The sequence below is a fragment of the Mesorhizobium sp. M0047 genome (genome assembly GCF_040323315.1).
Lineage (GTDB): Bacteria > Pseudomonadota > Alphaproteobacteria > Rhizobiales > Rhizobiaceae > Mesorhizobium.
This window is the reverse complement of sequence record NZ_JAMYUW010000016.1, coordinates 57,066-142,635: the sequence shown is the minus strand read 5'-3', so window position 1 is coordinate 142,635 and position 85,570 is coordinate 57,066. Positions and strand designations below refer to the sequence as shown.

Sequence of the window (85,570 nt, the reverse complement as noted above, 5' to 3'; positions counted from 1 at the left end):
CTGTGGTCATATCGTCCTGAATATCGACTTACTGAGGCTTGTAGATCTGGTCGAATATACCACCATCGCCGAAATGGTAAGGCTGTGCTTTTTTCCAGCCACCGAAAAGCGGGTCGTCGATCGAGATCAGCTTGATCGGAGGCAGCTTGGCGAGATCCTCCGCCGGCACCAGATCGGGCTTGGCCGGGCGATAGTGGTTCTTGGCGATGATCGTCTGTGCTTCCTTGGAATAGAGCCAGCCCAGATAGGCTTCGGCAACCTTACGCGTGCCTTTGGCGTCGACATCGGCGTCGACCACCGCCACAGGTGGCTCGGCCAGGATCGAGGTCGGCGGGTAGACGATGTCGAAATTGTCGGCGCCGAACTCGTCGAGCGCCAGATAGGCCTCGTTTTCCCAGGCGATCAGCACGTCGCCGAGGCCTTTTTGCGCGAAGGTTACGGTCGAGCCGCGCGCGCCGGTGTCGAGCACCGGGGCATTGGCGTAGAGCTTGCCGACGAACTCCTTGGTCTTGGCCTCGTCGCCGCCATCATTGGCGTTGGCGTAGGCCCACGCGGCGAGATAGTTCCAGCGAGCGCCGCCGGAGGTCTTGGGGTTGGGCGTAATCACCTGGATGCCGTCCTTAACGAGGTCGCTCCAATCGTGAATGCCCTTGGGATTGCCCTTGCGCACGAGGAAGATGATGGTCGAGGTGTAAGGCGCTGAATTGTTTTCGAATTTTGTGCGCCAGTCGGGATTGATCTTCTTCGACTTCGAGACGATTGCGTTGATGTCGCCTTCGAGCGCCAGTGTCACCACATCGGCATCGAGTCCGTCGATCACGGCGCGGGCCTGGGCGCCGGATCCGCCATGCGACTGCTGGACGGTGACCGTCTCGCCGGTCTCGGCCTTCCAATGCGCGACGAAGGCTTCGTTATAGGCCTTGTAGAGCTCGCGTGTCGGATCGTAGGACACGTTGAGAATGGTGGTGTCGGCAAACGCGAAGCCGAGCGTGCCGAACTGGATGGATGTGGCGACCAGTGCGCCGAGCAGTTTCCTGAAATGAGGTTTGGTCATTTCTGCCTCCGTTGAACCCACGGCAAATCTACCGAACTGGTAGAAATTAGATGCATTGAATGTTGCCTTTTTTGCCCCTCTGGAGAAAATATTCGACGATCCTTTGCAGCATGGAGAAATATTTTCCTCCTGCATCTCCGGGAAGAATCCATGCCGCACACCCAGCCTATTTAGAAATGAGCAGCGTCGAGGCAAGGCTGCCGACAAGAAAGGATCGCGCGAGGCATGGGTGAATATCCTGCTATCTGCCGAGCGCCCGAAAAGCCAATTCCATGAATCTCTTGGCGAGATCTATTCGACGAACACCTTGACGCTGGCCGCGCGTCCCGCGGCGTCGATTACGGTCAGCGTCGAATAGCCGGCGCCGTCGGGTTGCCAGGTCGCGGTGCGGCGACGGTCGATGCCGGCGAGCGGCTTGCCGTTGGCCAGCCAGCGGAACGGCGCGCGGCCGCCTTGCAATTTCAGAACCAGCGGCGAGGCATCGACTGAATTGGTGTCGAGATCGATGCGGGCGCCGTCGGGCGGGAAGATGATAGTCGGCGCGGGTTCGGTCACTGTCGCCTGCACGAGGCCGTCCGACCCGGCGCCGAAGCGGGCGAGCGTCACCGGTAGGTCCTCGCGCCTGGGGCTGATCACGCCGGGCGGCCTGCCCGGCAATGGGACGGTGGCCAGGCCCGAGCGGACAAAAGCCTCGAAGAGGATGGGAGCGGCCGAGACATAGCCGGACAGGCCCGGCACTGCGCCGGCGTCGGGGCGGCCGACCCAGACACCCAGCACATAGCGGCCGTCGAAGCCGACCGACCACGCGTCGCGATAGCCGTAGGAGGTGCCGGTCTTGTAGGCGATGCCGCGCTGCAAGGCGCCCTCGGGCGGCTTGACGCCCGATAGAATGTCGATGATCTGCCAGTTGGCCTGACCGTCGAGGATGGTAGCGCTGGTGCGCTCGGCATTGGCGGGCTCGGTGCCGTCATGCAGCGTGTGCGTCTTGCCGCCATTGGCGAGCCCTGTGTAGAGCTGGACGAGGTCGCGCAATGTTATCCCAACCCCGCCAAGGCCGATGGCCAGGCCCGGCGCCTCGTTGACCGGCAGCACGGGGCTGACGCCGGCCTGGTGGAAGCGCGCCATCAGACGCGTTGGTCCGACCGCGTCGAGCACGCGGATCGCCGGCACGTTGAGCGACAGTTGCAGCGCTTGGCGGATGCTGACGTCGCCCTGATAGCCCATGTCGAAATTCTTCGGCCGGTAGCCGGAGAAATCGACAGGACTGTCGTCGATCAGCGTTTCCTGCGCCACCAGCCCCTGTTCGAAGGCAAGACCGTAGATGAACGGCTTCAGCGTCGAGCCGGGCGAGCGGACGATCTTGGTCATGTCGATCCAGCCGGCGCGGCTGGCGTCGAAGAAATTGGCCGAGCCGACTTCGCCGAGAATGTCGCCGGTGCGGGAGTCGGCCAGCACCATGGCGACCGACAGGCGAGGTCCAAGCTTGGTGGCCGCGTCCCGCGCCACCTGCTCCAGCCCTTCCTGGACGCTCTTGCGGATCGTCAGCTGCAAAGGCTGACCGGGAACCGCCTTGGGCAGCACAGCATAGGCGGCGTGTGCGGCGAGCGCCGGCAGCGTGCGGCGCAGCCCCGCCACATCGTCGAGTGCGGCACGTGCCGCCTCGCGTTCGCCGAGCAAGCCGGAGGAGACCATGCGGGTCAGCACCCGGTCGCGGGCGGCGTGGGCGATTTTCAGGTTGCGGTCCGGCCGTCGCTTTTCCGGCAGCTGCGGCAGGGCAACGAGCAGGGCGGATTCCGACACGGTAAGCCGCTTCGGCTCCTTGCCGAAATAGGCGAGGGACGCGGCGCGCACGCCTTCCAGATTGCCGCCATAAGGGGCCAGCGTCAGGTAGCGCTCGAGGATCTCGCGCTTGGACAGCCGCCGCTCGATTTGGATGGCGCGCAGCATCTGCTTGATCTTGGAGCCGAGGCTGCGGCTCTCGCGCGGCTCGATCAGCCGGGCAAGCTGCATCGACAGGGTCGAGCCGCCGGAGACGATGTGGCCGCTGGTGGCGAACTGGCCGGCAGCACGGGCCAGCGCCAGCACGTCGACACCCTCATGATCCCAGAAACGCTTGTCCTCGTAGGTGACCAACATGTCGATGAATTGCTTGTCGACCTGATCGAGCCGGGTTTCGAGCCGCCAGTAGCCGTCCGGAGTGGCGAAGGCGCGCAACAGCTGGCCGTCGCGGTCCTGGACTTCCGTCGAGACCGTGAGTTCGGCAGGCAGCGGTGGCGGGAAGGCGCGGTCGAGTTCCCAGAGGGAGGCGGTGGAGAGCGCCAACAGGCAGGCGCCGCCTGCGGCTCCAATAGCGAGTTTGCGAAGTATCTTCATGGCTGGAAAGATGCCCCCTCATCCGGCCGCTTCGCGGCCACCTTCTCCCCGATGGGGAGAAGAGACTGGCGCCGGCGCTGGTCGTCTCCTCTCCCCTCGGGGAGAGGTCGACCGAGCGAAGCGGAGGGCGGGTGAGGGGGCACTTTGCTTATCGCGTCCATCACCACCAGCGCCTTACGGCGCCTTGATCTCCATCATGCCGGTAGCGGTGCGAGCCGAATATTGCGGCCTGTACATGTCCTCCACCATTGACGCTGGGTGTGCATAGGTGCCAGGCGTCACGGCGCGCACGACATAGGCGAGGGTCAGATTGTGATCGTGGTCGCCGTCGGCCGGGTTGAACGCGGCGACGAAACGGTCGTCGCGGAATTCGAGATGGGCCGCATCGGTCTGCGCCAGCCACGAGAAGTTGGTCAACTGGGCGCTCGACACCAGGCCCGGATTGTCGATCTCGAAGCCGGCCGGCAACAGGTCCGTTACCAGTAGGCGCGACGGCCAGCTGTTCTGCTCGTTGACCTTGAGCACGACGACATAGCGTTCGTTCTGGGTCGCCTCGGTGACATTGGCTTCAGTGCCATCGAGCTTGTAGTAGGTGCGATCGATGGTGAAGCCGTCGCCGCTTGCCGGCAAGGGCTGGATCGGCGACGCCACCGTCGTGACGACGGCCTGCAGCGGAGTCTTGCCGGTGTTGGCGATGGTCAGCGGGCTGTCGGCAAGGTCGCTGCCGTCGATCTGGTTGGAATAGCCGCCGGCGTGCGCCGCACCATTGACTGTCAACGTGATTGCATCATTGCCTTCTTTCAGCGCGCGAGCCGCCAGCAGCATCCAGGATTCGTCCTGGGTGCTGGTCCAGCGGGCTTCGGCGCGTTCCCTGGTCACCAGCTTGATCAGCTCAGGCACGATCGTCGGCACCGGCTTCGATTCCGCCGCCAGCGCCAGCATCGCCGCACCGTCACGCAGCCGCGAGCCGTAGTCGGAGCGGTAGTAATCGTAGTCGGTGGTCGACTTGGCGAGTTGCAGGGCGGTCTTGAACGTCGCTTCGGCGCGCGGCGTATCGCCGTAGAGCGCCAGGCTCGCCGCCAGCTGGGCGACGGCCATCGGGCTGGAGAAAGCTTCGAGCTGGGTGTCCGCATAGTAGCGCAGATCGCCGATCGAGGCCTTCTTGTTGCGGGCCAGAACGTAGAGGGCGTAGGCGATCTCGCTGCCACGGTCCTGTACGCTCTGGTCGTAGCCGAGCGAGTTCTGCAAATTGCTCAGCGCCTGGTTCATGGCCAGGCTCGGTACGTCGTATTTCTGCTCGCGCGCCCTGGTCAGGAAGTCGGTGACATAGGCATCGAGCCACGGATCGCCGGAGCCCGGACCCCACAGGCCGAAGCTGCCGCCCGAGGCCTGGTAGCTCAGAACCTTGTAGATCGCGTCCTGGATGCGGCCATGGATGTCGGGGTCGCTTGCCATGCCGATGCCGGATGCCAACTCATTGACGTAGAGAAGCGGCATCGCGCGGCTGGTGGTCTGCTCGGCGCAACCATAGGGGTAGCGGTCGAGCGTCATCAACAGCGACGGCACGTCGAAGGCGGAGGCCTGTGAAACGCCGACGCTGACGGAAGCGCCGTCGAGCAGGCTTGCCGCCAGCAGTTCCTTGTCGACCCGCAACGCGCCGCCATTGCCCTTGAGGTCGACCACCAGGCGGGTGGTGACCGGCAATTGCGCCGGACGCACCGGCACGTAGAGCGTCTGCTCGACCTGGGTGCCGTCGGCATGGGCGAGCTTGATGGTCAGCGAGGCATTGCCGGCCGTCTGTGCGATCAGCGGCACGGTCAGCGTCTGCCGCTTGCCCTGGGCGAGCGTCAGCTTCTCGGGCAGGGGCTTGTCGCCCGTCGACAGGTCGCCCGTCGTTTCGATCGACAGCGCATAGTCGCCGGCAGGGCCATCGGTGTCGGCGACATCGAGGCGCATGACGGCAGCGTCACCAGGCGCCAGGAAGCGCGGCAGGCCGGCGGTGATCACGACGGGATCGCGCACGATGACGTCGGACTGGGCATGGCCGACTGCGTCCTTGGTCCAAGCGACGGCCATGACGCGCACGGTGCCGTTGAACTGCGGAATGTCGAAGTCGATCCGCGCCTTGCCGTCGGCATCAAGCTCGACGGGACCGGAGAAGAAGGCGACCAGCTTTTCTGTCGGAGGGCTGCCCTGCGCCTGCATGTTGGCGCCGTCGCCGCCGGTCCTGAGCTTGCCGGTATTCCCCATCGAACCATCGATCAGGCGTCCGTAGATGTCGCGGATTTCCATGCCCAGCATGCGCTGGCCGAAGAACCAGTTCTCCGGATCCGGCGCCTTGTAGTTGGTCAGGTTGAGGATGCCGACATCGACGGCCGCGACCATGACATAGGCATTGGCGCCCGGCTGCACGCCGGCGACCGAAACAGGGATCGACAGCTGCTGGCGCGGCATGGTCTTGCCGGGCGGCGCCAGGGTGATGGCGAGCTTCTTCGAGCCCGGGTCGACCTTCAGCCATTTCACGCCGATGGCGCGCGCCGGCATGCGCGTTTCCTGCGCCTCGCCCGGTCGAAACAGGGTCGCGGTGACATAGGCGCCGGCGCCCCAGTCGTCGCCGACCGGAATATCGACGGTGCTGCCTCCCGCCGGCACTGACGCCGTAACGCTCTTCAACAGCTTGTCGGAACCGATGTTGATGAGAAGTTCCCCGGCAAAATGCGGCGAGACTTTCAGCTTGGCCACTTCGCCCGCGGCATAGCTGTCCTTGTCGAGAGCGATCTCGAGGCCGTCAGGCGTTTCGGTGGTGGTAGATGAGACGTACCAGCCGGCATCGAATTCGTAGCTGGTCGCCGGTCCTTCGGGATCGGCGGTTTCAACCTCGAGCCGGTACTGGCCCCAATCGACCGGCACGGAGACCGTTGCGTTGCCATCGGCACTGAGGTCGACCTGGCCGTTGGCGATCGACTTGGTGAAGGAGACCGGTTCGTAGTTCCAGGAATTGTTGGAGCGGTACCACTGGTAATTGCGTTCGACCTTGACCAGCGTCCATTGCGCGCCTTTCAACGCCTCGCGCTTGCCGTCGGGATCGACGGCGATCAGGCTGAACTTGGCTGTGCCGCCTTGCGGCACTTCATTGTCGGCGAAGTCAGGGCGGATGCCGATCATATGGCCTTGCGGACGGATGCCGATGTCGAGCGAACGCTCGATGGCGCGGCCGCCGGTTTCGCGCATCCTGACCGTCACCTTGGCGTCGACCAGCTTGGTGGTCGAGGGCAGTTGATCGACGGAGACCGGGAAGGTCACTTTGCCGTCATCGCCAACCACCGGCAGATCGGCGAGGGGGGTAACAGTGGGTTCTGCGGACTGCTCGTCTGCGAGGCCGAAGGAGAAGCCCTGGAAACGGTCCCAATCGCGCGAGGTCGACAGCGTCAGCTCGCCTTCCAGCGCCAGGCCTGCTGCCGGCGCGCCGTAGAGGAAGCGGCCGTCAATGTTGATGTTGGCGATTTCGCCCTGCGCGATCTCCTGCTTGTCGGCCTTCATGTCGAATTCGATGCGATCCGGCACGAAATCCTCGACCAGGAACATCTGGCTGGCCACCGCCGCCTGCTTGGGATCGGTGTAGATCGACACCGACCAAGTGCCGCGCATGGCGTTGGGTTCGAGCGGCAGGTCGACGGCATGGCCGCCGACCGAGGCGCCGTCGCTGACGATGCGGCGGTCCTCAACGCCGTCGGGGCGCGAGAAGATGAAGGTCAGCGGCAGGTTTTCGACCGCCTTGGCGGCGCCGTCGCGGGCAAGGGCCGCAACATGAACGTCCTCGCCGGCGCGGTAGATGCCACGTTCTGTCCAGGCATAGACGTCGAGCGCCCCGGGCGCCGCGCGCCCCGTGACGCCGCGGTCGGACAGGTCGAAGCCGGCGCGGCCCATGTCGAGAAAGACGAAATCATCGTTGCCCTGCTTGGCCATCAGCACGGCCGGCATCATGCCGCCGTCGCCGCGCGTCAATCCGGGATTGAAGACGGCGTGGCCATCGGCATCCGATGTCGCCGTGCCCAGAACCTCATTGTTCCTGGCAACCAGGGTCAGTTCGGCGCCTGCTATCGGCTTGGCGCTGCCCAGCGAACGGGCAAAGACATTCAGGCCGTCCTGGCCGGTATAGGTCGACAGGCCGATGTCGGAGACGACGAACCATTGCGTAGCCATCGAATTGTAGTCGTCGGCGTTGTCGTTGACCGCCTGGGCGGTCAGCACATAGACGCCGGGCTTGCGCTGCGGCAGTGCTTCGTCGACCGGGAAGGAGGTGGTGACCTCCTTGTTGAGATCGTTGGCGATGTCGAGCTGGCCTTGCCAGACCGGCGCGCCCATCTGCTCGGAAATGTTGGAGATGTCGTAGCCGTCAAGCTGGTGCAGGAACTGGTAACCCGACAGAAGTTGCGCCAGCGAGCGGTCGCCGATGCGGTAGAGCTTCATCTCGGCTGCGTTCATGTTGACGGTGACGACCGGGATGCCGCGGCGCGCGCCGGCCGGCAGCACGAAGCTGTCGCCAGTGAAGCGGGCGGACGGTGCGCGGTCCTGCACATAGATCGACAGCACCACGGGGGCTGCGGTCACTTCGCCGATTGCCGCCGGCAGGCCGGCGCGGAAAGTAACGTCGTAATGCTGGCCGTGCTCCAGCCCTTCGACGCAGATCTGCTTGTCCTTGGCCTCGACTCCTTTGGGCGGCGCATTGTCGACGGTGACGAACTGCGCGTAATCGACGCCGGTCTTGACCAGATCCTCGGAGAATTGCGCGCAGATACGCGGCGCGCTGGTGTCGGCATCGAGGGTGTGGTCGATGACGCGGAAACCCTTGCGCGCCTTGAGATCGGCATAGTCGGCCTGGACCGCCGGCGAAGGGTTCAGGGCAAGGCTGGCTTCGTAGGCCTGCAGCGCCGGCCGGTAGAGATCCCGCTTGTCGAGGCCGTTGCCGAGCAGCGCCAGCGCTTCGGCTCGCGTCTTGGTGGTGCGGAGCAGCTTGTAGGCGATGAATGCGGCCGACGTCCCGTCTGCCGGCAAAGTGGAGGCATCGGAAGTGTTGGCGGCGGGTTGCACGGCAAGCGTTTCACGCGCCAGGTTGAGCCAGAGCTGGCCGTCATCGGGCATGACAGACACGGCGCCTTCGTATCTCAGCATGGCGGAGCGGTGGTCGCCGGTAAGCACCGATTGCTCGGCGGCAGTCGTCAGCGCGGTCAGCCCTTCGGTCGGCTTGATGTAGGCCGGACCCAACAACTTGTTGCGGTATTGCTGGGCCTGATCGGCCATCCAGTTGGGGAAGAAGGCGAGTTCAGGCGGCGCGCCGATATCGGGATCGCCATCGATGTTGACGACCTTGCCGGCGACCGCGCCGTTGAACAGTTTCAGCTGGTTGTAGTCGGATTTGAGGAAGCACCATTTGGCTTTATTGTTGTAAGTGAAGGCGCGGCAGGCCGGATCGCCCAGACATGTCGTCTTGCACTGGTCGAGCGTGACGTTCTGGTCGGATCTGAGATCAAAGCCGAAATAGTCGGAATTGTCCGTCGTCGCTATTCGTCGGGATTCAGCCGCTTGCGCGATACCACTCCAGGCAAAAAACAAAAGAATCAGGACCGACAGACCACGAGCCGCTCGCATTGCCATAGCACCCCTCCAGACACAGCTGACGTTCCAGGCATGATCAAGCTTCAGTCAGGCTTGTCAACGCAAGGACGCGGCAGGGTTCCGCCTGCCAACGGTTTCCTTTCCGGCCGATGGCCGGTAGTACCTCCATAGGACAGGGGATCACGCTTTCTTGCGGCAACGCAAAAGGTGTGAATTCCAAGCCCGTCCTATTTCAGACAATTGGATTGTGGCCCCTTTACGAGCGCTTCAGAACTTCATTCCAATTTTAGTTTTATAACCTAGGTTGTCTTAATGCCGGCGCATGAAGAGCAGATGTCAGGAGGTCGCGCGCCAGGGCGTGTGCTTCCGCGCGCCCTGCTTATAGCCGTGATATGCTCGGCGGCGCTGGTTCCCGAATCAAGGCCGGCGGCTGCGTTCGAGCTTTTCGGCATCAAGTTGTGGGGGTCGTCCAGCGACGAGGATGCCGACATCGTCAACCCGCTGCGCTATGCCGTCACAATCAATGCCCCCGACGCCGACAAGGATCTCGTCAAGAAGCTCGAAAACGCCTCGACGCTGAAAAGTGACGAGGAGCGTCCGGTTTCCGGTTCGCTCGGGCTGATGGCCAAGGCGCGCAGCGATCGCGAACAGCTTGTCGCCGCGCTCTATGCCGATGCCCGCTACGAAGGCGTGGTCACCGTCACCATCGACGGCAAGCCGCTCGATGATTTGCCGCCCGACGCCGAGTTCAAGGGGCCGCAGCCGGTCCCGGTGGTCATCGACATCGCCAGCGGGCCGAAATTCACCTTGGGCAATATCCGGCTGCAAGGCGACGCGGCGGGGCTGATGAGCGCCGACTATGGCCTGATATCAGGCGGCGACGCCGGGTCCGGCGCCGTGCTCAAAGCCGAGGCGCTGATCGTGCGGACGCTGAAAGAGCAGGGCAGGCCGCTGGCCAAGGTGACCGATCGTCAGATCGTCGCGGACCATGCCACTTCGACGCTGGACGTGACGCTGACGGTCGCCGCCGGGCCGGTCGCCGGCTACGGAGCGACCACGGTGGAAGGCACCGAGAAGGTCGACCGCGACTTCACCGAATACATGACGGGCCTCAAGCGCGGCCGGCAATATTCGCCGCAAGAGATCGACGATGCGCGCGACCGGCTGCTGGCGCTCGAAGTCTTCAACAGCGTGACGTTCAAGGAAGCCGACACGCTCGACGCCGACGGCAACATTCCGATCGGCGTCCAGGTCAGCGAGCGCAAGCCGCGCTATTTCGGCGTCGGCGGCAGCTTCTCCAACACCGAGGGGCTGGGCCTGGAAGGCTATTGGGGCCACCGCAACCTGTTCGGCCGGGCCGAGAAGCTGCGCATCGATGGTAAGATCAGCGGCATCGGCAGCAACGATCTTGGCGAACTCAACTACAATGCCGGTATCATGTTCGAGAAGCCGGGCGTGATCGGGCCGGCATCGAAGTTCATCGCCAGCGTCAAGACCGTGCTCGAACATCCTGATGCCTATGACCATTTCTCGGTCAAGGGCAGCACCGGCCTGTCCTACGAACTGACCAAGAACCAGACGGTTTCAGCTGAGTTGGCGCTCGACTATTCCCGCATCCACGACGCTTTCGGCAAGCACAAATACCTGATCGCCAGCATTCCGTTGCAATATGTCTATGACAACAGGGACAACCGGCTGAACCCGACCAGCGGCTTCCGGGTGCTGGCTTATGCCGAGCCGAGCTACGACATTTTGAGCGGCGCGGCTTTCCTCAAGCTGAAGGGCGAGGGATCGGCCTATCAGTCGCTGGATTCGGCTTCGAAGTTCGTGCTGGCCGAACGTGTCGCCACCGGTTCGATCGTCGGTACCAACCTAGAACACGTGCCGGCCGACCGGCGCTTCTACTCCGGCGGCGGTGGTTCGGTGCGCGGCTATGCCTATCAGGGCATCGGCCCGAAGGATTTCACCGGCCAGCCGATCGGCGGCCTGTCGTTCTTCGAGACTTCGGTCGAAATGCGCATCGCCATCACCGACACGATCGGCATCGTGCCGTTTGTCGATGCCGGCACCGTGTCGACCAAACCGTTGCCCGATTTCTCCGACGTCAAGGTCGGCGCCGGCGTCGGCTTGCGCTATGTGACGCCGTTCGGGCCGCTGCGCATCGACGCGGCCGTGCCGCTCAACCGCGATCCGAGCGACCCGCATTTCGGCATCTATGCCGGCATCGGACAGGCGTTTTGACGATGAAGACGGTCTGGCGCATCCTCCGCATTGTCCTTTACACGCTGCTGATCGTGGTTGCGGGGGCGATCGGCGCACTGGTCGTGCTGACCGAGACCGAGCGCGGCCGCGACAATCTCGCCGGCATCATCTCGCGCCTGGCTTCGAGCGACGACCGCAAGATCACTGTCAGCGGCATCGACGGCATCTGGTCCGGGGCTCTCAGCGTCGACCATGTGGTGCTGGAGGACCGCGAGGGCGCCTGGCTGGTGGCGCGCAAGGTGGCTGTCGATTGGTCGCCGCTGGCGCTGCTGTCGAAAAATTTCAGCGCCGACCGCATCGCCGCCGAACGCATAGAACTCGCCCGGTTGCCTATGGCCAGCACGCAGCCAGCGCCGAGCGGCGGCACGACGACGCTGCCGGTTTCGCTCGACATCAAGCAGATCGACCTGCCCGAGATCGCGCTCGGCCAGGATCTGGCCGGCAGCGGCATCGCCGAACTCGCCGCCAAGGGAATGCTCAAGGCCGACGCCGCGCCGCTGGCGGTCGAGACGACGCTCAACGTCGCCCGCCGTGACGGAAAGCAAGGCAATGTCGATGCCAAAATCCACTTTGCGCCGGCAGACAACAGGCTCGACCTCGATCTCAAGGCCTCGGAGCCGGCAGGCGGCATCATCGCCAATCTGCTCAAATTGCCCGACGCGCCGCCGGTCGACATAATCGTCTCCGGCACGGGACCGCTCGCCAACTGGAACGGCATCGGCACGTTCTCAGTCGACGGCAGGATCGTCACCCAGCTGACAGGCCGCCACCAGTCGACCGACAAGGGCAGCCATGTCGAAGCCGAGGGCGACGGGGACTTCGCTAGCTTCCTGCCGGAGAATTTGAAGCCGCTGTTTGCCGGCAAGACCAGCTTCGATGTCGCGGGCACCGCCACATCAGCCGGCGGCGTCAGTGTCGACCGTGCCAATATCGACAGCGATGCGGTGCATGGCACCGCCACCGGCATCATCGACCCTGCCGGCGCAAGCGATCTCTCGGTCGAACTCGCCGCCAAGGGGCCGCCGGTCGTCATCAGCGTCGGCAGCAAGGCGCAGCCGATCACGCTGGCGATCAACAATGCCACCGCCCGCGCGTTCGGGGACGGCAAGGCGCCGATCATCGACATCGGCGCCTCCTTCGTTTCGATCATAGCCGGTGGTACGCGACTGGACGATCTGGCGGCGCAGATCCATTCCGACGGTTTCGACATCCAGACCCGCGCCGGCCCGGTCGCCGTCAAGCTGGAGGCAGGTGGTCTCAAAACCGACGTGGCGACGCTGGCGCCCTTGGTCACCGGCAAGGTCGGCGTCGACCTCGCCGGATCGGTCAGCAAGGATGCCATTGCCATTGACCAGGGCACATTGCGCTCGGACGCGCTCAACGCCTCGCTGACGGCGACGGTGGCGCTTGCCGATCTGTCGATGCAGCTCAAGATGAACGCCGATGCCGTCGCGACCGCCCTTCCGCCTCAGATCGCCTCTGTGCTCGGCGCCCGGGTGAAATTCTCGGCCAGCGCGACTCGCGATCCGCAGGGCTCCTTCGCTGCCAACGCGATCGAATTCACGTCCGGGTCGCTCAGCGCCACTGGCACCGCCAGCTTGCAAGGCACCGATATCCAGGCCGACATCAAGGGCAAACTGGGCAATGTTTCCGTGCTGTCGCCAACGGTCGGCGTGCCGGTTGCCGGCGGCATCGATTTCGCGCTGACGGCAAGCGGCGCCATGACGGCCCCGGACTTCACGGTCTCCGCCGACAGCGACAGCCTGACGGCCTCGGGCCGCACGGTGAAGAGCATCAAGCTGACGGCGAGCGGCAAGGCCGACATTGAGAACCCTGCCGCCAACGTCTCGCTGACCGGTTCCGTCAACGACCAGCCGCTCGACCTCAAGGCGGCACTGGTGACCAGCGAAGGCAAGCGGTCGATCAATGGCTTCCTGGTCTCGCTTGGCGACAACGAGATCTCGGGCGACCTCGCGCTGGACGACAAATTCATGCCGCTCGGCACGCTGACGCTCGCGGCACCCGCCATCGACCAGCTGGCCGCACTTGCCGGCCAGGCGGTGACGGGCGACGTCGATGGCACCATCCGCTTTGCCAAGGAGGGCGACGCGCCTTCCGTCGCAATCGATGCGAAGAGCACGTCGATCGCACGCGGCGAGGTGACGGCCAAGACCATCACCGTCAATGCGCTGATCGCCAATTATCTCAAGGCGCCGGCGATCGCCGGTTCGATCAAGGCCGACAGCGTCACCTCCGGAACCACCGAAATCGGCGGCATCGCCGTCGATCTGAAGCGCGACGGCGACTGGACCAATTTTACCGGCGGCGCCACCATATCGGGCATTCCGGCAACCGCTGCCGGCCGGGTGAAGATCGCCGACGGCACGACAAGCGTCGAGATCGCCTCGGGCGAAGCCACGGTTCGCGGCATCAAGGCGACAATCTCTCAAGCCTCTACGCTAAGCATTGCGAACGGCACGACCACCATCGAGAAATTGGCGCTCGATGTCGGCGGCGGTTCGGTGACGCTGTCGGGCACCGCCGGCCAGACGCTCGACCTCGCGGCGCAATTTTCGGCGCTGCCGGCAGCACTGGCCAATGATTTTTCGCCCGGTCTCGATGCGGCGGGGACGCTCGGCGGCACGGCGCAGGTGAGCGGATCGCCGGCAGCTCCCGACGTCCGTTTCAATGCGCAGCTGGCTGGCGTCGAAACCAGCCAGACTCGCCAGGCCGGGCTCGGGCCGCTCGCTGTCGATGCCGCCGGCAGCTACACGACGGCCGGCGGTGTTTTGCTCGACCATGCGACGCTGACCGGCGACAAGATTTCCGGCCAGGCGACCGGCACCCTCAATCCGAACGGCGCCAGCGATTTTGCTATCGACCTCAATTCGACCGGTCCGAGCCTGCCGCTGACGCTGGGCAGCGCTGAAAGCCCGATCAAGCTCGAGCTGCAGGCGCTTTCGGTGAAGGCAGCGGGGCAGGGCGCGCAGCCCCGGCTCGACATTTCGGCGAGGGTGCCTTCGGTTGCTACGAAGTTGGCGAAGGTAGAAGGCATCGCGGTCGCCCTGCATTCCGATGCCTTTGACTTGAAGACCCGCACAGGGCCGATCTCCGGCACGGTATCGGCGGAAAAGATCGGTCTCGACAATGCGACCATTGCGCCGCTCATCGCCGGCAAGGTCACGGCCAAGGTTGTCGGCAGGCTGGCTGCGGATGCAGTCACCATCGACAGCGGCTCGGTGACGAGCGATGCGCTGAACAGTGGCTTCACCGGTCGGGTATCGCTGGCCGACGGCGCCATCGACCTCAATTTGAAAGCCGATGCCGCCTCGACGGCGCTGCCGGCGGCGGTGCGCGGCATGCTTGCCGAACGCGCTGAACTGAGCGCTGCGCTGAAGCGCGATGCGTCGGGCAATGTCAATGTCGATGGATTGCAACTGGCCTCGGGCGCGCTGACTGCGCAAGGGCATGCCAGCCTTGCCGACAACAAGCTCGCCGCCGACATCAAGGGTGCGCTGAGCGATGTTTCGCTGCTGTCGAAAGACGCCAAGGGCGCCATCGCCTTCGCGTTGAATGCTCAGGGGCCGGCCGCCGCGCCGGATCTGTCGCTGACGGTCGACAGCGACAGGCTGCTGGTGGCGTCGCGCGAGATAACCGGCCTGAAGCTGACCGCCACAGCCAAGGCCGATGCCGCCAACCCGGCGGCGAATGTGCAACTGACCGGCAATGTCGCGGGCCAGGCGCTGCAAGGCAGTGCGGTTCTGGCGACGGCTGACGGCAAGAGCGCAATCAATGGCCTGCTGCTGTCGCTCGGCAAGAACAGGATTTCCGGCGATCTGGCGCTGGATGACAAGTTCGTGCCGGTCGGCACGATTGCGCTCGACCTGCCCGATATCGGCCCGCTGGCGGCACTGGCGCTGGAGAAGGCAGAAGGCGACGTGCGCGGAACGATTGCTTTCTCGAAGAATGCCGGCGCACCGCAGGTCGCGATCAAGGCGGCGACCGCGTCGATCAGGCGGGGCGACCTTCAGGCGAAAGCTGTCTCTATCGATGCGCTGGTCGCCAACTATCTGGCAGTGCCCGTGATCTCCGGAAAAGTCCGCGCCGACACCGTCACGTCAGGGGGCACCGTGATCAGCGGCATCGATGTCGACTTGAAACGCGACGGTGACTGGACCGGCTTTTCCGGCGGCGCGACCGCCAAGGGCATTCCGGCGCGGGCCGCTGGCCGCGTGAAAGTGGCCAACGGCACGACGACCATCGAGCTTGCGTCCGGCCAGGCAACGGTCCAGGGCATCAAGACCGCCATCGCCCAGGCCTCGACCGTCAGCATTGCCAATGGCACGACGACGTTGGACCGGCTGGTGCTCAACCTTGGCGGCGGCACAGCGACGGTGACCGGCAAGATCGGCACGGCGCTCGACATCAACGCGACGCTGGCGCGGGTGCCGATGTCGCTCGCGAACAGTTTCTCGGCCGGTCTCGACGCCGCCGGCTCGATTTCGGGCACGGTGAAGGTGACGGGTGCGCCGGCGAGCCCTGCGGTCGCCTTCAACATCGACGCGGCGGGTGTGCAGACATCGCAGACCCGAGGCGCTGGTGTCGGGGCGGTGAGTGTTTCCTCGTCCGGCACCTTTGCCGCCAACAAGCTGGCCTTCAACGCCAATGTGAGCGATGGCGCCGGCCTTGGCCTCAAGGGCGGCGGCACCGTGACGACCGCTGGCACGCCGGCGTTGGTGCTCGATTTCAATGGCGCCGTGCCGTTCGGCCTGCTCAGCCAGAAGCTCGCCGCGCAAGGCTTGTCGCTGTCTGGAACCGCCAATGTGAATTTGCAGGTGCGCGGTGCGGCTTCAGCGCCTGTCATTGGCGGTAGCGTCAGCACCTCCGGCGCGCGTCTTGTGGATGCGCGCTCGGGCCTCGCCGTCAACGATCTCGCCGCCGATATCTCGATTGCCGGCGGCATCGCCAGGATCAACCGGCTGACCGGGACGCTGTCGACGCGCGGCAGTCTGTCGGCCAGCGGCACGGTCGGCATCAACCCGGCGCAGGGTTTCCCGGCCGACCTGTCGATCAAGCTGGTCGACGGCCGCTATACGGACGGACGGGTCGTGACCGCCAATCTCGGCGGCGACCTGACGATCAAGGGACCGCTGACGTCAGCCCCGGTGATTGCCGGCACCATCAATCTCGCCAAGACGGTGATCACGGTTCCGGACAAATTGCCGGGCTCGCTGGCGGCGCTCGACGTCAAGCACAAGAACGCGCCGGGTGCTGTGCGGGCGCAGGACAAGGCGCTGCGGCCGCCGACGACCAGCGGCAAGGGCGGCGGCACGGGCCTCACCCTCGATGTCACGGTCAATGCGCCGAACCAGATCTTCATCCAGGGCAGGGGCGTCGATGCCGAATTCGGCGGCTCGCTCAGGCTGACCGGCCCGGCCGCGTCGCCGCAAGCGATCGGCACCTTCACCTTGCAGCGCGGCCGGCTGTCGATCCTTGGCAAGCGGCTGACCTTCACCGAAGGCACGGTTGGCTTCTCCGGCTCGCTGGTGCCCTATCTCAACCTGGCGGCGACAACGACGACGAGCAGCGCCACCGTCACCATTCTGGTGTCGGGCGAGGCGACAAATCCGAAATTCATCTTCTCCTCGGTGCCGGCGCTGCCCGAGGACGAGGTGCTGGCGCAACTGATCTTCGGCCGCTCGATGTCAAACCTGTCGCCGCTGCAGATCGCCCAGCTCGCCGAAGCGGCAGGGCAACTGGCCGGGGTTGGCAGCTCGACATCGCTGCTGGAAAACCTGCGTAGCGCCATCGGCGTCGACGATCTCGACGTCACCACGGACGAGCAGGGCGGCACGGCGGTTTCGGCCGGCAAATACCTTAACGACCGCACCTATGTGACGATCCAGAAGGGTGACAAGCCAGGCTCGGGCAAGGCGACGGTCGATCTCAATGTCGGGCGCGGGGTCAAGCTGCGCGGCGAGGCCAACGACGCCGGTGAAGCCAAGGGCGGCATCTTTTACGAGAGGGAATACTGATACTTCGTCGGAGCTTTTGGCCTTAGGGCGGTTCAAGGCCGGCGCTGTCCGGGCCCGCGTAAATGTCTCAGTTTAATCGACTATCGAGATTCCAGAGGAATCCGTCACGCAGTAGCAATTTTGCGCCAAGACTGTCGTTATCACGCGAACCGCTTCTTTGCCAAAGTTGCACATTCCCTAACATGTTCCCAATCCATGCCGTCTTTGACATCATGGCCCGGATGCGGAATGTTAAAAGGCGGAAAGCCAACAATGGGAGTTAAGTCATGACGATTTATAAAAGTAATGGCGATCGCGTTCCGGATCACATCCTGGCCATGGCCGAAGACGCCAAGGCAGGCAAGGTGGATCGCCGCGAATTCCTGGCCATGGCCAGCGTCTTCGGTGCGTCGACGGCAATGGCTTACGGCTTGCTCGGCCTCGCCGACCCGACTCCGGCGAAGGCCGAAGAGGTAAAAGGCAAGAAGGGCGGCACGCTCAAGATCGCCCAGTGGATCAAGGATCCCAAGGACCCGCGCAAAGCCGACTGGTCGGAAATTGCCAATGCCGAGCGCCAGGCGCTCGAGCCGCTGGTCAAGTATACATCCGAATACACGTTCCGCCCCTACCTGCTGGAGAGCTGGGACGTCAACGACGACGCCACGCAGTACACGCTGCATGTGCGCAAGGGCGTCACCTGGTCGAATGGCGACCCCTTCACTGCCGCCGACGTCGTCTTCAATCTGAAGCGTTGGGCCGACAAGAAAGCCGAAGGCAATTCGATGCCCGGCCGTCTCGGCTCGCTGGTCAAGGATGACAAGCTCGACGAGAGCGCCGTCACCATGCCTGACGACCACACGGTCGTACTCAAGCTCGGCAAGCCTGACATCGCGCTCATTCCCAACATGTGCGACTATCCCGGCCTGATCGTCCACAAGAGCTTCGACGAGAAGGGCGGCGACTTCAAGGCCTGCCCGATCGGCACCGGTCCGTTCGAACTCGTCTCCTACGATGTCGGCCAGAAAGTGGTCTACAAGCGCCGCACCGACGACAAGTGGTGGGACGGTGAAGTGTTCCTCGATGGCCTGGAATTCATCGACTACGGCACCGATCCGGCCGCCATGGTCAGCGCTTTCGAAGCTGGCGAGGTGCACACCAATTTCGAGACCTCGGCCGACTATGTGTCGATTCTCGACGGCATGGATCTGGTCAAGTCGGAAATCGTTACGGCATCGACCATCGTCTGCCGCTCCAACGTCAACAACAAGCCCTATGGCGAACAGAAGGTGCGCAACGCGCTGCAGCTTGCGGTCGACAACAATGTCGTCCTGCAGCTCGGCTACGGCAATGCCGGCTCGGTGGCCGAAAACCACCATGTGTGCTCGATCCATCCGGAATATTACGAGCTGCCCAAGGTGGCCCGCGATCCGGCCAAGGCAAAGGCGCTGATGGCGGAAGCCGGCCAGGCGGACTTCGAACACGAGCTGATCACCGTCGACGAGGACTGGCACAAGAACACCGGCGATGCGATCGCCGCCCAGTTGCGCGAAGCTGGCATCAAGGTGAAGCGCACCGTTCTGCCGGGCTCGACGTTCTGGAACGACTGGACGAAGTATCCGCTGTCGATGACCAACTGGAACATGCGCCCGCTCGGCGTCCAGGTCCTGGCCATTGCCTATCGCACCGGCGAGGCCTGGAATGAGACGGCGTGGTCGAATCCCGACTGGGATGCCAAGCTCAATGCGGCGCTCGCCGTTGCCGACGCCGCCAAACGCAAGGAAATGATGAAGGATATCGAGCAGATCCTGCAGGATTCAGGCATCATCATCCAGCCGTACTGGCGCAAGCTGTACAGCCACTCGGTCAAGGCGGTGCAGAACTACAAGATGCACCCGACCTTCGAGCGCGACTACGGCAAGGTCTGGCTCGAACAGGCTTGATTGCGCCGACAAGGGGAAGGGGCGTCGCCCCTTTCCCTCGCTCTTTGCATCGTCTGCCCCTGAGGGTGCGCGCTTCTCAAAAAAGTTGCGGGACTCCAGGCCAAGGTCATGCAACAAAAACAAGGTTGATCGCATCCGAAGGCCTGTTTGACAGCCAGCCCCGCCGGTCACGGCAGGGTTGGCTTTCATAGCCGGCTCAAACCCCAACCCATCGGCAGGGGCAGCCATGCTTTCTTTCGTTATCAGGCGTCTTGGCACCATGGCATTGACGATGCTGTGCCTGACCATGGTTGTCTTCTTCCTGATCAACCTCGAACCCAATCTGAAGAAGCTGGCGATCAGCCAGACCGAAATGCATACGTCGGCCGAGCAGCTTGAGAATTGGCTGGTCAATCATGGCTACCGGCAGAACTTCTTCGTCCGTTACGGCCAGTGGCTGGGCGTCGTGCCCAAGCAACCGGTGACCGACCCTGCGACCGGAAAGCCAGCGCAGCGGTTCTCCTTCTGCAACGATCCTGTCGAGCCGACCTTCGCCGGCGTCCTCGAAGGCGATTTCGGTTGCTCGACCAAGTTCAAGGCATCGGTCGCCTCGAAATTGTTTCCGGCGCTCGGCGCCACCGGTATCCTGATGTTCTGGGTGCTGGCGGTGATGGTGCCGATCTCGCTGCTGATCGGCATTCTGGCCGGCATGCGTGAGGGCTCGCGAACCGACCGCGTGCTTTCGGTCGCCTCGATCGCTTCGACGGCGACACCTGAATATGTATCGGGCGTCATCTTTACCGTCATCTTCGCCTCGTGGCTTGGCTTGCTGAATGGCTCGGCCGCTTCGGCGAGCCAGGGCATCACCTTCTACAATTTCACGTTGCCGGTGATGACGCTGGCGATCTACGGCATCGGCTACATCGCCCGCATGACGCGCGCTTCGATGGTCGAGGTGATGACGCAGCAATATATCCGCACCGCCCGATTGAAGGGTCTCTCCTTCGGCAGCGTGGTGGTCAAACACGCGTTGCGCAACGCACTGATCGCACCCTTCACGGTCATCATGCTGCAGTTTCCCTGGCTGCTCACTGGCGTCGTCATCGTCGAGGTGATGTTCCGCTACCAGGGCTTCGGCTATACGCTGGTCGAGGCAGCCGGCAACAACGATATCGACCTTTTGCTCGGCTGCTCGCTGGTCTCCGTGTTCATCGTCTTGATCACGCAGCTCATTTCCGATGTCGGCTACGCGTTTCTCAATCCGCGTATCAGAGTTCAGTAGGGAGCGAAGCGGATGCCGGTACAATATATCAGTGGCTTCACCGTCGTTCTCGAAGTGCTGTCGCGCTTCTGGCCGGTCTGGATCGCGCTTGTCATCGTCATGGGCGCGAGCTACGCCTACAAGAAGAAGCTGGCGCTCTACGGCCAGTTGTTCGATAGCGGCGTCGGCGTCGTCGGCGTCGGCATCTGCCTGTTCTGGCTGTTCACGGCGATCTTCGCCGCAACGATCTCACCGTTCGATCCGCTGGCCCAGGTCCCCATCATGAAGGATGTGCTACCGGGCGCCATCGAACCGCAATCGGGACTTTCCTATCTGTTCGGCGGCGACAAGCTGGCGCGCGACGTGTTCTCGCGCATGGTCTTTGGCAGCCAGATCGTGCTGATCATCGCGCCTGCCGCAACCGGCTTCGCGCTGATGGTCGGCATCACGCTCGGCCTCCCGGCCGGCTATTACGGCGGCAAGATCGACACGGTGCTGTCGTTCCTGGCCAATTTGGTGCTCGCCTTCCCGGTCATCCTGCTGTTCTACCTGCTGGTGACGCCGGGCATCATGGATACGCCGATCCCCTATGCGATGGCCGGCGTGTTCTTCCTATTCCCGATCATCTTCTTCAGCGTGCTGTTCTGGACGCGCTACAAGAACCGGCCCGACCGGCTCTACATCCTGCTCGGCATCACCTTGATCGTCGGCGGCTGGATCTATCTCGGCCTTGTGTTCGACAAGGACCCGCTGCGGATCGTGCACATCGATCCCAACCAGCTCAACATCTTCGTGGCGGTGGTGTTCGCCTCCAGCCCCGGCGTGTTCCGCATCGTGCGCGGCCTGGTGATGGACATCAAGACACGCGACTATGTGGCAGCGGCGCAGACACGCGGTGAGTCGCCCTGGTACATCATGCTTTGGGAGATCCTGCCCAATGCGCGCGGGCCGCTGATCGTTGATGCCTGCCTGCGTATCGGCTACACCACCATCCTGCTCGGCACGCTCGGCTATTTCGGCCTTGGCCTGGCGCCGGAAAGCCCGGACTGGGGCACCGCGATCAAGGACGCCAGCCGTCTGCTGCGTTCCTTCGTCCACCCCGCGCTGCCGCCGACGATCGCGCTGATGTCGTTCGTGCTGGGCTTGAACCTGCTGGCCGACTCGCTGCGCGAACAATCGATGAAAGACTGATCTGCGGGTCTCGACCCGATGCGCCTGAAAGAACCAAGAACCAGGCCCGAAAGAACCAGGATTGGAGCGACCCATGAATGAGGCAGTTCGAAATCCCGCCAAGCCGGCCAATGGGCCGATCATCGAGATCGAGAACCTGTCGATCTCCTTCTTCACCCGCAAGGGCGAGATACCGGCGGTCATGGATTTTTCCTGCACCGTCATGCCGGGCGAGGCGATGGGCATCGTCGGCGAATCCGGCTGCGGCAAGTCGACCGTGTCGCTGGGCATCATGCGCGACCTCTCCAACATCGGGAAGATCGTCGGCGGCAAGATCAAGTTCCAGGGCAAGGACATGGGCGAGCTCTCCGACGAGGAGCTGCGCACCATCCGCGGCAACAAGATCGCTATGATCTACCAGGAGCCGATGGCGAGCCTCAACCCGGCGATGAAGGTCGGGCAGCAGTTGATGGAAGTGCCGCTGATCCACGACAAGGTGTCGAAGGAAGAGGCGTATAAACGCGCGCTTGAAATGGTGCGCTCGGTCAAGCTGCCCGATCCCGAGCGCATGATGCGCTCCTATCCGCACCAACTCTCCGGCGGCCAGCAGCAGCGCATCGTCATCGCCATGGCGCTGCTGTCGAAGCCGGCGCTGCTGTTGCTCGACGAGCCGACGACGGCGCTCGACGTGACGGTGGAAGCGGGCATCGTCGACCTGGTCAAGGGGCTTGGCGAGAAGTTCGGCACGTCGATGATCTTCGTCTCGCACAATCTGGGCCTGATACTGGAAACCTGCGACCGCATCACTGTGATGTATTCGGGCGAAGCGGTTGAGACCGGCAAGATCAAGGACGTGTTCGACCGGATGCGCCATCCCTACACGCAAGGACTGTTCCGCTCGATTCCGCTGCCCGGCGCCGACAAGAACTCACGGCCGCTGATTTCCATCCCAGGGCAATTGCCGCTGCCGCACGAGCGGCCCAAGGGCTGCAATTTCGGCCCGCGCTGCCACCATTTCGTCGAGGGCGTCTGCAACGCCGCCGAAATCCCGATGATCGAGGTTGAGGGTCACGAAGGCCATTTCTCGCGCTGCGTGCGCTTCAACGAGATCGACTGGGACGCGCTGCCGCCGGGCGCCAAGAAGGTCAAGGAGCGCGTCGTGCCCGGCGCGCCTGTGCTCAAGATCGAGGATCTCAGAAAATACTACAGGGTCGGCGGCAGCGAGGTGTTCGGCTCGAGCGAGGGCCGCGTCGTCAAGGCCAACGAGACGATCTCGTTCATGGCGCGCGAATCCGAGACCGTTGCCATCGTCGGCGAATCCGGCTGCGGAAAGTCGACGCTGGCCAAGGTGTTGCTCGGGCTGGAGACGGCAAGTGCCGGCACGGTGACGCTGGGCAACAAGGAAATCCAGTCGACCGGCATCGAGAGCCGTAGCGTCGAGACTGTATCGTCGATCCAGATGGTGTTCCAGAACCCGTTCGACACGCTCAATCCCAGCCATTCTGTCGGCTCGCAGATCATCCGGACCCTGGAGAAGTTCAATGTCGGCAAGACGGTTGCCGACCGCCGCAAGCGCATGCTGGAACTGCTCGACCTGGTGAAGCTGCCGCGGGCCTTCGAGACCCGCAAGCCACGCCAGCTGTCCGGCGGCCAGAAGCAGCGCATCGGCGTGGCGCGGGCCTTTGCCGGCGACGCCAAGGTTGTGGTGGCCGACGAGCCGGTCTCGGCACTGGACGTGTCCGTGCAGGCAGCGGTGACCGAGCTTTTGATGGACATCCAGCGTAAGAACAAGACGACGATGCTGTTCATCAGCCATGATCTGTCCGTCGTTCGCTACATCGCCGACCGCGTCGTCGTGATGTATCTCGGCTATATCGTCGAGCAGGGGACGACCGACCAGATCTTCGCGCCGCCCTATCACCCCTATACCGAGGCACTGCTGTCAGCGATCCCGATCGCCGACACCAGCGTGGTCAAGCGCCACATCGTGCTGGAAGGCGATATCCCGTCGGCGATGAACCCGCCGTCGGGCTGTCCATTCCAGACGCGCTGCGGCTACAAGAAACTGGTGCCGGACAATCTGTGCGAGACCAAGGTGCCGCCGGTCAAGCATCTCGGCGACGGCCATATGAGCCTGTGCTGGCTCTCCGATGACGTGCTGGCCAAGATGGAGCCGGTGATCAAGTTCGACAAGGAACATGCCGCGCATGAGGGCGTGCCCGAGGACTCGCCGCATGGCGATGGCCCGGGCTTTGCCGGCCCGCCGCCGAAGCGTCCGCGCGGCAAGAAGCCGAAGCCGAGCTGATCAAGGCTGCCGCTGTCGCGGCAGTCCTTCTAGTTGCCGCACTGGCTCAACTGCTGCGCATAATCGCGGGCCATCTTGTCGGTCGCCCGCGCGTAGCCCTGTACGCCGGCATCGCCCCGGTTACCTCGCCCATAGGCGGTCCAGCCGAGATAGTAGGCAAGGTAGAGATTATAGGTGTCGTTGCGGGCGATGCCGTAGGTGTCTGCCGTCTTGGAGTGATACCAGCCGACGAAATCGACCGCATCGGCGAACTTCGTGCGCCGCGCCGCCCAGTTGCCGGTCTCGCCCTGATATTGCGACCAGGTGCCGTCCAGCGCCTGTGAGAAGCCGGTGGCCGATGAGACATGCTTCCACGGAATGAAGCCGAGAAGCTTGGTGCGTGGCGGCCGGGCGTTGCTCTTGAAGCCGGATTCCTTGCGCACCGTCGCCATCAGCACGGGAACCGGCACGCCATATTTCTGCTGCGTGCGCTCGGCGGCCGACTGCCAGTTGTCGAACCAGCCGTCATTCTGATCGAAGACGGCGCAGACATTGTTGATATGATTGGGCGCAGTGGCGCAGGCCGAAAGCGCCAGCAGCACGCAAACCGCAGCAATTTTACTAAAACTCGAACTACGCATCGGCAGAGCAATAGGCCGAAATCATAAAGGGAATCTTGCAGCCTTCGTTAATGCTTCGGCGGCGCGGTCCTCAGAGAAAGCATTGTATAGATAAAACGACGCATTTCGTCGTTTTATCTATATTGATATCGCAGAAATGCCGCCTTGGCTAAAATCACGCCCGCATATGACGTATTCCTGACAGCTTGCCTGGTTTGCCGGGGCTTTGATGCCAGGCATGAACGAACCGAGACGCAAACGCGGCGCCGAGCGCACCAGCAACAGGGGCCCGTCGGCCATTCCGCAACTGCCGCTGCGGCGTGTGACCAATCCCTATCCGCCAATGGCCATGCTGTCTGCCGACCAGATCGAGCAGATCCACCACGCGTCGATGCACATATTGGAGAATTTCGGCATCGAGGTTATGAGCCCGCGCGCACTTGCGCTTTTCGAGAAGGCCGGCGCCAAGGTCGATCATGCCTCGGCGAATGTCCGCATCGATCGCGGTCTGGTCGCCGAGGCACTGAAAACCACGCAGTCGAGCTATGTGCTGACGCCGCGCAATCCGGCCAATGCCGTTCATCTCGGCGGCAACACCATCAATTTCACCCTCGTTGCCGGACCGCCCAACGTGCATGACATGGAGCGCGGCCGCCGCGCCGGCAATCTGCGCGACTATTCGGACCTGACCCGGCTGGCGCAGCATTTCAACTGCATCCACATGCTCGGCAACCAGGTCTGCGCGCCGGTCGAGCTGCCGGCCAATTCCCGCCATCTCGACACCTATTTCACCAATCTGACGCTGACCGACAAGAGTTTCCATGTCTCGGCAATCGGCCGGGGCAGGGCGCTCGACGGCATCGAAATGATGGCAATCGCCCGAGGCTTGAGTCTCGACCAGATGCGCGACGACCCCGGCGTCACCACCATCATCTCGGTCAACTCGCCGCGCCGCTTCGACGAGATGATGGCCGAGGGGCTGATGACCATGGCCGAGTTCGGCCAGTCCGTGGCGGTGACGCCGTTCACGCTGATGGGAGCGATGAGCCCGGTGACGCTGGCCGGCGCGCTCGCGCAGCAGAATGCCGAGGCGCTGTTCGGCGTCGTGCTGACGCAGTTGGTGCGTCCCGGCGCGCCGGTCATGTATGGCGCCTTCACCTCAAATGTCGACATGAAGTCGGGCGCGCCGGCTTTCGGCACGCCGGAGAACACCAAGGCCAACATCGCGTCGGGGCAACTGGCGCGGCGCTACGGGCTGCCATATCGCACGACGCCGGGTTCGGCCTCCAACGCCGCCGACGCGCAAGGCGCATATGAGACGCTGATGGCGCTATGGGGCGCGGTGCTCGGCCACGGCAATCTCGTCTATCATGCCGCAGGCTGGCAGGAGGGCGGGCTGACGGCGTCGTTCGAGAAGCTCATCATCGATGTCGAGATGATCCAGCACATGATGGAATTCCTGCGTCCGATCGAGGTCAACGAGGCCGAACTTGCCGTCGAGGCGCTGGGCGCGGTGCCGACCGGCGGCCACTTCTTCGGCGAGCCGCACACGCTCGAGCGCTACGCCACTGCCTTCTACCAGCCGATGCTGTCCAACTGGCAGAATTACGAAGCCTGGCAAGAGGCCGGCGGGCTCGACGCCACGGCACGCGCAACGCGGCTGTGGAAGAAGGCGCTGGAAGACTATGTCGAGCCGGTGATGGACATCGCCGTGCGCGAGGCGCTGGAGGCTTACATGGCCAAGCGCAAGGAAGCGATCGGGCAGGGCGAACCGTGATGCCTCCCATCGTGAATCCATTCGCCCATCCAACCCACTGATATCAGAGAAAAATCCATGAAATCGCATGCAAAAGTCGTGGTCATTGGCGGTGGTGTCGTCGGGTGCTCCGTGCTGTTCCATCTCGCTCGCCACGGCTGGACCGACGTGGTGCTGCTGGAGCGAGACGAGCTGACGTCAGGCTCGACCTGGCATGCGGCCGGCGGCATGCACACCATCAATGGCGACCCCAACGTCGCCAAGCTGCAGAAATACACGATCAACCTCTACAAGGAGATCGAGGAGCTTTCCGGCCAGGCGACTGGCGTGCATCTGACCGGTGGCGTGCTTCTGGCGGCGACCGAGGCACGCCTCGACTGGCTGCGCGGCGTCGTCGCCAAGGGCCGCTATCTCGGCATCGAGCTTGAGGAAATCTCGCCCAGCGAGGCGGCCGAGCTGATGCCGCTGCTCGATCCCAAGCAGTTCGTCGGCGCTGTCAGGAACAAGGAGGATGGCCATCTCGATCCCTCCGGCGTCACCCATGCCTATGCCAAGGCGGCGCGGAAACTAGGCGCCGAGGTCGAACGCTTCACCAAGGTCGAGGACATCGTGCGTCGTCCGGACGGCCTATGGCGCGTCATCACCAACAAGGGCGAGGTGGTGGCCGAGCATGTCGTCAACGCCGGCGGCCTGTGGGCGCGCGAGGTCGGCCGCATGGTCGGGCTCGAACTGCCGGTGTTGGCTATGGAGCATATGTACCTGATCACCGAGGACATGCCGGAGGTCGCCGCTTGGAACGCCAAGACTGGTACCGAAATCATCCACGCGGTCGATTTCGATGGCGAGCTCTACCTGCGCCAGGAGCGGGGCGGCATGCTGATGGGCACCTATGAGAAGGCCAACAAGCCGTGGTCCGAGTTCCAGACGCCGTGGAATTTCGGCCACGAATTGCTGGCGCCGGACATCGACCGCATCGCGCCATCGCTGGAAGTCGGGTTCCGGCATTTCCCGGCGTTCCAGAATACCGGTATCAAGCAGATCATCAACGGGCCCTTCACCTTCGCCCCGGACGGCAACCCGCTGGTTGGGCCGGTGCGCGGACTGCCAGGGTTCTGGGTCGCCTGCGGTGTCATGGCTGGTTTTTCACAAGGCGGCGGCGTCGGGCTGGCACTGTCAAACTGGATGATCGAGGGCGATCCCGGCGCCGACATCTGGGCGATGGATGTCGCGCGCTATGGCGACTGGGCGACGATGGCCTATACCAACGCCAAGGTGCGCGAGAACTATTCCAGGCGGTTCTCGATCCGCTTCCCCAATGAGGAACTGCCCGCGGGGCGGCCGCTGAAGACGACACCGGTCTATGATTTGTTGTCGGCCAGGGGTGCGCAATGGGGCGTTGCCTATGGGCTGGAGGTGCCGCTCTGGTACGCGCCGGAGGGCGTCAAGGACGAGTTCTCGTGGCGCCGCTCGAGCGATTTCACGCAGGTGGCCAAGGAGGTCGCGACCGTTCGCCACGGTGTCGGCCTGTCCGAGATTTCGAGCTTCGCCAAATACGAGGTGACGGGCGAAGGCGCGGCCGCCTGGCTCGACCGGATGCTTGCCTGCAAACTGCCGAAGCCCGGCCGCATGACGCTGGCGCCGATGCTGAAACAGGACGGCAGACTGATCGGCGATTTCACGCTGGCCAATCTGGGGGAGGACGGTTGGTTCCTCGCCGGGTCCGGCATCGCCGAGCAATACCACATGCGCTGGTTCGAGAAGCACCTGCCCGACGACGGCTCGGTTCGCATCGAGGCGCTTGGCCAGAAGCTCACCGGCCTGTCGATCGCCGGGCCGAAAGCGCGGGATGTGCTGGCAAACGCCACGCGTTCTGACGTGTCGAATGCGGCGTTTCCGTTCATGGCCATCGGCAGGATGGACATCGGCATGGCGTCGTGCCTGGTCGGCCGCGTCAGCTACACTGGCGATCTCGGCTACGAGATCTGGGTGGCGCCAGAGTATCAGCGCACCGCCTATCAGACGTTGATGGCGGCCGGCGAGGAATTCGGCATCGGCCTGTTCGGCTCGCGCGCGCTCAACGCGCTGCGGCTGGAAAAGAACTACGGTTCATGGGGACGCGAGTACCGGCCGATCTATGGGCCGCTTGAGGCCGGGCTCGACCGTTTCGTCGCCTATGGCAAGGACGCCGACTTCATCGGCAAGGCCGCGGCGCTCGCCGAGCGCAAGCAGGGCGGCAGGCTGCGCCTGCGTGCCTTCATCGTCGATGCAGACGACGCCGATGTCATCGGCGACGAGCCAATCTGGTTCGGCGGCGCCGTGCGAGGCTGGGTCACGTCGGGGGGCTACGCGCATCACTCGAGAAAATCCGTCGCCGTCGGCTATGTGCCAAAAGAGATCGCCGATGAGAGCGACGGGTTCGAGATCGAGTTGTTGGGCAAGCGCCATGCCGCGCGCATGCAGCCGGCTCCGCTGTTCGACGCCAATTTTGAGCGGATGCGCGCCTGAATCCAGGCGGGCATCGCAAGGCGTCAGGCGTTGCGGCGATTGTCCAGCGCGAATGCGCCGGCGCCGGCAAACACCAGATAAAGGAAAATGAAGCAGAACGAGATCGCCGAATCTCCGCCGTTGTTCACGGGGAAAAAGTCGCGCGGCATGTGCGCCATGAAATAGGCGATCGCCATTTCGCCAGCCAGAAGGAATGCGACCGGGCGGGTGAGCAGCCCCAGCGCCAGCAGGATCCCGCCGGCGAATTCGAGGATGCCGGCTGAGAGTGTCAGTCCGGTCAGGGCTTCGGCGTGCTCGCCGACCGGGAAGTTGAACAGTTTCTGCGAGCCATGCTCGATGAACTGCAGGGCCGTGACGATGCGCAATACGCCGAGTGCCTGCGGCTGATATCTGGCAAGGCCATCGAAAAGCGCCATCTTAAACTCCCTTTAGCTCCCGGACCGGGCATAAATTATCGCCTGGCAATGGACCATTCACATCCCATGGCCTGCCATCAACAGTCGGTGATTGGAAATGTTCCCCAGCCATTTTATATTATTCACGCCAGGGTTGCATTATTTCCGCTATGGTTGTATTGGTGTGGAACTCCAACCCGTGGGTCCCCTTGCCATGAAAAAAGTCGTCATCAGCCTATTCGCTTTCCTTGCAGGCACCAGCTTCGCCTTGGCCGAGGAGGCAGGCTGCGAGGCCTTCAAATGGCCGGTGACCCGGGAACAGGTGCTGTTTGCCGCAGCGCCTGCAACTCCGTCGGGAACGACGCTGGCGGTTGGTGCGGCCGCGGACCTGGCACTGGTGCCGGTCGAGAAAGCCGGCTTCGCGATACCGCCCGAACGGGCTCCGGTGGCAGGCACGTTCGGCGCTGTTACCAGCGTGGAGGTGCCACCCGAGGGAGCTATACAGATAAGTCTCTCGGGTGAGGCCTGGATCGATGTCATTCAGGATGGCCACGCCATCAAGTCGGCGGGCTATAGCGGCGTGAAAACCTGCCCCGGCATCCGCAAGAGCGTACGCTTCAAGCTTGCGTCCGGCCCGGCCACCGTCCAGTTCAGCGGCGCGAAAGAGGCTGACCTGAAGGTCGCGGTGCTGGCGCCGGAATAGGTCGGCGCCAGGCTAAGGAATACCGCCTTCATCGGTGGTGCGATGAAAGGCCGGCGCTTTGTTCCCACGCTGTTTATCGCCGTCAGCGTACCGGCGCCATCAATGCGAAATGCGCGCCTTGCGGGTCCTGGCACTGGACGACCCAACTGCCGCCGGGGACCTCCATCGGCCCCATCAGGATCTTGCCGCCATTGTCGGTCACGCGTTTGGCGGCCGCGTCGATGGCCGGAACATTGAAATAGAATTGCCAGACCGGGACCGGGATTTGCTCCGGCTTGTTCATGATGCCGCCGCCGGATTCGGGGCCCGCCGTGAAGGTCTGGTAGGTGCCCATCGGGCCCATGTCGAAATCACCGGCATCGACCCAGCCGAACTGGTCGGAATAGAAATCGAACGCGGCCTTCCAGTCGCTTGTGTAAAGCTCGTGCCAGCCGATATGGCCTGGCGTGCTGGCCGGCACGACAGGCTGGTCGGGGCCGTTCGGCTGCAGGAACATGAATGTCGCGCCTTGCGGATCGGCGACGACGGCAAATCGTCCGACGCCCGGAATGTCTTCGGGCTGGCGATGAACGGTGCCGCCGGCTTTTTCCAGCGATGCCGTCGAGGCATCGACATCTTTTGTATGGATGTAGCCCAGCCAGGCGGGCGGCATGCCCATCTTGGCGGCATCCTCGGGCATGGTCATCAGGCCGGCGACGCCACGTTCGCCGACGTTCATGACGATGTAGCGTGGCATGCCGGGCGCCATGTCGAAAGGCTTCGCTGTCCAGCCGACCACTTTGGGGTAGAACGCTTCGGCGGCGTCGAGATCTGATGTCATCAGTTCATACCAGAAGAAGGGCATCGGGGCTTTTGGCATTTTTCGGTCTCCTCACCTTTCATGCATCGATCGTCGTCCGATCCATCCTAGGACGATCTTCACGACGGAAATCCGACAGCCCCCGAACAACAATGTCTCTGCATGCCAAGCGTTCCCCGATTGCGCGCGCGGCGGTTTTCGATTTCATGAGGGGTTATCGTTCATGCGCTTGATGCCGCTCACACCCGAGCTTGTCGCACTGTGCCATCGGGAAGAGCCCGAACCCGGCCCGGATCCAAGTTGGACGGAATTGAACGACGAGGATTTCCGGGCCCTTGCCTTGCGGCTGTCCGATGAAGCCGACAGAGGGTCGCTATGGGTGTTCGCCTACGGGTCGCTGATCTGGAAGCCGGAATTCGAGTCGATCGAGCAACAGCTCGCCACGGCCTTTGGCTGGCACCACTCCTTCTGCCTCGACATGGTGCGCTGGCGCGGCAGCGCCGAGCAGCCGGGTTTGATAATGGCGCTCGAACGGGGCGGCCGATGCAATGGCGTGATCTATCGCTTGCCGGAGGGCGAAAAGCCGGTCCAGATCGAACGGCTGCTGCGGCGCGAGATCAGCGACCACGAAAGTGTCGACACGGTCAGGTGGCTGCCGGTGCATACGGCGCAAGGTGCGCTGCGCGCGCTTGGCTTCTGGGTCGGCGTGAAAGGCAGGGGAACGTCATTGAACCAGCCGCTGGACCGGGTGGCGAAGGTGCTGGCCAGAGCCTGCGGGCATGTCGGGTCCGGCGCCGAATATCTCTACAACACGGTCAGCCACCTCGAGGCGTTCGGCATCCACGACCGCAATCTTTGGTGGTTGCAGGAACTGGTCGCGGACGAGGTCAGGGTTATTCATGGCCGCAGACTTGATCCCAGCCATCCGCTCGCTCGGCAGAGGCAACCGCAATCGCCTTAACATGAGTATAAAATTCATATTATTGCGAGACTTTTCAACCCCTTGCGCCAAAAATTGACCAATTGATAAAAAAACAAAATGTGCTAGCCTTCCTCAAAATGAAAAACATGGGGAACTGAAAATGCCAGAAGGCCAGTTCAAAGAAGGCATTGCAGGCGGGAGGCTCTCGGCCGACCAGTACGCGGACAATTTCTCCGACCTGCACCCGCCGCTCGATCACCATGAGGCGCTGGTCGAATCCGACCGTTGCTATTTCTGCTATGATGCGCCGTGCATGAATGCATGCCCGACTTCGATCGACATTCCGCTGTTCATCCGCCAGATATCGACCGGCAATCCTATTGGTTCGGCCAAGACGATCTTCGATCAGAACATTCTGGGCGGCATGTGCGCCCGCGTCTGTCCGACCGAGACTCTGTGCGAAGAAGTTTGCGTACGCGAAGTGGCGGAAGGCAAGCCGGTGCAGATCGGCCGCCTGCAGCGCTACGCCACCGATGTCGCCATGAGCGAGAACAAGCAGTTTTATCCGCGCGCCGAGCCCACCGGCAAGTCGGTCGCCGTGGTTGGCGCCGGGCCGGCCGGCCTTGCCGCCGCGCACCGGCTCGCACGCCATGGCCATGATGTGACCATACTGGAGGCGCGTCCGAAGGCCGGCGGCCTCAACGAATACGGCATCGCCGCCTACAAGAGCGTCGACGATTTCGCCCAGGCCGAAGTCGACTACGTGACCGCGATCGGCGGCATCGATATCCAGAACGGCAAGGCGCTTGGCCGCGACTATCAACTGTCCGACCTGATCCGCAATTATGATGCGGTGTTTCTCGGCATGGGGCTTGGCGGCGTCAATGCGTTGCGCGCCGATGGCGAGGACGCCGACGGCGTCATCAATGCGGTCGAATTCATTGCCGAGCTGCGCCAAGCGAGTGACCTTTCCGGCCTGCCAGTTGGCCGGCGCGTCGTCGTCATTGGCGGCGGCATGACGGCGATCGACGCCGCCGTGCAGTCGAAGCTGCTCGGCGCCGAGGAGGTGACGATCTGCTACCGGCGCGGCCAGGAGCACATGAACGCGTCCGAGTTCGAACAGGATCTTGCGGCCGCCAATGGCGTCACCATCCGCCATTGGCTGCAGCCGAAGCGGGTCATAGCCGAGGGCGGCAAGGTCAGGGCCATCGAACTCGAATACACGGCGTTGAGCGGCGACACGCTTGCCGGCACAGGCGAGACACTGACGCTCATTGCGGACCAGGTGTTCAAGGCCATCGGCCAAAGCTTTGTGCCGGCAGCACTCAACGGCAGCGGCGCGTCTATCGAGCTCGAAGCAGGCCGCATCAAGGTCGATGCCGAAGGGCGCACTTCACTTGCCAGGGTCTGGGCCGGCGGCGACTGCATCTTCGGCGGCGACGACCTCACCGTCTCGGCGGTCGCGCAGGGCCGCGACGCGGCGGAGAGTATCAATCGGGCACTGACCTCGAACGGGAGGGCATGAGCATGGCAGATATCAGAAACAATTTCGTCGGCATCAAATCGCCCAATCCGTTCTGGCTCGCTTCGGCGCCGCCGACCGACAAGGCCTACAACGTCATCCGCGCCTTCAAGGCCGGGTGGGGCGGTGTGGTGTGGAAGACGCTGGGCGAGGAAGGCCCGCCGGTGGTCAACGTCAACGGCCCGCGCTATGGCGCGATCTGGGGCGCCGACCGCCGCCTGCTCGGCCTCAACAACATCGAGCTGATCACCGACCGCGACCTGCAGGTCAATCTGCGCGAGATCAAGCAGGTCAAGAAGGACTGGCCCGACCGCGCCATCGTCGTCTCGCTGATGGTGCCTTGCGTCGAGGAGGCCTGGAAGGCGATCCTGCCGGTGGTCGAGGAGACCGAAGCCGACGGCATCGAGCTCAATTTCGGTTGCCCGCACGGCATGTCGGAGCGCGGCATGGGTGCCGCCGTCGGCCAGGTGCCGGAATATATCGAAATGGTGGTGCGCTGGTGCAAGCAGAACACCCGCATGCCTGTCATCACCAAGCTGACGCCCAACATCACCGATGTGCGCAAGCCGGCGCGCGCGGCACACGCGGGCGGCACCGACGCGGTGTCGTTGATCAATACCATCAACTCGATCACCGGCGTCGATCTCGACAGCTTTGCGCCGCAGCCGACCATCGACGGCAAGGGCTCGCACGGCGGCTATTGCGGCCCGGCGGTGAAGCCGATCGCCATGAACATGGTGGCCGAGATCGCGCGCGATCCCGAAACCCACGGCCTGCCGATCTCCGGCATCGGCGGCATCACCACCTGGCGCGACGCGGCCGAGTTCATGGCGCTCGGCGCCGGCAATGTGCAGGTGTGCACGGCGGCGATGACCTACGGCTTCAAGATCGTGCAGGAGATGATCGCCGGCCTCGAAAACTGGATGGACGAGAAGGGCCATGCCTCGCTCGACGACATCGTCGGCCGCGCCACGCCCAATGTCACCGACTGGCAGTATCTCAACCTCAACTACGTCGCCAAGGCGCATATCGACCAGGACGCCTGCATCAAATGCGGCCGCTGCCACATCGCCTGCGAGGACACCTCGCACCAGGCAATCACCAGCATGGTCGACGGCGTCAGGCATTTCGAGGTGATCGAGGCCGAATGCGTCGGCTGCAACCTCTGCGTCAATGTCTGCCCGGTCGAGAACTGCATCACCATGGAGCCGCTGGCGGTCGGCGTGATGGACCAGCGCACCGGCAAGCCGGTGTCGCCGATCTATGCCAACTGGACGACGCATCCGAACAATCCGATGGCCAAGGTGGCGGCGGAGTAGCGAGCCGTTCGACAAAAACGGCGCCTTCGGACGCCGTTTTTTCATTTCCCTATTGCAGATAAAAATTATCCACGATAAAAGATATCCATGATTAGGGGATCCATCCAATGAAGTTGGGCGAGGGCGTTGAGGCGGCCATCCACTGCGCCGCCATGCTGGCCGGTGTCGAAGGCAACAGCACCTTGGCGGCCTCCGCGATGGCGGAGGCGTTCGGCCTGTCGCCGAGCTATCTCCTGAAACATCTCAACATGCTGACCGCCGCGCGCATCCTGGAATCGGTCTCGGGACCGGCCGGCGGCTATCGGCTGGCGCGGTCGGCCGAGCGGATTTCGCTGCTCGATATCGTGCTGGCCGTCGAAGGGCGTGAGCCGGCCTTTCGCTGCGGCGAGATCCGCCGCAACAGCCCGGTCAGGCTCGACGCATCTGCCTATGTCAAACCCTGCGGCATCAACGCCGCGATGCTGAAGGCCGAGAAGGCCTATCGGGCTGCACTCGCCGAGGCGAAGCTGTCCGACATCGTTTCGGAATACATGACCGATGCCGATCCGCGTTCGGTCGCCGCCGGCTGCGCCTTTGTCGCGCGCCATCAGCGGCCGCAGAAATCCAGTTCAACCAAGCAAGCGTAAAGGACATCAGATGAAACAGAGGCTGCAATTTTTCGCCAAGGCGCCGGAGATCATGAAGGCGGTGGCGGCGCTCAACAAGGCGGTGGACGAATGCGGGATCGAGGAAAGCCTGCTGCACCTGATCAAATTGCGAGCCTCGCAGATCAATGGCTGCTCGTTCTGTGTCGAAATGCACAGCCGCGAGGCGAGGCGCGACGGCGAGACCGAGCAGCGGCTCTATCTGGTGTCGGCGTGGAAGGAATCGCCGCTGTTTTCGGAGCGTGAACGCGCCGCCTTGGCCTGGACCGAGGCCGTGACCCTGATCGCCAACAACGGCGTGCCGGACGAACTCTATGCAAGGACACTTGAGCATTTCTCGGAAGAAGAATTGGTCAAGCTGTCCGTCGCGCTCGGCATGATCAACACCTGGAACCGGCTCTGCGTCCCGTTTCAGGCACTTCATCCGATGCCGGCGGCCAAGGCCGCCTGATTGTCCGGTCAGTTTTGGAGCGCCGTCGAGAGGCGGCGCTCCAATCGTTTTTCAAAGGGAGAGTTCGATGCCTGCCGATTTGCCTTCGGGCTTGCTGTTTCTTGGCCGCCTGCTGCTCGGCGGCGCCTTCGTTTTCGCCGGCCTGCGCAACATTCAGAACGCGGCTTTCCTGACCCAGCTGATGGCCGCGCGCGGCGTGCCGCAAGCGCGGTTGGCGCTGTGGCTTGGCATCGTGCTTCAGGTCGCTGCCGGCGTGCTGGTGATCGCCGGGCTGTGGACGGCAATCGCTGCAGCGGTACTGCTGCTATTCCTTATCGTCGCCACGCCGATGTTCCACAATTTCTGGGACCATCAGGGCCCGGATCGGGCTTCGCGCATCAATGGCTTCGTCGGCAATGTCGCACTGAGCGGTGGTTTCCTGACGCTGATCGCGCAGTCTGTTTGACAGTCCGGCCGCGGCCCTAAGGTCATTTTCATTCCCTCGATGCGCGTTTTCAGGACAAGGGCGGACGCAAGGCGCAGACGGCATCGATCATTAAATCGGAACCAATCGAGCCGTTGACGCATTTGGCACCTGTATGCCGAGCATCCAGGACTCAATATGAAAATTGCCCATGTCGCGCCGCTTTATGAGTCGGTGCCGCCAAGGCTCTATGGTGGCACCGAACGCATCGTGTCGTATCTCACCGAAGCGCTCGTCGAGTTGGGGCATGAGGTGACGCTGTTTGCCAGTGGCGACAGCCGGACTTCCGCAAAGCTGGTGGCCGGCCGGGAATGCGCGCTTCGCCTCGATCCGCGTCCCTTCAAATCCGAGATCGCGGCGCATCTTTCGATGCTTGCCGATGTGCGGAAACGGGCGCGGGAGTTCGACGTCATCCACTTCCATCTCAGCCACTTCCTGCACTTTTCCTTCTTCGAGGACATGGCGGAGCGGACGGTAACGACGCCGCATGGCAGGCTGGATTATGTCGACCTGGCGCCGGCCTATGCGCATTTTCCGCGCTTTCCGATGATTTCCATTTCGCGCAGCCAGAAGGCGGGCCTCGCAAAGGCCAACTGGTTGGCGACGATTCACCACGGACTGCCGACCGACATCTACGAGCCGAGTTTCGAGACGACGGCGGAGGAACCCTATCTTTGCTTCCTCGGCCGGTTTTCACGCGACAAGCGCCCGGACCGCGCCATCGAGATCGCCTTGCGCTCGGGATTGAAACTGAAGCTTGCGGCAAAGATCGGCGACGACGATCGTTCCTATTTCCACGAGATGGTCGAGCCTTTGATCGACGGCGACCGTGTCGTCTATGTCGGCGAGATCGAAGAGGACCAGAAAGTGGAATTTCTCGGCAAGGCGGCTGGCCTGCTGTTTCCGATCGACTGGCCGGAGCCGTTCGGTCTTGCCGCCATCGAGGCCATGGCCTGTGGCACGCCGGTGATCGCCTGGAATTGTGGTGCACTGCCAGAGATCATCGATCAGGGCGTAACCGGTTTTATTGCCGGGTCGATGGACGACGCCGTCGCCGCGGTGCCGGACCTGCTGCGACTCGACAGGCGAAAGGTGAGGGCTGTTTTCGAAAAGCGGTTTTCCGCCAGAAGAATGGCTGGGGACTACCTCGCCGCCTATGCGCGCCTGATTGGCGTCCCGGTCGAGGCGAAGGCATCGTGAGCAACGTTCGAGCGATGGCAACGAAACAATAGGATTTGTGACGAATGGCCCAACTCGATGAGCGCCAGCTCGATCCCGCCGTAGCGCTTGCATCGCTCGACGCGACCGCTCCTCGTGAGCCGCACCGGCTGTTTGCGCTCAAGCAGGCCGACTGCTTTGCGGTTGCTGATGCCTATGGCGACATACGCGGCGCCGGCGACGGTTTCTTCCGCGACGATACACGGGTGCTCTCCGAATTCCGGCTGACCATCGGGGGCAGGCAGACGTCGCTGCTTGGCGCCTCCCTCAGCCAGGACAATGTGCTGTTCACCGCCAACCTGACCAATCTGCCGATCCAGAGCGTCAGCGGCCGCGACATTCCGCAGGGCGCGATTCATATCGAACGCGTCAGGCTGCTATGGCAGGACAGGCTGTTCGAGCGCATCACCCTTTCCAACTACAGCCGGGAGACCTCGACAATCGGCGTTTCCCTGCACTTTGCCGCCGATTTCCGTGACATGTTCGAAGTGCGCGGCTCGACGCGGCCGAGGCGCGGAATGGCCCATGTGGCCGAGATGAATGCGACATCCGTCCTGCTGCGCTACGAGGGGTTGGATGAGCTGGTGCGCGTATCGGCGATATCGTTCTCGCAGGCGCCGGACAAATTGACCTCCGAACGCGCCGATTTCCTGGTTGCCGTCACCAAGCGCAGCAGCAAGGTGTTCTATGTCGAGGTCGGCCCCGAGATGGCGGATGCGCCCGACCGCGACCGTTTCCGTGCGGCCGCCGCCCGGGCTCGCTTTGGCATGCGGGCCAAGCGCCGCCACGGCGCGACGGTGCACAGTTCGGGCCGCGTCTTCAACGACTGGGTGGAGCGCGCCCGCGCCGATGTCGCGCTGCTCACCACCGAACTGGCGACGGGACCCTATCCCTATGCCGGCATCCCCTGGTTCTCGACGGCGTTCGGCCGTGACGGCGTCATCTCGGCGCTGCAGATGCTGTGGCTCAATCCAGGCCTGGCGCGGGGGGTGCTGGCCTTCCTTGCCCAGCACCAGGCGACGGAGACGTTGCCATTCAGCGATTCGCAGCCCGGCAAGATCATGCACGAGACGCGCAAGGGCGAGATGGCGGCGCTGCGGGAGCTTCCGTTCGGCCGCTACTATGGCGGCGTCGACACGACGCCGCTCTACATCCATCTCGCCTGTGCCTATGCCGATCGTACCGGCGACATGGCGTTCATCGACATCCTGTGGCCGTCGCTGTGCGCCGCGGCAGAATGGACGGAGGAGGCGGGCCGCGAGACCGGATTCGTCACCTACCAGCGGGCCGCCGAGTCCGGCCTCGCCAACCAGGGATGGAAGGACAGCTTCGATTCCATCTTTCACGCCGATGGCCGCATCCCCAAGGGTCCGATCGCGCTGGTCGAGGTTCAAGGCTATGTCTTTGCCGCCTTCCGGGGGCTGGCCGCACTTGCCCGTCGCCGCGGCGAGGACGAGAGGGCCGATCACTGGGATGACCGCGCGGAGGCCATGCGGGCAGCAGTGGAACGCGATTTCTGGGTCGACGATCTGGGCTTTTATGCGTTGGCGATCGATGGAGCAGGGGAGCCCTGCAAGGTGCGGACCTCGAATGCGGGCCACCTCCTCTTTGTCGGACTGCCTGAGCCGGAGCGGGCGCGGATGGTCGCCGATCAGCTTCTTTCCGCCTCCTTCCATTCCGGCTGGGGGTTGAGGACGCTTGCCGACGATGCCGTGTTCTTCAACCCAATGTCGTATCACAATGGCTCGATCTGGCCGCATGACACCGCTATGTGCGGTACCGGCCTGGCGCGCTACGGCGAGCGTGAAAGCGTGGTTCGCCTGTTGAGCGGCACGTTCGAATCCGCGGTCCATTTCAACATGCGGTTGCCGGAACTGTTCTGCGGTTTTACCCGAGCGCCGGGCGAAGCACCGATCGCCTATCCCGTAGCCTGCCTGCCGCAAGCGTGGTCGGCGGGTTCCGCCTTCATGCTGATGCAGGCCTGCCTTGGCCTGGAAATCGACGGCTGGGATGGTGAAATCCGCGTTACCCGTCCCAGGCTGCCGATAGGCATCGACACGCTCACGCTTCGCCACCTAGGCGTCGGCGAAAGGGTGGTCGATCTTACCTTCCAACGCGTCGGCGATCGGGTAGTCGCGTTCCTCGCGGACCGCCATGAAGGGCTGGTGCCGCTCGTCGTCAGAACATGAACCAAATTGGGCGGAACCGATCCCGGCTTTCTGCGTTGCAAAAAGCACAGGCCCGAACGGCGGCCCTATCCCGCGGGTAGTCTTAAATCGGGAACACGAACAAGACGGCGGCCGAACGGCCGGAGGTGAGTTGATATTCCAATGACAAATTACGGTGCGGACCTGCTCTGGGTTCTGATCTTTGCGAGCCTCGGTTTTTCCGCTTTCGCCGTCTTCGTCTCCATATCGCGTCAGCGCCGCAGTCGCCCTCCGACGGTTGCACATATCGCCGGCGAAGACGTAGCCGCGGAAGCGGCGCGCAAGGTGATACGCGAGTTCGAAAAGAATGGCCAATCGGCCGATGCGGCGCTGGTGACATGGTCGCCTGAAACATTGCGCAAGATTCTGGCCGACGACCTGCCGGGGGCGCAGGTTATCGTGGTGTCCAACCGCGAACCCTATATCCACAACAGCAAGAATGATGACGTCGAATTACTGGTGCCGGCCAGCGGGCTGGTGTCTGCGCTCGAGCCGATTACCCGCGCCTGTGGCGGCACCTGGATCGCCTATGGCGGCGGAACGGCGGACCGTCTCATGGTCGACGACAACGACCGCGTGCAGGTGCCGCCCGGCAATCCGTCCTATACCCTGCGCCGGGTCTGGCTGACGGAGGAAGAATATCAGAGCTACTATCTCGGCTTCGCCAATGAGGGCCTCTGGCCGCTTTGCCACATCGCCTTCACCCGGCCGATCTTTCGCGCCTCGGATTGGGAAGCCTATCAAGCCGTCAACCGGAAGTTCGCCGACACGGTGGTGGCCGAGGCGCGTAACGAGCGGCCGATCGTGCTGGTCCAGGACTACCATTTCGCGCTGCTGCCGCGCATGATCCGAGAGCGCCTGCCCGAGGCGATCGTCATCACCTTCTGGCACATCCCATGGCCGAATTCGGAGGTTTACAGCATTTGCCCATGGCGCGAACGCATCCTCGAAGGGCTGCTCGGCAGTTCGATCATCGGCTTCCATACCCAGTTCCATGCCAACAATTTCACCGAGAGCGTCGATCGCTTCCTGGAAAGCCGTATCGAGCGGGCGGATGCGGCCATCTCCTATGGTGGGCAGACGACGCTGGTGCACGCCTATCCGATCTCGATAGAATGGCCGGCGGACCTGCTGGCAAAACTGCCTGATGCCGATGACTGCCGCGCCCGCCTGCGGAATAGGTTCGGACTTACGGCGGATGTGAAGCTGGCCGTCGGGGTCGAACGTCTCGACTACACCAAGGGCATTCTGGATCGGTTTCATGCGCTGGACGAATTGTTCAAGCGATACCCTGAGTGGATCGGAAAACTGGTCTTCCTGCAGATCGCGGCCCCCAGCCGTGGCACGCTCCCGGCCTACAAGCTGCTCCACGACGAATGCCATCGCTATGCAGAAGAGCTCAACCAGCGTTACGGCAGCGAGGGCTACAAGCCGGTGATCATGGTGGCTGAACATCATTCGCAGGAACAGGTCTATGAGATCTATCGGGCCGCTGACATATGCATGGTCACCAGCCTGCATGACGGCATGAACCTGGTCGCAAAGGAATTCGTCACGGCGCGCGACGACGAACAGGGCGTCTTGATGCTCAGCACATTCGCCGGTGCTTCGCGCGAATTGCTGGAGGCGCTGATCGTCAACCCCTACGACGCGGCCATGATGAGCGAAGCGCTGCTGCAGGCGCTGAACATGACGCCAGACGAACAGCGCGAGCGCATGCGGCCCATGCGGCAGATGGTTCGCGACAACAATGTCTATCGCTGGGCCGGCAGCATGCTTCTGGACGCGGCACGCTTGCGCAAGCGCGGTGACCTCGATCGCGTAACCGGTGCTGGCGACCGGCCGCCGGGCATCGACAATGTCGTGTCCATGTTCGAGCGGAAACGGGTGGCGCTGTCATGAGTGAAATCCTGCAAAAGGTTGCGAGCAAAACCCTGCAAAAGCCGCAGGCCTTGCTGACCGGCGATTGGGCGTTGTTCCTCGACATCGACGGCACCCTGCTGGAGCATGCGGAACATCCGGACGCCGTCTCGGTCAGCGCCGAGCTTCGCGCTTTGCTGCAAGGCCTGGATCACAAGTTGAACGGCGCATTGGCCTTCATCACAGGCCGCTCGGTTGCGGCCGTGGACCAGTTGTTTCAGCCTTTGAAGCTGCGCGCGGCCGGGCTTTATGGCCTGGAACACAGGCTCCTGCCGGGCGACGACGTCGAAATCGCGGATGAGCCGTCGGATATTGCGGCTCTTGCCGACGAGATCGAGGCCGAGCTCGGTCGTGGGGCGTATATCGAGCGCAAAGGCCGGGTGCTGGCCATCCACACGCGCGCCGCCCCGCACCTGCTCCCTCGCGCGACGCAGCTTGTCGAGCAAGCGCTGGCCGTGCTGCCCAAGGGCTACCGGGTGGTTGCCGGCAATGCCGGTGTCGAGTTGCTGCCGCTCGAGGCGGCCAAGGGCGCCGCGATCCGGCGTTTCATGGACATCGCGCCATTCACCGGCCGGCGCCCAGTCTTCCTGGGCGACGACACGTCGGACGAAAACGGCTTCGAAACCGTCAACGATGCCGGCGGCATATCGATACGGGTCAAACCACCAGAATATACCACCGCGCAGTACGGCCTTGCCGGCGTTGCCGAGACGCTCGCCTGGCTGAGAGGTCAACTTTAGGTCTGGCGGCGCAACCGCGATCGCGCGTGCGGAAAAGGAAGGAACGGTTTCGATGGGACGCCTTGCACAATTGATTCGAGAAATCACGCCGAATTGGCTTCATTCCCGCTCCCATGGGACCCGCGGCGTCTCACCGTCCGATGCCGACTCCAGATGGCAAGAAGCGATCGACAACAAGATGTATGGGGCCGACACGCCTGATTATTCCCACATTCCGGAGCACCCCGTTAAGCTGCATACCGCAGGCCGCCATCGCACGTCAGCACCTGGCCGGTCATGAAGCCGTTGGATACGAGAAAGGCTATTGCCTCCGCGACGTCCTCGGCGCGGCCAACGCGGCCGACTGGGGTCTTGCCGGCATAATCGGCAAAGAGCGCCTGCCTCTGCTCCTCGGGCAGAAAATCCCACCACGGCGTGTCGATGACGCCGGGCGCAACGACATTGACGCGCAAGGGCTTCAGCTCCACCGCCAGGATCGGCACCACGGTCAACAGCATGCCGTTGATGGCGGCGATGCCGGCGACGCCCGGCATGGCGAGCTGAGCCGAGACGGCCGAGATGAAGGTGACCGATCCGCTCTTGCTGAGTGTCGGCAAGGCCGCCTGCAGGCAGGACAGTTGCGGGCGGACTTTCTCGTCGACGCCGCTGCCGATGTCGGTCAGGTCGAGCGTCGGGAAGGGGCCAAGGCCCTTGCCGCCGCTCGCCGCCAACACGAGATGATCGAACGGGCCGAGGCGTTCGAAGAAGCCGCTGACCTCGGCCCGGTTCGCGGCATCGAAAACCGCCTTGTCGGCAGCGCCGCCAAGGCTTTTCCATGCGCTCTTCAGCTTCTCCTCGTTGCGCCCGGTGATGGTTACCTTCATGCCCGGGCCGAGCAGTTTTCGCGCCGTCGCCAGGCCGATGCCGGACGAGCCGCCGATGATGACGGCATGTTGGGTTGCCTTGGTCATGAATGCTGTTCCTTCGATGTGGGGGAGGCGGGGCCGACAAGATCGAGGCTCAAACTGCGCAATTGTTGCCTTGCCCTGGCGTCGTAAGCTTGGGCATCGGCGCGGGATTCGCGAAGGCCGTCGAAATAAAGGCCGCTTTTTCCGTCGAGCGCTGGCGACGTGGCGAGATTGAGGATAGCGTCAGCCCCGGTCTCGACCGAGTTCCAAGGCGTGACACCCGCCTGCCGAACCATGGTGGTGTTCATGTAACTCGCCGGATGCAGCGCATTGACGATGACGCCGGTACCCTTTAGCTGCTCCGCAAGGTCGATGGTGAACAGGATCTGCGCCAGCTTGCTCTGGCAATAGGCGCGCACGCCGTCATACGAGCGGGTCAGCATGACATCGCCGAAGTCGATCGCCTGCTGCCCCGCCGAGGCGACATTGACGATGCGCGCCGGAGCACTGGCCTTCAGCAACGGCAGAAGCTCCGACGTCAGCAGAAAACCAGCGAGATAATTGACGGCGAAGCGCAGTTCGTAGCCATCGGCGCTGACCTGGCGCTTGGCGCCTTGCCCCGCGGTGCCGACACCGGCATTGTTGATGAGGATGTCGAGCCGGTCCGTTCCGGCGCGCACGGCCTCAGCGAGACGGCGGACCTCGGCCAATGACGACAGGTCGGCGACCAGAAGCTCGGCCTTGCCGCCGGTGGCTTCAATTTCAGTGATAACAGCCTTGCCGCGCGTTGCATCGCGGCCATGTACCAGCACGCGGGCGCCCGCGGCGCCGAGCCGTTGCGCGACGACGCGGCCGACGCCGTCGGTTGAGCCGGTGACGAGGATTGTCTTGTCTTTCGGGTCCATGTTCAGAGCCTCCGTTCTGTTGCTCTGAGTGGAAGATGGGGCAGTTGGCGCGAGCCAAACAGTTCAAACTTTATCCTGGTATCAATACTGCTATATTAGGCGCATGGAGTCCCAACCCCGCCCGACCCCTACTCACTCGGCTGAAGACAGCCGCCGGCGCGAGCTTGGCGCCTTCCTGCGCTCGCGCCGCGAAAGGCTGACCCCGTCAGCCACAGGCATTGCCGCCGGTCTCAGGCGGCGCACGCCGGGCTTGCGCCGAGAGGAAGTGGCGATGATCGCCGGCGTCGGCACCACCTGGTACACATGGCTGGAGCAAGGGCGTGAGGTCAGGCCGTCGGTCGAGGTGCTGACCGCGCTCGCCGAAGCGTTGCGCCTCGACGCCGCCGAAAAACAGCATTTGTTCATCCTTGCCGACCGCCAGCAGCCGGAGCGCCGTGCCGTAGCGCCGGAAAAGGTCGACGGTCCGTTGCTGCATATGCTGCAAAGCCTGGTGCTGCAGCCGGCCTATGTTGTCGGGCGGCGCTGGGACGTGCTGGCCTGGAACCCGGCGGCGGTCGCGGTGTTCGGCGATTATGGCCTGCTGGAAGGTGACGCCCGCAACATCGTCCACATGGTGTTCACCAACCCGCACCACCGGCGCCTGCTGGTCGACTGGGAGCAATTGGCGCGCACCGTGCTTGCCTCGTTTCGGGCCGCAAGCGCCAGATATGTCGGCGACCCGGATTTCGAGCGGCTGATCGAGTTGATGACGCGCTCTAGCCCCGAGTTTCGCAGCTGGTGGCCGCAGCGCGACGTCGCGCACCGACTGTCGGGTGTGAAGCACGTCCGGCACCCGAGCGCGGGCGCCATGACCTTCGAGCATATGAGCTTGTCGATCGGCGACGGCTCAGACATGAAGCTGATCGTCTACACGCCGCTTGCCGAGCAAAACTCCGTCGCCAAGCTGCAGACATTGCTGGACGCGCTTCCGGCCGAACGTCGCAGCGCCTGAGGCTTCAGCCCTTCGGCTTGAGCCCGTCGAGGAACAACTGCTCGAGAAATCTCGCCGCGTCCTCGAAGCGGCCGTCGCCGCCGCGGTTCGGCCCGAGCACGGCGCGGACCTGGACGTCGAAATCGGCATAGTGCTGCGTCGTTGCCCAGATCGAGAAGATCAGGTGCCAGGGGTCGGTGCGGGCGATCTTGCCGGCACGCATCCAGCCCTTGATGACGACGGCCTTCTCGTCGACCAGCGTTTTCAACTCGCCGGCCAGCAGCGGCATGATGCGCGGCGCGCCTTGCAGGATCTCGTTGGCGAACAGCCGGCTCTCGCGCGGGAAGTCGCGCGCCATCTCCAGCTTGCGTCTGATATAGCTGCGCAGTTCGGTCAGCGGATCGCCAATGTCGTCCAACTCGCGCAGCGGCGCCAGCCAGGTGTCGAGAAGGCGCTGCATCAGCGTCTCGTGGATGTCTTCCTTGCGGCGAAAATAATAGAGCAGGTTCGGCTTCGACATGCCGGCGGCTTCGGCGATCTGGTCGATGGTCGAACCACGGAAACCGTTGGTGGAGAACACCTCGAGCGCCGCCTCCAGGATGAGTTCCCGCTTTTCCTGCTGGATGCGGGTCCGGCGAGGGGCGTCCGTCCCGGTGGTCACCCTTGCAAGCCCTCGTGTTGAGGGTCATCTGGACCAATTCTCTGGACCAGTTTTTCCCTAGCCTGTGGAACGCACTTCAGGTGCTGCATTTCCGCTAGTAATCCCTTGACCGCCGGCAGGGCGGTGCTAACGTTTGTCCAATCGGTCAAAATTTGCGTAGCATGAAAACGCGGCAAAGACCAAGCGTTGGGCGCACCGAAACAGGTTACAAGGGGAAGTCTTGGTCATGTCCAACCGGCTGAAAGTCACGCCGAACGATCTCAGCGCATTTTGGATGCCGTTCACGGCAAACCGGCAGTTCAAGCAGGCGCCGCGCATGATGGTGTCCGCCAAGGACATGCATTACACGACCAGCGACGGCCGCAAGGTGCTCGACGGCACCGCCGGCCTGTGGTGCGTCAACGCCGGCCACTGCCGGCCGAAGATCACCGAGGCGATCCAGCATCAGGCCGCCGAACTCGACTATGCGCCCGCCTTCCAGATGGGCCACCCGATCGTCTTCGAACTGGCCAACCGCTTGGTCGACCTCGCGCCCAAGGGCATGGATCATGTCTTCTTCACCAATTCCGGTTCGGAATCGGTCGAAACCGCGCTCAAGATGGCGATCGCCTATCACCGCGCCAGGGGCGAGGGCTCGCGCACGCGCCTGATCGGCCGCGAGCGCGGCTATCACGGCGTCAATTTCGGCGGCATCTCGGTCGGCGGCATCGTCACCAACCGCAAGATGTTCGGCACGCTGCTCGGCGGCGTCGACCATATGCCGCACACGCATCTGCCGGAAAAGAACGCCTTCACCAAGGGCGTGCCGGAACATGGCGCGGAACTCGCCAACGAACTGGAGCGCATTGTCGCCCTGCATGACGCCTCGACCATCGCCGCCGTCATCGTGGAGCCGGTCGCCGGTTCCACCGGCGTCATCCTGCCGCCGAAGGGCTATCTGCAGAAGCTGCGCGAGATCTGCACCAAGCACGGCATCCTGTTGATCTTCGATGAGGTCATCACCGGTTTCGGCCGTCTCGGCACGCCGTTCGCCGCCGATTACTTCGGCGTCACGCCCGACATCATGACCACCGCCAAGGGCGTCTCCAACGGCGTCATCCCGATGGGAGCGGTGTTCGTGAAGAAGGAAATCCACGACGCCTTCATGACCGGCCCCGAGCACATGATCGAGTTCTTCCACGGCTACACTTATTCGGGCAACCCGATCGCCTGCGCAGCAGCACTCGGCACGCTCGACACCTACAAGGAAGAGGGCCTGCTCACCCGCGGCGAGGAGCTGGCGCCGTACTGGGAAGACGCACTGCATTCACTGAAGGGCGAGCCGAACGTCATCGACATCAGGAACATCGGCCTGATCGGAGCGATCGAGCTGGCGCCGATCGCCGGCCAGCCGACCAAACGGGCCTTCTCCGCCTTCGTCAAGGCGTTCGAGCGCGGCGCGCTGATCCGCACCACCGGCGACATCATCGCGCTGTCGCCGCCGCTGATCATCACCAAGGGCCAGATCAACGAGTTGATCGACCATGTCCGGGAAGTGCTGAGGGCGATCGATTGAAGAACTGGACGCGGATATCCCTCCCCCTCGAGGGGAGGGTGGCCGCGAAGCGGTCGGGTGGGGTCGGTGCGGCAGTGCGCCGACCTGATCTTTTGCTGCGAGGTCGCTCCTGATGCCCCGTACCCGCGTGAGTTTCGAAATGCGCCAGAAGGTGCGCGCGCTTCGAGTTCACGCGACCAAGGGCGAATCCCTGCTGTGGTATGAACTGCGGGAGCTGAAGTCGGCGGGCATCAAGTTCCGCCGCCAGTGCCCGATCGGGCCTTATATCGTCGACTTCGCGTGCCTCGCCGTAAAGCTGGTCTTAGAGGTCGATGGTGATCTGCACGAACACGAGAGGGGTAAACGGCACGATGCCATCCGCGATGCCTATCTCCGCTCGCTCGGGTTCGACGTCTTTCGCGTTGACGAGCCCGATGTCATAAATAGCGCGTGGCATGTCGCGCAGGTGGTCAAGGGGAAGGTTGAGCATATGTCAGCCGACCCCACCCGACCGCTTCGCGGCCACCCTCCCCTCGAGGGGGAGGGGGACGCCGGCGAACCGCAATCGATAAGGTTTTAGAAAAATGGCCGCACCCGGCGAGAATCTGCGAATCAATTCAGATCGTTTGTGGGATTCCATCATGGAGATGGCGAAGATCGGCCCCGGCATTGCCGGCGGCAACAATCGCCAGACCGTGACCGACGAGGACGGCGAGGGCCGGCATCTGTTCAAGCGCTGGTGCGATGCGGCCGGGCTCGAAATGGGCGTCGACGAGATGGGCACGATGTTTGCCCGCCGAGAAGGCACCGATCCCAGCCTGCCGCCAGTCTATGTCGGCAGCCATCTCGATACGCAGCCGACCGGCGGCAAATATGACGGCGTGCTCGGCGTGCTGGGCGGACTTGAAGTGGTGCGCTCGCTCAATGATCTCGGCATCAAGACCAAACATCCGATCGTCGTCACCAACTGGACGAACGAGGAGGGCGCGCGCTTCGCGCCGGCGATGATGGCGTCCGGCGTGTTCGCCGGCGTGCTCGACCAGGCCGATGTCTACGGGCACACCGACCAGCAGGGGAAAAAATTCGGCGAGGAGCTCGAACGCATCGGCTGGAAGGGCACCGAGAAGGTCGGTGACCGCAAGATCCACGCTTTCTTCGAACTGCATATCGAGCAAGGACCGATCCTTGAGGACGAGGGCATTGACATCGGTGTCGTCACCCACGGCCAGGGCCTGAAATGGCTGCAGGTGACGCTGACCGGCAAGGAAGCGCATACCGGCTCGACGCCGATGCCAAAGCGCCGCAACGCCGGGCTTGGCATGGCACGGGTGATCGAGTTGGTGCACGAGATCGCCATGGACTACCAGCCCGACGCCGTCGGCGCGGTCGGCCACATGGAGGTCTATCCCAACTCGCGCAACATCATCGCCGGCCGCACCGTCTTCACCATCGATATCCGCTCGCCCGAGAAGGAAGTGCTGGACGCCATGGACGGCCGCATCCGCGAAGGCATCGACACGATCTGCGAGGCGCTCGACATCCGCTACGAGATCGAACAGGTCGGCGCTTTCGATCCGGTCACCTTTGACGCCGGTTGCGTCAAGGCGATCCGCGATGCCGCCGAACGCCTAGGCTATTCCCACCGCAACATCGTCTCCGGCGCCGGCCATGACGCCTGCTGGATCAACCGCGTTGCGCCGACGGCAATGGTGATGTGCCCTTGCGTCGATGGTCTCAGCCACAATGAGGCCGAGGAGATCACCAAGGAATGGGCCAGCGCCGGCGCCGACGTTTTGTTCCATGCAGTGGTGGAGACGGCTGTCATCGTGGAGTGAGCTTAGAAACTACTTTCCAAACGCCGCTCGCAAAGAAGCGCGAAGAGAACAAGGGAACACGAAAATGACCAAAGTCATCAAGAACGGCACGATCGTCACCGCCGACCGCACGTGGAAGGCCGATGTGCTGTTCAGCCACGGCAAGATCGTCGCCATCGGCGCGGGACTGCATGGCGACCACGAGTTCGACGCCACCGGCTGCTACGTCATGCCGGGCGGCATCGACCCGCACACCCATCTCGAAATGCCGTTCATGGGCACCTATTCGGCCGACGATTTCGAATCCGGCACGCGGGCAGCCCTTGCCGGTGGCACGACGATGGTGGTCGATTTCTGCCTGCCGGCGCCGAAGCAGTCGCTGCTCGAAGCGTTGCAGATGTGGGACAACAAGACCTCGAAGGCATCCTGCGACTACTCCTTCCACATGGCGATCACCTGGTGGGGCAAGCAGGTGTTCGACGAGATGGCCACCGTCGTCGACAAGGGCATCACCTCGTTCAAGCACTTCATGGCCTACAAGGGCGCGCTGATGGTCGACGACGACGAGATGTATGCGTCGTTCCAGCGCTGCGCCGACCTTGGCGCGCTGCCGTTGGTGCATGCCGAGAACGGCGACGTGGTTGCCGCCCTGTCGCAGAAGCTGCTTGCCGCCGGCAATAATGGTCCCGAGGGGCACGCCTATTCGCGGCCGCCGGAAGTCGAGGGCGAGGCGACCAACCGCGCCATCATGATCGCCGATATGGCGGGCGTGCCGCTCTATGTCGTGCATGTCTCCTGCGAGCAGAGCCACGAAGCGATCCGCCGGGCGCGGCAGAAGGGCATGCGGGTGTTCGGCGAGCCGCTGATCCAGCATCTGACACTCGACGAGAGTGAATATTTCGACAAGGACTGGGACCATGCGGCGCGCCGCGTGATGAGTCCGCCCTTCCGCAATAAGCTCCACCAAGACTCGCTCTGGGCCGGCCTGCAGGCGGGCTCGCTGCAGGTGGTGGCGACCGACCACTGTGCCTTCACCACCAAGCAGAAGCGCAACGGCGTCGGTGATTTCACCAAGATCCCGAACGGCACCGGCGGGTTGGAAGACCGGATGCCGGTTCTATGGACCACCGGCGTCAACACCGGCCGGCTGACGATGAACGAGTTCGTCGCGGTGACCTCGACCAACATCGCCAAGATTCTCAACATGTATCCGAAAAAGGGTGCCATCGTCGAAGGCGCCGATGCCGACATCGTCGTCTGGGATCCCGGCGCCAAGAAGAAGATCACGTCGAAAAAGCAGCAGTCGGTGATCGACTACAACGTCTTCGAAGGGTTCGAGGTGACTGGCCTGCCGCGCTTCGTCTTCTCCCGCGGCGAATTGTCGATCCAGGAGGCCGAGGTCAAGGCCAAGCCCGGCCATGGCGAGTTCGTCGCTCGCGAGCCGAATGCGGCGGTCAACCGGGCGCTGTCGACGTGGAAAGAGATTTCCGCGCCGCGCAAGGTGGAACGCACCGGTATCCCGGCGACCGGAGTTTGAGCTTGGCGCGTTCGGCCGCGCTTTTTTCGTTGGTCCTGGCGGCAATTGTCTCCGGCCCGGCAGCAGGCGGCGTGCTGGCCGGCTCCTGGGGCAATGATGTCGGGTGTGCCGGCCTCAAGGTCGGCTATCAGGACAGTGACGCTTATATCGTCCTGACCGCCGAAGGCATCGAGACCTATGGCAGCGGCTGCCGGTTCGCGCATCAATTGAAGCCGGTGCTGGGTGAACAATCACTGATTTCGACCTGTTCTGCCGAAGGCGAGGCAGGAAGGACCGTCGAAACCGTCGTGGTCACCAACAAGGGAGAGGATGGTTTCTTTGTCACCATCCCCGGCCTTGAGGAAATGGGGCCGCTGCAATCATGTTCGTGACGTTTTGGGGGTGAGCATGCGTGGTTTTGGTCTATCTGTCGCGATGGTTCTCGTGCTGGCTGCGGGGCAAGTTTCGGCGGCGGGCATCGATCTGTCCAAGCCCTATGGCAACAAGTCCGGTTGCATCAACAAGAACGGCCAGAAAGTCTATGCGGAAGACATGCTGCTGCTGAACGCTACGGAATTCATTACCGCGACCAACGCCTGCACCTTTACCGACAAGAAGACGCAGGCTGACGGTTCGCTGGTGGTAAAGTCAATGTGCGAGGCAGACGGCGGGGATGGTCAGTCGCCGATACAGTTCACCATCAAGCGCAGTCCCAAGAACGCCAAGAAGCTGGTGATCGCGGATGAGGATGGCACTGTGTACGGGGAAGTTTCCCGGTGCCGATGACGCGCAAGTTCCTATCGATGCCGTCGGATTCAGGCGACCAGCGCATCCAGTTCCGGCAACAGGACGACGCTTTCCTGTTCGTTGGGATCGGTGCGGGCAATGACGGCCGAAGACGGGGCGCCGCTCAGATTGGCCGGCAAATGCGGCACGCCGGCGGGAATGTAGAAAAGGTCGCCAGCCTTGACGACGATATGATGCTCAAGCCGGTCGCCATACCAGGTATGGACTTCGCCGGAGAGGACATAGATCGCCGTTTCATGGCTCTCATGCATGTGCGCCTTGGCGCGGGCGCCGGGTGGCATGGTGAGGACGTGCATGCAGATGCCGGAGGCGCCGACGGTTTCGGCGGCGATGCCGGCGAAATAGGTCAATCCCTGCTTGCCTTCATAAGTGCTTTCAGGGCGGATAAGATGACAAGTGGGTTTGGGCGACATCGGGAAACTCCGGGCGTCGATTGAGTGTGGGACAAGACCAATGGGACAGGGCGAGTGGAAAACAACATCGCAATAAAAGCAATCGGATTCCAGCCGGCGCTGCGGGGACGGGACCAGGCGGGCGGCAGCCGATGACAGGGACTTCGCCAGCCGTCGTCGCGGCAAGCAAACTTGGGCTGACCTTCCAGACCAGTGACGGGCCGGTGCAGGCGCTGTCCAATGTCGATCTCACCATCGGCAAGGGAGAGTTCGTCTCCTTCATCGGGCCCTCGGGCTGCGGCAAGACCACGCTGCTGCGCGTCATCGCCGATCTGGAGAAGCCGACCTCGGGGACGATTTCGGTCAACGGCATGACAGCAGAACAGGCACGCGAGAAACGCGCCTATGGCTATGTCTTCCAGGCGGCGGCGCTGTTTGCCTGGCGCACCATCGAGCGCAATGTCGGGCTGCCACTGGAGATCATGGGCCTGTCCAAGGCGGAGCAGGCGGAACGGATCAAGCGCACGCTCGATCTCGTCAACCTCTCGGGATTCGAGAAGAAATATCCCTGGCAGCTCTCGGGCGGCATGCAGCAGCGCGCCTCGATCGCCCGCGCGCTGGCCTTCGATGCCGACCTGCTGCTTATGGACGAGCCGTTCGGAGCTCTGGACGAGATCGTGCGCGACCACCTCAATGAGCAATTGCTGGAATTGTGGGGGCGGACCAACAAGACGATCTGCTTCGTCACCCACTCCATTCCCGAAGCCGTCTATCTATCGACGCGCATCGTCGTCATGTCGCCGCGTCCCGGCCGCGTCAGCGATGTCATCGAGTCGACGCTGCCGAAACAGCGGCCGCTCGACATTCGCGAGACGCCGGAGTTTCTGGCGATCGCCGCGCGGGTGCGCGACGGGTTGCGGGCAGGGCATAGTTATGATGATTGAGGGCGCGAACGATGAGGTTCCTCCTCTCCCCAACGGGGAGAGGGTGGCCGGAGCGAAGCGGAGGTCGGGTGAGGGGGCGGCGCCGACAGATCCGACCAAAAGAAAGGTCGGGGCAACCGAGCGCGCCCGAAAGCTGCGGTTTGACGAGACCGAAGCCGAGTACAGGCTTTGGGGAGAACTGAGGGGCCGTCACCTCAACGGCTACAAATTTGTGAGGCAGGTGCCGCTTGGGCCATTCATCGCTGATTTTGTTTGCCGTGAGATGGGCCTGATTGTCGAACTCGACGGCAGCCAACACGCGGATTCACCAACCGATCCGGCCAGAACAGCTTGGCTGAATGGCCATGGTTATTCGGTTCTCCGGTTCTGGAACCATGAGGTTTTGGCCGAACGTCGAGCGGTCCTGGATACGATCTTGGCTTGCCTGGACGGAAAGATTTCTACCCCCTCACCCGACCTCCGCTTCGCTCCGGCCACCCTCTCCCCGTCGGGGAGAGGAGGGCGCGTACCTGGCGAGGTTCGCTAGATGGACACCTTCCGCGACAAGCTCATTCCCGTGACCTCGATCCTCGCTGGCGTCGTCGTCCTCTGGTATGTTTTCGCCGTCATCCTCAACACACCGTTCCAGCGCGATCTCGACCGCCGCGCCGGTGAATCACCTGCCTTGAGCGAGTTCATCGCCAACACGTTGGCGCAGCCGAAGCCGACGCTGCCGGCGCCGCATCAGGTGGCGGTGAATTTTTTCGAAAACACGTTCCTGCGGCCCGTCACCTCCAGTCGCAGCCTCGTCTACAATGCCTGGGTGACGCTGTCGTCCACGCTGCTCGGCTTTGCTTTCGGCACGGCGCTGGGCATCATCATCGCTGTCGGCATCGTGCATGTGGCGACGCTCGACCGCAGCCTGATGCCGTGGATCATCGCTTCGCAGACCATTCCCATCCTGGCGGTGGCGCCGATGATCATCGTCGTGCTGGCGGCAATCGGCATCACCGGGCTGGTGCCGAAGGCGATGATCTCGACCTATCTGTCGTTCTTCCCGGTGACGGTGGGCATGGTGAAAGGGCTGCGCTCGCCTGAGATCATGCATCTTGACCTTATGCACACCTACAATGCCAGCCGTGCGCAGACCTTCTGGAAATTGCGCGTGCCAGCCTCCGTGCCGTTCCTGTTTACCTCGATGAAGGTGGCGGTGGCGGCCAGCCTCGTTGGCGCCATCGTCGGCGAACTGCCGACCGGCGCTGTCGCCGGCATCGGCGCCAAGCTGTTGGCCGGCGCCTATTATAGCCAGTCCATCGACATCTGGTCGGCACTGGTCGCCGGTTCGGTGGTGGCCGCACTCCTGGTCATGGTGGTTGGCATTGCCGGGCGCATCGTCGACCGTGCCATGGGCGGGAGGCCGGCATGAACTGGCTGAAACCTTCCTGGCAAGCTGGGCTGGCCATCGTGCTGTGCCTGATCGCGGTGGCGCTCGGCGCGATGTCGAAGCCGGAAGCGGCGGCGCTTACGGACCCAACGGTCAGCATCAACTATCCCTATCTCGGAACCAAAAGCCTGATGTTCGGCTTGGCCATGCTGGCAGCGCTGGTCTCGATGATCAGGATTCCGCCCCTTGCTGAAGCGATGGTGCTCTTTGTCGGCGCTCACCTGATCGCCTGGCTGCTGATATCGGGCATTACCGGTTTTGAGGGCACCGCACTGGCGCCGTATTTCCTGCTGCTCGCGGCCGCATGGCTGCTTGGCTGGCGCTGCGTGGCGGTGCTGTCGTCATTACGTCCTTTCGCCAGTTGGGCTCGGACGGGGTTGCGCCTGATCATCCCAGCCATCTTCGGCGCCTGGATCCTGATCATCTGGGAAGCGGTGACGCGAGGCGCGGGCATCCCCTTCATCCTGTTGCCGCCGCCTAGCGCCATCGGCGTGCGCATCGCCGGTTCGCTGCCTGTGCTCGGCGCCGACGTCCGTCAAACCATCTTCAAGGCGGTTGTCTTCGGCTATGTCGTGGGCAGTGGCGCCGGCTTCATCGCCGCGGTGCTCGCCGACCGTGTGCCGTTCCTACGGCGCGGGCTGCTGCCGATCGGCAACATGGTCTCGGCGCTGCCGATCATTGGCGTCGCACCGATCATGGTCATGTGGTTCGGCTTCGACTGGCAGTCCAAGGCGGCGGTGGTTATCATCATGACCTTCTTCCCGATGCTGGTGAACACGGTCGCCGGTCTCGCCGCCTCGGGCCATATGGAGCGCGACCTGATGCGCACCTATGCTTCGGGCTACTGGCAGACGTTGTTGAAACTCAGGCTGCCGGCAGCAGCGCCCTTCATCTTCAACGCGCTGAAGATCAACTCGACGCTGGCGCTGATCGGCGCCATCGTCGCCGAGTTCTTCGGTACGCCTGTCGTCGGCATGGGCTTCCGCATCTCGACCGAGGTCGGGCGGATGAACATCGACATGGTCTGGGCCGAAATCGCAGTTGCAGCACTTGCGGGTTCGGTCTTTTATGGCGTGGTCGCTCTTGTCGAAAGAGCCGTCACGTTTTGGCATCCCTCTGTCCGTGGTGGATAGGGGCGGTGGGTTTAAGGGTGCTAACTTCAGAGGGTAAAAACATGAAAAGACTTGTTATTCCAGTTCTGGCCGGCGCGATGTCGCTAGCCGCTTTCCAGGCAATGGCCGCCGACAAGGTGACCTTGCAGCTGAAATGGGTCACGCAGGCCCAGTTTGCCGGCTACTACGTTGCCAAGGCCAAGGGTTTCTACGAGGCTGAGGGCCTCGACGTCGACATCAAGCCGGGCGGTCCCGATATTGCCCCCGAGCAGGTGATCGCCGGTGGCGGCGCCGACGTCATCGTCGACTGGATGGGCGGCGCGCTGGCTGCTCGCGAAAAGGGTGTGCCGCTGGTCAACATAGCCCAGCCGTTCAAGAAGGCCGGCATGGAGCTGGTCTGCCCCAAGGACGGCCCGATCAAGACCGAAGCCGACTTCAAGGGCCACACGCTCGGCGTCTGGTTCTTCGGCAACGAATATCCGTTCTACGCCTGGATGAACAAGCTTGGCCTCAAGACCGATGGCGGTCCGGACGGCGTCACTGTCCTGAAGCAGAGCTTCGACGTGCAGCCGCTGATCCAGAAGCAGGCGGATTGCATCTCGGTCATGACCTACAACGAGTACTGGCAGCTGATCGACGCCGGCTACAAGCCCGAACAGCTGACCGTGTTCAACTATTCGGCCATGGGCAACGACCTGCTCGAGGACGGGCTTTATGCGTCGGAAGACAAGCTCAAGGATCCGGCCTTCGAGGACAAGATGGTGCGTTTCGTGCGCGCTTCGATGAAGGGCTGGAAATACGCCATCGACCACAATGACGAAGCCGCGAGCATCGTCATGGACGGCGGCGGCCAGGACGAAAACCACCAGAAGCGGATGATGAGCGAAGTCGCCAAGCTGATCGACAATGCCGACGGCAAGCTCGATCCGGCAACCTACGAGCGCACCGCCAAGGCGCTGCTCGACCAGAAGATCATCACCAAGGAGCCGACCGGCGCCTACACCACCGCCATCACCGACAAGGCGGTCAAGTAAGCCTAGCTGGCAACATCTCGATCTCGAACGGCGCCTCTGGATAGAGCGGTTCGGTAGAACCGCTCTATCTCTTTGTTTTGATGCATGTCGTTATCCCAAAACCGCTGCACACTTTTGCGCGACATGCATTGGTGCTAGAGGCGGTTCTTTTATGGTGTTCATGACGAAGCTGGTCTCGATCGAGGCGACGCATTTCAATCGCGCGATCTTTTCCTTGATGAAGCGCTCGTACTGCTCGAGGCTTCCGGTCACCACCTTCAGCACATAGTCGCGCGAGCCGGTGACGAGGTGGCATTCCAGGACCTCTTCCCAGCCGCGGATCGCATCCTCGAACATGACGATCTCGTCCTCGTTCTGGCGGCTGAGCCGAATGGTGGCGATGGCGACCATGCTCCAGCCGAAGGCTGAGGGGTCGACCAACGTGGTGTAGCTCCTGATGACGCCGGTTTCCTCCAGCCGCCGCACCCGCCGGAGGCAAGGCGACGGCGACAAGCCGATCCGTTCGGCAAGCTCGTTGTTGGTGATGCGGGCATCGGCCTGCAGCTCGCGCAGGATCTTGCGGTCGAAATCATCAGCTATCTTCTGCTGCACTTTCGGTCTCTCCAGGCAATCTGTTGCGGGAATGCAGCCATGCGAGCCGCAGAATAGCAAGGACTGGCGGATCGGGATCGCATAAATTGCTGCGACACTCCTCGAAAAAGGCAGGAAAGATCATGACCGCGCCACGCCCATCGAAAACCCATATCGGCAACCACAAGCTCCATCCGGAGACGCTGATGCTGAGCTATGGCTTCGATCCGCAGCTTTCGGAGGGCGCGGTCAAACCACCGGTATTCCTGACCTCGACTTTCGTCTTCAAGTCGGCGGAAGAGGGACGCGACTTCTTCGACTACACGTCGGGCCGCAAGGAGCCGCCGAGCGGTACCGCGTCCGGCCTGGTCTATTCGCGCTTCAACCATCCCAACAGCGAGATCGTCGAGGACCGGCTGGCGATCTATGAGGGGACGGATGCCTGCATCCTGTTTTCGTCAGGCATGTCGGCGATCGCCACCACACTGCTCGCCTATGCCCGTCCGGGCGATGTCATCCTGCATTCGCAGCCACTCTATGGCGGCACCGAGACGCTTCTGACGCGCACGCTCTCAGGTCTCGGCATCGGCGCTGTCGGCTTCGCCGACGGCGTCGACGAGACGGCAGTGCGCGCGGCTACCGACGCGGCCGTCGCGAAAGGCCGCGTATCGGTCATCCTGGTCGAGACGCCGTCAAATCCGACCAACAGCTTGGTTGACATCGTCCTGATGCGGACGATCGCCGACGAGATTGGCGCGGCTCAAGGGTCGACGCCGATCGTCGTCTGCGACAACACATTGCTCGGCCCGGTTTTCCAGCGGCCGATCGAACATGGCGCCGATGTCTCCGTCTATTCGCTGACCAAATATGTCGGCGGCCATTCCGACCTCATCGCGGGCGCCGCCATGGGCAGCAAGGCGGTCACCAAGCCCATCAAGGCGCTTCGCGGCGCGATCGGCACGCAGCTCGACCCGCATTCCTGCTGGATGCTCGGCAGGTCGCTGGAGACGCTGTCGATCCGAATGGAGCGGGCCAACGACAATGCGCGCCTGGTCGCCGAATTCCTGCGCGATCATGCGAAGGTCGAGAAGGTACATTATTTGCCGTTCCTGGGCGAGGATACGCCAGCGGGCCGCGTCTACAGGGCGCAATGCAGTGGCGCCGGCTCGACCTTCTCCTTCGACATCAGGGGCGGGGAGACGGCGGCCTTCGCCTTCCTCAACGGATTGCAGATCTTCAAGCTGGCGGTAAGCCTCGGCGGAACGGAATCCTTGGCCAGTCACCCCGCGGCCATGACCCATTCGGGAATTCCCTACGAGGTGCGCCAGCGCATCGGCGTGCTTGAGACCACGGTCAGGCTGTCGATCGGTGTCGAGCACCCGGACGATCTGATCGCCGACCTGACGCAGGCGCTGGCGGCGGTCTGACGGGTCATTCCCTGGAATCCGGGAAGGGCAAGGATCGGATTCCTTCATCAGCCATCACAAAAGCGTGTGGTGGGATACATTTCGCTGCTCAGCCGTTGCATTACCGCATGCGCGCGCCGGGAGGCGCGACGGATGCGACATCCCAATCGGAGGTGCTTCATGCGCAACCTATCCTTCTTCCCGGCGCTTTCGGCGCTGGCCATTTCGACCGCGTTCCTGTTCGCATCGCCGGCTCTGGCCGCCACGGAAAAGTTCAAGGCGACGCTCGACGGCGGCCAGCAAAACCCGCCCGTCACCACGAAGGGCAAGGGCACGGCCACTTTCACGTTCGACACGGCCAAGAAGAAGCTCAGCTGGAACGTCAAATATTCCGGCCTCAGCGGACCAGCAACGGGCGCGCACATTCACGGCCCGGCGGCGATGGGTGCAAACGCCGACCCGGTCATCCCATTCAAAAAGCTCAAGAGCCCGATCAGGGGATCTGAAACGCTGACGGATGCCCAGACGGCTGACCTGGAGGCAGGCAAATATTACGTCAACATCCATACATCAGCCAACCAGGACGGTGAGATCCGCGGCCAGATCGAAAAGGCGAAGTAGGTACAGGCTGTTCCGAAAGAGGGGCGGGCGACCGCCCCTTTTGTGTGAATCACGCCTTGTCGCGGATCTGGCTCATCGTCCGGGTCGGCGTGATCGCCTCCGGATCGAGCCTGATTTCGACGATCGCCGGCTTGCCGCTGGCGAGCGCACGCTCGAAGGCCGGGGCGAACTCCGCGGTCTTCTCCACCGTTTCGCCATGGCCGCCATAGGCGCGGGCGAGGGCCGCGAAGTCAGGGTTCTTCAAATCAGTGGCGATGACGCGGCCGGGGTATTCGCGCTCCTGATGCATGCGGATGGTGCCATAGATGCCGTTGTTGACGACGACGACGACGATCGGCAGGTCATACTGCACAGCGGTGGCGAACTCCTGGCCGTTCATCAGGAAGCAACCGTCGCCTGCGAAGGCGACCACGGTTCGATCTGGAAACAGCTCTTTGGCGGCGACCGCAGCGGGCGTGCCATAACCCATCGAGCCTGAGGTCGGTGCTGCTTGCGTGGCGAAGCGGCGGGAGCGATGGAAGCGATGCACCCAGGTGGCGTAATTGCCGGCGCCATTGGTGAGAATGGCGTCATCGGGCAGCATCTTTTCCAGGTAGTTCATGATCGGCCCCATCTGGACCGAGCCGGGGCCGCTCTCCGGCGGCGTCGACCAGTCGAGATAGGCGGCATGCAGCTTTGGCGTCTCGGATGCCCAGGTCGGCTCCGAGGCCGGCTTACGCTTGGCGAAGGCTTCGACAAAGGCGGATGGCGAGGCGTTGATCGCCAGTGCCGGCCGGTAGACGCGGCCGAGTTCGCCAGCGTCGGCATGGACATGGACCAACGCCTGGTCCGGATAAGGGCTTTTCAAGAGAGTGTAGTCGGACGACGGCATTTCGCCCATGCGGCCGCCGATCAGCAGCACGAGGTCGGCCTGCTTGATCGCTGTCGCCAGCTTCGGATTGATGCCGATGCCGACATCGCCGGCATAGTTCGGATGCAGATGGTCGAACAGCATCTGGCGGCGGAACGAACAACCGACCGGCAGCGACCACGCCTCGGCGATCGTGCGCATTTGTGCAACCGCCTCGGCATCCCAGCGCGTACCGCCGAGGATGACGAATGGCCGCTTGGCGTTGGCCAGCAATTTCTCCAGCGCGTCGAGTTCGGCTTCGCCGGCTCGCGTTTCGAACGGTGTGTGGGCCAGCGCGATAGGCGCTTCGACGACGCTGGTCAGCATGTCTTCCGGCAGCGAGATGACGACCGGGCCAGGGCGGCCCGATGTCGCCACCGCGAAGGCGCGGGTGACGAATTCCGGGATGCGCGACGCCTCGTCGATCTCGACCACCCATTTGGCGATGTCACCGAAGAACCTGACGTAATCCACCTCCTGGAAGGCCTCGCGCTCCTTGGCATGGCTGGCGACCTGGCCGATGAACAGGATGACGGGTATGGAATCCTGCATGGCGATGTGGATGCCGGCTGAGGCGTTGGTGGCGCCGGGGCCGCGGGTGACAAAGCAGATGCCGGGCTTGCCGGTCAGGCGGCCGTGACAATCGGCCATCATCGCAGCACCGCCTTCCTGGCGGCAGACGATGGTGCGGATCGCCGAATCGTGCAGCGCATCGAGCACCGCCAGATAGGATTCACCCGGCACGCAATAGATGCGGTCGGTGCCGTTGGCTTCGAGCGCGTCGACGATCAGTTGTCCGCCGGTCTTCATTGTCCAGACTTCTCCAGTTCGGCAAGGATTTCTTGCGTGTGCTCGCCCAGGCGCGGCGAGGGACGTTCATAGACGAGCGGCGTGCCAGACATGACCATCGGCGCGCGCACCGAAGGCAGAAGGTTGCCGTGGCCGTCGTCGAGATCGAGCCGCATGCCGCGGGCGATGGTCTGCGGATCGGCGAACATCTGGCCGATCGTGTTGATCGGGCTGGCCGGCACGCTCGCCGCTTCCAGCTTTGCCAGCAGCGGATCGCGATCAAAAACCTTCAGCGCCTCGATGATGCGTTCGCGCAGCTTGACCCGGTTGGCGACCCGGGCCGGATTTGTCGCAAAGTCTGGATCGACTGGCAAATCGTCCAAGCCGACGGCAGCGCAGAATTTCGCGAACTGGCCGTCATTGCCGACGGCCAGGATGATGTGGCCATCCCTGACCGGCACCACTTCGTAAGGAGCGATGTTCATATGCGCATTGCCCATCTGCACCGGCGACTTGCCGGAAACGAGATAGTTGAGGTTCTGGTTGCCGAGCGCCGAGATCTGGGTGTCGAAGAGTGCCATGTCGATCTGCTGGCCTTCGCCGGTCTGTTCGGCATGGCGTAGTGCAGCCTGGATGGCGATGACCGAATACAGGCCGGTGAAGATGTCCGAGATGGCGACGCCGGCCTTTTGCGGCTCGCGGCCAACCTCGCCGGTGATCGACATCATGCCGGCCATCGCCTGGATGATGAAGTCGTAGCCGGCGCGTGGCGCGTATGGGCCATCCTGGCCGAAGCCGGTGATCGAACAATAGACGAGGCGGGGGTTCATCTTGCGCAGACTGTCATAGTCGAGGCCGTACTTCTTCAGGCCGCCGAGCTTGAAGTTCTCGATCAGCACATCCGACGTCGCGACCAGCCGGCGGACGGTCTCGGCGCCCGCCGGCGTCGAGAAGTCGATGGCGATGGAGCGCTTGCCACGATTACAGGAATGGTAATAGGCAGCCGACAGGTTCTCGCCATCCTTGCCCATGACGAAGGGCGGACCCCATTTGCGGGTATCGTCGCCACCATCGGGGCTCTCGACCTTGATCACGTCGGCGCCGAGATCGGCAAGCAATTGCCCGGCCCATGGCCCGGCAAGGATGCGGGCGAGTTCGACGACGCGGACGCCTTTCAGCGGGGGTTCGGCCATAAATCACCGTGGTTGCTGCAATCACCTTGATTGCTGCGAATGCAGAGCCTCTATCAAGCCCTGCAATGGCTGTCACGGCTCTTGCGATAGGCCAATCCATCACGCTTTCAGGATACTGTCGGCCCAGGCGGCGAAATCGTCCATGATGATGTCGCGATTCACCTCGTTCAGGCTTTCGTGGCGGGTGTCGGCGTAAACCTTTGAAACGAGATTCGAAAAGCCCATCGCACGCATGCGACCGGCAAGGTGCGTGATCCCCTTGCCGTAATCCGAGGCGGGATCTCTTTCGCCGCCAACGATGTTGACGGGGAGGCCGCGGCGGATGCCGGCAAAGCCGGCATCCTTGCCGCCGTTCAATGCCATGCCGACGACGTCGCGCCACATCGACACCGAGGCATCCCAGCCGCACAGCGGATCAGCGATGTATTTTGCCACCTCGGCCTCGTCGCGTGACAGCCAGTCGAACAGCGTGCGGTGGTCAGGCACCGCCTTACCCCAGGCCTGGAAGGTGAGTTTCGGCAGCGCGCGCGACGGCACGTCCGAGCCGAGCCGCATCCGTTCCCAGGCAAGAATACCGAGCGCCAGCTGGCCGAGTAGGCCTTGAGAAAAATTGCCGTTCCAGATCGCCGCGGCATGAACGCGCGGCGAATGGCGCAGCAGGTAGTTCAGCGCCATAGACGCACCCATCGAATGACCAAACAGGATGACCGACCGGTTCGGGCATTCGCTGGCGATGACATCGTGAATGGCATCGATGTCGGCGATCACCTTGGCCGGGCCGTCCTTGCCGGCGAACCTGCCGAGCGGCGCGTCGGGGGCCTTGGTCGCACCATGGCCGCGATGATCGTGGACATAGACGTGGAAGCCGCGCTGGGCGAGGAAATCGGCAAAGCGGACATAGCGCGCGGCGTGCTCGGCCAGCCCGTGGTTGATCTGGACGACGGCACGCGGCCGGCCCTCGGCATGCCTGACGAAAAGATTGAGAACGGCACCGGTCGGCGAGGCAACCACGCGCTGCTGGCTGAATGACATGCCGCTCGGTCCCCAGGCTCTGGCCGCCACCGTGGCGCTGGCTTTGTTTGCGCCGGTGCCGGTTTTGCGTCAATCCGCTGTGCCTGCTTTTCCGCGACGATGTTTCTTGCATTTGGCCGCTGAAATATCGCAATTCTGACATGGAGACAGCTTCAGTCTGTCGCCCACTTTCTTCAGCCGGGGATTCTCCATGCGCATTGGTGTTGTTTTCGGATTGGCCATGCTGGCGGCGTCGCTGGCCGGTGTGGCGCATGCCGATGTCAAGATGAGCGGCAGCTTCGTTGCCGACGCCGCCTGTCCGGCGACGCAAGCCATCAAGAACGGCAAGAACCCCGGCAATGTCTCGACCGATGCCGGGCAGAGCTACCAGTTGCTTGCCGGCAACAAGGAGGCGCCGACGCATTACCTTATCCAGGTGCCGGGCGCCGATCCGGAGCGACGGTGGGTGAAGGTTAGCTGCGGCCATGTCTCCGGCAGCGCGGCGACCGTGCCGGCAGCACCAGCCGGTAAAAGCAACCCGGCAATAGCCGGAAAACCCGAATACGTCTTCGCACTGAGCTGGCAGCCGGCTTTTTGCGAGACCAAGTCGAGCAAGGCCGAATGCAAGGCGCAAAACCCGAACGAATTCGATGCCACCAACTTCACCTTGCACGGATTGTGGCCGCAGCCGAACGGCAATTTCTATTGCCAGGCCGCAGCTGGCGACAAGGCCAACGACATTCCGGCCCACTGGAAGGATCTGCCGCCCGTCAATCTGGACGCGGGCACACGCGCGGAACTCGACAAGGTGATGCCAGGCACGGCTTCGCAGCTCGATCGGCATGAGTGGATCAAGCACGGCACCTGCTACGGCAAAAGCCAGCAGGAATACTTCTCCGACGCGCTCAAGCTGATGCGTGAGGTGAACAGCTCGCCGGTGCGCGGTCTCTTTGCCAAGAACATCGGCGGCAAGCTGACGGCGGACCAGATTCGCGGCGCCTTTGACGCCGCCTTCGGTGCCGGGGCCGGGGACCGTGTACGCGTGTCCTGCGTCATCGATCCGTCGAGCGGCCGGCGGCTGATCGGGGAGTTGACACTCGGCCTCGCTGGCCCGATCGGCCCCGACAGCTCGCTGAAGGGTCTGCTGCTGGCGTCGGTGCCGACCAACAAGGCCGGCTGCCCGACCGGCACCGTCGACGCGATCGGGTTCCAGTAAGTACGGGGCGCGGCTCCGGGCGGGTCCCGGCAGTGCGCGCTTGTCCACGTGACCGCCCAGATGTGGCAAAAGCGATTGCCGTTCGCCGCCGCATCGCCTACATAGCGGCCAACCTCCACTCAATTCGACAAATCCAGTCAGTTTTCTGGATCAGTCAGTTTTTCAGGGAAAGCGCGCGTGGCACGCCAGTTCATCTATCACATGGCCGGCCTCAACAAGGCCTACGGCACCAAGAAGGTGCTCGAGAACATCCATCTGTCCTTCTATCCGGACGCCAAGATCGGCATCCTCGGCCCCAACGGGTCGGGCAAGTCGACGATCCTCAAGATCATGGCCGGGCTCGACAAGGAGTGGAACGGCGAAGCCTGGCTGGCTGAAGGCGCCACTGTCGGCTACCTGGCACAGGAGCCGGCCCTCGATCCGAACAAGACCGTGTTCGAAAACATCATGGAAGGCGTCGCCGCCAAGACCGCCATCATCGAGCGCTACAACGAATTGATGATGAACTATTCCGACGAGACGGCCGACGAGTCGGCCAAGCTCCAGGACGAGATGGACCGGCTCAACCTGTGGGATCTCGAACAACAGGTCGAGATGGCGATGGAAGCGCTGGGCTGCCCGCCCAAGGATTCAGAAGTCACCAAGCTTTCGGGTGGCGAGCGCCGCCGCGTAGCGCTTTGCCAGCTCTTGCTGCGCCAGCCCGACCTTCTGCTGCTCGACGAACCGACCAACCATCTCGACGCCGAAACCACGGCGTGGCTGGAAAAGCATCTGCGTGCCTATCCGGGCGCCGTGATGATCATCACGCACGATCGCTACTTCCTCGACAATGTCACCGGCTGGATCCTCGAACTCGATCGCGGCCGCGGCATTCCCTATGAGGGCAACTACACCAAGTACCTCGAAGCCAAGGCCAAGCGGCTCAAGCAGGAAGGCCGCGAGGACGATGCCCGTCAGCGCGCCATCGGCCGCGAGCGCGAATGGATCCAGTCGAGCCCGAAGGCGCGCCAGACCAAATCCAAGGCGCGTATCCAGGCGTTCCAGGATCTTCTGGATGCAGCCGACAAGCGGCGTCCGAGCGATACACAGATCGTCATTCCGCATGGCGAGCGGCTCGGCAATGTCGTGATCGAGGCGGAGGGCCTGTCGAAGGGCTTTGGCGATACGCTTTTGATCGACGGGCTGGAATTCAAGCTGCCGCCCGGCGGCATCGTCGGCGTCATCGGCCCGAACGGCGCCGGCAAGACGACGCTGTTCCGCATGATCACCGGCCAGGAAAAGCCGGATGCCGGCACGATCCGCGTTGGCGAAACGGTGAAGCTCGGCTATGTCGACCAGAGCCGCGATGCGCTCGATCCGTCGAAGACGGTGTGGGAAGAGATTTCCGGCGGCGCCGAAGTGGTCAAACTCGGCAAGTTCGAGGCCAACACGCGTGCTTATTGCGCGTCGTTCAACTTTCGTGGCGGCGACCAGCAGCAGAAGGTCGGCAATCTCTCGGGCGGCCAGCGCAACCGCGTGCACCTCGCCAAGATGCTGAAGACCGGCGGCAACGTGCTGCTGCTTGACGAACCGACCAACGATCTCGATACGGAAACGCTGGCCGCGCTGGAAGACGCGCTGGAAAACTTCGGCGGCTGCGCGGTCATCATCTCGCACGATCGCATGTTCCTCGACCGCCTGGCGACGCACATCCTCGCATTCGAGGGTGACAGCCACGTGGAATGGTTCGAAGGCAATTTCGAGGATTACGAGCAGGACAAGATCCGCCGCCTCGGGCCGGATGCCGTCAACCCGCACCGCATGACCTACAAGAGGCTGACGCGGTAAGGGGCAGAGCCGTTGCGGGTGATCGGCGTTTGACCTAAATTGGCCTGACGGAGCTGGACATGATCACAGTCAAACTGCCGCAAAAGACCGAGAAGCTCCTAGCCGACATGGCCAAGGCCAGCGGTCGCACGGCCGATCAGGTCGCAGTTGATGCGATCCTCGAGGCTATCGAGGATTGGCAGGACGCCAGGATTGCCGAGGAGCGCATCAGGAATGATGACGGCGTTCGTGTCCCGCTGGAGGAGATGATCCGCAAGCTTGAACTTCGTGAAGTCGAGGAGCGCGGCAAGAAGCCCGCCGCTGGATGAGTTGGCGTGTCGAGTTCACGCTGCGAGCCAAAAAAGATATTGAGCGGCTTTCGACAAAAGACCAGCGCCGAATCCTGGAATTCCTCTCTGGAAGAGTTTCGGCGCATCCCGATCCGAAAGTTCTGGCCAAGCGTCTGACCGCGACCAAAGAAGAAGCTTGGCGATTTCGCGTCGGCGACTACCGCATCATCGTCCAGTTCTGGGATAGCCGTCTTGTCGTCCTGGTCGTGGAAATAGGCAACCGTCGCGAGGTCTATCGATGAATAACGGCGGCGTTTTACAAAAGCCCGATTGGTCAGCCGCTCAGTACCTGAAATTCGAGGATCAGCGCACGCGGCCCGCGCGGGACTTGGTGGCGCAAGTGCCGGTGGATTTTCCGCGCCGGGTCGTCGACGTCGGCTGCGGGCCGGGCAATTCGACCGAGCTGCTTGTCGCGCGCTGGCCGAATGCGCAGGTAAGCGGTTTCGACACTTCGCCCGACATGATCGAGAAGGCGAAGGCGCGTCTCCCCGAGGTCACTTTTGATCTCGCCGATGCCTCAACGTGGCAGCCGGCGGAGCCGGTCGACGTGATCTTCGCCAATGCGGTGTTCCAATGGCTGCCCGAGCATCCCGCGGTCTTCCAGCGGCTGATGGGCTTCCTGGCGCCGGGTGGCGCCTTGACCGTCCAGATGCCCGACAATATGGGCGAGGACTCGCACCGGCTGATGCGGGAAACCGCCGCCGAAATGCCGTTTGCCGCCAAGATGAAGGGCGCGGCGCGCGCGCCCCTGCCATCGGTGTCGTTCTACTATGACCTTCTTTCGCCGCTCAGCGATCGGCTGGACATCTGGCACACGATCTACAACCACCCGCTTGCCGACGCCGAGGCGATCGTCGAATGGGTGAAGTCGACGGGTTTGAAGCCCTTTGTCGACCCGCTCGATGCGAATGAGAGGGCGCTGTTCCTAGACAGCTACACGGCCAAGATCGCCAAGGCCTATCCGAAGACGGCGAGCGGCAAGGTGCTTTTGCGCTTTCCGCGCATCTTCATCGTCGCCAAACGGGCCTGATTATCCACGTTGCACGGCGTAACATTGCGCCGCTTGACCGGGTGTCGCCGCCATGCGCATTTCAGTCATCCTGGGATGACAATGCCCGCGTGGCAGGGGTGGATAATGACACTGAAAAAGATGCTTTTCGGCGGTGGCGTGTGCGCGGCGGCACTTCTGGCGTTCTCGATCTCGGCGGAGGCCAAGCGGGCGCGCTGCTTCACCAGCGATGACGGTTATTTCGCCTGCAGCTATCGCTCGATTGACGGCGCCGGCAGTTTCCGCATCTCGTCACCGGGCTATCCGACCTATGTTCTGGAGATCGACGAGCCGGGCTTTGCCTATGGTTATGTCAATCTCGGCCACCGCAATGTGCCGCTGCCGGGGCAGTTCGTGCGCAGCCGCGACGATGGTGCCTGCTGGAACAACCCGCAGACCAACACCAAGATGTGCGCTTGGTGAGGATTGGCTTAAGTCGGCCTAAACCTTTGGTTTAAGCCGGTGTAAACCGCCGCGGTGAGAAAACTGTTGCGCCGGCGCATTCCGGCGTCCACATGAAGCCTGGAACGCCGGACGGACTGGATATATGCATCGCGTCATCATCAGCGGCATCGGCGTTGAAATCCCTGAAGCCACAATCACCAATGAAGAACTGGTCGCCAGCTTCAATGCCTGGGTCGACATGGAGAATGCGCGCCGCCTGGGCACCGGCGAGCCGCCGCTGCCGAAATCCGACAGTGACTTCATCGTCCACGCTTCGGGCGTGCGCACCCGTCACGTCATCGAGCGCGAGGGCATTCTCGATCCGACCCGCATGGCGCCGCGCATTCCGGCACGGCCCGACGATGCGTTGTCGCTTGAAGCCGAGTTCGGTATCGCCTCGGCCAAGAAGGCTCTCGACCATGCTGGCCTAGACCCGTCCGATATCGACCTTGTGATCTGCTCGGCCTCGCATCACCAGCGGCCCTATCCGGCGATCGCCGTCGAAATGCAGGAGGCGCTGGGCACCAAGGGCGCCGGATTCGACATGGGGCTTGGCTGTTCGTCCGCCGCGGCGGCCCTTCACATGGCAGTGAATTTGGTGCGCTCGGGCGCGCACAAGCGCATTCTGGTGACGACGCCGGAAATCATCACCGGCCATCTCAATTTCCGCGACCGGCAGACGCATTTCATCTTCGGCGATGCCTCGGTGTCGATGGTGGTGGAGGGACTTGCTCAGGGCGACAAACGGCCTGGGCGTTTCGAGGTGCTGGACACACGCATCTGGACGCAGATGTCGAACAACATCCGCACCAATCTCGGCTACCACACCCGAACCGCCCAGGACGATCCCTACATGATCAACCTGGAAGGCAATCTGATCAAGCAGGTCGGTAACAGGGTGTTCAAGGAAGTCACCGTTGCCGGGCAGAAGTTCATCGTGGAATTCCTCGCCGAGCACGGCCTGACGCCACAGGCGGTGAGGCGCTTCTGGCTGCATCAGGCCAATGCGCGGATGAATGCAATGATCCTGAAACTGTCATTCGGCCACGAGGTCGATCACGACCGCGCGCCGATGGTGCTTGAACGGCTTGGCAACACGGCGGGCGCCGGCGCCATCGTTGCACTTTCGGAGAACCACGCCGACATGAAACCCGGCGATTTCGGCCTGATCTGCGCTTTTGGCGCGGGCTATTCGATAGGCGGCGCGCTTCTCAGGATGCTGTAGAGAGCTATTCGTGTCCGACCGGTGCGAACGGCACCAGCATCGGTACCCGCCTGATGTAGTCGTCATAGGCGCTGCCCAGCTCGCTGCGCAGGAAGCGTTCCTCGAGCTTTGCCTTCATGACGATGCCGATGGTCAGCAGGATGGCGCCGGCAACACCCCAGACAGTGCCTTTCGCCGCCATGGTGGCAAGGATGGCCAAAAGCAGTCCTGTGTAGATCGGATGGCGGACGAGGCCGTACGGGCCGGTGTCGACGACACGGTGCCCGGCCTTGGCGGTGACGGTGCCCGACCACAAGCGACCGAGATGCAGGCGCGCCCACCAGCAGAGGGCGAAGCCTACGGCAATCAGTGCGACGCAAATCCAGGCTTCGGCAAGGTTGGGAGACCACAGGCGAAGCCGGCCGACATAGTTATGCGCCGGAATGAAGAGCAGGATGGTGCCGGTCATCAGAGCCGCGCGGTAAGGCGCCTCGGCCCGGAAGCCGGCACGCTTCGAGGCTTTGTCGGCCCAGAAGGCGGCAGCGGCCCACGACACCACCCAGATCAGCCAAAGAAGCGTGATTGCCGTCCCGGGACGCATGAGACCCTCCGCGATGGTTCGGAGGCATCATGTAGCCGGCACAGCGCGGCGGCAATGCGGCGCTGTGTGGGAGTGGTTCGATTCAGGTAAGAAGATCGTGACCCGCAGCGGACCTCATTCATTGGGACAGTTAAACATCCACTGCACGCCGAAGGCGTCGACCAGCATGCCGAACCTGGTTCCCCAAACTTGCCTCGCCAGAGGGACGGTGATCCGGCCAGCCTCACCCATGCGGTTGAAAAGCCCGCGCATCGCGGTCAGGTCGTCGAATTCCAGCATCAAGGCGGAGCCTTTCATTGGCTCCGCATCGTCATTGTCCGAAGCGTGGAACAGGACGCCTGGGCCTTCGAACCGCGCGTGCAGCACCTTTCCACGCATGGCTTCGGTTCGCACCGGCATATCGTTGTCGCCCCAGCGCAGCAGGATCGTCCCCCGGCCAAGGCCGCACTGCTCGTAGAAGGTCAGTGCCGGTTCGCAATTGGTGGTGAAGAACAGGGAAGGGGAGAGCCGCATGGGTTTGCTTTTTGCCGGATCAGTGCGCGGCGGCGGTGGCGGCAGTGATAAGCGCCTCGCCCGTATATTGCCTGTCACCGATCCCCCAGCCGCCGTCGGGTGCGTTGACGATGTTGATCCAGGTGTCTTCGGGCCGGTGGTTTGGCTCGCAAAGCTCGGCGACGATCCCGGCGGCTGCGGTGATGAAGCTATTTCGAGCTTCGATCGAACCGAGGCCGATGTTGGGCAGCTTCAGCTCGACCATCACGACCGGCCGATTGACGCCGCCGGCGTAGATGCGATGAAGCGGCAGGACATGGACCGTGCCGCCGACGATCGCGGTGAAGAACGGATTGCCGGTGGCGCCCGAGGCTTCGATGAGGGCGGTGCTGAGACGCGGCAGGATCTCGCGTTCTCCCGCAGGGGTCAGTACGCCTTCCGGCGCGGTCACGGTGATTGGCATTTGGCTCTCTCCTGTTCGCTGGTTTGCATAGCTTCCGGCGGATATTCGTCCGGCTTGCGATGTTTCGTATCAATTGTTACGTTACAAGAAGAAGGTGAGTCAACAGGTTTCGTATCGATCGATATGGAAGATTTGGAAAAGCCCCGTGGCGGACGGCCGCGCGCATTCGACCCCGACCGGGCGCTGGATGCCGCGATGCATCTGTTCTGGGAGCATGGCTATGAGGCGACGTCGCTGGCCATGCTACGCGAGGCGATGGGGCTGACGCCGCCGCAGATCTACAACGCCTTCACCGACAAGGAGACCTTGTTCCGCAAGGCACTGACGCGCTACCACGAAACCGAGATTGGGTTTGCGCTGGAAGCGCTGAGCGCGCCGGTATCGACGCGGGAAGCGATCCGGCGGTTGCTGCTCGGCGCGGCGGAGGCGTATTCCAGGCCCGGCAAGCCTGCTGGCTGTCTGTTCGTCAGCGGCGCGTTGGCAGCCTCGCCGCAGGCGCAAGCCATCGCCGATGAACTCAAGATCTATCGCAAGGCAAGTGAAGCGGCGATTGCAGCCCGGCTGGCCAAGGGCTGGGCAGTGGGCGACCTCCCGGAAAACCTCTCGGTCGAGGGCTTCGCCAAATACCTTGCCGGCGTGATGAACGGCATGTCGATCCAGGCTCGGGACGGCGCTTCGGTCGAAGAGTTGCGCGGTTTGGCCCAAACCGCTCTTGCGGCCTTGCCAGCCGAAGGGCAAAAGCAAGCGGCATCATCCAAGGAATGAATGAAGCCATGCTGGATCTCTTCCCCGAAGCTGAAAAGCCGGTTGAAATCGTCCCCGCGCGAAAGCTTGTCGCCAAGGCGGCAGCACTTTACGCGGCACCATCGGATCATTTCCAGACGCGCCCGGCGGACGAATTGCGGCTGGGTTTCGACGGCATAGCGGGCGATTTCCATGCCGGATCGACGCGGCGTTCGGGCGGGCGCGAGCCCTGGTATCCGCGCGGCACCGAAATGCGCAACGAACGGCAGATATCGATCGTGGCATTGGATGAACTCGCCATCGTCGCGGAACGGATGAGCCTGGCCGAGATCAAGCCGGAGTGGATCGGCGCCAACCTGGTGATCGAAGGAGTGCCAAACCTCTCAATGCTGCCGCCCGGCACGCTGCTGTTCTTCAAGGGCGGCGTGACGATCAAGGTCGACGCGCAGAACGGCCCTTGCCGAATCGCCGGCCGTTCGATCGCCGAACATGCAGAGATGGCCGATATCGAGGCCGGTGCGCTGTTGTTCCCGAAGGCGGCAAAGCGGCTGCGTGGCGTCGTCGCCTGGGTCGAGAAGCCGGGAACGATCCGGGCCGGCGAAGAGATATCGGTACGCGTACCGGAACAATGGATCTATCAAGCCTGAGAGTAGGCTACGCCGCCCATGGAGCGGCGTAGCAAAAGCGCTGGGCTTCAGCCCTTGCGGTTCTTCTTCTCGCCTTGCGCCATGATGGAAACGTGGTCCCACGTTTCCCAGGTGGCGATGCGGTTTGCATATTCCTGTTTGATCATCGGCAAGCCGCCGTCGCCGAAGAATACCCTGAGCGGCGGCTCGGCGGCGTCGACAATGGCCAGCATGGCCGGCCCGGTGGCCTCGGGATCGCCGGCGACCGAATTGGCGCGGCGTTCTGCCATCTTGGCGCGGGCGGGCGCATAGGCCTCGATCGGTTGGGAGACCTTTGCCGACGGGCCGGCCCAATCGGTGGAGAAACCACCGGGTTCGACCAGCGTGACATGGATGCCGAATTCCGCGACCTCGATGCTCAGCGACTGGCTGAGCGCCTCCAGCGCCCACTTCGAGGCGTGGTAGAGGCCGAGCGAGGCAAAGGCGTTGACGCCGCCGATCGACGAGATCTGGATGATGTGGCCGGACCGCTGCGCCCGCATGATCGGCAGCGCTGCCTGCGTGACCCAGAGCGCGCCGAAGACATTGGTTTCGATCTGGTCTCGGGCTTCCTGCTCGCTGACTTCTTCGATGGCGCCGAAATGGCCATAGCCTGCATTGTTAATGACGACGTCGAGCCGGCCAAAGCGCCTGTGCGCCTCGGCGACAGCGGCATCGACGGCTTTCTTGTCGGTGACGTCGAGCTTCATCGCGGCAATGTTTTCGCCGTACTTCTCGACGAGATCGGCGAGCGTGCCGGCATCGCGGGCGGTCGCGGCAACGCGGTCGCCACGCGCTAGTGCTGCCTCGGCCCACACGCGGCCAAAGCCCTTCGACGATCCGGTGATGAACCAAACCTTGTTTGTCATAGTGTGGAGTCCTTGCCCCTGCGGGCGTGATTTCGGTGGAAACGGAGGCTACTCCGCTTTGAGGCATATACGGTCTATCGCCTGATTTTCCAGAGGCCGAGGCGAATCTTTTTACAGGACGCCGGTCGATCAGGGATAATTCACAGGGCTCGACCATGCCGGGTCGTCGTGCTTCTCCCAGTAAAGTGCCATCAGCCGGCTGGTGACCGCGCCGACCGTGCCGTCAGCGATCCGGACGCCGTCGACCTCCGTCACCGGCATGATGCCGCCGGTGGTGGAGGTGATGAAAACCTCGTCGGCGTCACGTAATGCGGCAACGCTGACATTGGTGGCGGCGGCCGCAAGACCTTGTTCGATGCAAAGATCGAAGACGGTGCGCCTTGTGATGCCGGGCAGCACGCCAATGGAAGGCGTCGACAGTTTGCCATCCTTGACGCAGAAGACGTTGAAGCCCGGGCCTTCGGCGACATTGCCGTTGAAGTCGAGAATCAACGCGGTCTCGGCGCCGCGGTCATAGGCATCGTAGAGGCCGCGCACCAGATCGAGCCAGTGGTAGTTCTTGATCGTCGGGTCGATCGAAGCCGGCGGAATGCGCACCTTGTCGCTGATGGCGACGCGTAGGCCGCGCTGCAACTGCTCTGCATTGGCAACCGAACCGAATGGCACGGCGAACGCCATGAACCGGTTGATCGCCTGGCGCGGGTCGCGGCTGAAGGTCGGCGAGGCGCCGCGCGTGCACAGCATCTCGACATAGGCGGCGCGATGGCCGGACAGCGCCACACAATTGTGCAGGATTTCGGTCACGCCTTCGCGGTCGAAGGGGATCGTCATGCGCAGCTTGTCCAGCCCGCCGAAGAAGCGGTCCAGATGCAGGTCGAGCCGGAAGAAACGACCTTTCCAGACATGCGCGGTGTCATAAGTGGCGTCGGAATGCAGAAAGCCCCAGTCCAGCACCGAGATCTTGGCTTGCGACATCGGCAGGTATTGGCCGTCAAGGAAAGCGACGCCCTCGGGGTAAGAATGTGGGTCGAGATGGCGGTCGCCGACGATGGGCAGTTGCATCTCGTTCATCGTCTCCCTCATTGGTACCTCCTGACGCAAGGCGAGGCCAGCAGGCTAGCGGTGCTGGGCAGAAGGCATAGAGCCAACCGCTCGACGCTGTTCGGCCTCCATGATGGTCTGAACGATACATTGGATTGGAATTGCACTACCATTCCGGTTCTGAACGGAGGGGAAGATGGGCAAGCTTGAGGCCGGCGTAGCCGCCATGATGATGTTCGCCGCCGCGGGCGAAGCCAGCGCCCAGTGCGCGCGCGAAGGCGAGGAATTGTGCCAGGGCGGCCAGACCTATCGCTGCGAGAAAACCGGCAGCGAATTGACGCCGATCTTCCAGAACCTGCCTTGCGCGGTGAATGTGCCGTCGCTAAGCGGCACCTGGGTCGGCAACGGCCACCAGAGCCCGGCCGGCGATGCCGGGGCCGACTGGTCGATCTCCATGACGATCGAGGATGGCGGCGCGTCGATCGACTACCCGTCGCTCGGCTGCGGCGGATCCTTGTCCCAGACGTCGAGGGACGATACGTCGGCGGAATATCACGAGAGCATCACCTACGGTCAGGACAAGTGCATCGACGGCGGCGACGTCACCGTCAGGTTTTTCAAGGGAAACCTATCCTGGACCTGGGTCGGCCAAGCCGACGGTCAGCCTTACAATGCGGTAGCCGTGCTCGCGCGGAAATGATTGCGTTCAATCCTCCTCGTCATCGGCATCGAGCAGACGTGTCGCGCGCCAGCGGGTAAGCACGATGTTGGTCTGCTCGATGACGAAGAAACGCGCCGAGTCGCGATCGTAACCTTCGGCCAGCAGTTTCTCATAGTCGGTGTGCATGTGGCGGATGTGGGCTATCGTCGCCAGCCATACGGCGATGCCCGGCGGCAAGGCTTTCATGTGGACCGCACCGGCGTCGGTGCGGATCTTCTCCATATCGGCATAGGGCGCCAGCGGCAGAAGTGCCGTCAGCGCCTTGGCAATGGCGCGGCGGCGGCCGGTCGGCGCCGTCATGGCCGGATCCGATCGGGCTCGTCGCGCCCTTCAACGGTTGCCTCGGCAAAAGCGTCGGTCGAGGCGAAATAGGGTTTCAGGTCGATGACCGGCGTACCGTCGAGCACGTCGATGGCGTCGAGATCGATGCGGCCGGTGTCTTGGTCGAGCCCCACCAGCCTGGCCACATGCAGCCCGATGGGGTTTGGGCGGGCCGGGGAGCGCAGCGAAAATACGCCTTTCGCTTCAACTGCATGGCGCGGTTTCTGCACGATCAGGTCTCTTGGCGCGTGATGCAGCCAGGACAGGATGATGACGTGGCTGGCCCGTTCCAGCCCTTGCAGGCCCTCGCGATAGGGCGCGTCGATGGTCAGCACCGCGGGCTGTCCGGTTTCGCGCGCGGCACGCATGTTCTTCGGGCAGGTTTTCCTCGTCGCCCATGGCGAAGCGATGCGGCCGATGAAGACGATACCGCCATCCGGCGGCATCGATGCCGGATCGCTTTCCAGCCTACGCTCGCCTTCGCGTTCCTCGAACATCTCACGCGATCCGGTCATTCCGCTCATCTTTTTTGTTGGTGCATGGTCGCGATCTCAAACCGCGACATCCTTTTAGGCGACATGCATCGAGAATCACGCATGCGGCATTTTCTTGTCCGGCAGCGACATAGCGCTTGCAAGGTTTTGAAAATCGACATAAACATATGTTTATATCTTTTCAAAGAGAATACGATGATGCATGTCTCGCTCGACACCATGGTGGATACGTTGAAGGCGGCGGCCGAATCCAGCCGCTTGCGCATACTGGCACTGTTGTCGCGCGGCGACCTCACTGTTTCCGATCTTACCGAAATTCTCGGCCAGTCGCAGCCGCGCGTTTCGCGGCACCTGAAGCTCCTGCTGGAGGCCGGGCTGATCGGCCGCTATCAGGAAGGGTCATGGGCCTTCTTCCGCCTGTCGGACGCGGATTCCGCACGTGACTTCGTCATGGGGCTGGTTTCCGGCATTCGCGATGCCGATCCGCAGGTTGAACGCGACCTCGAACGGCTGGCCTCGGTCAAGCGCAAGCGGCAGGACCGGGCGGTCCAGTATTTTTCCGTGAATGCGGCGAGCTGGGACCATATCCGTTCGCTGCACGTGCCGGATCGCGCCGTCGAAGCCGCCATGCTGAAGCTGGTCGGCAAGCGGCCGTTCCAGTCCATGCTCGATCTCGGCACCGGCACCGGGCGGCTGCTCGAAATCTTCTCGCCACTCTACCGGCGCGGCGTCGGCATCGACATGTCGCGCGAAATGCTGACCGTGGCACGGGCCAATCTCGACAAGGCCGGCGTTTCAAACGCGCAGGTGCGGCAGGGTGATATCTTCGCGCCGCCGGTTGAGCGCGACGCCTTCGATCTCGTCACCATGCACCAGGTGCTGCATTATCTCGACGATCCCGCCCGCGCCATCCATGAGGCGGCGCGGCTTTTGCGCCCGGCCGGGCGCCTGGTCATCGTCGACTTCGCGCCGCACACGCTGGAATTCCTGCGCGACGAGCATGCGCATGTGCGGCTCGGCTTTTCCGACCGGCAGATCATCGATTGGTTTGCGGAAGCCGGGCTCGATCTCGAAGATGCCCAGGAGTTCGAGCCGCGCGGCGGTAACGAGGCCAGGCTCACCGTGAAACTCTGGCTTGGCCGCGACCGGCGGCTGCTGATCGCCGATCCTTCCAACGACAGCAAGCAGATAAGGGAAACCGCCTGATGAACCAGTTCCGCTTTTCCCGCCGCCCGGATATTGGCGACAAGGTCAGGGTTTCCTTCGAATTCTTTCCGCCGAAGACCGACGATATGGAGGCCAGGCTTTGGGACACAGTCACAAGGCTGGAGCCGCTGAAGCCGAAATTCGTTTCGGTGACCTACGGCGCCGGCGGCTCGACACGTGAGCGCACCGCCCGCACCGTAAAGCGCATCCTGACGGAAACCGATATTCCTGCCGCGGCGCATCTGACCTGCGTCGGTGCAACGCGCGGCGAGGTCGACGCGGTCATCCAGGACTACAAGTCGATCGGCATCAACCGGTTCGTGGCGCTGCGCGGCGACCCGGCCTCCGGCGTCGGCGAACCCTATCGCCCGCATCCCGGTGGCTACGAGAATGGCGCGGAGCTGGTCGCAGGGCTGAAGTCGATCGCGGATTTCGACATCTCCGTCGCGGCTTACCCGGAGAAGCATCCGCAAAGCCCCGATTTCGCCACCGACATCGAGATGCTGAAACGCAAGGTCGACAATGGCGCGACGCGGGCGATCACCCAGTTCTTCTTCGACAATGATCTCTACGAGCGCTATGTCGAGCGCGTCCGCCGCGCCGGCATCTACATCCCCATCGTGCCGGGCATCCAGCCGGTTCACAGTTTCAAGCAGGTCGCGAACTTTTCCGCGAGGGCGGGCGCGCATGTGCCCGGCTGGCTGGCGGAACGGTTCGAGGGCCTTGACCGGGACCCGCAGACGCATGCGCTGGTGGCATCGGCGGTGGCGGCCGAACAGGTCATGGACCTGGTCGAGCGCGGCGTCGGCGATTTCCACTTCTATACGATGAACCGGGCCGATCTGGTCTTTGCCATCTGCCATATGATCGGCATCCGCTCGCATGAGGCGGCGGCCGCCGGATCAGCCGCTGCATGAGCCAGGCTCAACAACAAAAGGCCGGGAAAAACCCGGCCTTTTGAATTGGTTGGACTATTTGGGTGCTGGTCTTCCCCGCTTTGGCGGTCAGGGAAGGAAACCCATAATGAGGGCTCCGATAAAGGCGAACGCAGCACAGATCATCAATGCGTTGATAGGCCTCGTAAGTCCCATGACATAGCCTCCTCTTAAAGAGCTATGTCCAGGAGTCTAGTTTCATTTGTGCCACAGGCAAGCGGAAAATATGCTGCATTGCGACGTGATTGTGAAATTCGCGACCCGTCTTTTGCCGTTAGGCGTTGAAACTCCTAGGCAAAAACCGGCTTCAGACCTGTGAATAAATTATGGCGGTGATGTGTCTCTGTCGTGTCATGGCAGCGCTACCCCCGCGAAAGTCGAATCGACTTTCGCGCTACGGCGCGTCCAGTTGGACGCACGGCTAACGTCTTGCGAACAGTCGTCCGTCGATGGTGACGAGGCCAAGGGCGATCAGCACCACGCCGCCGACTTCGAACAATTCGAGCCGCTCGCCGAGGAACAGGAAGCCGAGCAGCATGGCGCTGGCCGGCACGATGAGCGTGACCAGCGACGCGTTGGTGGCGCCGGCGGAGGCAACAAGGTTGAAATAGAGGATGTAGGCGAAGGCGGTGGACAAGAGCGCCAGCGCCAGCACCGCGGCCCACACCGGCGGTGAGGCCGAGAACAGGCCTGCTGGACCATAGGTGAAGAGCACGATCGGAATCATGATGATGGTCGAGGCGGTCAATTGCCCGGTGGCGATGACCGGCGAGGGCACGCCCTTGAAGCGGCGGGCGACCATCAGGGCAATGCCATAGGACAGCGAAGCGCCGATCAGCGCGAATTTGGCCCAGACCGGGCCGCCGAGCCCGGCAAGCAGCCCGGGGCCGATCATCACAGCTGTGCCGGCGATGCCGAGCGCAATGCCGGCGAGCTTGTTCCAGGAAAGCTTTTCGTCTGATGTTAACGCATTGGCCAGGATCAATGTCCAGAACGGCGTCGTCGCGTTGAGCACCGAGGCAACGCCGGCGCCAAGCTCCGTCTGGCCGGCGAAGATCAGCGAGAAGGGGACGACGTTGTTGGTGAGTGCCAGCAGGAAGAACAGGCCGGCATGCGGAAGCGCGAGTCGGAAGGAGGGGCCACGCAGGCCGAGATAGGTATGCAGCGCGACCGCAGCACCAGCACCAGTGGATGGAGTTCCGCCACAGCGATGCGGGCGAAGAAGAACGAGCCGCCCCAGATTGCACCGAGCAGCAGGAGCTGGCCCCAATCCTTGAGCACCATCGGCCCGCGTGATGCAGTCGCCCCGGCTATCGCCATGTGATCGTTCTCCCCCCAGACGGCCTGAATGCCAGTCGGTCAGGCGAAACGCATATCGGATCCGGCCACAAGGGCCACCCGAAACCTGATTGATGGCAAGCCTTCACGCCAAGACCTAGCTCCGCTGCGACAGCGCCGCGAGACACAGAATTGTTTTCATTAGCCGCTAGCTTGGATTAATTGTGCGCAGGCTAGGTCAAGGATTCGTCGATGCAGCGATTCGAAAATGCCCGCGAGGCGGCACTGGCGCTTCGTCCGGACGACCCGGTCTATTGCTTCCGCCCGCAGGTGCTGATCGCCGATGCCAAACAGTTCATGGGCATGTTCCCCGGCAAGACCGCTTATGCGGTCAAGACCAATGGCGAGCAGATCGTGCTGAAGACCCTGGTCGAGGCCGGCGTGAAGGCTTTCGATGTGGCTTCGCCGGGCGAGTTCGCCGCCGTGCGCGCGGTCTCTGCCGATGCCGAGATGCTCTACATGCACCCGGTCAAGGCGCAGTCGGACATCAAGCTGGCACTGGAGAAGTACGGCATTCGCGTCATTTCGCTCGACCATGAGGACGAGATCACCAAGCTGACCCGCGTGGTGCGGGCGCTCGACGTCGATCCGAGCTCGATCAGTGTCTTCGTGCGGGTGCAGACCAAGGGGCATGCCGCCTACGAACTATCGAAGAAGTTCGGCGCCGGGCCGGCCTATGCCATCGAACTCGCCGAGCGGCTGAACCGTACCGGCTACAAGGTCGGCCTGTGTTTCCATGTCGGCAGCCAGATCGAGGATCCCGACACCTATGAGCGGGCGCTTGCGTCGGCCGACTGGGTGCGTAACCGGCTGACTTTCGATATTGCCGGGCTCGATGTCGGTGGCGGTTTTCCCGCCGAATACGGCCATGATCCCAACCGCAAGCAGATCGAGATGCCGTCGCTCGGCCAGATTATGTCGCGGCTGTCCGGCGACCTGAAGGAATACCAGTTCGACCAGATGCCGCTGGTGGCCGAGCCCGGCCGCGTGATCGTGGCGCGCTGCCTGTCGCTGATCGTGCGGGTGCTGCTGCGAAAGGGCAAGCGGCTCTACATCAATGACGGCATCTGGGCATCGCTGTCGGATTCATGGACCGGCAAGATCACCCTGCCGGCGCGTTTCATTCCCGATCCGGCAATCCGCTCGCGCAATGGCGAGGAAAAGAGCATCGTGCCTTTCAAGGTCTGCGGCGCGACCTGCGATTCCGTCGACATCCTGTCGCGGCCGTTCTGGCTGCCGGAAACCGTCGACACCGGCGACTGGATCGAGATCGGCCACATCGGTGCCTATTCGCTGTCGCTAAGGACCCGCTTCAACGGCTTTTACCCCGACACCTTCGTCGAGGTCACGACGCCCTTCGACGAGGGCGATGTGCCGCAGGGGTTTGCGAGTCTGGAGACGATGGCGGGATAGCGAATAGCGAATAGGGAATAGGGAATAGGGAATAGGGAATAGCCAGTAGCGAATAGGGAAAGATTGCTGAGACAGCAGCAAGAAAGGCTACCTTCTATTCGCTATTCGCTATTCGCTATTCGCTAAAGCTTTGCCAATAGCTCCGGCGTCGGCCAGCCGTCCACCGGCAAACCTAGCCGCATCTGCTCCTTGCGGATCGCCTCGCGGGTGTTGGTCCCGAGGATGCCGTCGACTGTGCCGACGTCGTAGCCCCTGGCTTCGAGCTTTGTCTGCAAAGCCTTCATTTGCTCGCTCTCGAGACCGGTCTCGGGATTGCGTGGGTCGAACTGTTTTGCTCCCGCCAACCGGGCGGCGAGATTGGCCGCGGTCAGAGCGTAGGTGAAGGACTGGTTCCACTCGAGATAGACGTCGAAATTGTCATAGGCGAGGAAGGCGGGGCCTTTGCGGCCCATAGGCAGCGCCAAGCCGGCCTTGAGGCCGTTGTCGATCAGCGGCGTGCCGTCGGGGTTGGTGATGCCCCATTGTGCCCATTGCGATAGGGGCAGCTTGTTGGTGCGACCGGTCTGGTCCCACGGCATGTCTTCGGGCACGCGGACTTCCTGGATCCAGGGCTCGTCGCGTTTCCAGCCACGCGACAGTACCTTGTTGGCGGTGGTCATGATCACGTCCGGCACACTGCCGCGCAGGTCGACCTTGCCATCGCCGTCGCCATCGACCCCGCGCGCCAGATAATCGGACGGCAGGATCTGCGTCTGGCCGATCTCGCCGGCCCAGGCACCCTTGACGTCGGCCGGCACCACGCCGCGATCGATCAATTGCAGAAGCGGCATCAGTTGTGGCCGGAACAGTTGCGGTCGGCGGCAATCATGGGAAAGCGTCACCAAGGCGCTCAACGTGTGGAAATCGCCCTGTACGGCGCCGAAATCGGTCTCCAGTGCCCAGAACGCGGCGATGATCGGCGCCTGGACGCCGAACTGCCGATCGGCGCGGGCGAAGACATCGGCGTATTTCGTCAGATTCGCCGCACCTTGCTTCAGCCGGTAGGCCGAGATCATGCGGTCGGAGAATTCGATGAAGGTCTGGGTGAAGACGCCTTGGGCGCGGTCACGTGCGAGAACCTTCTCGTCAATGGCTGCGGCCTCCAGCGCGTCGAGACCGACTGGGCCAACGCCAGCCGCCTTGGCTTCCACCGCCACGCCCTGCTTCCAGGCTTCGAAGTCGCCGCCGCATTCCTGCGCCATCGCCGGCAAGGCCGAGGCGCACAGGAACAGCGCCGCGAGGGCTTGAGAACGCAGTCGCATCAGCTTCCTCTCGAAACGAATGGGGCATTTGTCGTGCTTCGCCGGGAAGCCCAACGCCCTGAATTGCCTGCGGTTGCACTCTTTACCGCTGCCTGTGTCGAAAAGCAGGCGGCAGCCCCGGTGTCAACGGTTCTTCTGCCGCAGACCTTATTCCCGAGGCTTCGCCGCCTTTGTCACGATGTCAGCGGGTGTTCTGCCGCAGCCACTTGTTCCAGGCGGCTTCGCTGCCGTTGAAGACGTTGATGTCGGACTTGCCGGTCATGCCCGGAACGATGCCGGTTCCAGTGTACTGCCAGAAGGTGAAAGGGTGGCTGCCATACTTCTCGCGCGGATGGCCGGCGACGGAGCGCAGCCAGTAGGGATACCCGCCGAAGCTCGCCAGTTCGTTGTCGTCGAAGAAGTCGACCGAGGTGTAGATGATCGGCTTCTTGCCGTAGTGCCGTTCGACGATTTCGAGGAAGGTGGTCATCTCCGCGCGCACCGTGGCCGCGTCGGGACGCAGCTTGCAGGTCGGCGATTGCGGGTTCCATTCCATGTCGAGGACCGGTGGCATTGCCGAGCGATCGACAGGGACGTTGCGGATGAACCAGCGCGCCTGCACGGCAGCCGGGGTGCAGAAATAGTAAAAATGATACGCCGCGCGCGGAATCCCGTTGGCCTTCGTGCGCGCCCAATGCTCGTTGAAATAGTCGTCGAAACGGTCGCCGCCCTCGGTCGCCTTGATGAAGGCGAAGGAGATGCCGCTGGCCCTGGCCGCTGGCCAGTCGACCGAGGTCTGGTATTTGGAGACATCGGTGCCGTGGACAGCGTAGCTCCACGGCGCGCCGCTTTCCCATTCATGCGGCTTGGAATCGGCAAAGCGCGGCGCGCGCACGGCGACCGCCTGACTGTTCGACGCGGACGGCGACAGCGGCGAGAGGTCGTCAACGGTCGAACAGGCGCCAAGCAGTGTCAGCACGAAAAGGACCGCAAGACGGCGCATCGCAACTCCCGAACCGGATTCAGCCGGTCGCTGATGGGTTTTGTTGCGGGTGGCCCCCTCGACTGGCCTCTCCGAGCGATCGCCCCACAGCATCGCCCCCAACCTATCCTTTGATCGCCGATCATGGTTGATAATCCGTTGACGGCGCTCGACAAGCCCCATGATTTGCGAAAGCAATGGCGGCAAATCGATGACGGAAGGGTCCGGCGAGGCCTGGGAGGAAAGAAAAGAAATGCGGATCGTCGTCAAGATCGTCAAATGGCTGCTTGGCCTGATCGTGCTGGCGATCGCCGCGCTTTTTGCCTGGCTTTATATCGCGCCGCCGGAATTGATCCGCGTCGGCTCGGGCTACTCGGCCAAGATCGTCTGTTCGAACGTCTTTATCGCCGGACGCAACGCGAATGAGGTGCTTGCCGTCGACGTGCAGGCGCCGGGGCACCCGCTGCTGCGGTTGATGCGGGTCTCGGTGGACAAGAACAGGGGAACGGTCTCCGCGGGCTTGCTTGGTTTCCTCGGCAAGAGCGTCGCAGTAGCCCGTGACGGGCTGGGTTGCGCTTCGGTCCCCGACGGCGATGTCGGCAAGGTGCGGCGGACGGCAATCCATGCGGGCCCCCCGGAGGTCAGCCAGGATGCGCTGTGGCCGGAAGGTGAGCGGATCGAGGCATCACCGGACCCGCTGATTGCCAAGTTGCTGGACGATGCGGCACTGACCGGTCCCGGGATGCGTGCGGTGGTGGTGGTCAAGAACGGTCGTGTCGTCGCCGAGCGCTATGGCGCCGGTTTTTCGGCAAAGACGCCGTTGCTCGGTTGGTCGATGACCAAGACGGTGAACGCCGCCATCGTCGGCACGCTGGTCAAGGACGGCAAGATGACCTTTACCGACAAGGGACTGTTCGGGCCGTGGAAGGCGGACGGCCGCAGTGCAATCAGCCTTGCCGACATGATGGCGATGTCGAGCGGGCTGGAGTTCAATGAGGATTATGGCGACGTCGCCGACGTCACACGCATGCTCTATCTCGAGCCTGACATGGCGGGCTTTGCCGAATCAAAGCCGCTGGCGGCCGACGTCGGCAAGTTGTTTTCCTATTCAAGCGGCACGGCGGTGATGCTGTCGCGCCTCTGGCAGGATGCTGTCGGCGACAAGGCCAAGGCGCTGACGTGGCCGCGCACCGCCCTGTTCGAGCCGCTCGGCATGCACAGCGCGGTGTTGGAAACGGACGAGCAGGGCACCTTTGTCGGCTCGTCCTATCTCTACGCAACCGCGCATGACTGGGCGCGCTTCGGTCAGTTCCTGCTGCAAGGCGGGGTGTGGAACGGCAATCAAATCCTGCCTGCCGGCTTCGTCGACTGGATGCGCGAGCCGGCAGCCGCATCGAAAGTCTACGGCAAGGGCCAACTGTGGATAGAGGCTCCGGGCGATGAGGAAAACCCGGGCGCGGGCGTCGCCGCAGGCCTGCCAAAGGACACCTACTGGATGGAAGGCCATGACGGGCAGACGGTCGCCATCATCCCCTCTGAGCAGTTGGTGGTGGTGCGGCTGGGCCTGACTCCGGCCAAACTCGGCTACCGGCCGCAGACGATGGTGGGCGCGCTGGTGAAGGCATTGCATTAGACTAGCGCGCCCGCAATTCTTGCTATGCAGCAGTCGCCAAAGGCTTGGCACGATCAACCCGCGCTCGCTCGTCGGGCGAGTTCATGACCTGCCAGAGGTCGCTGCGGCGCTGGACGTTTAGCCAGAAATCCGGGCTGTTGCCGAACACCCGTGCCAGAATAAGCGCGGTCGCCGCCGTCGCGTTGCGGCGGTCGTTGCACAATTCGTTCACATGCTTGCGCTGGACCCCCATCGCCTCGGCCAAGGCTGCCTGCGTAAGGCCGAGCGGTTGCATGAATTCTTCCGTGAGAATTTCGCCAACCGTTGCTGGCTTGCGTGCGGTCATCAACATGTTCTCACCTCACAACTGCCCCGCCTCACAGGGGAATTGGAGCACCATGCCTGCCCAATGGCAACATTCAGATGGCGCTCTTGATGACCGCCAGCCAGGTATAACCGCGATAAAGCGTGCGGAAACGGAAGCTTGCGCCGGTTCGCCGAGATTCCGATTCCAGAACCTCGCGCAGCGATTCACGCGGCGTGACATGGAACTTTCTGAGCCAGCCGCGCAGCAGCGCGCGAAACCAGCGCGGCAGACCTTCCTGCTGGCCGAAATCGACGACGTGCAGCGAACTGTTCGGTGACAGCGCGGCAAGCGCTGCCGATACCGTTTTTTCCCAGCCGGGGATCATCGACAGTGAGTAGGACACGAAGATACGATCGAAGCGTTCGACACCGAAGAGTGCATCGGCATCGAAATTCGTGGCGTCGCCCCTTGCCAGTACGACGCGGCCGGACAGGCCCTCGCGCGTCATCGCGGCGCCGGCCGTTTCCAGCATCTCGGCTGAGATGTCGAGGCCGAAGAAGCGCGCTTCGGGGTGTCTGCGAGCGGCGAGTATAATGTTGCGGCCGGTGCCGCAGCCCAGTTCAAGCACTGTGCCCCCGGCGGGCACATCAAGCTCCGCGATCAGCCGGTCGCGACCGAGCAGGTAGTATTTGCGGGTCAGGTCGTAGATGTGGCGCTGCCAGCGGTAGACGCCGTCCATCAATTCGGCATGGTTTGCCTTGAATTCCGGGCTGGCCGGCAGTTCGGTCATGCTCACGCTGCACTCTTCACATAGAGGTGGAAGCCGCCATAGATAGCCGAGCGGTCGCGAGTCGAGAATTCGCGCGATGCTTCATCCTGATAGACCCACTGGTCGAGCAGCGAGCTGGAGACTCGGCCCGGCAACAGGCTGGGCTCGGCGGCGGTACGGAAGATGACGCGGGCGCCGGCCGATGCGGTGCGGGTGATTTCCGCCCACAGCGCGTTGAGCTGTTCATCGGTCATCCAGTCCTGTGCATCGAGCAGGACAAAGCGGTCGACCGCGCCGGCATCCTTGCCGGCGAGGAATTCGATCAGATTGGCATGGTGAATGGCGACGCGGTCGACATTGCCGCGGATGGTCTCGTAGTTCTGCCTTTCCAAATAGGCGGGTAGGGCGGCCTCGCCGGGGTTCGGATAGCGCCGCGCGAAGGCCTGCCAGGCGAAGTAGTTGTTCTCCAGCGGAAAATCGCAAGCGAGCTTTTCCAGCCGGGCCTTCAGCACGCTGGCCATGGTGCCGTCGCCCGAGGTGATCAGCGAATCGTACTGCGCCGGCGGAATGCCGAGGCCGAACAACGAGGCCTTGCGCGACGTCGCCCATTTCAAAAGCTTCTTGTCGAAGACCG

The 85,570-nt window shown here is 63.0% G+C and carries 73 protein-coding genes and 1 pseudogene (1 of these 74 running past the window's edge); 47 read left to right on the top strand and 27 right to left on the bottom strand.

Annotation, left to right across the window (positions count from 1 at the left end; all coding sequences use genetic code 11):
* Positions 1-28: 28 nt before the first annotated feature.
* The 3 genes from NKJ89_RS17735 to NKJ89_RS17725 form a co-directional block, all read right to left on the bottom strand.
* Positions 29-1,054, bottom strand: a complete 1,026-nt coding sequence (locus tag NKJ89_RS17735) for a sulfate ABC transporter substrate-binding protein (protein WP_352604309.1) — start codon at positions 1,052-1,054, stop codon at positions 29-31.
* A 291-nt stretch (positions 1,055-1,345) separates the two neighbouring features.
* Entirely contained in the window at positions 1,346-3,427 is a 2,082-nt protein-coding gene (pbpC, locus tag NKJ89_RS17730) for a penicillin-binding protein 1C (RefSeq protein WP_352604307.1), read from the bottom strand.
* 174 nt (positions 3,428-3,601) lie between these two features.
* On the bottom strand, positions 3,602-9,082 hold the full coding sequence (locus NKJ89_RS17725; RefSeq protein ID WP_352604305.1) for an alpha-2-macroglobulin family protein: 5,481 nt from the start codon (positions 9,080-9,082) through the stop codon (positions 3,602-3,604).
* Positions 9,083-9,355: 273 nt separating this feature from the next.
* Between NKJ89_RS17725 and NKJ89_RS17720 the strand changes: the two genes are divergently transcribed.
* From NKJ89_RS17720 to NKJ89_RS17695, 6 genes are all read left to right on the top strand, one after another.
* Positions 9,356-11,284: an autotransporter assembly complex protein TamA gene (locus tag NKJ89_RS17720; protein ID WP_352604303.1), complete on the top strand. Its 1,929-nt coding sequence runs from the start codon at positions 9,356-9,358 to the stop codon at positions 11,282-11,284.
* Between the two features lie 2 nt (positions 11,285-11,286).
* Positions 11,287-17,340, top strand: coding sequence for a translocation/assembly module TamB domain-containing protein (locus tag NKJ89_RS17715; RefSeq protein WP_352604301.1), 6,054 nt, complete (start codon positions 11,287-11,289; stop codon positions 17,338-17,340).
* A gap of 266 nt (positions 17,341-17,606) precedes the next feature.
* The gene (locus NKJ89_RS17710; protein ID WP_023756930.1) at positions 17,607-19,259 is read left to right on the top strand and encodes an ABC transporter substrate-binding protein; all 1,653 of its coding nucleotides are present in this window, start codon (positions 17,607-17,609) and stop codon (positions 19,257-19,259) included.
* Positions 19,260-19,485: 226 nt separating this feature from the next.
* Positions 19,486-20,520, top strand: coding sequence for an ABC transporter permease (locus tag NKJ89_RS17705; protein ID WP_352604299.1), 1,035 nt, complete (start codon positions 19,486-19,488; stop codon positions 20,518-20,520).
* 12 nt (positions 20,521-20,532) lie between these two features.
* On the top strand, positions 20,533-21,690 hold the full coding sequence (locus NKJ89_RS17700) for an ABC transporter permease (RefSeq protein WP_023756932.1): 1,158 nt from the start codon (positions 20,533-20,535) through the stop codon (positions 21,688-21,690).
* Between the two features lie 73 nt (positions 21,691-21,763).
* Entirely contained in the window at positions 21,764-23,974 is a 2,211-nt protein-coding gene (locus tag NKJ89_RS17695) for a dipeptide ABC transporter ATP-binding protein (RefSeq protein WP_352604297.1), read from the top strand.
* Between the two features lie 29 nt (positions 23,975-24,003).
* Here the strand turns inward: NKJ89_RS17695 and NKJ89_RS17690 are convergent, their stop codons facing one another.
* Complete coding sequence (locus NKJ89_RS17690) at positions 24,004-24,594, bottom strand: transglycosylase SLT domain-containing protein (RefSeq protein WP_352486324.1); 591 nt, start codon at positions 24,592-24,594, stop codon at positions 24,004-24,006.
* A 217-nt stretch (positions 24,595-24,811) separates the two neighbouring features.
* Here NKJ89_RS17690 and NKJ89_RS17685 point away from each other — a divergent pair, with 217 nt between their 5' ends.
* Positions 24,812-26,350: a trimethylamine methyltransferase family protein gene (locus NKJ89_RS17685; protein WP_352604295.1), complete on the top strand. Its 1,539-nt coding sequence runs from the start codon at positions 24,812-24,814 to the stop codon at positions 26,348-26,350.
* A gap of 57 nt (positions 26,351-26,407) precedes the next feature.
* The gene (locus tag NKJ89_RS17680; RefSeq protein ID WP_352604293.1) at positions 26,408-28,834 is read left to right on the top strand and encodes a GcvT family protein; all 2,427 of its coding nucleotides are present in this window, start codon (positions 26,408-26,410) and stop codon (positions 28,832-28,834) included.
* Between the two features lie 23 nt (positions 28,835-28,857).
* Here NKJ89_RS17680 and NKJ89_RS17675 read toward each other — a convergent pair whose 3' ends face one another.
* Positions 28,858-29,250, bottom strand: coding sequence for a DoxX family protein (locus tag NKJ89_RS17675; RefSeq protein WP_352604291.1), 393 nt, complete (start codon positions 29,248-29,250; stop codon positions 28,858-28,860).
* 193 nt (positions 29,251-29,443) lie between these two features.
* On the opposite strand from NKJ89_RS17675, the gene NKJ89_RS17670 reads away from it, so the two are divergent.
* The gene (locus NKJ89_RS17670) at positions 29,444-29,932 is read left to right on the top strand and encodes a hypothetical protein (RefSeq protein ID WP_352604289.1); all 489 of its coding nucleotides are present in this window, start codon (positions 29,444-29,446) and stop codon (positions 29,930-29,932) included.
* A gap of 82 nt (positions 29,933-30,014) precedes the next feature.
* Here NKJ89_RS17670 and NKJ89_RS17665 read toward each other — a convergent pair whose 3' ends face one another.
* Positions 30,015-30,791 carry a VOC family protein gene (locus tag NKJ89_RS17665; RefSeq protein WP_352604287.1) on the bottom strand — a complete coding sequence of 259 codons (777 nt, stop codon included), beginning with the start codon at positions 30,789-30,791 and terminating at the stop codon, positions 30,015-30,017.
* A 163-nt stretch (positions 30,792-30,954) separates the two neighbouring features.
* Between NKJ89_RS17665 and NKJ89_RS17660 the strand changes: the two genes are divergently transcribed.
* From NKJ89_RS17660 to otsB, 10 genes are all read left to right on the top strand, one after another.
* Entirely contained in the window at positions 30,955-31,692 is a 738-nt protein-coding gene (locus NKJ89_RS17660) for a gamma-glutamylcyclotransferase (RefSeq protein ID WP_352604285.1), read from the top strand.
* 121 nt (positions 31,693-31,813) lie between these two features.
* A complete protein-coding gene (locus NKJ89_RS17655) occupies positions 31,814-33,178 on the top strand; it encodes an NAD(P)-dependent oxidoreductase (RefSeq protein ID WP_352604283.1) in 1,365 nt (454 codons plus the stop codon).
* A gap of 2 nt (positions 33,179-33,180) precedes the next feature.
* Complete coding sequence (gene preA / locus NKJ89_RS17650) at positions 33,181-34,494, top strand: NAD-dependent dihydropyrimidine dehydrogenase subunit PreA (protein WP_352604281.1); 1,314 nt, start codon at positions 33,181-33,183, stop codon at positions 34,492-34,494.
* Positions 34,495-34,601: 107 nt separating this feature from the next.
* A complete protein-coding gene (locus tag NKJ89_RS17645) occupies positions 34,602-35,120 on the top strand; it encodes an RrF2 family transcriptional regulator (RefSeq protein WP_352604279.1) in 519 nt (172 codons plus the stop codon).
* A gap of 10 nt (positions 35,121-35,130) precedes the next feature.
* Entirely contained in the window at positions 35,131-35,589 is a 459-nt protein-coding gene (locus tag NKJ89_RS17640; protein WP_352604277.1) for a carboxymuconolactone decarboxylase family protein, read from the top strand.
* A 67-nt stretch (positions 35,590-35,656) separates the two neighbouring features.
* A complete protein-coding gene (locus NKJ89_RS17635; RefSeq protein WP_352604275.1) occupies positions 35,657-36,034 on the top strand; it encodes a DoxX family protein in 378 nt (125 codons plus the stop codon).
* Between the two features lie 156 nt (positions 36,035-36,190).
* A complete protein-coding gene (locus tag NKJ89_RS17630) occupies positions 36,191-37,252 on the top strand; it encodes a glycosyltransferase family 4 protein (RefSeq protein WP_023756943.1) in 1,062 nt (353 codons plus the stop codon).
* A 44-nt stretch (positions 37,253-37,296) separates the two neighbouring features.
* Complete coding sequence (locus NKJ89_RS17625; RefSeq protein WP_352486319.1) at positions 37,297-39,459, top strand: amylo-alpha-1,6-glucosidase; 2,163 nt, start codon at positions 37,297-37,299, stop codon at positions 39,457-39,459.
* A 141-nt stretch (positions 39,460-39,600) separates the two neighbouring features.
* Positions 39,601-41,379 carry an alpha,alpha-trehalose-phosphate synthase (UDP-forming) gene (locus NKJ89_RS17620; protein ID WP_023756945.1) on the top strand — a complete coding sequence of 593 codons (1,779 nt, stop codon included), beginning with the start codon at positions 39,601-39,603 and terminating at the stop codon, positions 41,377-41,379.
* Positions 41,376-42,137 (top strand): trehalose-phosphatase, encoded by a 762-nt coding sequence (otsB, locus tag NKJ89_RS17615; RefSeq protein ID WP_023756946.1) that lies wholly within the window; start codon positions 41,376-41,378, stop codon positions 42,135-42,137. The genes NKJ89_RS17620 and otsB overlap by 4 nt, the downstream gene beginning before the upstream one ends.
* A gap of 227 nt (positions 42,138-42,364) precedes the next feature.
* On the opposite strand, the gene NKJ89_RS17610 is transcribed toward otsB, so the two are convergent.
* Positions 42,365-43,087: an SDR family oxidoreductase gene (locus tag NKJ89_RS17610; protein ID WP_352604273.1), complete on the bottom strand. Its 723-nt coding sequence runs from the start codon at positions 43,085-43,087 to the stop codon at positions 42,365-42,367.
* The gene (locus NKJ89_RS17605) at positions 43,084-43,929 is read right to left on the bottom strand and encodes an SDR family oxidoreductase (protein WP_352604271.1); all 846 of its coding nucleotides are present in this window, start codon (positions 43,927-43,929) and stop codon (positions 43,084-43,086) included. Before NKJ89_RS17605 ends, NKJ89_RS17610 begins: the two co-directional genes overlap by 4 nt.
* Positions 43,930-44,032: 103 nt before the next feature.
* Between NKJ89_RS17605 and NKJ89_RS17600 the strand changes: the two genes are divergently transcribed.
* Positions 44,033-44,920 (top strand): helix-turn-helix transcriptional regulator, encoded by an 888-nt coding sequence (locus tag NKJ89_RS17600; protein WP_352604269.1) that lies wholly within the window; start codon positions 44,033-44,035, stop codon positions 44,918-44,920.
* A 4-nt stretch (positions 44,921-44,924) separates the two neighbouring features.
* Here NKJ89_RS17600 and NKJ89_RS17595 read toward each other — a convergent pair whose 3' ends face one another.
* Positions 44,925-45,560: a TetR family transcriptional regulator C-terminal domain-containing protein gene (locus NKJ89_RS17595; protein WP_023756950.1), complete on the bottom strand. Its 636-nt coding sequence runs from the start codon at positions 45,558-45,560 to the stop codon at positions 44,925-44,927.
* Positions 45,561-45,786: 226 nt separating this feature from the next.
* On the opposite strand from NKJ89_RS17595, the gene aptA reads away from it, so the two are divergent.
* The 6 genes from aptA to NKJ89_RS17565 all read left to right on the top strand — a co-directional run bounded on the left by aptA (position 45,787) and on the right by NKJ89_RS17565 (position 51,210).
* Positions 45,787-47,115: an omega-aminotransferase AptA gene (gene aptA / locus NKJ89_RS17590; RefSeq protein ID WP_023756951.1), complete on the top strand. Its 1,329-nt coding sequence runs from the start codon at positions 45,787-45,789 to the stop codon at positions 47,113-47,115.
* Positions 47,116-47,254: 139 nt separating this feature from the next.
* Positions 47,255-47,674 (top strand): endonuclease domain-containing protein, encoded by a 420-nt coding sequence (locus NKJ89_RS17585; protein ID WP_352604267.1) that lies wholly within the window; start codon positions 47,255-47,257, stop codon positions 47,672-47,674.
* Positions 47,675-47,678: 4 nt separating this feature from the next.
* Complete coding sequence (locus tag NKJ89_RS17580; RefSeq protein WP_352604265.1) at positions 47,679-48,929, top strand: Zn-dependent hydrolase; 1,251 nt, start codon at positions 47,679-47,681, stop codon at positions 48,927-48,929.
* A gap of 64 nt (positions 48,930-48,993) precedes the next feature.
* Entirely contained in the window at positions 48,994-50,445 is a 1,452-nt protein-coding gene (gene hydA / locus NKJ89_RS17575) for a dihydropyrimidinase (RefSeq protein ID WP_352604263.1), read from the top strand.
* Positions 50,446-50,447: 2 nt separating this feature from the next.
* Positions 50,448-50,816: a hypothetical protein gene (locus NKJ89_RS17570; protein WP_352604261.1), complete on the top strand. Its 369-nt coding sequence runs from the start codon at positions 50,448-50,450 to the stop codon at positions 50,814-50,816.
* 16 nt (positions 50,817-50,832) lie between these two features.
* Positions 50,833-51,210, top strand: a complete 378-nt coding sequence (locus NKJ89_RS17565) for a hypothetical protein (RefSeq protein ID WP_352604259.1) — start codon at positions 50,833-50,835, stop codon at positions 51,208-51,210.
* Positions 51,211-51,239: 29 nt separating this feature from the next.
* Here NKJ89_RS17565 and NKJ89_RS17560 read toward each other — a convergent pair whose 3' ends face one another.
* The gene (locus tag NKJ89_RS17560) at positions 51,240-51,644 is read right to left on the bottom strand and encodes a cupin domain-containing protein (protein WP_023756957.1); all 405 of its coding nucleotides are present in this window, start codon (positions 51,642-51,644) and stop codon (positions 51,240-51,242) included.
* Positions 51,645-51,775: 131 nt separating this feature from the next.
* Here NKJ89_RS17560 and NKJ89_RS17555 point away from each other — a divergent pair, with 131 nt between their 5' ends.
* The 5 genes from NKJ89_RS17555 to NKJ89_RS17535 are packed head-to-tail and all read left to right on the top strand — an operon-like array spanning position 51,776 to position 56,136.
* On the top strand, positions 51,776-52,567 hold the full coding sequence (locus NKJ89_RS17555) for an ABC transporter ATP-binding protein (protein WP_352604257.1): 792 nt from the start codon (positions 51,776-51,778) through the stop codon (positions 52,565-52,567).
* Positions 52,557-53,093 (top strand): endonuclease domain-containing protein, encoded by a 537-nt coding sequence (locus NKJ89_RS17550; protein ID WP_502904139.1) that lies wholly within the window; start codon positions 52,557-52,559, stop codon positions 53,091-53,093. Before NKJ89_RS17555 ends, NKJ89_RS17550 begins: the two co-directional genes overlap by 11 nt.
* Positions 53,094-53,972: an ABC transporter permease gene (locus tag NKJ89_RS17545; protein WP_352604255.1), complete on the top strand. Its 879-nt coding sequence runs from the start codon at positions 53,094-53,096 to the stop codon at positions 53,970-53,972. It begins immediately after the preceding gene.
* Positions 53,969-55,123 carry an ABC transporter permease gene (locus NKJ89_RS17540; RefSeq protein WP_352604253.1) on the top strand — a complete coding sequence of 385 codons (1,155 nt, stop codon included), beginning with the start codon at positions 53,969-53,971 and terminating at the stop codon, positions 55,121-55,123. The genes NKJ89_RS17545 and NKJ89_RS17540 overlap by 4 nt, the downstream gene beginning before the upstream one ends.
* A 41-nt stretch (positions 55,124-55,164) precedes the next feature.
* A complete protein-coding gene (locus tag NKJ89_RS17535) occupies positions 55,165-56,136 on the top strand; it encodes an ABC transporter substrate-binding protein (RefSeq protein ID WP_031259518.1) in 972 nt (323 codons plus the stop codon).
* Positions 56,137-56,226: 90 nt separating this feature from the next.
* Here NKJ89_RS17535 and NKJ89_RS17530 read toward each other — a convergent pair whose 3' ends face one another.
* The gene (locus tag NKJ89_RS17530; protein ID WP_352604251.1) at positions 56,227-56,727 is read right to left on the bottom strand and encodes an Lrp/AsnC family transcriptional regulator; all 501 of its coding nucleotides are present in this window, start codon (positions 56,725-56,727) and stop codon (positions 56,227-56,229) included.
* A 122-nt stretch (positions 56,728-56,849) separates the two neighbouring features.
* Here NKJ89_RS17530 and NKJ89_RS17525 point away from each other — a divergent pair, with 122 nt between their 5' ends.
* Both NKJ89_RS17525 and NKJ89_RS17520 read left to right on the top strand, forming a co-directional pair.
* Positions 56,850-58,133: a cystathionine gamma-synthase family protein gene (locus NKJ89_RS17525; protein ID WP_352604249.1), complete on the top strand. Its 1,284-nt coding sequence runs from the start codon at positions 56,850-56,852 to the stop codon at positions 58,131-58,133.
* A gap of 159 nt (positions 58,134-58,292) precedes the next feature.
* A complete protein-coding gene (locus tag NKJ89_RS17520; protein ID WP_352604247.1) occupies positions 58,293-58,733 on the top strand; it encodes a CHRD domain-containing protein in 441 nt (146 codons plus the stop codon).
* A gap of 49 nt (positions 58,734-58,782) precedes the next feature.
* Here NKJ89_RS17520 and NKJ89_RS17515 read toward each other — a convergent pair whose 3' ends face one another.
* The 3 genes from NKJ89_RS17515 to NKJ89_RS17505 all read right to left on the bottom strand — a co-directional run bounded on the left by NKJ89_RS17515 (position 58,783) and on the right by NKJ89_RS17505 (position 62,636).
* Entirely contained in the window at positions 58,783-60,432 is a 1,650-nt protein-coding gene (locus NKJ89_RS17515; protein WP_352604245.1) for a thiamine pyrophosphate-binding protein, read from the bottom strand.
* The gene (locus tag NKJ89_RS17510) at positions 60,429-61,604 is read right to left on the bottom strand and encodes a CaiB/BaiF CoA transferase family protein (RefSeq protein ID WP_352604243.1); all 1,176 of its coding nucleotides are present in this window, start codon (positions 61,602-61,604) and stop codon (positions 60,429-60,431) included. The genes NKJ89_RS17515 and NKJ89_RS17510 overlap by 4 nt, the downstream gene beginning before the upstream one ends.
* Positions 61,605-61,703: 99 nt before the next feature.
* Complete coding sequence (locus NKJ89_RS17505; RefSeq protein ID WP_352604241.1) at positions 61,704-62,636, bottom strand: alpha/beta fold hydrolase; 933 nt, start codon at positions 62,634-62,636, stop codon at positions 61,704-61,706.
* A gap of 190 nt (positions 62,637-62,826) precedes the next feature.
* Between NKJ89_RS17505 and NKJ89_RS17500 the strand changes: the two genes are divergently transcribed.
* The 7 genes from NKJ89_RS17500 to NKJ89_RS17470 all read left to right on the top strand — a co-directional run bounded on the left by NKJ89_RS17500 (position 62,827) and on the right by NKJ89_RS17470 (position 68,704).
* The gene (locus tag NKJ89_RS17500) at positions 62,827-63,831 is read left to right on the top strand and encodes a ribonuclease T2 family protein (protein ID WP_352604239.1); all 1,005 of its coding nucleotides are present in this window, start codon (positions 62,827-62,829) and stop codon (positions 63,829-63,831) included.
* 177 nt (positions 63,832-64,008) lie between these two features.
* Positions 64,009-65,658 carry an energy-dependent translational throttle protein EttA gene (gene ettA / locus NKJ89_RS17495; protein ID WP_023756970.1) on the top strand — a complete coding sequence of 550 codons (1,650 nt, stop codon included), beginning with the start codon at positions 64,009-64,011 and terminating at the stop codon, positions 65,656-65,658.
* Positions 65,659-65,717: 59 nt separating this feature from the next.
* A complete protein-coding gene (locus tag NKJ89_RS17490) occupies positions 65,718-65,966 on the top strand; it encodes a DUF6290 family protein (protein WP_352604237.1) in 249 nt (82 codons plus the stop codon).
* Positions 65,963-66,229: a type II toxin-antitoxin system RelE family toxin gene (locus NKJ89_RS17485; protein WP_023756972.1), complete on the top strand. Its 267-nt coding sequence runs from the start codon at positions 65,963-65,965 to the stop codon at positions 66,227-66,229. Before NKJ89_RS17490 ends, NKJ89_RS17485 begins: the two co-directional genes overlap by 4 nt.
* Positions 66,226-67,017 carry a trans-aconitate 2-methyltransferase gene (tam, locus tag NKJ89_RS17480; protein ID WP_352604235.1) on the top strand — a complete coding sequence of 264 codons (792 nt, stop codon included), beginning with the start codon at positions 66,226-66,228 and terminating at the stop codon, positions 67,015-67,017. Before NKJ89_RS17485 ends, tam begins: the two co-directional genes overlap by 4 nt.
* A 105-nt stretch (positions 67,018-67,122) precedes the next feature.
* The gene (locus tag NKJ89_RS17475; protein ID WP_352604233.1) at positions 67,123-67,458 is read left to right on the top strand and encodes a hypothetical protein; all 336 of its coding nucleotides are present in this window, start codon (positions 67,123-67,125) and stop codon (positions 67,456-67,458) included.
* Positions 67,459-67,582: 124 nt separating this feature from the next.
* Positions 67,583-68,704, top strand: coding sequence for a beta-ketoacyl-ACP synthase III (locus NKJ89_RS17470; protein ID WP_023756975.1), 1,122 nt, complete (start codon positions 67,583-67,585; stop codon positions 68,702-68,704).
* 4 nt (positions 68,705-68,708) lie between these two features.
* Here NKJ89_RS17470 and NKJ89_RS17465 read toward each other — a convergent pair whose 3' ends face one another.
* The 3 genes from NKJ89_RS17465 to NKJ89_RS17455 all read right to left on the bottom strand — a co-directional run bounded on the left by NKJ89_RS17465 (position 68,709) and on the right by NKJ89_RS17455 (position 70,239).
* Positions 68,709-69,284, bottom strand: coding sequence for a methyltransferase family protein (locus NKJ89_RS17465; protein ID WP_352604231.1), 576 nt, complete (start codon positions 69,282-69,284; stop codon positions 68,709-68,711).
* Between the two features lie 114 nt (positions 69,285-69,398).
* Complete coding sequence (locus tag NKJ89_RS17460) at positions 69,399-69,797, bottom strand: VOC family protein (RefSeq protein ID WP_023756977.1); 399 nt, start codon at positions 69,795-69,797, stop codon at positions 69,399-69,401.
* A 19-nt stretch (positions 69,798-69,816) separates the two neighbouring features.
* The gene (locus NKJ89_RS17455; protein WP_352604229.1) at positions 69,817-70,239 is read right to left on the bottom strand and encodes a tautomerase family protein; all 423 of its coding nucleotides are present in this window, start codon (positions 70,237-70,239) and stop codon (positions 69,817-69,819) included.
* A gap of 123 nt (positions 70,240-70,362) precedes the next feature.
* Between NKJ89_RS17455 and NKJ89_RS17450 the strand changes: the two genes are divergently transcribed.
* Together NKJ89_RS17450 and NKJ89_RS17445 are read left to right on the top strand one after the other, a co-directional pair.
* A complete protein-coding gene (locus NKJ89_RS17450) occupies positions 70,363-71,004 on the top strand; it encodes a TetR/AcrR family transcriptional regulator (protein WP_352604227.1) in 642 nt (213 codons plus the stop codon).
* Positions 71,005-71,012: 8 nt separating this feature from the next.
* The gene (locus NKJ89_RS17445) at positions 71,013-71,630 is read left to right on the top strand and encodes an MOSC domain-containing protein (protein ID WP_352604225.1); all 618 of its coding nucleotides are present in this window, start codon (positions 71,013-71,015) and stop codon (positions 71,628-71,630) included.
* A 47-nt stretch (positions 71,631-71,677) separates the two neighbouring features.
* Here NKJ89_RS17445 and NKJ89_RS17440 read toward each other — a convergent pair whose 3' ends face one another.
* Positions 71,678-72,517 (bottom strand): SDR family oxidoreductase, encoded by an 840-nt coding sequence (locus NKJ89_RS17440; protein WP_352604223.1) that lies wholly within the window; start codon positions 72,515-72,517, stop codon positions 71,678-71,680.
* Positions 72,518-72,646: 129 nt separating this feature from the next.
* A complete protein-coding gene (locus tag NKJ89_RS17435) occupies positions 72,647-73,600 on the bottom strand; it encodes a D-amino acid aminotransferase (RefSeq protein ID WP_352604221.1) in 954 nt (317 codons plus the stop codon).
* A gap of 154 nt (positions 73,601-73,754) precedes the next feature.
* Between NKJ89_RS17435 and NKJ89_RS17430 the strand changes: the two genes are divergently transcribed.
* On the top strand, positions 73,755-74,258 hold the full coding sequence (locus NKJ89_RS17430) for a hypothetical protein (RefSeq protein ID WP_352604219.1): 504 nt from the start codon (positions 73,755-73,757) through the stop codon (positions 74,256-74,258).
* Positions 74,259-74,264: 6 nt separating this feature from the next.
* On the opposite strand, the gene NKJ89_RS17425 is transcribed toward NKJ89_RS17430, so the two are convergent.
* Positions 74,265-74,579 carry a DUF2293 domain-containing protein gene (locus NKJ89_RS17425; RefSeq protein WP_352604217.1) on the bottom strand — a complete coding sequence of 105 codons (315 nt, stop codon included), beginning with the start codon at positions 74,577-74,579 and terminating at the stop codon, positions 74,265-74,267.
* Positions 74,576-75,115: a tRNA (N6-threonylcarbamoyladenosine(37)-N6)-methyltransferase TrmO gene (gene tsaA, locus NKJ89_RS17420; protein ID WP_352604215.1), complete on the bottom strand. Its 540-nt coding sequence runs from the start codon at positions 75,113-75,115 to the stop codon at positions 74,576-74,578. The genes NKJ89_RS17425 and tsaA overlap by 4 nt, the downstream gene beginning before the upstream one ends.
* A 177-nt stretch (positions 75,116-75,292) precedes the next feature.
* Between tsaA and NKJ89_RS17415 the strand changes: the two genes are divergently transcribed.
* Together NKJ89_RS17415 and metF are read left to right on the top strand one after the other, a co-directional pair.
* Positions 75,293-76,300, top strand: a complete 1,008-nt coding sequence (locus NKJ89_RS17415) for an ArsR/SmtB family transcription factor (RefSeq protein ID WP_352604311.1) — start codon at positions 75,293-75,295, stop codon at positions 76,298-76,300.
* Positions 76,300-77,217, top strand: a complete 918-nt coding sequence (metF, locus tag NKJ89_RS17410; protein WP_352604213.1) for a methylenetetrahydrofolate reductase [NAD(P)H] — start codon at positions 76,300-76,302, stop codon at positions 77,215-77,217. Before NKJ89_RS17415 ends, metF begins: the two co-directional genes overlap by 1 nt.
* 439 nt (positions 77,218-77,656) lie before the next feature.
* Here metF and NKJ89_RS17405 read toward each other — a convergent pair.
* Positions 77,657-78,555, bottom strand: a pseudogene (locus NKJ89_RS17405) (DMT family transporter).
* A gap of 210 nt (positions 78,556-78,765) precedes the next feature.
* On the opposite strand from NKJ89_RS17405, the gene NKJ89_RS17400 reads away from it, so the two are divergent.
* On the top strand, positions 78,766-79,986 hold the full coding sequence (locus NKJ89_RS17400) for an alanine racemase (protein WP_023756988.1): 1,221 nt from the start codon (positions 78,766-78,768) through the stop codon (positions 79,984-79,986).
* 122 nt (positions 79,987-80,108) lie between these two features.
* Here NKJ89_RS17400 and NKJ89_RS17395 read toward each other — a convergent pair whose 3' ends face one another.
* Positions 80,109-81,287, bottom strand: coding sequence for a lytic murein transglycosylase (locus tag NKJ89_RS17395; protein ID WP_352604211.1), 1,179 nt, complete (start codon positions 81,285-81,287; stop codon positions 80,109-80,111).
* A 181-nt stretch (positions 81,288-81,468) separates the two neighbouring features.
* The gene (locus NKJ89_RS17390) at positions 81,469-82,269 is read right to left on the bottom strand and encodes a glycoside hydrolase family 25 protein (RefSeq protein WP_352604209.1); all 801 of its coding nucleotides are present in this window, start codon (positions 82,267-82,269) and stop codon (positions 81,469-81,471) included.
* A 232-nt stretch (positions 82,270-82,501) separates the two neighbouring features.
* Here NKJ89_RS17390 and NKJ89_RS17385 point away from each other — a divergent pair, with 232 nt between their 5' ends.
* A complete protein-coding gene (locus NKJ89_RS17385) occupies positions 82,502-83,881 on the top strand; it encodes a serine hydrolase domain-containing protein (RefSeq protein ID WP_352604207.1) in 1,380 nt (459 codons plus the stop codon).
* A 22-nt stretch (positions 83,882-83,903) separates the two neighbouring features.
* On the opposite strand, the gene NKJ89_RS17380 is transcribed toward NKJ89_RS17385, so the two are convergent.
* The 3 genes from NKJ89_RS17380 to NKJ89_RS17370 form a co-directional block, all read right to left on the bottom strand.
* Entirely contained in the window at positions 83,904-84,212 is a 309-nt protein-coding gene (locus NKJ89_RS17380) for a HigA family addiction module antitoxin (RefSeq protein ID WP_352604205.1), read from the bottom strand.
* Positions 84,213-84,279: 67 nt separating this feature from the next.
* On the bottom strand, positions 84,280-84,963 hold the full coding sequence (locus NKJ89_RS17375) for a class I SAM-dependent methyltransferase (RefSeq protein ID WP_352604203.1): 684 nt from the start codon (positions 84,961-84,963) through the stop codon (positions 84,280-84,282).
* Positions 84,960-85,570, bottom strand: the 3' portion of a protein-coding gene (locus NKJ89_RS17370) for a BtaA family protein (RefSeq protein ID WP_352604201.1). 637 nt of this gene lie beyond the right edge of the window; only the last 611 of its 1,248 coding nucleotides appear in the window; its start codon lies off the right edge, out of view; its stop codon occupies positions 84,960-84,962. Before NKJ89_RS17370 ends, NKJ89_RS17375 begins: the two co-directional genes overlap by 4 nt.

Bases quoted from the DNA above. Each gene is read 5' to 3' on its own strand.
- NKJ89_RS17450 (WP_352604227.1), top strand. From the start codon at position 70,363: ATGGAAGATTTGGAAAAGCCCCGTGGCGGACGGCCGCGCGCATTCGAC.
- NKJ89_RS17550 (WP_502904139.1), top strand. From the start codon at position 52,557: ATGATGATTGAGGGCGCGAACGATGAGGTTCCTCCTCTCCCCAACGGG.
- metF (WP_352604213.1), top strand. From the start codon at position 76,300: ATGAACCAGTTCCGCTTTTCCCGCCGCCCGGATATTGGCGACAAGGTC.
- NKJ89_RS17670 (WP_352604289.1), top strand. From the start codon at position 29,444: ATGAAAAAAGTCGTCATCAGCCTATTCGCTTTCCTTGCAGGCACCAGC.
- NKJ89_RS17400 (WP_023756988.1), top strand. From the start codon at position 78,766: ATGCAGCGATTCGAAAATGCCCGCGAGGCGGCACTGGCGCTTCGTCCG.
- NKJ89_RS17460 (WP_023756977.1), bottom strand. From the start codon at position 69,797: ATGCGGCTCTCCCCTTCCCTGTTCTTCACCACCAATTGCGAACCGGCA.
- NKJ89_RS17465 (WP_352604231.1), bottom strand. From the start codon at position 69,284: ATGCGTCCCGGGACGGCAATCACGCTTCTTTGGCTGATCTGGGTGGTG.
- aptA (WP_023756951.1), top strand. From the start codon at position 45,787: ATGTCCAACCGGCTGAAAGTCACGCCGAACGATCTCAGCGCATTTTGG.
- NKJ89_RS17685 (WP_352604295.1), top strand. From the start codon at position 24,812: ATGAACGAACCGAGACGCAAACGCGGCGCCGAGCGCACCAGCAACAGG.
- NKJ89_RS17720 (WP_352604303.1), top strand. From the start codon at position 9,356: ATGCCGGCGCATGAAGAGCAGATGTCAGGAGGTCGCGCGCCAGGGCGT.
- NKJ89_RS17515 (WP_352604245.1), bottom strand. From the start codon at position 60,432: ATGAAGACCGGCGGACAACTGATCGTCGACGCGCTCGAAGCCAACGGC.
- NKJ89_RS17645 (WP_352604279.1), top strand. From the start codon at position 34,602: ATGAAGTTGGGCGAGGGCGTTGAGGCGGCCATCCACTGCGCCGCCATG.
- NKJ89_RS17725 (WP_352604305.1), bottom strand. From the start codon at position 9,082: ATGGCAATGCGAGCGGCTCGTGGTCTGTCGGTCCTGATTCTTTTGTTT.
- NKJ89_RS17560 (WP_023756957.1), bottom strand. From the start codon at position 51,644: ATGTCGCCCAAACCCACTTGTCATCTTATCCGCCCTGAAAGCACTTAT.
- NKJ89_RS17695 (WP_352604297.1), top strand. From the start codon at position 21,764: ATGAATGAGGCAGTTCGAAATCCCGCCAAGCCGGCCAATGGGCCGATC.
- NKJ89_RS17545 (WP_352604255.1), top strand. From the start codon at position 53,094: ATGGACACCTTCCGCGACAAGCTCATTCCCGTGACCTCGATCCTCGCT.
- NKJ89_RS17600 (WP_352604269.1), top strand. From the start codon at position 44,033: ATGGAGTCCCAACCCCGCCCGACCCCTACTCACTCGGCTGAAGACAGC.
- NKJ89_RS17425 (WP_352604217.1), bottom strand. From the start codon at position 74,579: ATGACGGCGCCGACCGGCCGCCGCCGCGCCATTGCCAAGGCGCTGACG.
- NKJ89_RS17510 (WP_352604243.1), bottom strand. From the start codon at position 61,604: ATGGCCGAACCCCCGCTGAAAGGCGTCCGCGTCGTCGAACTCGCCCGC.
- NKJ89_RS17390 (WP_352604209.1), bottom strand. From the start codon at position 82,269: ATGCGCCGTCTTGCGGTCCTTTTCGTGCTGACACTGCTTGGCGCCTGT.
- NKJ89_RS17535 (WP_031259518.1), top strand. From the start codon at position 55,165: ATGAAAAGACTTGTTATTCCAGTTCTGGCCGGCGCGATGTCGCTAGCC.
- NKJ89_RS17525 (WP_352604249.1), top strand. From the start codon at position 56,850: ATGACCGCGCCACGCCCATCGAAAACCCATATCGGCAACCACAAGCTC.
- NKJ89_RS17485 (WP_023756972.1), top strand. From the start codon at position 65,963: ATGAGTTGGCGTGTCGAGTTCACGCTGCGAGCCAAAAAAGATATTGAG.
- NKJ89_RS17415 (WP_352604311.1), top strand. From the start codon at position 75,293: ATGCATGTCTCGCTCGACACCATGGTGGATACGTTGAAGGCGGCGGCC.
- NKJ89_RS17555 (WP_352604257.1), top strand. From the start codon at position 51,776: ATGACAGGGACTTCGCCAGCCGTCGTCGCGGCAAGCAAACTTGGGCTG.
- hydA (WP_352604263.1), top strand. From the start codon at position 48,994: ATGACCAAAGTCATCAAGAACGGCACGATCGTCACCGCCGACCGCACG.
- NKJ89_RS17455 (WP_352604229.1), bottom strand. From the start codon at position 70,239: ATGCCAATCACCGTGACCGCGCCGGAAGGCGTACTGACCCCTGCGGGA.
- NKJ89_RS17675 (WP_352604291.1), bottom strand. From the start codon at position 29,250: ATGGCGCTTTTCGATGGCCTTGCCAGATATCAGCCGCAGGCACTCGGC.
- NKJ89_RS17490 (WP_352604237.1), top strand. From the start codon at position 65,718: ATGATCACAGTCAAACTGCCGCAAAAGACCGAGAAGCTCCTAGCCGAC.
- NKJ89_RS17605 (WP_352604271.1), bottom strand. From the start codon at position 43,929: ATGGACCCGAAAGACAAGACAATCCTCGTCACCGGCTCAACCGACGGC.
- NKJ89_RS17500 (WP_352604239.1), top strand. From the start codon at position 62,827: ATGCGCATTGGTGTTGTTTTCGGATTGGCCATGCTGGCGGCGTCGCTG.
- NKJ89_RS17585 (WP_352604267.1), top strand. From the start codon at position 47,255: ATGCGCCAGAAGGTGCGCGCGCTTCGAGTTCACGCGACCAAGGGCGAA.
- NKJ89_RS17505 (WP_352604241.1), bottom strand. From the start codon at position 62,636: ATGTCATTCAGCCAGCAGCGCGTGGTTGCCTCGCCGACCGGTGCCGTT.
- NKJ89_RS17475 (WP_352604233.1), top strand. From the start codon at position 67,123: ATGACACTGAAAAAGATGCTTTTCGGCGGTGGCGTGTGCGCGGCGGCA.
- NKJ89_RS17380 (WP_352604205.1), bottom strand. From the start codon at position 84,212: ATGTTGATGACCGCACGCAAGCCAGCAACGGTTGGCGAAATTCTCACG.
- NKJ89_RS17660 (WP_352604285.1), top strand. From the start codon at position 30,955: ATGCGCTTGATGCCGCTCACACCCGAGCTTGTCGCACTGTGCCATCGG.
- NKJ89_RS17625 (WP_352486319.1), top strand. From the start codon at position 37,297: ATGGCCCAACTCGATGAGCGCCAGCTCGATCCCGCCGTAGCGCTTGCA.
- tam (WP_352604235.1), top strand. From the start codon at position 66,226: ATGAATAACGGCGGCGTTTTACAAAAGCCCGATTGGTCAGCCGCTCAG.
- NKJ89_RS17735 (WP_352604309.1), bottom strand. From the start codon at position 1,054: ATGACCAAACCTCATTTCAGGAAACTGCTCGGCGCACTGGTCGCCACA.
- NKJ89_RS17690 (WP_352486324.1), bottom strand. From the start codon at position 24,594: ATGCGTAGTTCGAGTTTTAGTAAAATTGCTGCGGTTTGCGTGCTGCTG.
- NKJ89_RS17430 (WP_352604219.1), top strand. From the start codon at position 73,755: ATGGGCAAGCTTGAGGCCGGCGTAGCCGCCATGATGATGTTCGCCGCC.
- NKJ89_RS17610 (WP_352604273.1), bottom strand. From the start codon at position 43,087: ATGACCAAGGCAACCCAACATGCCGTCATCATCGGCGGCTCGTCCGGC.
- NKJ89_RS17435 (WP_352604221.1), bottom strand. From the start codon at position 73,600: ATGAGGGAGACGATGAACGAGATGCAACTGCCCATCGTCGGCGACCGC.
- NKJ89_RS17635 (WP_352604275.1), top strand. From the start codon at position 35,657: ATGCCTGCCGATTTGCCTTCGGGCTTGCTGTTTCTTGGCCGCCTGCTG.
- tsaA (WP_352604215.1), bottom strand. From the start codon at position 75,115: ATGACCGGATCGCGTGAGATGTTCGAGGAACGCGAAGGCGAGCGTAGG.
- NKJ89_RS17630 (WP_023756943.1), top strand. From the start codon at position 36,191: ATGAAAATTGCCCATGTCGCGCCGCTTTATGAGTCGGTGCCGCCAAGG.
- NKJ89_RS17665 (WP_352604287.1), bottom strand. From the start codon at position 30,791: ATGCCAAAAGCCCCGATGCCCTTCTTCTGGTATGAACTGATGACATCA.
- NKJ89_RS17700 (WP_023756932.1), top strand. From the start codon at position 20,533: ATGCCGGTACAATATATCAGTGGCTTCACCGTCGTTCTCGAAGTGCTG.
- NKJ89_RS17470 (WP_023756975.1), top strand. From the start codon at position 67,583: ATGCATCGCGTCATCATCAGCGGCATCGGCGTTGAAATCCCTGAAGCC.
- NKJ89_RS17680 (WP_352604293.1), top strand. From the start codon at position 26,408: ATGAAATCGCATGCAAAAGTCGTGGTCATTGGCGGTGGTGTCGTCGGG.
- NKJ89_RS17580 (WP_352604265.1), top strand. From the start codon at position 47,679: ATGGCCGCACCCGGCGAGAATCTGCGAATCAATTCAGATCGTTTGTGG.
- NKJ89_RS17540 (WP_352604253.1), top strand. From the start codon at position 53,969: ATGAACTGGCTGAAACCTTCCTGGCAAGCTGGGCTGGCCATCGTGCTG.
- NKJ89_RS17565 (WP_352604259.1), top strand. From the start codon at position 50,833: ATGCGTGGTTTTGGTCTATCTGTCGCGATGGTTCTCGTGCTGGCTGCG.
- NKJ89_RS17520 (WP_352604247.1), top strand. From the start codon at position 58,293: ATGCGCAACCTATCCTTCTTCCCGGCGCTTTCGGCGCTGGCCATTTCG.
- NKJ89_RS17715 (WP_352604301.1), top strand. From the start codon at position 11,287: ATGAAGACGGTCTGGCGCATCCTCCGCATTGTCCTTTACACGCTGCTG.
- NKJ89_RS17710 (WP_023756930.1), top strand. From the start codon at position 17,607: ATGACGATTTATAAAAGTAATGGCGATCGCGTTCCGGATCACATCCTG.
- pbpC (WP_352604307.1), bottom strand. From the start codon at position 3,427: ATGAAGATACTTCGCAAACTCGCTATTGGAGCCGCAGGCGGCGCCTGC.
- NKJ89_RS17445 (WP_352604225.1), top strand. From the start codon at position 71,013: ATGCTGGATCTCTTCCCCGAAGCTGAAAAGCCGGTTGAAATCGTCCCC.
- NKJ89_RS17620 (WP_023756945.1), top strand. From the start codon at position 39,601: ATGACAAATTACGGTGCGGACCTGCTCTGGGTTCTGATCTTTGCGAGC.
- NKJ89_RS17705 (WP_352604299.1), top strand. From the start codon at position 19,486: ATGCTTTCTTTCGTTATCAGGCGTCTTGGCACCATGGCATTGACGATG.
- NKJ89_RS17385 (WP_352604207.1), top strand. From the start codon at position 82,502: ATGCGGATCGTCGTCAAGATCGTCAAATGGCTGCTTGGCCTGATCGTG.
- NKJ89_RS17640 (WP_352604277.1), top strand. From the start codon at position 35,131: ATGAAACAGAGGCTGCAATTTTTCGCCAAGGCGCCGGAGATCATGAAG.
- NKJ89_RS17440 (WP_352604223.1), bottom strand. From the start codon at position 72,517: ATGACAAACAAGGTTTGGTTCATCACCGGATCGTCGAAGGGCTTTGGC.
- NKJ89_RS17395 (WP_352604211.1), bottom strand. From the start codon at position 81,287: ATGCGACTGCGTTCTCAAGCCCTCGCGGCGCTGTTCCTGTGCGCCTCG.
- preA (WP_352604281.1), top strand. From the start codon at position 33,181: ATGGCAGATATCAGAAACAATTTCGTCGGCATCAAATCGCCCAATCCG.
- NKJ89_RS17655 (WP_352604283.1), top strand. From the start codon at position 31,814: ATGCCAGAAGGCCAGTTCAAAGAAGGCATTGCAGGCGGGAGGCTCTCG.
- otsB (WP_023756946.1), top strand. From the start codon at position 41,376: ATGAGTGAAATCCTGCAAAAGGTTGCGAGCAAAACCCTGCAAAAGCCG.